General features: G+C 67.1%; 104 protein-coding genes, 1 tRNA gene, 1 other RNA gene and 1 pseudogene (2 of these 107 only partly in view). 39 read left to right on the top strand and 68 right to left on the bottom strand.

What is annotated here, in order from left to right:
• A protein-coding gene (locus CDA09_RS17875) for a YidB family protein (RefSeq protein ID WP_286164217.1) crosses the window boundary here: on the top strand, positions 1-48 show its final stretch. The gene continues 384 nt to the left of window position 1, outside the view; only the last 48 of its 432 coding nucleotides appear in the window; its start codon lies beyond the left edge, outside the window; it ends in the stop codon at positions 46-48.
• Between the two features lie 73 nt (positions 49-121).
• Here the strand turns inward: CDA09_RS17875 and CDA09_RS17880 are convergent, their stop codons facing one another.
• Positions 122-1174: a Glu/Leu/Phe/Val dehydrogenase dimerization domain-containing protein gene (locus CDA09_RS17880; protein WP_121429883.1), complete on the bottom strand. Its 1053-nt coding sequence runs from the start codon at positions 1172-1174 to the stop codon at positions 122-124.
• 217 nt (positions 1175-1391) lie between these two features.
• Positions 1392-4973, bottom strand: coding sequence for an indolepyruvate ferredoxin oxidoreductase family protein (locus CDA09_RS17885; protein ID WP_121429884.1), 3582 nt, complete (start codon positions 4971-4973; stop codon positions 1392-1394).
• A 457-nt stretch (positions 4974-5430) separates the two neighbouring features.
• Here CDA09_RS17885 and CDA09_RS17890 point away from each other — a divergent pair, with 457 nt between their 5' ends.
• The 3 genes from CDA09_RS17890 (at position 5431) to CDA09_RS17900 (ending at position 11047) form a co-directional block, all read left to right on the top strand.
• Positions 5431-9399, top strand: coding sequence for a Pls/PosA family non-ribosomal peptide synthetase (locus tag CDA09_RS17890; protein WP_286164218.1), 3969 nt, complete (start codon positions 5431-5433; stop codon positions 9397-9399).
• A complete protein-coding gene (locus CDA09_RS17895; protein WP_164844435.1) occupies positions 9366-10016 on the top strand; it encodes a 4'-phosphopantetheinyl transferase family protein in 651 nt (216 codons plus the stop codon). The genes CDA09_RS17890 and CDA09_RS17895 overlap by 34 nt, the downstream gene beginning before the upstream one ends.
• 461 nt (positions 10017-10477) lie before the next feature.
• Positions 10478-11047, top strand: a complete 570-nt coding sequence (locus CDA09_RS17900; RefSeq protein ID WP_286164219.1) for a LysE family translocator — start codon at positions 10478-10480, stop codon at positions 11045-11047.
• 28 nt (positions 11048-11075) lie between these two features.
• Here CDA09_RS17900 and CDA09_RS17905 read toward each other — a convergent pair whose 3' ends face one another.
• Both CDA09_RS17905 and CDA09_RS17910 read right to left on the bottom strand, forming a co-directional pair.
• A complete protein-coding gene (locus CDA09_RS17905) occupies positions 11076-11867 on the bottom strand; it encodes a helix-turn-helix transcriptional regulator (protein WP_128106581.1) in 792 nt (263 codons plus the stop codon).
• A 237-nt stretch (positions 11868-12104) separates the two neighbouring features.
• Entirely contained in the window at positions 12105-13376 is a 1272-nt protein-coding gene (locus CDA09_RS17910) for an Hsp70 family protein (RefSeq protein ID WP_121429889.1), read from the bottom strand.
• A 387-nt stretch (positions 13377-13763) separates the two neighbouring features.
• Between CDA09_RS17910 and CDA09_RS17915 the strand changes: the two genes are divergently transcribed.
• From CDA09_RS17915 to CDA09_RS17935, 5 genes are all read left to right on the top strand, one after another.
• Positions 13764-14897, top strand: coding sequence for a branched-chain amino acid ABC transporter substrate-binding protein (locus CDA09_RS17915; protein ID WP_174718457.1), 1134 nt, complete (start codon positions 13764-13766; stop codon positions 14895-14897).
• A gap of 163 nt (positions 14898-15060) precedes the next feature.
• Positions 15061-15993, top strand: a complete 933-nt coding sequence (locus tag CDA09_RS17920; RefSeq protein WP_121430921.1) for a branched-chain amino acid ABC transporter permease — start codon at positions 15061-15063, stop codon at positions 15991-15993.
• A gap of 18 nt (positions 15994-16011) precedes the next feature.
• Positions 16012-17100: an ABC transporter permease subunit gene (locus tag CDA09_RS17925; protein ID WP_121429890.1), complete on the top strand. Its 1089-nt coding sequence runs from the start codon at positions 16012-16014 to the stop codon at positions 17098-17100.
• Positions 17097-17867, top strand: coding sequence for an ABC transporter ATP-binding protein (locus CDA09_RS17930; protein ID WP_121429891.1), 771 nt, complete (start codon positions 17097-17099; stop codon positions 17865-17867). Before CDA09_RS17925 ends, CDA09_RS17930 begins: the two co-directional genes overlap by 4 nt.
• Complete coding sequence (locus CDA09_RS17935) at positions 17857-18606, top strand: ABC transporter ATP-binding protein (RefSeq protein WP_121429892.1); 750 nt, start codon at positions 17857-17859, stop codon at positions 18604-18606. Before CDA09_RS17930 ends, CDA09_RS17935 begins: the two co-directional genes overlap by 11 nt.
• Positions 18607-18622: 16 nt before the next feature.
• Here the strand turns inward: CDA09_RS17935 and CDA09_RS17940 are convergent, their stop codons facing one another.
• Positions 18623-19585 (bottom strand): IS110 family RNA-guided transposase, encoded by a 963-nt coding sequence (locus CDA09_RS17940; protein ID WP_502697064.1) that lies wholly within the window; start codon positions 19583-19585, stop codon positions 18623-18625.
• Positions 19586-20024: 439 nt separating this feature from the next.
• Here CDA09_RS17940 and CDA09_RS17950 point away from each other — a divergent pair, with 439 nt between their 5' ends.
• Genes CDA09_RS17950 through CDA09_RS17960 form a run of 3 tightly spaced genes read left to right on the top strand, consistent with a single transcriptional unit; the run spans position 20025 to position 22976 of the window.
• Positions 20025-22160 (top strand): ATP-binding protein, encoded by a 2136-nt coding sequence (locus tag CDA09_RS17950; protein ID WP_121429893.1) that lies wholly within the window; start codon positions 20025-20027, stop codon positions 22158-22160.
• A complete protein-coding gene (locus CDA09_RS17955; RefSeq protein WP_121429894.1) occupies positions 22157-22528 on the top strand; it encodes a response regulator in 372 nt (123 codons plus the stop codon). The genes CDA09_RS17950 and CDA09_RS17955 overlap by 4 nt, the downstream gene beginning before the upstream one ends.
• Positions 22521-22976 carry a chemotaxis protein CheX gene (locus CDA09_RS17960; protein WP_121429895.1) on the top strand — a complete coding sequence of 152 codons (456 nt, stop codon included), beginning with the start codon at positions 22521-22523 and terminating at the stop codon, positions 22974-22976. The genes CDA09_RS17955 and CDA09_RS17960 overlap by 8 nt, the downstream gene beginning before the upstream one ends.
• 7 nt (positions 22977-22983) lie before the next feature.
• Here the strand turns inward: CDA09_RS17960 and CDA09_RS17965 are convergent, their stop codons facing one another.
• From CDA09_RS17965 to CDA09_RS18050, 18 genes are all read right to left on the bottom strand, one after another.
• Entirely contained in the window at positions 22984-23442 is a 459-nt protein-coding gene (locus CDA09_RS17965; protein WP_121429896.1) for an Lrp/AsnC family transcriptional regulator, read from the bottom strand.
• Between the two features lie 110 nt (positions 23443-23552).
• Positions 23553-23897 carry an FKBP-type peptidyl-prolyl cis-trans isomerase gene (locus CDA09_RS17970; RefSeq protein ID WP_121429897.1) on the bottom strand — a complete coding sequence of 115 codons (345 nt, stop codon included), beginning with the start codon at positions 23895-23897 and terminating at the stop codon, positions 23553-23555.
• A gap of 33 nt (positions 23898-23930) precedes the next feature.
• Complete coding sequence (msrA, locus tag CDA09_RS17975; protein ID WP_121429898.1) at positions 23931-24494, bottom strand: peptide-methionine (S)-S-oxide reductase MsrA; 564 nt, start codon at positions 24492-24494, stop codon at positions 23931-23933.
• 60 nt (positions 24495-24554) lie between these two features.
• The gene (locus CDA09_RS17980; RefSeq protein ID WP_286164220.1) at positions 24555-28535 is read right to left on the bottom strand and encodes a translocation/assembly module TamB domain-containing protein; all 3981 of its coding nucleotides are present in this window, start codon (positions 28533-28535) and stop codon (positions 24555-24557) included.
• Positions 28536-28547: 12 nt separating this feature from the next.
• A complete protein-coding gene (gene trpC / locus CDA09_RS17985) occupies positions 28548-29336 on the bottom strand; it encodes an indole-3-glycerol phosphate synthase TrpC (RefSeq protein ID WP_121429899.1) in 789 nt (262 codons plus the stop codon).
• Between the two features lie 7 nt (positions 29337-29343).
• Complete coding sequence (trpD, locus tag CDA09_RS17990; RefSeq protein WP_121429900.1) at positions 29344-30375, bottom strand: anthranilate phosphoribosyltransferase; 1032 nt, start codon at positions 30373-30375, stop codon at positions 29344-29346.
• Between the two features lie 46 nt (positions 30376-30421).
• On the bottom strand, positions 30422-30997 hold the full coding sequence (locus tag CDA09_RS17995) for an aminodeoxychorismate/anthranilate synthase component II (RefSeq protein WP_121429901.1): 576 nt from the start codon (positions 30995-30997) through the stop codon (positions 30422-30424).
• Between the two features lie 82 nt (positions 30998-31079).
• Positions 31080-32567 carry an anthranilate synthase component I gene (trpE, locus tag CDA09_RS18000; protein ID WP_121429902.1) on the bottom strand — a complete coding sequence of 496 codons (1488 nt, stop codon included), beginning with the start codon at positions 32565-32567 and terminating at the stop codon, positions 31080-31082.
• Between the two features lie 229 nt (positions 32568-32796).
• Positions 32797-33474: a phosphoglycolate phosphatase gene (locus tag CDA09_RS18005; RefSeq protein WP_121429903.1), complete on the bottom strand. Its 678-nt coding sequence runs from the start codon at positions 33472-33474 to the stop codon at positions 32797-32799.
• A complete protein-coding gene (rpe, locus tag CDA09_RS18010; RefSeq protein WP_121429904.1) occupies positions 33471-34166 on the bottom strand; it encodes a ribulose-phosphate 3-epimerase in 696 nt (231 codons plus the stop codon). Before rpe ends, CDA09_RS18005 begins: the two co-directional genes overlap by 4 nt.
• Before the next feature lie 90 nt (positions 34167-34256).
• Positions 34257-36617, bottom strand: coding sequence for a GspE/PulE family protein (locus CDA09_RS18015; protein ID WP_121429905.1), 2361 nt, complete (start codon positions 36615-36617; stop codon positions 34257-34259).
• A gap of 79 nt (positions 36618-36696) precedes the next feature.
• Positions 36697-37464: a 3',5'-cyclic-nucleotide phosphodiesterase gene (locus CDA09_RS18020; protein ID WP_121429906.1), complete on the bottom strand. Its 768-nt coding sequence runs from the start codon at positions 37462-37464 to the stop codon at positions 36697-36699.
• Between the two features lie 113 nt (positions 37465-37577).
• Positions 37578-38285, bottom strand: coding sequence for an FHA domain-containing protein (locus tag CDA09_RS18025; protein ID WP_121429907.1), 708 nt, complete (start codon positions 38283-38285; stop codon positions 37578-37580).
• A 28-nt stretch (positions 38286-38313) separates the two neighbouring features.
• Entirely contained in the window at positions 38314-39084 is a 771-nt protein-coding gene (locus tag CDA09_RS18030) for a PP2C family protein-serine/threonine phosphatase (protein WP_121429908.1), read from the bottom strand.
• Positions 39085-39108: 24 nt separating this feature from the next.
• On the bottom strand, positions 39109-40062 hold the full coding sequence (locus CDA09_RS18035) for an ornithine cyclodeaminase family protein (protein ID WP_121429909.1): 954 nt from the start codon (positions 40060-40062) through the stop codon (positions 39109-39111).
• A 131-nt stretch (positions 40063-40193) separates the two neighbouring features.
• On the bottom strand, positions 40194-41477 hold the full coding sequence (locus CDA09_RS18040; RefSeq protein WP_121429910.1) for a TRAP transporter large permease: 1284 nt from the start codon (positions 41475-41477) through the stop codon (positions 40194-40196).
• On the bottom strand, positions 41474-42175 hold the full coding sequence (locus CDA09_RS18045; RefSeq protein ID WP_121429911.1) for a TRAP transporter small permease: 702 nt from the start codon (positions 42173-42175) through the stop codon (positions 41474-41476). Before CDA09_RS18045 ends, CDA09_RS18040 begins: the two co-directional genes overlap by 4 nt.
• A 94-nt stretch (positions 42176-42269) precedes the next feature.
• Positions 42270-43274 carry a TRAP transporter substrate-binding protein gene (locus tag CDA09_RS18050; RefSeq protein WP_121429912.1) on the bottom strand — a complete coding sequence of 335 codons (1005 nt, stop codon included), beginning with the start codon at positions 43272-43274 and terminating at the stop codon, positions 42270-42272.
• A 136-nt stretch (positions 43275-43410) separates the two neighbouring features.
• On the opposite strand from CDA09_RS18050, the gene CDA09_RS18055 reads away from it, so the two are divergent.
• From CDA09_RS18055 to CDA09_RS18065, 3 genes are all read left to right on the top strand, one after another.
• The gene (locus CDA09_RS18055; RefSeq protein WP_121429913.1) at positions 43411-45402 is read left to right on the top strand and encodes a PAS domain S-box protein; all 1992 of its coding nucleotides are present in this window, start codon (positions 43411-43413) and stop codon (positions 45400-45402) included.
• Complete coding sequence (locus CDA09_RS18060) at positions 45399-46013, top strand: response regulator transcription factor (protein ID WP_121429914.1); 615 nt, start codon at positions 45399-45401, stop codon at positions 46011-46013. The genes CDA09_RS18055 and CDA09_RS18060 overlap by 4 nt, the downstream gene beginning before the upstream one ends.
• A gap of 71 nt (positions 46014-46084) precedes the next feature.
• Positions 46085-46456: an RNA-binding S4 domain-containing protein gene (locus CDA09_RS18065; RefSeq protein WP_121429915.1), complete on the top strand. Its 372-nt coding sequence runs from the start codon at positions 46085-46087 to the stop codon at positions 46454-46456.
• Positions 46457-46486: 30 nt separating this feature from the next.
• On the opposite strand, the gene tilS is transcribed toward CDA09_RS18065, so the two are convergent.
• Together tilS and CDA09_RS18075 are read right to left on the bottom strand one after the other, a co-directional pair.
• The gene (tilS, locus tag CDA09_RS18070) at positions 46487-47812 is read right to left on the bottom strand and encodes a tRNA lysidine(34) synthetase TilS (protein ID WP_164844436.1); all 1326 of its coding nucleotides are present in this window, start codon (positions 47810-47812) and stop codon (positions 46487-46489) included.
• The gene (locus CDA09_RS18075; RefSeq protein ID WP_121429917.1) at positions 47781-48749 is read right to left on the bottom strand and encodes an acetyl-CoA carboxylase carboxyltransferase subunit alpha; all 969 of its coding nucleotides are present in this window, start codon (positions 48747-48749) and stop codon (positions 47781-47783) included. The genes tilS and CDA09_RS18075 overlap by 32 nt, the downstream gene beginning before the upstream one ends.
• Positions 48750-49198: 449 nt before the next feature.
• On the opposite strand from CDA09_RS18075, the gene CDA09_RS18080 reads away from it, so the two are divergent.
• Positions 49199-50533 carry a hemolysin family protein gene (locus CDA09_RS18080; RefSeq protein WP_121429918.1) on the top strand — a complete coding sequence of 445 codons (1335 nt, stop codon included), beginning with the start codon at positions 49199-49201 and terminating at the stop codon, positions 50531-50533.
• A gap of 57 nt (positions 50534-50590) precedes the next feature.
• The gene (locus CDA09_RS18085; RefSeq protein ID WP_121429919.1) at positions 50591-53263 is read left to right on the top strand and encodes a cation-translocating P-type ATPase; all 2673 of its coding nucleotides are present in this window, start codon (positions 50591-50593) and stop codon (positions 53261-53263) included.
• Between the two features lie 208 nt (positions 53264-53471).
• Here CDA09_RS18085 and CDA09_RS18090 read toward each other — a convergent pair whose 3' ends face one another.
• From CDA09_RS18090 to CDA09_RS18100, 3 genes are all read right to left on the bottom strand, one after another.
• A complete protein-coding gene (locus CDA09_RS18090) occupies positions 53472-54137 on the bottom strand; it encodes a Bax inhibitor-1/YccA family protein (protein ID WP_121429920.1) in 666 nt (221 codons plus the stop codon).
• A 40-nt stretch (positions 54138-54177) separates the two neighbouring features.
• Positions 54178-54525 (bottom strand): HPF/RaiA family ribosome-associated protein, encoded by a 348-nt coding sequence (locus CDA09_RS18095; RefSeq protein WP_121429921.1) that lies wholly within the window; start codon positions 54523-54525, stop codon positions 54178-54180.
• Positions 54526-54825: 300 nt separating this feature from the next.
• Positions 54826-54910 (bottom strand) — tRNA-Leu (locus tag CDA09_RS18100).
• Between the two features lie 48 nt (positions 54911-54958).
• Here CDA09_RS18100 and queA point away from each other — a divergent pair.
• From queA to CDA09_RS18130, 6 genes are all read left to right on the top strand, one after another.
• The gene (queA, locus tag CDA09_RS18105) at positions 54959-55996 is read left to right on the top strand and encodes a tRNA preQ1(34) S-adenosylmethionine ribosyltransferase-isomerase QueA (RefSeq protein ID WP_121430923.1); all 1038 of its coding nucleotides are present in this window, start codon (positions 54959-54961) and stop codon (positions 55994-55996) included.
• Positions 55986-57098, top strand: a complete 1113-nt coding sequence (gene tgt, locus CDA09_RS18110; protein ID WP_121429922.1) for a tRNA guanosine(34) transglycosylase Tgt — start codon at positions 55986-55988, stop codon at positions 57096-57098. The genes queA and tgt overlap by 11 nt, the downstream gene beginning before the upstream one ends.
• A gap of 129 nt (positions 57099-57227) precedes the next feature.
• Positions 57228-57554, top strand: coding sequence for a preprotein translocase subunit YajC (yajC, locus tag CDA09_RS18115; RefSeq protein ID WP_121429923.1), 327 nt, complete (start codon positions 57228-57230; stop codon positions 57552-57554).
• Positions 57555-57641: 87 nt separating this feature from the next.
• On the top strand, positions 57642-59501 hold the full coding sequence (gene secD, locus CDA09_RS18120) for a protein translocase subunit SecD (protein WP_121429924.1): 1860 nt from the start codon (positions 57642-57644) through the stop codon (positions 59499-59501).
• 35 nt (positions 59502-59536) lie between these two features.
• A complete protein-coding gene (secF, locus tag CDA09_RS18125) occupies positions 59537-60466 on the top strand; it encodes a protein translocase subunit SecF (RefSeq protein WP_121429925.1) in 930 nt (309 codons plus the stop codon).
• A gap of 16 nt (positions 60467-60482) precedes the next feature.
• Entirely contained in the window at positions 60483-61103 is a 621-nt protein-coding gene (locus tag CDA09_RS18130) for a MarC family protein (protein ID WP_121429926.1), read from the top strand.
• Between the two features lie 13 nt (positions 61104-61116).
• On the opposite strand, the gene CDA09_RS18135 is transcribed toward CDA09_RS18130, so the two are convergent.
• Positions 61117-61434 carry a DUF2322 family protein gene (locus tag CDA09_RS18135; RefSeq protein ID WP_121429927.1) on the bottom strand — a complete coding sequence of 106 codons (318 nt, stop codon included), beginning with the start codon at positions 61432-61434 and terminating at the stop codon, positions 61117-61119.
• Between the two features lie 91 nt (positions 61435-61525).
• Positions 61526-62893, bottom strand: coding sequence for an adenylosuccinate lyase (purB, locus tag CDA09_RS18140; protein ID WP_121429928.1), 1368 nt, complete (start codon positions 62891-62893; stop codon positions 61526-61528).
• A 109-nt stretch (positions 62894-63002) separates the two neighbouring features.
• Here purB and apaG point away from each other — a divergent pair, with 109 nt between their 5' ends.
• On the top strand, positions 63003-63386 hold the full coding sequence (gene apaG / locus CDA09_RS18145; RefSeq protein ID WP_121429929.1) for a Co2+/Mg2+ efflux facilitator ApaG/CorD: 384 nt from the start codon (positions 63003-63005) through the stop codon (positions 63384-63386).
• 19 nt (positions 63387-63405) lie between these two features.
• On the opposite strand, the gene CDA09_RS18150 is transcribed toward apaG, so the two are convergent.
• From CDA09_RS18150 to secA, 4 genes are all read right to left on the bottom strand, one after another.
• Positions 63406-64992, bottom strand: coding sequence for a hybrid sensor histidine kinase/response regulator (locus CDA09_RS18150; RefSeq protein ID WP_121429930.1), 1587 nt, complete (start codon positions 64990-64992; stop codon positions 63406-63408).
• Between the two features lie 78 nt (positions 64993-65070).
• Positions 65071-66309 (bottom strand): bifunctional glutamate N-acetyltransferase/amino-acid acetyltransferase ArgJ, encoded by a 1239-nt coding sequence (gene argJ / locus CDA09_RS18155; RefSeq protein ID WP_121429931.1) that lies wholly within the window; start codon positions 66307-66309, stop codon positions 65071-65073.
• An 85-nt stretch (positions 66310-66394) separates the two neighbouring features.
• On the bottom strand, positions 66395-68137 hold the full coding sequence (locus CDA09_RS18160; RefSeq protein WP_286164224.1) for an HDOD domain-containing protein: 1743 nt from the start codon (positions 68135-68137) through the stop codon (positions 66395-66397).
• Positions 68043-70766, bottom strand: a complete 2724-nt coding sequence (secA, locus tag CDA09_RS18165; protein ID WP_121429933.1) for a preprotein translocase subunit SecA — start codon at positions 70764-70766, stop codon at positions 68043-68045. The genes CDA09_RS18160 and secA overlap by 95 nt, the downstream gene beginning before the upstream one ends.
• A 178-nt stretch (positions 70767-70944) precedes the next feature.
• On the opposite strand from secA, the gene CDA09_RS18170 reads away from it, so the two are divergent.
• Positions 70945-71379, top strand: coding sequence for a DciA family protein (locus CDA09_RS18170; protein ID WP_121429934.1), 435 nt, complete (start codon positions 70945-70947; stop codon positions 71377-71379).
• Between the two features lie 32 nt (positions 71380-71411).
• Here the strand turns inward: CDA09_RS18170 and CDA09_RS18175 are convergent, their stop codons facing one another.
• The 21 genes from CDA09_RS18175 to rsmI form a co-directional block, all read right to left on the bottom strand.
• Positions 71412-71600 carry a hypothetical protein gene (locus tag CDA09_RS18175; RefSeq protein ID WP_121429935.1) on the bottom strand — a complete coding sequence of 63 codons (189 nt, stop codon included), beginning with the start codon at positions 71598-71600 and terminating at the stop codon, positions 71412-71414.
• Positions 71601-71610: 10 nt separating this feature from the next.
• Positions 71611-72528 carry a UDP-3-O-acyl-N-acetylglucosamine deacetylase gene (gene lpxC / locus CDA09_RS18180; RefSeq protein WP_121429936.1) on the bottom strand — a complete coding sequence of 306 codons (918 nt, stop codon included), beginning with the start codon at positions 72526-72528 and terminating at the stop codon, positions 71611-71613.
• Between the two features lie 199 nt (positions 72529-72727).
• Positions 72728-73867, bottom strand: coding sequence for a cell division protein FtsZ (gene ftsZ / locus CDA09_RS18185; protein WP_121429937.1), 1140 nt, complete (start codon positions 73865-73867; stop codon positions 72728-72730).
• Between the two features lie 146 nt (positions 73868-74013).
• Entirely contained in the window at positions 74014-75243 is a 1230-nt protein-coding gene (gene ftsA / locus CDA09_RS18190; RefSeq protein ID WP_121429938.1) for a cell division protein FtsA, read from the bottom strand.
• Positions 75240-76088 carry a cell division protein FtsQ/DivIB gene (locus CDA09_RS18195; protein WP_121429939.1) on the bottom strand — a complete coding sequence of 283 codons (849 nt, stop codon included), beginning with the start codon at positions 76086-76088 and terminating at the stop codon, positions 75240-75242. The genes ftsA and CDA09_RS18195 overlap by 4 nt, the downstream gene beginning before the upstream one ends.
• Complete coding sequence (locus CDA09_RS18200) at positions 76072-76986, bottom strand: D-alanine--D-alanine ligase (RefSeq protein WP_121430924.1); 915 nt, start codon at positions 76984-76986, stop codon at positions 76072-76074. The genes CDA09_RS18195 and CDA09_RS18200 overlap by 17 nt, the downstream gene beginning before the upstream one ends.
• A 38-nt stretch (positions 76987-77024) precedes the next feature.
• Positions 77025-78440, bottom strand: coding sequence for a UDP-N-acetylmuramate--L-alanine ligase (murC, locus tag CDA09_RS18205; protein WP_121429940.1), 1416 nt, complete (start codon positions 78438-78440; stop codon positions 77025-77027).
• A complete protein-coding gene (murG, locus tag CDA09_RS18210) occupies positions 78437-79507 on the bottom strand; it encodes an undecaprenyldiphospho-muramoylpentapeptide beta-N-acetylglucosaminyltransferase (RefSeq protein ID WP_121430925.1) in 1071 nt (356 codons plus the stop codon). The genes murC and murG overlap by 4 nt, the downstream gene beginning before the upstream one ends.
• Before the next feature lie 79 nt (positions 79508-79586).
• On the bottom strand, positions 79587-80819 hold the full coding sequence (ftsW, locus tag CDA09_RS18215; RefSeq protein WP_121429941.1) for a putative lipid II flippase FtsW: 1233 nt from the start codon (positions 80817-80819) through the stop codon (positions 79587-79589).
• Positions 80816-82213 carry a UDP-N-acetylmuramoyl-L-alanine--D-glutamate ligase gene (gene murD / locus CDA09_RS18220; protein ID WP_121429942.1) on the bottom strand — a complete coding sequence of 466 codons (1398 nt, stop codon included), beginning with the start codon at positions 82211-82213 and terminating at the stop codon, positions 80816-80818. Before murD ends, ftsW begins: the two co-directional genes overlap by 4 nt.
• Positions 82210-83298 (bottom strand): phospho-N-acetylmuramoyl-pentapeptide-transferase, encoded by a 1089-nt coding sequence (gene mraY, locus CDA09_RS18225; protein WP_121429943.1) that lies wholly within the window; start codon positions 83296-83298, stop codon positions 82210-82212. The genes murD and mraY overlap by 4 nt, the downstream gene beginning before the upstream one ends.
• Before the next feature lie 3 nt (positions 83299-83301).
• Positions 83302-84702 (bottom strand): UDP-N-acetylmuramoyl-tripeptide--D-alanyl-D-alanine ligase, encoded by a 1401-nt coding sequence (locus tag CDA09_RS18230; RefSeq protein WP_121429944.1) that lies wholly within the window; start codon positions 84700-84702, stop codon positions 83302-83304.
• Positions 84696-86207, bottom strand: coding sequence for a UDP-N-acetylmuramoyl-L-alanyl-D-glutamate--2,6-diaminopimelate ligase (locus CDA09_RS18235; RefSeq protein WP_121429945.1), 1512 nt, complete (start codon positions 86205-86207; stop codon positions 84696-84698). The genes CDA09_RS18230 and CDA09_RS18235 overlap by 7 nt, the downstream gene beginning before the upstream one ends.
• A complete protein-coding gene (locus CDA09_RS18240) occupies positions 86204-87958 on the bottom strand; it encodes a peptidoglycan D,D-transpeptidase FtsI family protein (protein ID WP_121429946.1) in 1755 nt (584 codons plus the stop codon). Before CDA09_RS18240 ends, CDA09_RS18235 begins: the two co-directional genes overlap by 4 nt.
• Positions 87955-88221 (bottom strand): cell division protein FtsL, encoded by a 267-nt coding sequence (gene ftsL / locus CDA09_RS18245; RefSeq protein WP_121429947.1) that lies wholly within the window; start codon positions 88219-88221, stop codon positions 87955-87957. Before ftsL ends, CDA09_RS18240 begins: the two co-directional genes overlap by 4 nt.
• Complete coding sequence (gene rsmH / locus CDA09_RS18250; protein ID WP_121429948.1) at positions 88218-89156, bottom strand: 16S rRNA (cytosine(1402)-N(4))-methyltransferase RsmH; 939 nt, start codon at positions 89154-89156, stop codon at positions 88218-88220. Before rsmH ends, ftsL begins: the two co-directional genes overlap by 4 nt.
• Positions 89153-89596 (bottom strand): division/cell wall cluster transcriptional repressor MraZ, encoded by a 444-nt coding sequence (gene mraZ, locus CDA09_RS18255; RefSeq protein WP_121429949.1) that lies wholly within the window; start codon positions 89594-89596, stop codon positions 89153-89155. The genes rsmH and mraZ overlap by 4 nt, the downstream gene beginning before the upstream one ends.
• Positions 89597-89901: 305 nt before the next feature.
• Positions 89902-90282: RNase P RNA component class A (gene rnpB / locus CDA09_RS18260), an RNA gene on the bottom strand.
• A gap of 24 nt (positions 90283-90306) precedes the next feature.
• Positions 90307-90714 (bottom strand): hypothetical protein, encoded by a 408-nt coding sequence (locus CDA09_RS18265; protein ID WP_286164226.1) that lies wholly within the window; start codon positions 90712-90714, stop codon positions 90307-90309.
• 29 nt (positions 90715-90743) lie between these two features.
• A complete protein-coding gene (pyrC, locus tag CDA09_RS18270) occupies positions 90744-91778 on the bottom strand; it encodes a dihydroorotase (RefSeq protein ID WP_121429951.1) in 1035 nt (344 codons plus the stop codon).
• 40 nt (positions 91779-91818) lie between these two features.
• Entirely contained in the window at positions 91819-92679 is an 861-nt protein-coding gene (gene rsmI / locus CDA09_RS18275; protein WP_121429952.1) for a 16S rRNA (cytidine(1402)-2'-O)-methyltransferase, read from the bottom strand.
• Between rsmI and CDA09_RS18280 the strand changes: the two genes are divergently transcribed.
• From CDA09_RS18280 to CDA09_RS18290, 3 genes are all read left to right on the top strand, one after another.
• Positions 92678-93097 (top strand): YraN family protein, encoded by a 420-nt coding sequence (locus CDA09_RS18280; RefSeq protein ID WP_121429953.1) that lies wholly within the window; start codon positions 92678-92680, stop codon positions 93095-93097. The two genes, rsmI and CDA09_RS18280, sit on opposite strands and share 2 nt — an antisense overlap.
• Before the next feature lie 127 nt (positions 93098-93224).
• Positions 93225-93818, top strand: a complete 594-nt coding sequence (locus CDA09_RS18285) for a phosphoheptose isomerase (protein ID WP_121429954.1) — start codon at positions 93225-93227, stop codon at positions 93816-93818.
• Between the two features lies 1 nt (position 93819).
• Entirely contained in the window at positions 93820-94452 is a 633-nt protein-coding gene (locus CDA09_RS18290; protein ID WP_121429955.1) for a BON domain-containing protein, read from the top strand.
• Between the two features lie 65 nt (positions 94453-94517).
• On the opposite strand, the gene mpl is transcribed toward CDA09_RS18290, so the two are convergent.
• Positions 94518-95876: a UDP-N-acetylmuramate:L-alanyl-gamma-D-glutamyl-meso-diaminopimelate ligase gene (mpl, locus tag CDA09_RS18295; RefSeq protein ID WP_121429956.1), complete on the bottom strand. Its 1359-nt coding sequence runs from the start codon at positions 95874-95876 to the stop codon at positions 94518-94520.
• Between the two features lie 166 nt (positions 95877-96042).
• On the opposite strand from mpl, the gene CDA09_RS18300 reads away from it, so the two are divergent.
• From CDA09_RS18300 to CDA09_RS18335, 9 genes and pseudogenes are all read left to right on the top strand, one after another.
• Positions 96043-96585, top strand: coding sequence for a hypothetical protein (locus CDA09_RS18300; protein WP_174718494.1), 543 nt, complete (start codon positions 96043-96045; stop codon positions 96583-96585).
• Positions 96586-96597: 12 nt separating this feature from the next.
• On the top strand, positions 96598-97152 hold the full coding sequence (locus CDA09_RS18305; protein WP_121429958.1) for a TlpA family protein disulfide reductase: 555 nt from the start codon (positions 96598-96600) through the stop codon (positions 97150-97152).
• 58 nt (positions 97153-97210) lie between these two features.
• A complete protein-coding gene (aroQ, locus tag CDA09_RS18310) occupies positions 97211-97702 on the top strand; it encodes a type II 3-dehydroquinate dehydratase (protein ID WP_121429959.1) in 492 nt (163 codons plus the stop codon).
• A 52-nt stretch (positions 97703-97754) separates the two neighbouring features.
• Complete coding sequence (gene accB / locus CDA09_RS18315; protein WP_121429960.1) at positions 97755-98201, top strand: acetyl-CoA carboxylase biotin carboxyl carrier protein; 447 nt, start codon at positions 97755-97757, stop codon at positions 98199-98201.
• A 9-nt stretch (positions 98202-98210) separates the two neighbouring features.
• Positions 98211-99572: an acetyl-CoA carboxylase biotin carboxylase subunit gene (gene accC, locus CDA09_RS18320; protein ID WP_121429961.1), complete on the top strand. Its 1362-nt coding sequence runs from the start codon at positions 98211-98213 to the stop codon at positions 99570-99572.
• A gap of 19 nt (positions 99573-99591) precedes the next feature.
• Complete coding sequence (prmA, locus tag CDA09_RS18325; RefSeq protein ID WP_121429962.1) at positions 99592-100500, top strand: 50S ribosomal protein L11 methyltransferase; 909 nt, start codon at positions 99592-99594, stop codon at positions 100498-100500.
• A pseudogene (locus CDA09_RS23690) lies at positions 100500-100559 on the top strand (MJ0042-type zinc finger domain-containing protein); the annotation flags it as partial. The gene prmA and the pseudogene CDA09_RS23690, both read left to right, overlap by 1 nt.
• 228 nt (positions 100560-100787) lie before the next feature.
• On the top strand, positions 100788-101543 hold the full coding sequence (locus tag CDA09_RS23480) for a DUF3426 domain-containing protein (protein ID WP_174718495.1): 756 nt from the start codon (positions 100788-100790) through the stop codon (positions 101541-101543).
• A gap of 21 nt (positions 101544-101564) precedes the next feature.
• Positions 101565-101957 (top strand): diacylglycerol kinase, encoded by a 393-nt coding sequence (locus CDA09_RS18335; RefSeq protein ID WP_121429964.1) that lies wholly within the window; start codon positions 101565-101567, stop codon positions 101955-101957.
• Positions 101958-102012: 55 nt separating this feature from the next.
• Here CDA09_RS18335 and CDA09_RS18340 read toward each other — a convergent pair whose 3' ends face one another.
• The 3 genes from CDA09_RS18340 to CDA09_RS18350 are packed head-to-tail and all read right to left on the bottom strand — an operon-like array spanning position 102013 to position 103888.
• Positions 102013-102483 carry an outer membrane lipoprotein gene (locus tag CDA09_RS18340; RefSeq protein WP_121430926.1) on the bottom strand — a complete coding sequence of 157 codons (471 nt, stop codon included), beginning with the start codon at positions 102481-102483 and terminating at the stop codon, positions 102013-102015.
• Entirely contained in the window at positions 102483-103418 is a 936-nt protein-coding gene (locus CDA09_RS18345) for a carbohydrate kinase family protein (RefSeq protein ID WP_121429965.1), read from the bottom strand. Before CDA09_RS18345 ends, CDA09_RS18340 begins: the two co-directional genes overlap by 1 nt.
• A gap of 59 nt (positions 103419-103477) precedes the next feature.
• Positions 103478-103888, bottom strand: coding sequence for an HIT family protein (locus CDA09_RS18350; protein WP_121429966.1), 411 nt, complete (start codon positions 103886-103888; stop codon positions 103478-103480).
• A 235-nt stretch (positions 103889-104123) separates the two neighbouring features.
• Here CDA09_RS18350 and CDA09_RS18355 point away from each other — a divergent pair, with 235 nt between their 5' ends.
• Positions 104124-104882, top strand: a complete 759-nt coding sequence (locus CDA09_RS18355) for a GNAT family N-acetyltransferase (RefSeq protein ID WP_121429967.1) — start codon at positions 104124-104126, stop codon at positions 104880-104882.
• The gene (locus CDA09_RS18360) at positions 104783-105712 is read left to right on the top strand and encodes a lysophospholipid acyltransferase family protein (RefSeq protein ID WP_121429968.1); all 930 of its coding nucleotides are present in this window, start codon (positions 104783-104785) and stop codon (positions 105710-105712) included. Before CDA09_RS18355 ends, CDA09_RS18360 begins: the two co-directional genes overlap by 100 nt.
• A 6-nt stretch (positions 105713-105718) precedes the next feature.
• Here the strand turns inward: CDA09_RS18360 and CDA09_RS18365 are convergent, their stop codons facing one another.
• The 9 genes from CDA09_RS18365 to CDA09_RS18405 form a co-directional block, all read right to left on the bottom strand.
• Positions 105719-106516, bottom strand: coding sequence for a symmetrical bis(5'-nucleosyl)-tetraphosphatase (locus tag CDA09_RS18365; RefSeq protein ID WP_121429969.1), 798 nt, complete (start codon positions 106514-106516; stop codon positions 105719-105721).
• Between the two features lie 146 nt (positions 106517-106662).
• Positions 106663-108588: a polysaccharide biosynthesis protein gene (locus CDA09_RS18370; RefSeq protein ID WP_286164227.1), complete on the bottom strand. Its 1926-nt coding sequence runs from the start codon at positions 108586-108588 to the stop codon at positions 106663-106665.
• Positions 108589-108665: 77 nt separating this feature from the next.
• A complete protein-coding gene (locus CDA09_RS18375; protein ID WP_121429971.1) occupies positions 108666-109688 on the bottom strand; it encodes an MraY family glycosyltransferase in 1023 nt (340 codons plus the stop codon).
• A gap of 56 nt (positions 109689-109744) precedes the next feature.
• Positions 109745-110797: a UDP-glucose 4-epimerase family protein gene (locus CDA09_RS18380; RefSeq protein ID WP_286164229.1), complete on the bottom strand. Its 1053-nt coding sequence runs from the start codon at positions 110795-110797 to the stop codon at positions 109745-109747.
• Entirely contained in the window at positions 110767-111480 is a 714-nt protein-coding gene (locus CDA09_RS18385; protein ID WP_217351260.1) for a glycosyltransferase family 2 protein, read from the bottom strand. The genes CDA09_RS18380 and CDA09_RS18385 overlap by 31 nt, the downstream gene beginning before the upstream one ends.
• A gap of 14 nt (positions 111481-111494) precedes the next feature.
• On the bottom strand, positions 111495-111743 hold the full coding sequence (locus CDA09_RS18390; protein WP_128106582.1) for a hypothetical protein: 249 nt from the start codon (positions 111741-111743) through the stop codon (positions 111495-111497).
• Between the two features lie 261 nt (positions 111744-112004).
• Positions 112005-112931: a glycosyltransferase family 2 protein gene (locus CDA09_RS18395; RefSeq protein WP_164844437.1), complete on the bottom strand. Its 927-nt coding sequence runs from the start codon at positions 112929-112931 to the stop codon at positions 112005-112007.
• Positions 112932-113012: 81 nt separating this feature from the next.
• Positions 113013-114053, bottom strand: a complete 1041-nt coding sequence (locus CDA09_RS18400) for a class I SAM-dependent methyltransferase (RefSeq protein WP_164844438.1) — start codon at positions 114051-114053, stop codon at positions 113013-113015.
• A 33-nt stretch (positions 114054-114086) separates the two neighbouring features.
• Positions 114087-114268, bottom strand: partial view of a flippase gene (locus tag CDA09_RS18405; protein WP_121429976.1) — the 3' end only. Its footprint extends 1324 nt past the window's final position; 182 of the gene's 1506 nt are visible here — the last part of the coding sequence; its start codon lies off the right edge, out of view; its stop codon occupies positions 114087-114089.

Raw genomic sequence — 114268 nt, forward strand, 5'->3', positions numbered from 1 at the left:
TTGCCGTCCGGGCTGGCTGCCCTCGCATCGAAATTCCTGCGCGGTTGATGGGATTTACCGCCACCGGCGGGCGATCCTCCATCGGAAGGATCGCCCGCCGGCGACGGAGGAGCGCGGTCGCTCAGCGCTTGAAGCGCTCCTCGGCGATCGCGTCGGCGACTTCCCCGGTCGGACGCTCTTCCTTGCGGGCGCGCGCGAAGATTTCCATCAGGTTGTCGTAGATGCTCTCGATGTGCTTCGTCAGCGCCGCGCGGTCGAAGTTGCCGGTGCGCTCGTAGTACACGTCGATGATGCCGCCGGCGTTGATGACGTAGTCGGGGGCGTACAGGATGCCCTTGTTCATCAGCGCGAGGCCGTGGCGCGGCTCGGCGAGCTGGTTGTTGGCGGCGCCGGCGACGACCTTGGCTTTCAGCTGCGGGAGGGTCTGGTCGTTGATGATCGCGCCCATCGCGCACGGGGCGAAGACGTCGACGTCGAGGCCGAAGATCTCGTCGGGCGCGACGACCGTCGCTTCGAGCTCCTTCGCCGCGCGCAGCAGCGGCTCGCGGTGGATGTCGGTGACCCACAGCTGGGCGCCGGCTTCCTTCAACTGGCGGGCGAGGTCGAAGCCGACGTTGCCCAGACCCTGCACGGCGACCTTCAGCCCTTCGAGCGAATCGCGGCCGAGACGCTCCTTCACGGCCGCCTTGATGCCGACGAAGGTGCCGTAAGCGGTCGCAGGCGACGGGTCGCCGCTGCGGGTGCCGTTCTCGGACGGCTTGTCGACGATGCCGGCGACGTGGTCGGTGAATTGCGACATGAACTTCATGTCGGCTACGCCGGTGCCGGAGTCTTCCGCGGCGATGTAGCGGCCGTTAACGCGCTCGACGGCCTGGGCGAAGGCCTTCAGCAGCTCGGGCGTCTTGTCGGTGCGCGGGTTGCCGATGATCACGGACTTGCCGCCGCCGAGCTTGAGGTTGGCCATCGCCGACTTGTAGGTCATGCCGCGCGACAGGCGCAGCACGTCGCGGATCGCTTCCTCTTCGCTGGCGTAGGGCCACATGCGGCAGCCACCGAGGGCCGGGCCGAGGTTGGAGTTATGCACCGCGATGATGGCCTTGAGGCCGCTCTTTTCGTCGCTGCAGAAAACGACTTGTTCGTGGTCGGCGAAATCGCTCAGGGAAAAAACGCTCATGATGTCTCCTTCATTGGTCTTTAAAGGGTGCAACGCGCCCTCCACCGCGGCTCGTGGCCGTGGCGGAAGGTTTGCTGCGGGGGGTGAAGCAGGGGTTTCACGGAGCATCGCTACGCGCCTGCTGAACGGCGAGCGAAGCGAAGACTCCAACCAGGGGTTACGCGGAGCACCGCTCCGCGCCTGCTGAACGGCGGAGCGAAGCGGAGACTCCTGGGGTTTAGCCCGGGATAACCGCGATGGTCTTGCGGACCTTGCCGCTCGTCACGTCGGCGGGGCGTTCCTTGCGGCGGAAGGCCGCGAGGAGTTCGCCTTCACGCATCCGGGCGTTCGCCAGGTAGCGCTCGCGGATGTGGCCGAAGCCGCGGATCTGCTCGGGCAGACTCGCAAGTTCGACGGCGGCCTCGTAGTTCGCCTTCTCGACGCCGACGAGGATCTCCTCGACGACGCGCTCGTAGTCGGCGATGAGCTGCCGGTCGAGCTTGCGGTCATGCGTGCGGGCGAACGGATCGAGCAGCGTGCCGCGCAGGCCCTTCATCTTCGCGAGCTGACGCATCGCCTTCAGCATCCACGGGCCGTACTTCTTCTTCTGCAGCTCGCCGGTGGCCGGGTCCTTGTCGGCGAGCGTCGGCGGGGCGAGGTGGAAGACGAGCTTGTAATCGCCTTCGAACTGCTCCTCGACACGCTTGAGGAAGTCGCTGTCGGTGTAGAGGCGCGCCACTTCGTACTCGTCCTTGTAGGCGAGCAGCTTGTGGTAGCCGCGCGCGACCGCTTCGGTCAGCAGCGTCGTGCCGGGCTGGACCTTGGCTTCGGCCGCGCGCACGCGCTCGACGAGCTTGGCGTAGCGTTCGGCGTAGGCGGCGTCCTGGTAGTCGGTGAGGAAGGCCTTGCGGCGGGCGATCACTTCGTCGAGCGAGGCCGACAGCTTGTGGTGCTCGGGCGTGCCGTGCTGCGGTTTCGCGGCCTTCTCGACGGCGTCCGGATCGACCGCGGCGCGGCGGCCCCACTGGAAGGCGGACTTGTTGGCCTCGATGGCGGCGCCGTTGAGTTCGATCGCGCGCATGATCGAATCGCGCGTCAGCGGCACGAGGCCACGCTGCCACGCAAAACCGAGCATGAGGAGGTTGGTCGCGATCGAATCGCCGAGGATCGCGGTCGCGAGACGCGAGGCTTCGAGGAACTCGACGTTCTGGCTGCCGACGGCGTCGACGATCTGGTTTTCCATCGAGCCGGACGGGAACTGCGGGTCCGGGTGCTTCGTGACGTTGCCGGTACGCGCCTGGGCCGCGAAGCCGCGGACGAATTCGCTGGTGTTGGTCTGGTCGCGGTTGATGACGACGCGGGTGTGATTGGTGCGCATCTTCGCGAGCGATTCGTCGCTGGCGGACACCACGAGGTCGCAGCCGATGACGACGTTCGCCTCACCTGCAGCGACGCGGGCGGCGAAGATGTCTTCCGGACGGTTCGCGATCTTGACGTGCGACCACACCGCCCCACCCTTCTGCGCGAGACCGGCCATGTCGAGGATCGACACGCCCTTGCCTTCGAGGTGCGCGGCCATGCCGAGCAGCGCACCGATCGTCACGACGCCGGTGCCGCCGACGCCAGTGATCAGTATCCCCCACGGCGCGTTGGTCGCCGGCAGCGCGGGTTCCGGCAGCGACGCGAACACGTCCGCCGCGGCGGTCGCGGCCTTGCCCTTGCGCAGCTTGCCGCCTTCGATCGTCACGAAGCTCGGACAAAAACCTTTGACGCAGGAGAAATCCTTGTTGCACGCGGACTGGTCGATCGTGCGCTTGCGGCCGAACTCGGTCTCGACCGCCGTCACGGACATGCAGTTCGACTTCTCGCTGCAGTCGCCGCAGCCTTCGCACACGAGGTCGTTGATGACGACGCGCATCGCCGGATCCGGGAACTTGCCGCGCTTCCTGCGACGGCGCTTCTCGGCGGCGCAGGTCTGGTCGTAGATGATCGCGGTGACGCCCGGCACTTCGCGCAGCTCGCGCTGCACGGCGTCGAGCTCGTCGCGGTGGCGGATCGGCACGCCGTGCGGCAGGTCCGCGGGACCGTAGGCGCGCGGGGTGCCGTCATTGACGACGATGATGTTGTGGATGCCTTCGGCCTGCAGCTGGCGCGCGATGATCGGCACCGACAGCGTGCCGTCGTGCGGCTGGCCGCCGGTCATCGCGACGGCGTCGTTGTAGAGGATCTTGTAGGTGATGTTCACGCGCGCGGCGACGGCCGCGCGGATCGCCAGGATCCCCGAGTGCATGTAGGTGCCGTCGCCGAGGTTCGCGAACACGTGCTTGGTCTTGGTGAAGGGCGCCTGGCCGACCCAGGGCACGCCTTCGCCGCCCATCTGGCAGAAGGTCTGCGTCGTTTCGGGCGACAGCCACGTCGCCATGTAGTGGCAGCCGATGCCGGCGATCGCGCGCGACCCCGCCGGGACCTTGGTCGAGGTGTTGTGCGGGCAGCCGGAACAGTAGTGCGGCACGCGCTGGATCGACAGGCGCGGCTTCGCGAGCGCGGCTTCCTTGGCGTCGAAGAAGGCAAGCCGCGCCTTGATCTGGTCCGAGGTGTAGAAGCGCGCGATGCGGGCGGCGATCACGCGGGCGATCATCGCCGGCGTCAGGTCACTGGCGGCGGGCAGCATCCAGTCGCCGTGCGGCAGCGCCCATTCGCCCTTCTCGTCGAACTTGCCGATCACGCGCGGGCGCACGTTCTCGTTCCAGTTGTAAAGCTCTTCCTTCAGCTGGTATTCGAGGAACTGGCGCTTCTCCTCGATCACGAGAATCTCGTCCAACCCTTCGGCAAAGTGACGCACGCCTTCGGATTCGAGCGGCCACACCATGCCGACCTTGTACAGGCGGATGCCGATCTCGGCGGCGACGTGCTCGTCGATGCCGAGGTCTTCGAGCGCCTGGCGCACGTCGAGGTAGCTCTTGCCCGAGGTGATGATGCCGAGCCTGGCGTTCGGGCTGTCGATGATCGTGCGGTTGAGCCCGTTCGCGCGGCAGTACGCCAGCGCGGCGTAGAGCTTGTGGTGCACGAGGCGCTCTTCCTGCACCAGCGGGGGATCGGGCCAGCGCAGGTTGAGGCCGTCGGCGGGGATCGGGAAGTCCGCCGGGATGATCGTGCGGACCTTGAAGGGGTCGATATCGACCGAGCCGGAGGTCTCGACCGTGTCGGTCAGCGCCTTGAACGCGACCCAGCAACCCGAGTAGCGCGACAGCGCGAAGCCGTGCAGGCCGTATTCGAGGTAGTCCTGGATGCCCGCGGGGGCGAGCACCGGCATCATCATCGACTTGAAGATGTGCTCGGTCTGGTGCGGCAGCGTCGAGCTCTTCGCGCCATGGTCGTCGCCCGCGATCACGAGCACGCCGCCGTGCCTCGAGGTGCCCGCGGCGTTGGCGTGGCGGAACACGTCGCCGGTGCGGTCCACGCCCGGGCCCTTGCCGTACCAGATCGAGAACACGCCGTCGTACAGCGCGTTGGGGTCGAGGTTGACCTGCTGCGTGCCCCACACGGAAGTCGCCGCGAGGTCCTCGTTGAGGCCGGGCTGGAAGCGGATGTGATGCGGCTCGAGGTATTTCTTCGCTTTCCAGAATTCCTGATCGACGTTGCCGAGCGGCGAGCCGCGGTAGCCGGTGACGAAGCCGGCGGTATTGAGGCCCTCGGCCTGGTCGCGCAGGCGCTGCATGATCGGCAGGCGCACCAGCGCCTGGATGCCGGTCATGTAGGCGCGGCCGGAGGTCAGCGTGTACTTGTCGTCGAGGGCGACGGGGGCGAGGGTATTCGACATGGCGCGTGGTCCGTCGCAGCACCTGGACGCGCGGCGCTCGTGACGCCCCGATCCGGCTGCCGACGTTGTCTCCTGTATGGTTGCTGTTGTGCGCGTCCGCGGCATCGAACGCTGATGAGCATCGTAAGGAGATGGCGTCGGGGAGTTTTTTCTAGTTGCGGCGGGAAAGCGGCGCTCATTGAAAGGAATTTTCGCTATCCTGCGATTTTTCGAAATAACGCCGACGACATGAACGGTGCGCCGCACCAATACCCCTCGAAAATGCGAAAGACGATGCAATTTTTCTGCTCATCCGCGCGACTGGACGTGCGGTGCGCGACGCTTTCCTAACTGTTCTTAATTTTTCCCGCAACCTCGTTTAAGTCTCGCGCCGATACAATTCGGCACGAATAATTCTGCGCGCCGGCTGGCGATGCCGGCCGCCGCACTTCTCCCTCTTCCCGGGCACGGAGCACCTGTGATTCTGAAAGGCCCCCATTCCCCCGACCTCCTGCGCGACGAGATCCTCGCGGACATCTTCGAGGCCACTGCCGCGCTTCGGCCGGACCATGTCGCACTGATCTCGGGCACGCTCCGGGTCACGTACCGCGACCTCAACGAACGCGCCGACCTGATGGCGCATCATCTCATCGGCAAGGGCGTCAAGCCCGGCGACATCGTGGGGCTGTGGGCGCCGCGGGGAGTCGACCTGCTCGCGAGCCAGCTGGCAATCGCCAAGACGGGCGCGGCGTGGCTACCGTTCGATGCCGACACGCCGGTCGAGCGTGTCGAAGTGTGTCTGGAAGACGCTGGGGCGGCGGGCATCGTCACCGCCCACGGCCTGGACACGCTGATCGTGGATGCCGCCTTCCGCGTGTGGGACCAGGCCGAACTCCAGCTCACGACCGACGGCCCGCTGCAGCGGCGCAACGGCGCACGCCCGGACCATCCCGCGTACGTGATCTACACCTCCGGATCAACCGGCAAGCCCAAGGGCGTGCCGATCAGCCAGGGCGCGATCTGCCATTTCCTGCGCAGCGAAAACGCGGTGCTCGGCGTGCGCGGCGACGACACCGTCTACCAGGGCTTCTCGGTCGCGTTCGACATGTCCTTCGAGGAGATCTGGATCTCCTACCTGGTCGGCGCGACGCTGTGGATCGCGCCGCGCGAAATCATTGCCGACCCCGACGCGCTGCCGCGCGCGCTCGACGACAACGGCGTCACGGTGCTGCACGCGGTGCCGACGCTGCTGGCGCTGTTCAGCGCCGAGGTGAGCGGCCTGCGCCTGATCAACCTCGGCGGCGAGATGTGCCCGCAGGCGGTCGTCGACCGCTGGGCGACGCCGTCCCGGCAGGTCTTCAACACCTACGGGCCGACGGAAGCGACCGTCTCCGCGAGCCTCGCGGAGTTGCGCGCCGGCGAGGCGGTCACGATCGGCAAGCCCCTGCCGAACTACGGCCTGCTGGTCGTGGGCGACGACATGCAGCTGCTGCCGCCAGGTGAAATGGGCGAGCTGTGCATCGTCGGCCCGGGCGTCGCGCACGGCTACCTCGGACGGCCGGAACTCACGGCCGAGAAATTCCTGCCCAACCCGTGGGCGGAGCAGCCGTTCGAGGCGCGCCTGTACCGCACCGGCGACCTCGCGCGCATCGACGCCGACGGCCGGATCCAGTGCCTCGGCCGGGTCGACGACCAGGTCAAGGTGCGCGGCTTCCGCGTCGAACTCGGCGAGATCGAGGCGGTGCTGGGCAAACAGCTCGGCAGCGGGACCGCGGCGGTGGTGCTGAAGACCGTGAACGATATCGAGCAGCTCGTCGCCTACATCGTGCCCGCGGCGGGAAGCACGCCGGACGTGAATGCGCTGCGCCACCACATGCGCGAGTTGCTGCCCTCCTACATGGTGCCGAGCCACTTCGAGGTGGTCGCGGGAATCGCGCGCCTGACCTCGGGGAAGATCGACCGCAAGGCCTTGCGTGCGCTGCCGATGACCCGGGTGGAGGAGGAGATCGACGCCGACGACCCGGAGAACGACGCCGAGGCGGCGCTGTTTGCGGCGCTCGGCCGCTTCTTCCCGGGCTTGCCGATCCGCCGGACGGCCGACTTCTTCGATGACCTGGGCGGGCACTCGCTGCTCGCGGCACGTCTCGTATCGGCGCTGCGCGAGGACGCGCGCTTCGCACACATGACGGTCAACGACGTGTATCGCAACCGCCGCGTCGCCGCGATCGGCGCGGCGATGCAAGCCGGCATGGCGGGCCCGGACGTGGCCGCGGCACCGCCGTTCGCCGCAATACCCAGCTCGCGCCGCCTGCTCTGCGGCGCCGCGCAGGCGATCACGCTACCGATCCTGATCGCCCTGCACATGATGACGTGGCTCGCCCCGTTCTTTACCTACCACTATTTCACCGGCGATCCCGGCGATTCGATCGTCGTCGCCATGTCGATGTCGGTGGTGGTCTTCCTGGCCATGAACCTGGTAGGGATCGGTATCGGCGTCCTCGCCGGAAACGTGCTGTTGCGCGGGATCGGCGCCGGCCGCTATCCGCTGTGGGGCTTCACGTACTTCCGCTGGTGGCTCGGCGACCGCCTGCAGCAGATCTCGCCCGCCCACCTGTGGGCCGGCTCGTCGCTGTACAACGGATACCTCCGGGCGACGGGCGCGCATATCGGCGAGGACGTGGTGATCGGCTCGCTGACGATCCGCCTGCCCCACCTGCTGCACATCGGCGACGGCGCCAGCCTGGGATCGAGCGTGAACCTCGAGAACGTTCGCGTCGAACGCGGCGAACTGGTCGTCAGCCGCATCGACATCGGCCGCGAAGCCTATGTCGGCTCATACGCCGTCATGGAAGGCGATACCGCGATCGCCGATTACGGCCGGCTCGAAGGGCTGGCCGCCCTGCCCCGCGGCGGGCGGATCGCGACCGCGGAAGTGTGGGATGGCGCGCCGGCGAGCCTCGTGCGGATGCTGGATCCGGCCAAGCGCCCGCCGCGGCCGGCGGTGACACGGCTGCGCCGTGTCGGCGAGTCGCTGTTCTTCGCGCTCGGAGCTGCACTGATCGCACTGCTGTTCTTCCTGCCGATCTTCCCGACCTTCGTCCTGATCGACGCCCTCGAAGGCAGGGTACTCGCCCCCGAACTCGATACGCAGGGCTACTTGCTCTCGATCCTGCAATACGTCCTGCTGGCGCTGCCGGCGAGCGCAGTGCTGGTGGTCGCGACCGCGCTGATCGCCGCCGGCGTCCGCTGGGTCGTACTGCCGCGTCGCCTTGCCCCCGGCTGCTGGCCGGTGCACAGCAACGTCTACTGTCGAAAGTGGCTCACCAACCAGATCCAGAGCGTCAGCCTGCAGGTGCTGCACGGCGTGTATGCGACGGTGTACGCCCCATTCTGGTATCGCCTGCTGGGAGCGAGAGTCGGCCGCGGTGCCGAAATTTCCACCGCGATGGGACTCGTTCCCGACATGCTGACGCTCGGCGACGACACCTTCATCGCGGACGCGGTAATGCTCGGCGACGAAGAGATCGACGGCGGGTGGATGTCGATCAACCACACGGTGGTCGGCCCGCGCAGCTTCGTCGGCAACGGTGCCTACGTACCCGATGGCACCACCCTGCCATCGGATGTGCTGATCGGCGTGCAATCGAAAGCGCCGGGCACGGCAGCCATGCTGCCCGGCCAGACCTGGGTCGGCTCGCCGGCAGTCAGCCTGCCCTCGCGCGAAATGCTGACCGGATTCCCGGCGACGCTCACTTTCCGTCCCTCGCCGTGGCGCCGGATCGGACGAGGTTTTGTCGAGGCGCTGCGCATCGTGCTGCCGCTGGCGATCATCTTCGCGGTCGGTTACGTGATCGTCCTCGACATCATGTCCGACGCCGCGGACGACAGCTGGCTCAGGTTGGTGTACGAACTGAGCCTGGCCGGCATCTACTATGGATTCGGGTCCTTCCTCTTCGTCGTCGCGCTCAAGTGGCTGCTGATCGGCCGCTACAAACCCCGGGCAGCGCCGATGTGGACGCCCTTCGTGTGGATCAGCGAAGCGGTGACCAGCGTGTATGAGTCGATCGCGGTGCCGAACTTCCTCGAATACCTGCGCGGCACGCCGATGCTTCCGGTCGCGTTGCGGCTCCTCGGCGTGAAGACAGGGCACGCAGTGTTCATGGACACGACCGACGTCACCGAATTCGACTGCGTCGAGATCGGCGACGGGAGCGAACTCAATGCCTGGTCCGGTCCCCAGACCCACCTGTTCGAAGACCGCGTGATGAAGATCGGCAAGGTGCAGATCGGCCGCCGCGTGACGCTCGGCATCCGCAACACGGTGCTCTACGACACGAAACTCGGCGATGGCGTGCTGCTCGGGCCGCTGACGCTCGTCATGAAGGGCGAGCAGCTGCCCGCGGGAACCGTGTGGTGTGGCTCGCCCGCGCAGGCGTGGCGCCCCTGACGCCTCCCCGGCCGCGGACGGCCGGCGAGCGCCCGCCGCTCGCCGCCGCGCGCCCCGAAGTGTGGCTGTGCCGGGCGCACGGGCCGGCACTCCGCGACCTCACGCACGAACTGCTGCGCGACCTGCTCGCGACTTACCTGGACTGCCGCCGCGAGCAGGTCCCGCTGCGGCTCGAATCCGGGCAGCCCCCCGCCGTGGCCGCGCCCTGGCAGGGCCTGCCGCTGTCGATCAGCCTCAGCTACGCCGCGGGAGTCGGCGCGATCGGCCTGTGCGCGGGAGCCGTCATCGGCATCGACCTCGCGGAAGTCGCACCGCTGCCGGACTGGGAGCGCGTGGCGGGTCTCTACCTCGGACCGCAGGCCGTGCAGCAGCTCGCGGCACTGGACGACGCGCCGCGCAATCACGCGTTCGCCGCCGCGTGGTCGGAAATGGAAGCGCGCAGCAAGTGCGTCGGCGTCGGGCTCGAGGAGTGGTCCGCGGCCCGCGCCCGGCGGCTGGCCTCGTCATCGATCCTGACGGCCACGGCCGCGCTGCCGCCGCAGCCCGACGGCCGGATGCTCGTGCTGACCGTCGCCCGCGCACCGCTACCGCGGCCCGCCGGACGGGATCAACCGTAGCGCCGCGCCGCCGGTGAAATAGATCGTATCGACCCGCTCTCGCCGCACGGACGAAATCGGCGTCGGCGATCGAGTGGGCGAGCGCCACTTCCGCCGCTCCAGGTTCATCGTCGCGACGGGCGCCGCCAATGGCACGTTCAGGCGGACTGCTCACGCCAAAATGCACCAAACAAGTGCATACGGTACAACGGTATTCAATACGCGTCTTCGTAAGCAGGTAATGATCACACAACGATCATTACCTGCCGTGAAGCAATGAACTCGTTGGCCTCCTGTTTTGACACCTACTCAACTTGGCCATTGGAAGAATGGGCAGGCTATCCGTTGGACGGCACGGTGAAGCCTGAGGGTTACTGTGCGGTATATCTCCGAAAACATATGTTTGCCATAAGCAAGGGGGAGGTGACGAAATGGTAACCACGGCTCTTTCACTTGGGTGGCAGGAGTTCTGGCTACCCACCATGTTGTTCGCGCTGGCAACGTCGGCCTCGCCGGGGCCGGTCAACATTGCGGCAGCCTCCTCGGGCGTCGCATTCGGATTGGCACGAACCTTGCCGCAAGTGCTGGGCGCGACAATCGGCTTTTCATCATTGATGCTGGCCACGGGGCTGGGGATGCAAGCGCTCATTACCGGAGTGCCGGTCATCCATTCCGTGCTCAAAGGTGCGGGCAGTTTGTTTTTGGCATACTTGGCCTGGAAGCTGTGGCGTGCATCGGGCACCCCGTCAGAGATCGTCATTGGCAAGCCACTTGGCATGCTGGACGGCGCAGTTGCTCAATGGGTCAATCCGAAAGCCTGGATCGTGGCCGCGTCCGGCATCGCTACTTACACCTATCCCGGCGAAGCTTATGGCTCCAGCGTGCTCGCGATGTCGATGGTGTTCTTGGTGATCTGCTTTCCGTCAGTGGGCGCGTGGGCCTTGTGCGGTGCAGCGACGCGCCAGTTGCTAAAAACCGAAGCTGCCATCAGGCGCTTGAACATGGCGATGGCGATACTCTTGCTGGTGTCGATCAGCACGTTGTTCCTGTAGAGGGGGCCAGGACAGAAACCCGGCGGGTTCAGCGGCGCATGATCACGTTGCGCAGCCGCCCTGGCGTCACCCCGAACACCGCCTTGAAGGTCCGCGTAAAGTGGGCCTGATCGGCAAAATGCAGAAGCAGTGCCAGGTCGGATAACGAAGCCCGTTGCTGATTCAGTTGAAAACGCGCCTTGAGTGCCCGCAACTGTCGCAGGTATGCAGACGGAGAGAGCCCGGTTTGACTGCGGAAAGTTCGAAGCGTGTGCCATCGGCTGTGCGGCGAACGTTCGACCAACTCACCCACTTCCACGTCGGACTGCCAGAGCTGGTGCATGGCATTTTGCAACGGATGCAGTTCCCGCTCGCGCACGCAGGTTTCCTGCGTCGATGGCAGGAACGCCGAGAGCGCCCTCAGTAATGCGTTGGCCCTGACCATGTCGACATCATGCGCACTTAACGCCGCAATGTGCTCGGCAAGTGCCGGAGCCGTAAAGACCCGCGAGCTTGTGTCCTCGAGCGCGAAGAATCGATCGGCGTCTATTTTCAGCAAGCACGAATCGCCGATATACAGCACCTTGTATCGCACATCGGACGACGCAGCGGCGCAGGAATGCACTTCGAACGGCGGGATCAGGAACAGGTCGCCTTGCCGAGCCTTGTATTCATGGCTGCCAGAGCGAAAACTGCATGTACCTTCCAGAATTGCGCCAATAGACCACGCGTCATGGAAGTGACCATCCAATCCATGTGGCCCCATTCTGGCGCTAACCACTTCGACATCATACTGCGGCGCCATTGTCCATTCGGTGATGTGCTTATCGCTCTTGCTCACGATCCATTCATCCCGCGGTAGAGGTGCCAGTATGCCACGGCGTATGCTGTCCGCACCTTTTCGATAGATCAATTGATCGCGGCACAGCGGTCCCTTCGTAACTATCAGTCATACCTGTTGCCGGCTGCGGGCGGCCGGAGCCTGAAGGCTGGACAGGTAGACGCGACCGCCGGCCACCATGTATTTGTCCTCGAACGAGACGGAGCGAAAACTGCCGACGACTGTTCCAATAGGCGTTCAGCCGTAGCGCCGCGCCGCCTCGACCGCCAGCCCGGCGCCGATGCTGCCGTACAGATCGCCCTCGACGCTGCGCGCGCCCGGCAGCTCGGCGGCGATGCGCGCGCGCAGCTGCGGCACCGCGCTGCCGCCGCCGGTGAAATAGATCGTGTCGACCTGCTCGCGCCGCACGCCCGCCTCGTCGAGCAGCGCACGCACGCAGGCCGCGACGCGGTCGACCAGCGACAGCGTCGCGCGGACGAAATCGGCGTCGGTGATCGTGTGGGCGAGCGCCGCCTCCAGCCGTTCCAGGTTCATCGTCGCGACGGGTGCCGCCGATAGATCGATCTTCGCCTGCTCCACCTGCAGCGCGAGCCAGTGCCCTTCGCGCTGGCTGATGAGCTTCGCGAGGCGGTCGAGCTCGGCGCGGGCTGCCGCGTCGCGATACACGTTCTGCAGGTCCGCCCACGCCTGCCGTGTGTAGGCGAAGTTGATCGTGTGCCAGGTCGCGAGCTGGAAGTAGACGCTCGACGGAAGCTCCGCGCCGCTCTTCATGCGGCTGCGGTAACCCAGCAGCGGCATCACGCAGTCGAGGCTCAGCGCGCGGTCGAAGTCGGTGCCGCCGATATGCACGCCGCCGTTGCCGAGCAGGTCCTCGCGCCGGTCGTGGTCGTCGTGCGAGCGGCGGGCGCGCTCGGGCGACAGGCGCACGAGCGAGAAGTCCGCGGTGCCGCCACCGATGTCGGCGATCAGCACCAGCTCTTCGCGCGCGAGCGACAGTTCGTAGTGCAGCGCCGCGCCGATCGGCTCGAACTGGAAGCTCACGTCGCGGAAACCCACTTGCGCGGCGATCTCGGCGAGCGTCTGCTGCGCCTTGTGGTCGGCGTCCTCGTCGTCATCGACGAAGCGCACCGGACGGCCGAATACCGCGCGATCGAAGCTGCGCCCGGCCTGCGCCTCGGCACGTGACTTCAGCTCGCCGATGAAGCCCGCGAGGAGGTCGCGAAAGCGCAGTGCGCGCCCCTGCACCTCGGTCTGGCCGTCGATCAGGCTGCTGCCGAGCAGGCTCTTCAGCGCGCGCATCAGGCGGCCTTCGTAGCCTTCGAGGTATTCCGCCAGCGCCGCGCGGCCGAATGCGGTCGTCTCCTCGTCGGCGTTGAAGAACACCGCCGAAGGCAGCGTGGGCTTGCCGTCCTCGAGCGCGAGCAGCGTCGCCGCGCCCGGACGTACCCAGCCGACCGTGGAGTTCGAAGTGCCGAAATCGATGCCGCAGGCGCGGGCGGGTTGGTCCATGAAGCAAGTATCCGCAGGATGGGTCCGCGATGCTACCGGACCACCGGGGCAAGAGGAACTCTCGGGAAGGGAAATGGCGGCGACAAGGGGGGCTTGTTGCACCGCGCCACCCCCTTCCGGCACGAAACCCGCTGAAACGGGACCGCGTCCGGAAAAATTTTCCTCCCGGCATCCGTGAAACCCGCAAAAGCCGCAAAACAATTCCGCACTCCCCTCCGTACCATTCATCCCCACGCAATCGAACCCACGAGCGGTTGCGAAACAAATACAGGCAGGAGACAAACCATCGTGGATAGCCCGGTTGCCGCGCGAGCGGCCGGTGTCCCTTCGTCTCCGCCGCACCTGTGCAGCAGTACCCGCGCACCGCCCACAAGGAGGAGACAACCCATGAAGCACAACAAGCTGATTTTCGCCCTCGCTGCCGCCAGCCTCGCCGCCGGTGCCGTCCACGCGAAGGACGTCGTCGTGCGCATCGGCCACGCCGGCCCGCTGACCGGCCCGGCCGCCGCTTTCGGCAAGGACGGCGAGAACGGCGCGCGCCTCGCGATCGAGGACGCCAACGCGAAGGGCATCAAGATCGGCGGCGACACGGTCAAGTTCGAGCTCGTCAGCGAGGACGACCAGGCCGACCCGCGCACCGCGACCACCGTCGCCCAACGCCTGACCGACTCCGGCGTGAAGGGCGTGGTCGGCCACGTCACCTCGGGCGCGTCGATCCCCGCCTCGCGCATCTACGAGCAGGCCGGCATCCCGGTGATCACGCCGTCCTCGACCAGCCCCAAGCTCACGCAGCAGGGCTACAAGATGACCTTCCGCGTCATCGCCAACGACCTGCAGCAGGGCAACGCGCTCGGCAAGTACGCCGTCGATCAGCTCAAGGCGAAGAAGATCGCCGTGATCGATGACCGCACCGCCTACGGCCAGGGCCTCGCCGACGCCTTCGCCAACGCCGTGAAGACCTCCGGCGGCCAGATCGCGGGACGCGAATTCACCAATGACAAGGCGACCGACTTCATGGCGATCCTCACCAAGATCAAGGCCATGAACCCCGACGCCGTGTTCTACGGCGGCATGGACGCGCAGGCCGCGCCGCTCGCGCGCCAGATGAAGCAGCTCGGCATGACGGCGAAGCTCCTGACCGGCGACGGCGGCTGCACCGGCGAGATGATCAAGATGGCGGGCGACGCGCTGTCGGCGACCACCTTCTGCACCCAGGCCGGCATCCCGCTCGACAAGATGCCCGGCGGCGCGGCCTTCCGCACCCAGTTCAAGCAGCGCTTCGGCAACGACATCCACGTCTATGCCCCGTACGCCTACGACGCGACGATGTCGATGATCGAGGCGATGAAGGCGGCGAACTCGTTCGAGCCGGCCAAGTATCAACCCGCGCTGCGTGTCCTCTCCTACCAGGGCGTCACCGGCCCGGTCGCGTTCGACGACAAGGGCGACATCAAGGGCGGTGCGATCACCGTCTACAACTTCAACGCCGGCAAGTGGGCGCCGCTGCAGACCATCCAGTAACCGTTCTCCTCGCGCCGGCCGGCAGTTCCGCGGTCGGCGCACCTCTTCCCCAAGACCACGACGCTCGCCCTGCGTCCGCCCCCCGGCGGATGTAGCGGCAGCGCTCGTCCCGCAATCCGGCAGCGCCCGCTGCCGCGGTGTGCAGAACACCAAGGGTGAATCGATGGAAACCTTCCTGCAACAAATCCTCAACGGCCTGGTGTCGGGCAGCATCTACGCGCTCGTCGCCCTCGGCTACACGATGGTCTATGGCATCCTCGGCCTGATCAACTTCGCGCATGGCGAGCTGGTGATGATCGGCGCGCTGGTCGCGCTGCAGACCGTCACCCTGCTCGCGGGCGCATTCCCCGGCCTGCATCCGGTCTTCCTGCTCCTCGCGGGCGTCGGGACCGCGGTGCCCGTGTGCATGGCGGTCGGCTACCTCATCGAGCGCATCGGCTACCGCCGCCTGCGCAACGCGCCGCGCCTTGCGCCGCTGATCACCGCGATCGGCGTGTCCTTCCTGCTGCAGACGCTGGCGATGATCATCTGGGGCCGCGAGTTCCACGTCTTCCCGCAGCTCGTGTCGACCACCCCGATGCAGCCGATGGCAGGCGTCGTCGTGTCGCCGCTGCAGATCTTCACCATCGTCGTCGCCTTCGCGCTGATGGGCGGGCTGATGCTGCTGGTGAACAAGAGCCGCCTGGGCCGCGCGATGCGCGCCACTGCCGAGAACCACCGCGTCGCTGGCCTGATGGGCATCAACGCCAACGGCGTGATCGCCGCGACCTTCATCATCGGTTCGGGTCTCGCGGCGCTGGCCGGCGTGCTGTTCGCGTCCAACTACGCGATCGCGCACTACGCGATGGGCTTCACGCCGGGCCTGAAGGCCTTCACCGCGGCCGTGCTGGGCGGCATCGGCAACCTGCCGGGCGCGATGGTGGGCGGCCTCGTGCTGGGCCTCGTCGAGAGCTTCGGCGCGGGCTACATCGAGCACCTGACCTTCGGCTTCCTGAATTCCAGCTACCAGGACATCTTCGCCTTCATCATCCTCGGCGCCGTCCTGATCTTCCGCCCGTCGGGCCTCCTCGGCGAACGCGTCGCCGACCGCGCCTGACCCCACAGGAAAGAGACCATGACCACGAACTCCACCGCCCTTCCGCTGCCGGCGAGCGTCGCGTTCGACCGACGCCTGCAGCGCCCGCTCGTCATCCTGCTCGCGCTCGCCGCGCCGCTCATCGCGCTCGCGATGGGCAAGAGCTGGGTGCGCGTGCTCGACTTCGCGCTGCTGTACGTGCTGCTCGCGATCGGCCTCAACCTCGTCGTCGGCTTCGCGGGACTCCTCGACCTCGGCTACATCGCGTTCTACGCGGTCGGCGCCTACACCTGGGCCTTCCTTGCGTCGCCGCACTTCGGCCTCCACCTGCCGTTCTGGATCGTGCTGCCGCTGGGGGCAGCCTTCGCGGCGCTCGCGGGCATCGCGCTGGGCTTCCCGACCTTGCGCTTGCGCGGCGACTACCTCGCGATCGTGACGCTCGGCTTCGGCGAGATCATCCGCATCTTCATGAACAACCTGAACCAGCCGATCAACATCACCAACGGCCCGCAGGGCATCGACTCGATCGACCCGCTGACGATCGCCGGACTCGACCTGTCGAAGGATCTCGATCTCTTCGGTGTCCAGCTCCCGTCGCTGACGCTGTACTACTACGCCTTCCTCGCCTGCGTCGTCGCCGCGATCATCCTCGTGCGCCGGCTGCAGATCTCGCGCATCGGCCGCGCGTGGGCGGCGATCCGCGACGACGAGCTCGCGGCCAAGGCGATCGGCATCGACACGCGCATGATGAAGCTGCTCGCGTTCGCGCTCGGCGCGACTTTCGGCGGCGTCTCGGGCGGCCTCTTCGCGGCCTTCCAGGGCTTCGTCAGCCCGGAGAGCTTCAGCCTGATGGAATCCATCGTCGTGCTGACGATGATCGTGCTGGGCGGCATGGGCAACCTCGCCGGCGTCATCGTCGGCGCGATCCTGCTCACCGCGCTGCCCGAGCTGCTGCGCCACTTCGCGGTGCCGATGCAGATGGCGCTGTTCGGCAAGACGCTGCTCGACCCCGAGGTGCTGCGCATGCTGCTGCTGTCGCTGGCGATGATCGTGATGATGCTCGTCCGCCCCGCCGGGCTCCTTCCCGCCCGTACCCGCTATGCCCACCGTGACCGGAGGAACGCATGATCACCCTGCTCGAATCGCGCGCCGTGAATAAACGCTTCGGCGGCCTGCAGGCGCTCACCGACGTCTCGCTGACGATCCGCAAGGACGAAGTCTACGGCCTCATCGGCCCGAACGGCGCCGGCAAGACCACCTTCTTCAACGTGCTCACCGGCGCCTACGCAATCGACGGCGGCGAGTTCGTCATGAACGGCGCCGAACTGCCCTCGGCCAAGCCGCACCTCGTCGTGCAGCACGGCATCGCGCGCACCTTCCAGAACATCCGCCTGTTCCGCGAACTCACCGCGCTGGAGAACGTGATGGCCGGCCACCACATCCGCTCGTCCGCGGGCGTGTGGGGCATCCTCACGCAGAACCACGCCGCGCGCGAGGAAGAGCGCCTGATGCAGGAACGCGCGCTGGAGATCCTCGACTACGTCGGCATCGGCCGCCACGCCGACACGGTCGCGAAGAACCTCTCCTACGGCGACCAGCGCCGCCTGGAGATCGCCCGCGCGCTCGCGACCGAGCCGCAACTGCTCGCACTCGACGAACCGGCCGCCGGCATGAACGCGACCGAGACCGCCGGCCTGCGCACGCTGGTCGAGACGATCCGCGGCGACGGCATCACCGTGCTGCTGATCGAACACGACGTGAAGCTCATCATGGGACTGTGCGACCGCGTCGCCGTCCTCGACTTCGGCAAGAAGATCGCCGAAGGCACGCCGGCCGAAGTCCAGCGTTGCCCCGACGTCATCAAGGCTTACCTGGGAGGCCACCGTGCGCACTGAGAACACCACCCCCATCCTCGAAGTCCGCGGCCTGAAGGTCGCCTACGGCGGCATCCAGGCAGTGAAGGGCATCGACCTGCAGGTGCGCGAAGGCGAACTCGTGTCGCTGATCGGCGCGAACGGCGCCGGCAAGACGACGACGCTCAACACGCTGGCCGGCGTCGTCCCGCACAACGGCGGCGAGATCCGCTACGCCGGCGCGGACATCGGCAAGCTGCCCTCGCATCTGCGCCTGCGCAGGGGCCTTGCGCTGGTGCCCGAAGGCCGCGGCATCTTCACCCGCCTCACGGTCGCCGAGAACCTGCAGACCGGCGCCTACACGCGCAGCGACACCGCCGGCATCGCCGCCGACATGGAGAAAGTGTTCGCGCTGCTGCCGCGCGTGAAGGAACGCCTCAACCAGGTCGCCGGCACGCTCTCGGGCGGCGAGCAGCAGATGGTCGCGATCGGCCGCGCACTGCTGTCACGCCCGCAGGTGCTGCTGCTGGATGAACCGTCGATGGGCCTCGCGCCGCTCATCGTCGAGAAGATCTTCGAGGTGATCCACTCGATCACGCGCGAAGGCATGGGTGTGCTGCTGGTCGAACAGAACGCCAACCTCGCGCTGGAAGTGAGCGAGCGCGCCTACGTGATGGAAGGCGGCCGCGTCACGCTGGAAGGCACGGGCAAGGTGCTGCTCGACGATCCGAAGGTGCGCAGCGCGTATCTGGGCGAAGACGTGGAAGAGCTCGCCGCCTGAGTAACCGTCTTTGGAGTCAAGCAGAATGGAAGTCGGCAGCCCAAGGCGTGTTGGTCTTGACCATGGCGTTGAGAGTGGTCAGGAGCTTGCGCATGCAGGCGACCAGGGCGACCTTGGGCAGCTTTCCGGCGGCGATGAGCCGCTGGTAAAAGGCCTTGATGGTGGGGTTGTGGGTGGCGGCGGTGAGCGTGGCCATGTAGAGGACGCGGCGGATCTCGAAGCGCCCGCCCTGCACGCGGCGTCGGCCGCGGCTGGTGCCCGAGTCGTTGGCCATTGGCGCCACCCCGACGAGTGCGGCGATCTGGCGGCGGTTGAGCCGGCCCAGCTCGGGCAGCTCGGCAATCAGGGTGGCGCTGGCCACGGGGCCGATGCCGCTCGCGGAGCGCAACAGCTTGTCGAGCGCGGCGTAGTGCTCGCGCACGTGGCCGACCATCTGCGCTTCAACCTCGTCGAGCTGCTTGCGGATGGCCTCGATCATGGCCTCGATACTCGGGCGCACCACGGGGATCGCGAGTTGCAGGCGCTGGCGCTCGGACAGCAGCATGGTCAGCAGCTGGCGGCGGCGGGTGACCACCGCAGCCAAGGCCTGCTGCTGAGCGTCGGCGAGCGGGCGGATGAGGCTGGCCAGATCCTCGCGGCGCACCAGCACCGCGGCGAACTCGGCCAGTATGCGCGCGTCGATCGCGTCGGTCTTGGCGAGGCGCCCCATCGACTTGGCGAAGTGGCGCGCCTGGCGCGGATTGACCACCGCCACGGCGAGGCCCGCCGCCTGCAGCGCGCAGGCGAGGGTCGCCTCGTAGCCGCCGGTGGCCTCCATCACCACCAGCGCCACCCCTTGCGGCTGCAAGGCTGCCGCCAGCGCCGAGTGGCCCTCGGCATCGTTATCGAACTGCTGAGCATCAAACTTGGCGCCCATCACCGCGACATCGACATGCGCCTTGGCGACGTCGATGCCCACCACCACTGAGGTCACAGACATGATCTTCGGATCCCTTCCTTGTGCATGCGCGCTCGGTCGAACCGGGGCGCGTAACCGTTCGGGCTTCAGGAAGACCAGCACGGCGGCCGTGCGCTCTGCACTCAGTCACGGGCTCGGACACCCCAGGCGCGCTCAAACTGCACGGTCCGGTCTGGCCGCCTCAGCGGCAACCAGACTCTACCGTACTGGTCTGGCTTAAACATACAAGGTGCGGCCCGGGACGCCCTCCCCCGTCCCGGGCACCGCTTATCCTGCACCGCAAAATTCCCCTGGAATTCTTGATACACATCATTTTTCGGCCAACCGCAGAGGACTACCGTACGCACCTCAAATGTATTAATGCGTAATACATATCACATTTGGGCAAAACAAAACTGCGCCTATCGCCGTTCCGGCTGGCGGAGGCGTATCGCAACGGCATTCCTGGGGAGGTGCGGCCATGCGATTCTTCGGACTCGGCAAGTACCGGGTCATCGTGCTCACGGTCGCGATGTTCCTGGTCTTCGACCTCGGCGTGCTGGTCCTCAACTTCGTCATTTCGTCGCAGATCGCCGCCGACGCGCTGGCGGTGAACATGGCCGGGCGCCAGCGGATGCTGTCACAGCGGGCGGCCAAGACCCTGTGGCAGATCAACGAGCGGACGGTGGCGGGGCAGCCGGCCAGCGGCGAAATGGCGGAACTCACCGAGGCCGTCGCGCTGTTCGACGAAACCCTCACGGCCTTCCGACAGGGCGGCAGCGTTCGCGGCGGGGCCGGCGTCGTGGTGACGCTCGACCGCATCGACGACGCCGAAGCGATCGCCATCCTGCAGCGCACGAACGCCGTCTGGGAGCCGTATCGGGCGCGCATCACGAGCCTCCTCGCGAATCCCGCGCCAGACATCGACGCGGTCCGCTCCGCGCTGGACGTGGCACGCGGCGCCAACCTCGAACTCCTGAAGCTGATGAACGAGCTGACCTCCCAGGTGGAGGTCACCGCGGCCGCCAAGGCGACCACACTGCGGGCGGTGCAGATCGGCGGCATCACGCTAGCGACCGCCAACTTCGTGCTCATCCTGTTCCACTTCCTGCGCAAGCTGCGGCAGGGCGACGCGCTGCTCGAACAGGCGAAGAAGGAAACCGACGACATCCTCGTGACGGTGAACGAGGGCCTGTTCCTGCTCGACCGCAATTTCCGCATCGGCTCCCAGCATTCCCACGCCCTCGAGGGGATCCTCGGCCGCAGCGACCTGGGTGGGGCGGATTTCGTGGATCTGCTGCGTGGCATCGTCACCGAAAAGACGGTCGGGATGTCCCGCGACTACCTGGACCTGCTGTTCGGCGAACGCGTCAATGAAAAACTCGTCGGCTCGCTCAACCCGCTGGACGTGGTCGAGGTGCACTTCGACGACCAGCGCGGCGGCTTCGTCACCAAGTACCTGGAGTTCCGCTTCAACCGCGTGCGCGAAGGCGGCGTCGTGGCCCACCTGCTGGTGACCGCCAACGACGTGACCAAGCGCGTGCAGCTCGAACGCGCGCTGAAGGAAGCGCACGAGCGCGCCAAGGGGCAGATGGACCTGCTGGTCGAAGTGCTGCAGGTCGAGCCCGACGCCTTGCGCGACTTCCTCGCCGCCGCCGCCGTGTGCCTCGACAAGGTGAATACGCTGCTGCGCGAACGCACCGCCTCGGCCGCCGACCGGCGCGAAGCGGTGATCGCGATCTACCGGCTGCTCCACGGGCTGAAAGGCGATGCCAGCGGCGTCGGCCTGTCCGGGCTCGCCGAATCGATCCACGAAGTCGAGGATCTGGTCGTCGGCTTGCGGGAAAAGCACGCGACCCTCGACGGCAACGACTTCCTGCCGCTCACCGTGCGCCTCGAACGCCTCTTCACCCAGGTCGATGCCTTGCGCGGCGTCGTCAACCGCTTCGCGCAGATCCGCGGCGTCGTCGCCGTCGAGCCCGCCCGTGCGGCCACCGAACCCGACGCCGCGCAGGCGCCGCAGGTGCGCCGCTGGCGCGAGTTCGCCACGCGCCTGGCGGAGAAGCAGGGCAAGCACGTGCAGCTCCACTACCACGGCGTCGATCCGGCAACGCTGGCAAGCCCCTACCGCGAAGCCCTGCCCACGGTGGTCAACCAGTTCATCCGCAACGCCGTCGTGCATGGGCTGGAGAAGCCGGAGCAACGGCTGGCGCAAGGCAAACCGGCCGCCGGAAATATTGCCCTCTACCTCGCCGCCCGCGAGGACGGCGGCGTCGACCTCAGCTTCCGCGACGACGGCGCAGGACTGCAGCTCGCGGCGATCCGCCAGGCCGCCATCGAGCGCGGCCTGCTCAGCGCGTCCGAGGCCGAAGCCTGCGACGCGCGGCGCCTGGTGGAACTCATCTTCCGGCCGGCCTTCTCGACCCGCAGCTCGGCCGACGAGGACGGCGGCCGCGGCGTCGGCCTCGACGTGATCCGGAACTACGTCAACGAATGGGGCGGCAACATCCGCATCGGCAGCACGCCGCGCGAATACTGCCACTTCCGCATCAGCCTGCCGCGCCCGTCCCCGCAACTGTCGGCCGGCGCCGCCCGGATCAACGGAGAAGCCGCATGAAACTGCTCATCGTCGATGATTCCAACATCATCCGCAGCAAGATCGCCCGCGCGCTGGGTAGCCGCAACCTGGAAGTCGTCGGACTCGCGCGCAACGGTCACGAAGCGGTAAGCCTGTTTACCCGCACCCGGCCCGACGTGGTGACGATGGACCTCACCATGCCCGAGATGGACGGCATCGAATGCATCCGCCGGCTGCTCGAACTCAAGCCCGACACCCTGATCCTGGTGGTCTCGGCGCTGGCGGACAAGGCGACCGCCATCGAGGCGCTCAAGCTCGGGGCACAGGGCTTCCTGTGCAAGCCTTTCTCGGAGCAGGATCTGGCCGAGGCGGTGGAGGAACTCATAAAAGGAGCCGTTCATGGATGAGCAGAACATCCAGGTCTTCATCGACGGGGTGAAGAACTATTTCCTGCAGCAGACCGGAGTCGCCGCCGAGGTCGGCACGCCCTACCTGAGCGACGCGCAGGCGCGGGTGGCCTACGAATACACCGGCATCATCGGCATTTCCGGCAGCAGCCGGGGATGCGTCTATTACACGGCGCCGGGTGCGCTGCTGCGCGACGTGCTGCTGCGCATCGGCGAGAGCGACGTGACGCCGGCCAACCAGAGCGACCTCGCCGGCGAAGTGGCCAACACGATCGCCGGCAACGCCCGCCGCGAATTCGGCAAGGACTTCATGATCTCCGTGCCGGTGGTGGTGAGCGGCGGCGCGGAGCGCATCTCGCTGCCGCCCGACCTGCGCGCGATGGTTGTGCCCATCCTCTGGCGCAAGCACGCCGCGGCGCTGGTGGTGGCGCTGGCGGACAAGCAGTAACCCGGCGCTACAGCGGCAGCGCCGTCTCGTTCTTGATCTCGCGCAGCGCGACGCTGGAATTGGTGATGTCGACTTCCGGGATCTTCAGCAGGAAGTTGTGCATGAACGAGGACAGCGCCTCGAGGTTGGGCAGGTAGAGTTTCAGCAGGCAATCCGTCTCGCCGAGCAGCTCGTAGCATTCGACGACCTCGTCGCAGCCCTTGATTGCCTGCTCGAAACGGTCGAGCACGTCGGCGCTGTGCTTCTTCAGCTTCACGCGCACCCACACGCAGGTCTCGAGCCCCAGCTTCTTGCGATCGAGCAGCGCGACGTAGCCGCGGATCAGCCCCGCCTCCTCGAGCTCGCGCACCCGCCGCCAGCACGGCGACGAGGACAGGCCCACCTTCTCGGCCAAAGTCTGCGTGCTGATCGTCGAATCCTTCTGCAGCAGCGCGAGGATGCGCCGCTGGGTCGGGTCGAGTTTCATGTCTCCCCCTTTTCCTGTCGTGACGGGCGGGCGAACACCCGCCGCCCCGTCGCCGGGCCGGAGCCGGGCGACGCCGGGGCCTATGCGTGGCCCCTTGTCGTGTCACGCGATCAGAGAACCTTCAGCAGCTCGACCTCGAACACCAGGGTCGCGTTCGGCGGAATCACGCCGCCCGCGCCGCGCGCGCCATAGCCCAGTTGCGGCGGGATGGTCAGCTTGCGCCTGCCGCCTTCCTGCATCCCCTGCACGCCCTCGTCCCAGCCGCGGATGACGTGGCCGGCGCCCAGCGGAAAGTCGAACGGGTCGTTGCGATCCTTGCTCGAATCGAACTTCTTGCCGTCGGTGAGCCAGCCGGTGTAGTGCACCGAAACGCGCTTGCCCGCGACGGCGGTGGCGCCGCTGCCGACTTCCAGATCCTCGAAGACGAGGCCGCTGGCGGTGGTGGTTTGGGACATCGAATCTCTCCTGCGCGGGTTAAAACCGCGATTCTAACCGCCCCGCCTGCGCCGGTTGGCGAACTTCTCGCGGAACTTGGAGATCTTCGGCGCCACGATGTACTGGCAGTAGGGCTGGTCCGAGTGGTTCGCGAAATAGTCGTAGTGATAGGGCTCCGCGGGCCAGAAGGTGCCCGCGCGCTCCACCTTGGTGACGATCGCGCTCGGGTACACCCGCGCCTCGCCCATGTGCTCGATCAGATCGAGCGCGGCATGCAGCTGGTCGTCGTTCGTCGCGAAGATCGCGGAGCGATACTGCGTGCCGATGTCGTTGCCCTGCCGGTTGAGGCTCGTCGGGTCGTGGATCACGAAGAAGATCTCCAGCAGGTCGCGATAGCTCACGACCGCCGGGTCGAACACGATCTGCACGGCCTCCGCGTGGCCGGTTCCGCCGTCGCACACCTGCCGGTAGGTCGGCGCGTCGACGCGTCCGCCGATGTAGCCCGAAGTCACCGACTCCACGCCGTCGACTTCCTTGAAGACGGCTTCCAGACACCAGAAACATCCCCCCGCAAGAACGGCCGTCTCGCGTGTTGCGGGTGTCTCGTTTCTCGTCATGCGTGCTTTCTCCATGGGGAATCCCGCGATTAGGACAGCATTGCCGCGCGGCGATTCCCGCTATTCGAATGAAATCGTGTAATAGATGTCGGCCGCGTTGTCGCTGCCGCCGCGCGCCACCAGCGACACCCGGCGGCTGAGCTGGTAGGTCAGCTTGACGAGGCTTTCGGCCCCGCCCAGGCTCTGCTCGAAGGACAGGAACAGGTCCGACGACAGGCGCTTGCCCAACGTCAGGACCTGCCCGCCGACGTTGTCGCCCCCTCGCACGATGGTACCTTCTCCGACAACGCGACTGGTGGCACTTCGGGTGACACCGCCAACTTCTCCCTGTCCGATCGACAATTCATCGAAGCCGAGGCTGCGCGACAGCTGATCGGTCATGCCGCCTTCGGGGCCGCCGAGCAGCGCCTGCGCGGCCGGCAGCAGCAACCCCATGTCCCCGCCGCGGCCCGCGCTCGGCGCGCGCCCGAGCACGATCCACGACAGCTTCTCCGGATCCGGCACGTTCGGCTCCGACACCAGCCGGATGCGCGGACGGCGCGCGCTGCCGGCGATCTCGATGCCGGCCTCGACCGCAAGCCCCTTGCGCAGTGCGACAACGTTGAGCCCGGGATTGTCCGGCGCGCCCTGGAAGTTGATCAGGCCGCGCTCGATCGACAGCGTCTGGCCGTAGCCGCGATAAGTGCCGCCGGCCGTCGCGATCGTGCCGATCGCGCTCGGCGACGCGCCGTCACGCAGCCGCAGCCGCAAGCCGCCGGTCAGCCGCGTATCCACGCCCAGGGCCGACAGGTAGAAATGGTCGCCCAAGGCGATCGCCACATCGGCCGCGACGCCCAGTCCGCCCCCGCCGTTGCGCGGCTCGCGACCGAGAACCACGACATCGTCCGAGAGGCTGGGCGCGGGCGAGTCGGACGCTTCGATGTAACCCGCGTCCGCATGCAGGTTCGCCGCGAGGTCCACGTGCGTCCAGGTGCTGTTGGCCGCGCCGACGCCCGACAGGATCAGCCAGCGGTCGCTGCGCTGCAGGATCGGCAGGCGCTCGGCCTCGAACGTGAAGCGGCCGATGCCGCTGTCGAGCGCGATCTCGCCGCTCGCGCCGAGGCGCCCCGGGGTGGCCGTCAGCCGCGCCACCGGCAGGCGGCCGTCGCGCGGTCGGACGCGGTTCGGCGAGACGAACTCCAGCCGGGCGAGGCGCAGGCGATCGCGATCGAACTCGGCCTGCAGCTCCCCGCCGGACAGGTGCAGGCCCTGATCCACGAGCGCCAGCGACAGCTCGCGCCCGGCGATCGTGCCGCTCGCGCGCGGCGCCGCCGGCGTGCCGGCCAGCGCGAGGTTCGCATCCAGGCTGCCGCCGGTGACGACGTTCTCCTGCATCAGGCGGCCGATCCAGGCCACCGACGGCATCGCCAGATGCGCCGACCCGAGCAGTGCCGCATCGGGCGCGAGGCGCCAGCCGCCGCCCGGCGCCCGCTCGGCCTGCGCGGTGGCCGCGCCGGCCAGTTCGCCCAATTCGCTGCCGCGCGCCTCCAGCGCCAGCGCGAGGCGGTTGTCGTGGGCGCCGAGGCGCGCTTCCAGATGCTCCAGTCCCAGGCGTGCCGGGATCTCGCCGCTCACCGTCAGGTCGCCCGCCTCGCGGAACACACGCGCCGAGCCCTCCGCGACTTCGCCCAGCTTCAGATCCCACTCCGCCCCCAGCACCAGCGGCCCCGGCCCGCGGCGCGGGCGGCCTTCGGGGCTCGCGACCAAGCCGAAAGCCAGCCCGGTCAGGGTGCCGCGCGCGACGGTCTGCCGCGGCGACCAGCTCGTCTCGTCGAGACGGATGCGCCCGCGCTGACCGGCGTCGAGCGTAGCCGCCCCCAGCGCCGCACGCTGCGATCCCAGCTCCAGCGTCGCCGCATTCGTCAGGTGTGCCGGCCAGCGCCCCGCCGTCTCCAGCGCCACCAACCGCCCGCGCCATGCCGTGCCGGCATTCGCCGCGGCCTCCGCGACCCCGCCTTCCATGCGCAGCCGCAGGCTGTCGCCGCCCAGGCCCTTCGCGGTGACGTCGACCGCATGGGCACGACGGGTCCCGTCGACCCGCAGGCTCCCCTCGCTGACCCAGTCGGGATCGTCCGCGCCGCGCCCGTCCTTCTCCGCCTTCGGTGCCGTGTCGACGGCCCTCAGGCCGCGCAGATTCACCGCGAGACGCAGCTCGCTGTCCGCCCCCGCCGCCAGCGAGCCGTCCCCGTCCGCCGACGCGATGCGCACATCACCCGGCAGACGCAGCGCCTCGGCGACGAACTTGATGCTGCCGGCCGGCTGCGCCGCGCCGCCAGAGAGCAAGCCCGCGAGCGTCAGCCGCCCGCCGAGACGCGGGTCGAGCCCGGCGAGCGCCGGCGCATCGACGTCCACCTTCAGTACGTCCTGCCGCGCGCCCCAGGCACCACGGGCGAGGACGCGGTTACCGGCGAGATCCAGATCGAGATCGCCATCGGCGAGACGTTGCCCTTCGATGACTGCGCGCAGTTTCCCGCGCACCGCCTTGCCGTTCAGTTGCCCCGGCAACAGGTCAACGACGGCGTCGTAACGCGGCACCTCGCCCAGCGCGGCCGCGAGCCGGAAATCCAGGTTCAGCCGTGCCTGCGGCGCGCCGGCGATGAAGCTGTGCGGATCGAAGGACGACAGCGCGCCCTCGGCCGCTAAACTGCGCGTCCCGCCTTCGCCCAACGCCGTCACGACGGCCTGGGCACGCAAGCGTGCGTCCTTCACGCGCACGTCCACCTCGGCGCTCTGGCGCTCGCGGTCGCCCTCGGCCTGCAGCCTGCCGGCGAGCACCGAGCGCGGCAGACGTCCGTCGAGCCGCCGCATCTCCACGCCCGCGAGCTGCAGCGTGGCGCTCAGGCGACCGAGCGGATCGCCGGGCGCCCCGGATGCCTCCCCGCCGCCCTGCTCGTTCAGCCCCCCCGGCCGCCAATCGACGTCGCCGGTGACGCGCCCGCCCCCCGCCAGCTGCAGGACCAGGTCTTGCGCCCGCATCCGCTCCGGCGCCCAGTGCAGCCGGGCGGCGAGCTTCGTGAAGGGCAGCCCCTGCCGGTCAATCGCGTCGGGGCGCCGGTTCTCGACCGTGGCCGGCCCGGCCAATCCCCATCCGCCCTGCGCATCGGCCTGCGCCACGAGGTCCGCCGCGACGTGCAGCGCCGCATGCGGTGCGGACGGCTCGAACACCGACGGATCGAGCGCGCCCAGCGCGACGCGCAACCGGCGCAGCGGCACCGCCTCGAAGGGCGACGCGAGCACGTCGCCGTCGCCACTCAACCCAGCACCGGCGGCCTCGATCCGCAACTGCGGCGCGAGCAGGTCGCCGGCCGCGACGAGCGTCAGCCGGTAGTCGCGCCCGCCCTGCGTGCCGTTCAGGCTCGCGTGCGCCGACAGCCGGAACGGCGCCCGGCCGTCGACCTCGCCGGCGAGCTCCACCCGCCCGAAAGGCAGGATCGCGCGGCAGGATTCGATGCGATGGCGCGAACCGTCGCTGCGCACGCGCACGCCGAAATCGGAGAGCTCGAACGTCGCCTTTGCCGCGGCAAGTTCGCCGTCCGCCCATTCGCGCAGCACGAACCGGCCGACGCTGAGCGATTGCGTCGCCAGCGCCACCGGCAGGACGAGGGATTCGGGAGGCTTGACTGGGGATTCGTCGCCCGGACGCGACGCCAACTCGACGCGCTCGGCCGCCAGTTCGTCGATGGCGAGGCCGCCGTCGACGAGGGCCGTCGGTCGCCACGCCAGCGCGAGCCCCTCGGCGCGCACGCGCAGATCGGGCAAGTCGATGCGCAGCACGCCGATGCGCAGCGGCCCCGCGAGCCGGCCGGACGGCGATTCCAGCGCCACACGCCCGTCGCTCAGCGCGCCCGCGACCGCGGCAGCCGCCCTGAGGCCGGATTCGGTCAGCATGAGCCAGGCCGCCACCAGCGCGGCCAGCACCGGCAGGGCGAGGACCGTGCCAAGGAAGACCGCCCACCACCGGCGCGGGCGAGCGGCCTGTTCCGGAGCCGGTGGCGACGTCACGCGTCGCCCCGCTCAGCCGAACAGCGCGCGCAGCTCCTCGCCCGGGTCCGGCGCCCGCATGAAGGCTTCGCCGACGAGGAAGGCATGCACCGCGTTCGAGCGCATCAGCGCCACGTCCTGCGGCTTGAGGATGCCGGATTCGGTGACGACGATGCGTCCGGCGGGGACGCGCGGCAGCAGGTCCAGCGTCGTCTGCAGGCGGACCTCGAAGCTGCGCAGGTTGCGGTTGTTGATGCCGACGAGCGGCGTCGAGAGCTGCAGCGCGACGTCGAGCTCGGCCGCATCGTGCACCTCGACCAGCACCGCCATGCCGAGACTCGTCGCGATCGCCTCCATCTCCTGCATCCGCGCGAGATCCAGCGCCGCGGCGATCAGCAGGATCGCGTCCGCCCCCATCGCGCGCGCCTCATACACCTGCCACGCGTCGACGAGGAAGTCCTTGCGCAGCGCCGGCAGCGCGCACGCCGCCCGTGCCGCCTGCAGGTATTCGGGCGCGCCCTGGAAGAACTGCCGGTCGGTCAGCACCGACAGGCAGGCCGCGCCGGCGCGCTCGTACTGCACGGCGATCTCGGCGGGCACGAAGTCCGGCCGGATCACGCCCTTCGACGGGCTCGCCTTCTTGACCTCGGCGATCACCGCCGCGTCGCCGGCAGCGATCTTCGCGCGCATCGCGCCGACGAAATCGCGCGCGGCGGGCACCATCTCGGCCTCCGCACGCACGCGCTCGAGCGGGCGCACCACCTTGCCCGCCGCCACTTCCTCGACCTTCACAGCGAGGATCTTGTTCAGGATGTCGCTCATGTCGGTCTCACGCCAACTGCCGGTTGAAGGCGAGGAACTCCTCGAGCTTCGCCCGCGCTGCGCCGCTCGCGATGATCTCGCGCGCCCGCACGATGCCGTCGGCGATCGAGCCCGCGAGGTTGGCCGTGTACAGCGCCACGCCCGCGTTCAAGGTCACGATGTCGCGCGCCGGCCCCGGCTTGTTGTCGAGCACGCCGAGCAGCACGCTCTTCGATTCCTCGGCGCTCTGCACCTGCAGGTTGCGCGTGCCGGCCATCGCCATGCCGAAGTCCTCGGGATGGATCTGGTACTCGCGGATCTCGCCGTCCTTCAGCTCGCCGACCATCGTCGCCGCGCCCAGGCTCACTTCGTCCATGCCGTCCATGCCGTAGACGACCAGCACGTGCTTCGCGCCCAGGCGCTGCATCACGCGCGCGAGGATGCCGACGAGGTCGGGGTGGAACACGCCGAGCAGCGTGTTCGGCGCGCCGGCCGGGTTCGTCAGCGGCCCGAGGATGTTGAACAGCGTGCGCACGCCCATCTCGCGCCGCACCGGACCGACGTTCGCCATCGCGCTGTGGTGCGCCGGCGCGTACATGAAGCCGATGCCGGTCGCCTCGATCGAGGCCGCGACCTGCTCCGGCGCGATGCCCAGCTTCACGCCCAGCGCATCGAGCACGTCCGCAGCGCCGCTCTTCGACGACACGCTGCGCCCGCCGTGCTTGGCGACGCGCGCACCGGCTGCCGCCGCGACGAAGATCGTCGTGGTCGAGATGTTGAAAGTGTTCGCGCCGTCGCCGCCGGTGCCGACGACGTCGAGGAAGTTCTGGTCCGGCCCTTTCACCTGCACCTTCGTCGCGAGTTCGCGCATCACGGTCGCGGCGGCGGAGATCTCGCCGATCGTCTCCTTCTTCACCCGCAGGCCGGTGAGGATCGCGGCGGTCATCACCGGCGAGATCTCGCCGGCCATGATCTGGCGCATCAGCGACAGCATCTCGTCGTAGAAGATCTCGCGGTGTTCGATCGTGCGCTGCAGCGCTTCCTGGGCAGTAATCGTCATGGCAATCCTTGTCTTTTCACGCAGGCCGCGGGCCTGCGCTCGGGTTTCATTTGGCGCGGCTCTGCTCGAGAAAATTCCGGAGCATCGCGTGGCCGTGCTCGGTCAGGATGGACTCGGGGTGGAACTGCACGCCCTCGACCGCGAGTGTCTTGTGGCGCACGCCCATGATCTCGCCGTCGTCGGTCCAGGCCGTCACTGCCAGGCAATCGGGCAGGCTCTCGCGCTCGATCGCCAACGAATGGTAGCGCGTGCAGGTCACCGGATTGGGCAGGCCCTTGAACACGCCGAGGTTTTCGTGATGCACCGGCGACGTCTTGCCGTGCATCAGGCGCTTGGCGTGCACGATCTTGCCGCCGAAGGCCGCGCCGATGCTCTGGTGGCCGAGGCACACGCCGAGGAGGGGGATCTTCCCCGCGAACTCGCGGATCGCCGGCACCGAGATGCCGGCCTCGGCCGGCGTGCACGGGCCCGGCGAGACCACGAGCTGTTCGGGCTTCATCAGCGCGATCTGTTCGAGGGTGATTTCGTCGTTGCGATACACCTTCACCTGCGCACCGAGCTCGCCGAAGTACTGCACGAGGTTGTAGGTGAAGCTGTCGTAGTTGTCGATCATCAGAAGCATGGATGCATTCCTTGTTGCACGTCGGCCCGCAGCGTGAGCCGGACGGCGGAAGCGGCGGCGCGCCGGCCGCCGCTCCGCGGGTTCAGTCGATGCGGGTGTCGAGCCCGGATTCCGCCATTTCCGCGGCACGCAGCATCGCGCGCGCCTTGTTCTGCGTCTCGGTCCATTCGGAATCGGGGTTCGAGTCGGCGACGATGCCGGCACCGGCCTGCACGTGGATGTGACCGTCCTTGATCACCGCGGTGCGGATGGCGATCGCGAGGTCCATGTCGCCGTGGAAGCCGATGTAGCCTGCCGCCCCCGCATAGATGCCGCGCTTGACCGGCTCGAGTTCGTCGATGATCTCCATCGCGCGCAGCTTCGGCGCTCCGGACACGGTGCCGGCGGGGAAGGCCGCGCGCAGCACCGCCAGCGCGTTGAGCCCGTCCTTGAGGCGCGCCTCGACGTTGGAGACGATGTGCATCACGTGCGAGTAGCGCTCGATCGTGAACTGGTCGGTGACCCGCACGCTGCCGGTCGCGGCGACGCGGCCCGCGTCGTTGCGTCCGAGGTCCAGCAGTTGCAGGTGTTCGGCGCGCTCCTTCTCGTCGGCGAGGAGATCCGCCTCCAGCGCCTCGTCTTCGGCCGGCGTCGCACCGCGCGGGCGGGTGCCGGCGATCGGGCGCACCGTGACGCGCTTGCCCTGCCCGTCCTCGTCGAGGCGCACGAGGATTTCCGGGGACGCGCCCACGACGTGGAAGTCCTCGAAGTTGAAATAGAACATGTAGGGCGAGGGGTTCAGCGAGCGGATCGCGCGGTACAGCGCCATCGGGCTCGCCGCATAGGGCTTGCTCATGCGCTGCGACAGCACGACCTGCATGATGTCGCCCTCGATGATGTACTGCTTGGCGCGGTTCACCGCGGCCTTGAACGCCTCCTCGCCGAAACTCGACACCGCCGGCTGCGGCTCGGCGTGCATGTCCGCCGGGATCTCGACCGGCTCGCGCAGGCGCGCGAGGAGTTCGCGCAGGCGCTTCTTCGCGCGCTTGAAGGCGCCCGGGACTTCCGGCTCGGCATACACGATCAGCGTGAGCTTGCCCGAGAGGTTGTCGACGATCGCGATCTCCTCGGACAGCAGCAGCAGGACGTCGGGCGTGCCGACCGGATCGGTCTTCTGCGCGTGCGCGAGGCGCGGCTCGATGTAGCGCACGGTGTCGTAGCCGAAGCAGCCCACCAGGCCGCCCGCGAAGCGCGGCAGGCCGTCGCGCGGCGGCACCTTGATGCGCTCCATGAACTCGGCGACGTAGTTCAGCGGATCGCCGTAGTCGCGCCGCTCGACCAGGCGATTGCCGGTCAGCAGCAGCGCAGAGCGGCCATAGACCTCGATGCGCGTCGAAGCCGCCAGCCCGATCATCGAGTAGCGGCCGAAGCGCTCGCCGCCCTGTACCGATTCGAGCAGGTAGGAATACGGTTCGTTGGCGAGCTTCAGGTAGATCGACAGCGGCGTGTCGAGGTCGGCGAAAGTTTCGAGCGTAACCGGGATGCGGTTGTAGCCCTGCGCGGCCAGCGCGTTGAATTCCTGCTCAAGCATGGAGACTCCACGGAAAACGGTTCGATTCGGCAAGGGGTGCGGGCAAGGAGTCGCCCGCGAAGCAGTCGCGTATTAGTGGCCCGCAGGCCACGAGCGCCAGCCGCGCCAGCGCGGTTGCGCGGCGACAAACTGGATGCTTTCCTTTACCGAATCCCGGTTCCTGGTGGTCACGATGTCTCGATCGGATGATGGAGTCTTGCGGCGTTTCTTGCCGAGATGCGCCGGAACTTCATGCCGCTTCGATGCGGTCGAGCGCCCCGGTAGCGACCGATAGTAGCCCATCGCATTCGATGGTGTCCACCGGCATGCCTTCGCTATATCCATAGGTCACGAGCAGCACCGGCATCCCCGCGCCGCGGGCGGCGAGCGCGTCGTTGGCCGAATCGCCGATCATCAGCGCGCGCTGCGACGGCACGCCCAGCAGCTCGCAGGCATGGTGCAGCACCGCCGGGTCCGGCTTCTTCACCGCCAGCGTGTCGCCGCTCACGACCGCACTGAAATACGGCGTCAGGCCCATGCGTTCGAGCAGCGGCAGCGTGAAGGCTTCGGCCTTGTTCGTGACGCAGGCGAGCTTCAGCGCCATGCCCCGCATCGCCTCCAGCGTGTCGACGACGCCCGGGTAGATGCGCGTGCTCCGGCCATTGACGACGGCATAGTGGCGGCGGAACGCGGCGACCGCGCGTTCGATCTCGTCCTCGGCCGCCTCGGCATCCTCGGTGAGGCAGCGGCGCACGAGGTTGGGGATGCCTTTGCCGACGAAGGAATGGACCTGTTCGAGCGGGCGCGCCGGACGGCCCATTTCGGCGAGCATCAGGTTGGCCGCGTCGGCAAGGTCGTGGATCGTGTCGAGCAACGTGCCGTCGAGGTCGAACAGCACCGCCCGCACGGGAAAGCGCGCGAGGCTCACTGCTTCACCTTGGCGAGTTCCGCGCGCAGCTTGGCGATCACGCCGTCGTAGCGGTGGGGATCCGCGTCGCGGCCGGCGCCGAACACCGCCGAGCCGGCGACGAAGGTGTCGGCCCCCGCGGCGGCGATCTCGGCGATGTTATCGACCTTCACGCCGCCGTCGATCTCCAGCAGGATGCGGCGCCCGCTCGCCGCCTCGTACGCGTCGAGCCGCTCGCGCGCCGCGCGCAGCTTGGCGAGCGTGCCGGGAATGAACTTCTGCCCGCCGAAGCCCGGGTTCACGCTCATCAGCAGCACGATGTCGATCTCGTCGAGCGCATGGTCGAGGTAGTGCAGCGGCGTGGCCGGGTTGAACACGAGACCCGCCTGGCAGCCGTGGTCGCGGATCAGCGCGAGCGTGCGATGGACATGCTCGGACGCTTCCGGGTGGAAAGTGATCACGTTCGCGCCCGCCTTGGCGAAGTCGGGGATGATGCGGTCGACCGGCTTCACCATCAGGTGCACGTCGATCGGCGCCTCGGTATGCGGCCGGATCGCCTCGCACACCAGCGGGCCGATCGTGAGGTTGGGCACGTAATGGTTGTCCATCACATCGAAATGGATCCAGTCCGCGCCGGAGGTGATGACGTTGCGGACCTCCTCGCCCAGGCGGGCGAAATCGGCGGAGAGCAGGCTGGGGGCGATTCGGTACATTGTCGTGTTCTCCAGGGGGCTGGCCCCCATTTTAACCTGCGTCTCCGTGGCCATCGCACCGGCTTCCGCAGTGCGGGGCCTGCAATCGAACTAGCGCACGCACACCCTGCGCACCTGCACCATGTCGGTGACGCCGGCAAACACCTTCTCGATACCGTCCTGGCGCAGCGTGCGCATGCCTTCGGACAGCGCGAGCACGAGGAGCCGGGCGACGCGCGCACGCTCCTGGATCAAGCGCTTGGCCTCGCTGGTGGCGACCATCAGCTCATGCAGGCCGACGCGCCCGCGGTAGCCGCCGTTGCACTCCGCGCACCCCACCGGACGGTAGAGCGTGAAGCGCCCGTCCGCACCGCCATGTTCGGCCTGCAGGCGAGCCCGCACCGCCGCCCGCGCCGCGACCGGATCGGCCTGGAAGGCGGGGGTCGCCGCCATGTCCTCGCAGTACTCGTCGAGCATCTGCTGCACTTCGCCCTCCTCCGGGCGGTAGGCTTCCTTGCACTTGCACAGCCGCTTGGCGAGACGCTGCGCCAGCACGCCGAGCAGCGCGTCGCCGAAGTTGAACGGGTCCATGCCCATGTCGAGGAGGCGCACGACGGATTCCGGGGCGCTGTTCGTGTGCAGCGTCGACAGCACGAGATGGCCGGTGAGCGAAGCCTCGATGCCGACCGACACGGTCTCCAGGTCGCGCATCTCGCCGACCATGATCACGTCGGGGTCGGCGCGCAGGAAGGAGCGCATCATCGTCGCGAAATCCAGTCCCGCCTTGCGGTTCACCTGCACCTGGCGCAGGCCCTTCTGCGTGATCTCGACCGGGTCCTCGGCGGTCCAGATCTTGGTCTCGGGCGTGTTGATGTGGCCGAGGATGGAATGCAGCGTGGTCGTCTTGCCCGCGCCGGTCGGGCCGCACACGAAGAACAGGCCGTAAGGCTTGGCGATCATGCGCTTGAGGCGCTCGAGGTTGTGCAGGCTGACGCCGAGGTCGTCGAGCCTGATCGGCTCGCTGTTGCCGAGCAGGCGCATCACCACGTCCTCGAGCCCGCCCGCGGTCGGCACCGTCGCGACGCGCAGCTCGATGTCCAGCGGCGCGAACTTGCGGAACTTGATCTTGCCGTCCTGCGGCTTGCGGCGCTCGGAGATGTCGAGGTCGCACATGATCTTGATGCGCGTCACGAGCGGATTGCGGTAGCTCGCCGGGACCTGGATGTAGGGCACGAGCGTGCCGTCCTTGCGGAAGCGGATCAGCGTCTTTTCCTTGCCCGGACGCGGCTCGATGTGGATGTCGGAGGCCCCCTGGCGATGGGCGTCGATGATGATCTTGTTCACGAGCTTCACGAGCTCGTTGTCGGCCGCCGCGGAGACGTCGTCGGCCACCGACCCCTCCTGCTCGTCGTCCGTCAGCTCGTGCAGCAGGTCGTCGACCGAGCCGTTCTCGACCGACGGCTCGAAGTACTGGTCGACGGTCTGCTCGAACTCGCAGCACGTCGTCACACGGTAGGCGAGCCTCTTCCTTGGGAACACGTTCTCGGCGACGCGCGACACGCGCACCTGCTCGGGATCGTAAGTGAGCAGGACGATACCCTCGTTCGTCTCCTCCAGCGGTAGCCACTGGTTCTGCACCACGTACTCACGCTTGATGTTGCGCAGCAGGTCCATCTGCTTGACGCGCTCTGAGCGGAAAGGCTCGTACGCGACGTTGAAGAAGCGCGCTGCCGCGTCGCCGATCTGCGGCAGCGTCAGCCCGTACTTCTGGACGAGAACGTCCTCGACGTGGGCGCCGGTCTCGTGCGCGATGCGCGTCGCATCGTCCATCTCGCCGGCGGCGATGCGCCCGTCGGCGAGCAGCGCCTCGTAGCGCGAACGCAGCGCGGCCGGCGCATTGCTGCGTTGCGCGAACGCAACCCCCAGCGTCTGCGCGAGCCCCAGCAGGCCTTCCGTCGCAACGGGCGGAAAATCCTCTCCGCCCCGCGAGTTGACCACCTCGACGACACCGTGCAGCGTGCCGCTGTTCGGATCGATGATCGGCGCGCACAGCATCTGGCGCGTACGGTAGCCGCCGAGGGTATCACCGAGGGTGCGAAAGCGCAGGTCCGGCGAGATCGCCGCGAGCTCTTCGGCGTCATAGACGTCGCGCAGGTTGAGCGCCTCGCGCGTCAACGCGACATGGCCTGCGATGCTGCTCTCGTCGATCGGCAGGCGCGCGCCGGGCGACACGCCGCGGCCGGTCTTCACGCGCGCCAGCAGATGCGTGCCACCGTGGTTGACGACGAAGAAGGACATTCGCTCCGCACTGAACAGCGCACACAGATCGGTCGACAGCTCCGACACGATCTCGTCGATATCCTTGGTCGCGTGGATGCGCGCCGTGATCGCCTGCAGCCCCTTGAAAAAGGCCAGCCGCGCCGCGACCTCCCCCCCGGCGCCGGGCTTTCCCTGCATAGAGCTGATGGACATGCGGTACCTGCTGAAGGGAACGGTTGAATGGCAAGCATTCGGAACCGGTCATTCTAGCGGCACCCGGACGACGGGAGAATCAGAACTCGATGACCTGCCCCTGGTGCAGCACCTCGGCGCGCAGGCGCCCGCCTGCGGCGGCGATCTGCGCCATCACGCGCTCACGCTGCCCCGGCTTGATATGACTGATATGTACCCTGGGTTCGACCGTGAGATCGTTGAGCAGGCCCGCCACCATGCCCGGACTCATGTGGCGCGACGCCAGCGCGAGTCCGTGCTGCTCGTCGGAAAAGGCGGTCTCGATGATCAGGTGGCGCAGCCTGGGGCAGGCATTGATCGCCGCGACGAGCTCGGGCGAATACGTGGTGTCGCCCGTATACACGAGCTGGCCATCGCCGCCGTCGAGGCAATAGGCCACGGCCGGCACGCTGTGCAGGGCCGGCAGGGGCGTGATGGTGCGCGTGCCGAGCTTCACGGTTTCGCCGACCTTGACCGGCTGCAGTCGCAGGAAAGGCCGGCGCCGATCGGGGATGGCGGTGAAATCGGGCCAGATCAGCCAGTTGAACACGTGCGCGCGCAGGATGCGCAGCACCTCGGGAATCGCATACACGGTGATCGGGACACCGCGCATTTCGCCGACGGCATCGACGATCAGCGGGATCGCCGCGATGTGGTCCATGTGGGAGTGCGTGACGAAGATGTGATCGACGGCCGCCAGCGCCTCCAGCTCCAGGTCGCCGACCCCGGTGCCGCAGTCGATCAGGATATCGTTGTCGGCCAGGAAGGCGGTCGTGCGGGCCTCGGCGCCGCCAATGCCTCCACTGCAGCCCAGCACCTTCAGCTTCATCGTTCCCCGCACGTACACAGCCGTCCGACCCGGTGGCAGCCGTGTTCCAGTGATTTCCGATACCCTAGCACTGCGCTCGCCGAAGCTGCGTGCAATACGGCACGACGAAAAGTTCAGCCTTGCAGCGCAAAGGCCATGCGCACCCCGGCGATCTCGATGATGTCGCCGTCGCGCAGCGGATGGGCCCCCGCCTCGATCGGCTGATTGTTTACCTGCGGAAAGCTGGCGCCTTCCGCGTGGGTGATGAAATAGCCCTGCGGGCGCCGGGAAATCACCGCGACCTGCAGGCCGGGCTTGCCCAGCGTGGTCATCGCCTTGGCAAGCGGGAGCTCGCGGCCGGCAGTCGGACCGCTCAGGACCTTGATGATCCCGAGCCGCGAATCATCGAACGCCGCCTCGGCGGTGACGCTGGCCATCACATCCGGCGGCAGCATCTGGGTCTCGCCTGCTGCCGCCGGCGTTGCCGCAGGAGCCTCCTGCGAGGCGCGCAGTTCGTCCGACGGCTCGAAGCGGTCTCCCCGCGGGCGCCGCTTCGCGTCGGCGAGAAACTTGAGCCGGTACTTCCCCAGTTCGATGACGTCGTTGTTATGCAGCACGCACTTCTTGACCGGCTGGCCGTTCACGTAGGTGCCGTTGGTGCTGTTCTGGTCTTCGAGGAAAGCGTCGTCGAGGATGGTCGTGATCAGCGCGTGCTGCCCGCTGATCGCGAGGTTGTCGATCTGGATGTCGTTGTTCGGCTTGCGTCCGATCGAAACACGCTCCTTGTCGAGGGCGATTTCCTTGAGGACCAGCCCGTCCATGCTGAGGATCAGCTTTGGCATCGTTTCCTTTCCTTCATCGAGACGGCGCTCATGCGGCCATGCGCGCCAGGATCACGGAAATATTGTCGCGCCCGCCCCGTTCGTTGGCCAGTGCCACGAGCCGGTCCGCGGCGGCCTCGAGGGGCGCCTGCATCCCGGCGGCAGGTCGCAGCGCCTGCGTGATCACGTCGTCGTCGAGCATGTCGGTGAGCCCGTCCGAACACAGCAGGAAGAGGTCTCCCGCACGGGCGGAATGGGTGCCCGGGTCGGGCAGGACGAGCGCCGATACTCCCAGCCCCCGCGTGAGGAGGCCCCGGAACTGCGAGCGCGCCGCTTCCTCGGGCGTCATGATGCCGGCGTCCAGCAGCTCCTGCAACATCGTGTGGTCGCGCGTCAGCTGCTCCAGGCCGGCGTCGCGCAGCCGGTACATCCGCGAGTCGCCGACATGGGTGACCACCACGCAATCGGCGAGAAACACGGCCGCGACCAGCGTCGAGCCCATGCCCGAGAGATTCGGGTCGCGCACCGCCCGCGCGCGGATGCCGGCATTGGCGTCGTGTGCGGCGGCCTCCAGCACGGCCGCGGCCCGTTCGGGCACGCAGGCATCCGGCTCGGCCAGTTCGCGCTCGAGGCGCTGCAGGGTGGCTTCCACGGCAAGGCGCGAGGCGACGTCTCCGCCGCGATAGCCGCCCATGCCATCGGCCAGCACGGCCCAGCCGCGCTCCTCGCACACCGCGAGCGAATCCTCGTTGCGTTTGCGCACCTGCCCCACATCGCTGCGCGAGCAGAATTCGAACCGGCCTGGAGACGAGGCGGACATGGCGCGGCGACGCCCGGATGCGCCTCAGTACGGCAGCTCGCAGCCGAGGCCGCGCTCGCGCGCGAGCGCGACGACGCGGGCCGCGACGGCGATGTCCTGGACCGCCATGCCCTGCGACTCGAACAGCGTGATCTGCGCCGCAGACGTGCGTCCCGGCCGCACGCCGGCAATCACTTCGCCCAGTTCGACCCAGCGGCCCGGCTGCGTGCGCCCCTTCTCCAGCAGCGGCATCAGGTCGCCCGCCTCGCGCACGGCGATCTCGCGCGAATCGACGCAGATCACGTCCGCGCGGCGCACCGCCGCCTCCGACAGCTCCTGCCGCGCGAGGCTGTTGGAGCCCGCCGCGGTGATGTGGGTGCCGGTCTCGAGCCAGTCCGCATCGAAGAGCGGCTTGGGCGAGGTCGTGATCGTCACCACCACGTCCGAGCCACGCACGGTGTCCTCGGCGCTCGCCGCCGGCACGACCTCGCGGCCGGTCTCGCGGCTCATCTGCGCGCAGAAGCTCGCCAGGCGATCCGCATTGCGCGCAAACACCTTGATGCGCTCGATCGGGCGCACCGCGCACAGCGCCAGCACCTGCCCCTGCGCCTGCCAGCCGGAGCCGAACACGCCGGCCACGCGGGCGTCCGGCCGCGCGAGCCACTTCGCCGCGACGCCGCCCGCCGCGCCGGTCCGCATCATGCCGAGGCGATCGGCTTCGAGCACCGCCACCGGATCGCCCGTCGTCGCATCGAAGAGGTGCACCCAGAAACGTAGTTTCGGCCCCGCCGACGTATAGACCTTCAACCCGGTGAGATTCAGCCCCGGCACCCCGCCTTGCAGCAGGTGGGTCATCGTCGACGGCAACCGCACCCGCTGACGCGGGTAATCGACGGTCTCGCCGCGCCCGTGCGCGCCCATCACCTGCTCCACGGCCTCCAGCGCCAGCGGCATGTCGAGCACGCTCGCGACCTCATCTTCCTTCAGGTAAATCGCCATATTCGTTCCGTCTTGGTTGAACGCGGCCCCGCACGGCACCGCGGATCTCAGGCTATTCTAGCCCCGCGCAGGGCGAAAAAAAGTCTGCTCCCGGGAGCAGGCTTCGCTGCGAGCCGCGACGACATCGCGTGTTACATCATCCCCATCGCCCGCGGCAGCCAGATCGACAGCTCCGGCCAATAGGTGACGATCACGAGGAAGGCCAGCAACGTGATCAGCCACGGCATCACCGCCTTGGTCATCTCGGTGATGCCCAGCCGCGAGATGCCCGACGCGACGTACAGGTTCAGGCCCACCGGCGGATGGCACAGGCCGACTTCCATGTTGGCGTCGATCAGGATGCCGAGGTGCACCGGGTTGATGCCCAGCGCCACCGCGGTCGGATAGAGGATCGGCGCCATGATCAGGATGATCGACGAGGGCTCCATGAAGTTGCCCGCGAGAAGCAGCATCAGGTTCGCGATCAGCAGGAAAGAGATCCAGTTCAGGTCCTTCGCCAGCATCCAGCCCGCGAGCGCCTGCGGGATGTTCTCGTTGGTCATGATGAACGAGAACAGCGCCGCGTTCGTGATGATGTAGAGCAGCATCGCCGACATGTTGGCCGAGTTGATCAGCACCTTCGGCACGTCCTTGAAGCCCATGTCCTTGTAGACGAACACCGACACGAAGAATGCATACACCGCGCTCACCGCCGCCGCCTCGGTCGCCGTGAAGACGCCGGAGTAGATGCCGCCGATGATGATGACGACGATCATCAGGCCCCAGACGCTCTCGCGGAAGGCCTTCCAGCGTTCGCCCCAGCCCTTCCTCGGCAGGCGCGGGTAGTCGTTCTTCCTGGCGATATACCAGGTCACGCCGCACAGCATCAGCGTGAGCAGGATCCCCGGCAAGAGGCCCGCAACGAACAAGGCACCGATCGAGGTGTTGGTCGAGATCGCGTAGATCACTTTCGGGATCGACGGCAGCATCAGGATGCCGAGCGACCCCGCGACCGTGATGACGCCCGCGCCGAAGCGCATCGGGTAACCCGCCTGCACCATCGCCGGCAGCACGATCGAGCCGATCGCGACGACCGTGGCGACGCTCGATCCGCACACCAGCGCGAACATCGCGCAGGCCATGATCCCCGCGAGCGCGAGGCCGCCGTAGAAGTGCCCGATCAAGGAGGACGCGAAGTTGATCATCCTTCGCGCGACGCCGCCGTGGGTGAGGAAGTTGCCGGCGAGGATGAAGAAGGGCACCGCCATGATCTCGAACTTCTCGATGCCGGTGAACAGCTTCAGCGCCACCGAGTCGAGCGGCACCTGCGTCATCGTGAAGAGGAAGGTGAGGACGGTGAGGCCGAGCGAGATGGAGATCGGCATGCCCGTCAGCATCAGGGCGATGAGGAGGCCGAAGAGGAATGCGGAGCTCATTGCCGGCCCCCCTTCCTGGTGGCGTCGTCGCCCATCATCTCGTGCTTGAGGTCATGCAGGTGGAGGTTGTCGTCCATGTCGTAGGGATTGACGTCCACCTGCGGCAGACCTTCCTCCAGCCCCTCGACATGGGCGTGGTCGTGATGCGGCAGCTCGCCCGTCAGGTAGAAGCTCCAGGCCACCTGCAGGAAGCGGAAGCACATCAGCGCGGAGCCGAGCGGAATGGCGCTATAGACGATCCAGGTCGGCCATTCGAGGTCGGGCGTGGTCGGCCCTTCGGGCACGTCGCCCGGGTCCATCCCGAGTGTGTGGAGCACGGCGTAGTGCATGCCGTTGTCCCAAATGAAGCGCGCTCCGAGCGCCGCGACGGTGCCGGTGAAGAGCGCACCGGCGAGCAGGCCGAAAAGGATGAATTTGCGCCGCTTGGATTCTTCGAGGCGATTGACGACGACATCGACGCCGACGTGGATGCCGGTGCGCACGCCGTAGGCCGCGCCAAACTTGGCCATCCACACGAACATGATGATGCACAGTTCCTGGGCCCAGCCGAAGTTGAGGCTCAGCAGCCAGTCCTGGATCAGGGGAATGGACATCCCCGCGAGATGGCGATGGATCACCGCCACGAAGATGAGCAACGTCGCCCCCCCGATGAGGAAGGCGATGATCGCCTCCTCCAGGCGATCGAGTACCTTGAGCATGCAATTCTCCCGTCGTACGCCAACCCCGGCCGCGACGGATCGAGGCCGGGAACCTGCCGTAGTGGCTATGAGTCGTTTTTACGGACGGCGAAAATTACAGCTTGTTCGGATCGAACCCGGTTTCCTTGTAGATTTCCTTGATGATGTCGGCCCCGATGCGCGACTCCATCTTCTTGTGCACCGGCACCAGCGCCTTCTTGAACGCCAGCTTCTCGGCGTCGGTCGGCTTGTAGATCTGCGTCTTGCCCGAGGCGCGCACCGCTTCCAGCGCCTTGTCGTTCTCCTCGCGGGCGATCTTGTTGGCGTATTCGGTCGACTCCTTCATCGCCCGCTCGAGCTCGCCGCGCACGTCGGCCGGCAGGCCGTCCCAGAACTTCTTGTTGGTGATCACCGCATAACCCAGGTAACCGTGGTCGGTCAGGGTCATGTACTTCTGCACCTCGTGCATCTTCTGGGTGTATAGGTTCGAATGCGGGTTTTCGGTGCCATCGACGACGCCCGTCTGCAGCGCCTGGTACACCTCGGAGAACGCCATCACCTGCGGGATCGCGCCCAGCGTGCGCATCTGCTCCTCGAGCACCTTGGACGACTGCACGCGCAGCTTCTTGCCCTTCAGGTCCCCGGGCGCCTTGATCGGGGTGTTGGCCGAGAACGACTTGAAGCCGTTGTCCCAGAACGCCAGGCCCTTGATGCCGCGCCCCTCGAGCTTGCCGAGCAGCAGCTTGCCGACCGGTCCCTGGGTGACCTTGTGCAGATCGTCATAGCCGTCGAAGATGTACGGCAGGTCGAAGACCTCGAATTCCTTCACGCCCAGCGGACCGAACTTCGCCAGCGAAGGCGCGAGCATCTGGACTGCGCCCAACTGCAGCGCCTCCATTTCTTCCTTGTCCTTGTACAGCGTGCTGTTCGGGTAGACTTCGACCTTGACGGCACCCCTGGTGTACTTCTCGGCAAGTTCCTTGAACTTGTCGGCCGCCTTGCCCTTGGGCGTGTCGTTGGCGACGACGTGGCTGAACTTGATCACGATGGGCTCGGCGGCGACCGCAGCAGCGGACAGCCCCATGGCGACGAGACCAATGAAAAGGGCGCGGATTTTCATCCCCTATCTCCTCCAAATTGCTTAGTTATATGTATGCCCCATGTCCGGGCAGATGCCGTGCAGCAACTGGAAGCGCCGGACACTTGTTTCAGTTTATGAACCGCCCCCGACCTATAACATTGTGGTTATCCACAACATGGACACCGTCCCCCCGCCGATGAGCCCCCGCGCGACCGTCGCCCTGACCACCCGGCAGCGCTGGCTCACGGCCGTGCCGTACCTGACCGTGCTGCTGTTCCTCGTGGTGATCGCCGCGCTCGTCTGGTTCACGCGCGCCTACGATGAGGAGGAGCAGCGCGCGACGCTCATCAACGACGTGCTGTGGATGGAGCAGAACCTGCAGTTCAAGCTCGAGCGCAACGCCTCGCAACTCGAGCAGATCGGACAAGACATCCTTTCTCCCACCAACCGCCACCCGTCGCAGACCTCCGCCGCACTGCGCCAGCTCGTACGCTCGGAGAACGGCCTCGTGCGCGTGGTGTGGCTCGACGCCGCCGGCCACATGCGGGGCGCGCTGCCGCCCATCGGCGACAGAGAGACGCTCGGCGAACCGCTGAGCGAGCAGTCGGCTGCGCGCTTCCGGCTCGCCCAGGCGCTGGGACGGCGCGTCTACGGCCAGGTCTACGCCGCCGGCGGCCGCCAGCAATTCGAGGTGCATGTCCCGATCTACTCCGAAAACGGCTTCGCGGGCGCGATGGTGGGGGTCTATTCCCTGCGCGAGCTCGTCACGGACGAGCTGCCGTGGTGGTTCGCTGAACGCTACCGCGTAAGCGTGCTCGACAGCGGCGGACGCGAGCTCGTGTCGAAGTCCAAGGTGGCGCCGCTGTCCGACCGGCAGAGCTATTCGATGGCGTTCGATCCGCCCGGCGACGGCCTCACGCTGCAGGTCACCGCCTACCGCGGCGAGACGCGCTGGGTCCAGGTCCTGCTGATCGGCTCCATCCTGCTGCTCGGCGGCATCCTGATCTGGAGCGTGCTGCAGCTGCGCCGCGAACTGCAGCGCCGCCACCGGGCAGAGCAGGCCCTGCGCAGCGAATCCCTGTTCCGCCGGGCGATGGAAGACTCCATGCTCACCGGCCTGCGCGCCCGCGACCGCAACGGCCGCATCACTTACGTGAACCCCGCCTTCTGCAAGATGGTCGGCTACAGCGCCGAGGAACTCGTCGGCTGCACGCCGCCGATGCCCTACTGGGACCCCGACTTCCTCGTGCAGACGCAGGAGGTCCACGACCGCGTCCTCGGCGGCAACGCCCCGCCCGAAGGCTTCGAACTGTGCCTGCGGCGCAAGAACGGCGAGCGTTTCGACGCCCTGATCTTCGAAGCCCCGCTGATCGACGCCGCGGGACGGCACACCGGCTGGATGGGCTCGCTGCTCGACATCACCGCCCAGAAACGCGCCGAGGAACTCGCACGCCAGCAGGAAGAACGCCTCCAGGCCACCTCCCGCCTGATCACGATGGGCGAGATGGCCTCGACCCTCGCGCACGAACTCAACCAGCCGCTCGCGGCGATCGCCAGCTACAACACGGGCTGCCTCAACCGCCTCGAGCAGCCCGCGCTCGACCGCGAGGAGTTCAGGGACATCTTCGACCGCATCGGCCGCCAGGCGCGCCGCGCCGGCGACATCATCCGCCGCGTGCACGACTTCGTGCGCCGCGCCGAGCCCAAGCGCGAACCGCTCGACCTCAACCTGATGATCCGCGAGGCGATCGGCCTCATCGAGGCCGATTCGGCCAAACGCGGCATGCGCATCGAAACCGAGCTAGACGAATCGCTGCCGGCCGTGGCGGCCGACCCGGTGATGATCGAGCAGGTCATCGTGAACCTCGTGCGTAACGGCATGGACGCCATGCGCGACAACCCGCCGTCGCGGCGCACCATGCGCGTGAGCACCCGGCGCGAGGGCGACATGCTCGTCGTGCGCGTTGCCGACAACGGCACCGGCATCGACCCCGAAACCGCCCGCCGGCTGTTCGAGCCCTTCTTCACGACCAAGGCCGAAGGCATGGGCATGGGGCTCAACATCTGCCGCTCCATCGCCGAACTGCACCACGGCCGGCTCGGTTTCGAAATCAACCCCGACGGCGGTACCATCTTCACGCTGTCGCTACCCGTGGAATCCTCATGACTCAGCCTTGCGCCCACATCATCGACGACGACGAAGCCATCCGCGACGCGCTGCAGTGGCTGTTCAAGACGCGCGATGTCGCGTGCGCGACGTGGTCGGGCGCCGAGAGCTTCCTCGAGGCGCTCCAGCCCGGCTGGCGCGGCTGCGTCGTGCTCGACATCCGCATGGAAGGCATGAGCGGCCTCGAGTGCTTCGACGTACTGCGCCAGCGCGGCAACCAGCTGCCCGTCATCTTCATCACCGGCCACGGCGACGTGCCGATGGCCGTCGCCGCGCTGAAGAAGGGCGCGTTCGACTTCATCGAAAAACCCTTCAACGACAGCGATCTCGTCGACATCGTCATGCGCGCGCTGGAGATCGACGCGAACAACCAGCGCGCCGAGGCCACCCGCGAAACGGTGGAGGCGCGCCTCGCCCTGCTCACCGCGCGCGAGCAGGAAGTGATGGAGCTGATCCTCGCCGGCAAGTTCAACAAGGTCATCGCCGACGAACTGTGCATCTCGATGCGGACCGTGGAAGCCCACCGCTCCAAGGTGTTCGAGAAGATGGAAGTGCGCTCCGCGGTCGAGCTCGCGCAACTCGTCAACCTGGTGCGCAACCGCACACTCTGACCCTCGCCGGAATCCGCTTCATCGTGCCGCCCCCCGATCACCGTCACGCTCACCACTCCGCGGTCGAGCGCATGCGCATCGACAAATGGCTGTGGGCCGCGCGCTTCTTCAAGACGCGCTCGCTCGCCAGCCAGGCGATCGAAGGCGGGCACGTCAGGCTCAACGGCCAGGCAGTGAAGCCCGCCCGCGAGTTGCGCGTCGGCGACAGCCTCGACATCGTCGCGGGCGGCACGCAATGGACCGTCATCGTGCGTGGACTCAACGAACAACGCCGTCCTGCCGTCGAGGCGCAGCAGCTGTACGAGGAAACGTCCGAAAGCAGCGCCCGCCGCGCGGCCGAAAAGGAAGACCGGCGCCTCGCACCGGTCCCCGGCAGCGATCTGCGCGGACGGCCGACGAAGAAGGCGCGTCGCCAGATGCGCGGCTTCAACGAAGGCTTCTGATCACGGGGACGGCCGCCGCAGCGTGGCCATTCAGCGCTCCCAGACCGGAACGAGTCCCGGCTCGCCCGGCGCGCAGCGGAATTCGGCCGCGACTCCGATCTCCCCGATCCACGCCGCCTCGCCATCCACCCGCAGCACCGGCAGGCGCTCGCGCAGCCACGCGGGGATCCCCGCTTCCTGGCACAGGTTCTTGAAACTGCGCCGCGGCCGCCCCTCGCCTTCGCGCAGCGCGAGCCCGCTCCAGCGCGGACTCAGCACGACCTCCCGCGCCCGCTCCAGCGCCGCCCGGCTCAGCCCTGCGCCGACCGCGTCCGCAAAGACCACCTTGCCCGCCCCCCAGGACAGTTCCCGTTCCCCTCGCCACGCCACCGGCGACGGCTCGGGGCCGCCGGACTCCGCCTCCAGCCAGACACTGCCGCGATAGACGCAGCACGCGGCCGCACCCAGCGGCAACCGGTGCGCATCCTCGACGATCTCGCGCAACTGGCGCACCACCTCGACCAGCCGAGTCCGCGCCGGGGCCTGCAACCCCAGCGCCCGCAACTGCCAGCGCAGCAGGTTACGCACGCGCTCGTCCGACAGGCGCAGCAGCGCGGCACGATCGAGCCTCTTCCCGCCGCAGGCACGCTCGTCGATGCCGGCAAGGTCCTCCAGCAACCCTTCCGCCTCGCGGAACTGCCCGCTCGCGCGCGCAAGCGCCGGCACGGCACCGGGAAAGTGCTCCGCCAGCAGCGGCATGACGCGATGGCGCAGGAGGTTGCGCGCATAGCGCAGGTCCGCGTTGCTCTCGTCCTCGACCCACGCCAGCCCGCGCACGCGCGCGTAGGTGACGATGTCGGCGCGCCGCACCCCGAGCAGCGGGCGCAGCCGCCCCGGCTCGACCGCCGCCATCGCCGCCGCGCCGCGCACCCCGGCACCGCGCAGCAGCCGGAACATCAGCGTCTCGGCCTGGTCGTCCTGATGGTGGCCGAAGGCGAGCCAGTCGCAAGGCACCCGCGCCAGCGCCGCATGGCGCACGGCGCGCGCAGCGGCTTCGATACCGGCGGGATCATCGCGATCGACCCGTTCGCGAAAGGCGTGGAAGGTGACGCCGAGGGCATCACAGGAGGCGCGGCAGGCTTCCAGCCACGCATCCGCGTTGCGGCTCAGGCCGTGGTGGACATGGGCCGCGGCAAGGGAATAACCGCCGGACGCGCGCAGCCCGGCCAGGATGTGCAGCAGCACGGTCGAATCGACCCCGCCGCTCAGCGCCACGCACACGGCCTGGCCGGGCGCGACGCGGGCCGCCGCCAGCACGGCGGCGACGGCCTCCTCGAGCCGCCGTTCAGGCGGCGTTCTGTTCCTTGAAGCGGCCATAACCCATCAGGCGCTCCAGACGCCGGTCGACGAGTTCGGCCGGCGACAGGTCGGAGACCTGCCGCAACGCATCTTGCAGTGCGCGCTTGAGCGATTGCGACATGACGCGATGGTCCCGGTGCGCGCCGCCCACCGGTTCGTTGACGACACGATCGATCAGGCCGAGCGACTTCAGGCGCGCCGCCGTGATGCCCATCGTCTCGGCCGCCTCGGGGGCCTTCTCCGCGCTCTTCCACAGGATGGATGCGCAGCCCTCCGGCGAAATCACCGAATACGTCGAGTACTGCAGCATCAGCAGCTGGTCGCCCACCGCGATCGCCAGCGCGCCGCCCGAACCGCCTTCGCCGATCACCGTCGCGATGATCGGCACCTTGAGCTCCGCCATCACGTACAGGTTGCGGCCGATCGCCTCCGACTGCCCGCGCTCCTCGGCGCCGATGCCGGGATAGGCGCCCGGCGTGTCGATGAAGGTGAACACCGGCAGCCCGAACTTCTCCGCCGTGCGCATCAGGCGCAGCGCCTTGCGGTAGCCTTCCGGCCGCGGCATGCCGAAGTTGCGCAGGATCTTTTCCTTCGTGTCGCGCCCCTTCTGGTGCCCGATCACGATGCAGCTCTGGCCGTTGAAGCGCGCCAGGCCACCGACGATCGCCTTGTCGTCGGCATATGCCCGGTCGCCGTGCAGTTCCTGGAAATCGGTGAAGATGTGGCGCACGTAATCGAGCGTGTAGGGGCGCTGCGGATGGCGCGCCACCTGGGCGATCTGCCAGGGGGTGAGCTTGGCGTACAGATCCTTCGTCAGCGATTCGCTCTTGGCTTCGAGGCGCGAAATTTCCTCCGAGATATCCACCGCCGAGTCGTCCTGCACGAATCGCAGCTTCTCGATCTTCTCTTCGAGATCGGCAATCGGCTGTTCGAAATCCAGAAAGGTGGTCTTCATCCGCCCCGTTCCCAATGACCAAAACGCGCCATTGTAACCTTTCATACGCCATCGTCGCAGTGCGGACTTCCCCCGCATGCGTGACAGCGGCACCGCCGCTGATGCATCATGCGGATATTCAGCACAAAAGGAAGGAGTAGCGGGGGCTGCACGAACTCCGCGCTATGGGTAGTCGAAATTCGCATCGTCCGCGCCGCAGGCCCCGCCAGGCAAGCCACCCGGGTCAACGCGCGCGCGCCTCGCTCGGCCGATGTTGCCCGGCGCGCTCCGACACCCGCCTCCTCCGGGCACGCTGCGTGCCCGCCTGCAGTGCCCGCGCCCGGCACCCGGCTCCCGCGGCCGCCCGGTCGCTCCCCGCCGCATTCACGCCATCCCTCATGGCGTTTCGCGCACGCCCGCTGCGCGCGCCGGCACGCACCACGTGCCCCTACCCTGCATAGCCAGCGAAAATGGAAATCATCATTCTCGTCGCCCTGATCCTGATCAACGGGGTCTTCGCCATGTCCGAGATCGCCCTCGTCACCGCCCGCCGCGCACGCCTGACGCGCCTTGCCGAGGACGGCGACGCGGCCGCGGCGGTCGCGATCAAGCTGGGCGAGGAGCCCACGCGCTTCCTGTCGACGATCCAGATCGGCATCACCTCGATCGGCATCCTCAACGGCATCGTCGGCGAGGCCGCCCTCGCCGCACCGCTCGCCCGCTGGCTGGAGGAGTTCGGACTCGCCCAGCGCCCGAGCGAAATCGGCTCCACCGTGCTGGTCGTCGTGGTGATCACCTACGTCTCCATCGTCGTCGGTGAACTGGTCCCGAAACGCGTCGGGCAGATCAACCCCGAAGGCATCGCGCGCCTCGTCGCCCGGCCGATGAATGCACTCGCAGTCGCCTCGCGCCCCTTCGTGCGCCTGCTCAGCTGGTCGACGGCACTGCTCCTCACGCTGCTGGGCAAGCGCGACGAGGCGGCGCCGGCGGTCACCGAGGAAGAGATCCACGCCCTCCTCGAGGAAGGGTCGGAAGCGGGCGTCATCGAGAAGAACGAACACGAGATGGTGCGCAACGTCTTCCGCCTCGACGAGCGCCAGATCGCCTCGCTGATGGTGCCGCGCGCCGACGTCGTGTGGCTCGACACCAACCAGCCGCTCGACGACAACCTCGCGCGCATGGCCGAATCCGAGCACTCGCGCTTCCCCGTGTGCCGCGGCGGCCTCGACGACATCCTCGGCATCATCTCGTCGAAGCAGCTCTTCAACCAGACGCTCAAGGGCGGCCAGCCCGATCTCACGAAGCAGCTCGAGCCCGCGATCTACGTACCCGAGTCGCTCACCGGCATGGAACTCCTCGACCAGTTCCGCGCCTCCAGCACCCACATGGTGTTCGTGATCGACGAGTACGGCGAGATCCAGGGCGTGGTCACGTTGCAGGACGTGCTCGAGGCCGTCACCGGCGAGTTCCGGCCGGCCAGCCTCGACGAGGCGTGGGCGGTGCAGCGCGAGGACGGCTCGTGGCTGCTCGACGGCATGATCCCCATCCCCGAACTCAAGGACCGCCTCGAGATCAGGGCCGTCCCCGAGGAGGACAAGGGCCGCTACCACACGCTCAGCGGCATGGTGATGTGGCTGCTCGGGCGCATTCCCCACACCGGCGACGTGACGACCTGGGAGGACTGGCGGCTGGAAGTCGTCGACCTCGACGGCAAGCGCATCGACAAGGTGCTCGCGACGCGCCTGGTCGAGATCTCCGCCGAACAGGAATCCCCCTCCCCGCCCGGCACGCAGCCGACCGAATGACGACGACGGCGCGCGGGACATCGCGCCGGCGCCGCCAAATCCGAGGACGACCCGGCGATGAGCACCGACACCCGGTGGCACACCCTCAGCGCGGCCACGGCCGCCGCCGCGCTCGAAGTCGATCCTGAGCACGGACTCGGCAGCGCCGACGCGGCCGACCGCCTCGTCCACAGCGGCGAAAACCGCCTCGCCGAGGCCCCGCCCCGCCCCGCCTGGCTCAAGTTCCTCGACCAGTTCCGCAGCTTCCTCATCGCCGTGCTGATCTTCGCGTCGGCGCTGGCGTGGGCCATCGGCGAACTCAAGGACGCGCTGGTGATCCTGGTCGTGGTCCTGCTCAATGCGAGCCTGGGCTTCTGGCAGGAGCACCGCGCCGAGCGCACGCTCGCGGCGCTCAAGGACATGCTCGCCGCGCGCGCACGCGTCCGCCGCGACGGGCAGCTGCGCGACGTCGACGCCGCCACGCTGGTTCCGGGCGACATCGTGCTGCTCGAAGCGGGCGACCGCGTGCCCGCGGACGGCCGCCTCCTCGCCGCGCACAACCTCGAGGTCGACGAATCCGCCCTCACCGGCGAGTCGCAGGCCGCCGGCAAGATCACCGACACACTCGACGCCCCCGATCTCCCGCTGGGCGACCGCACCAACCTGCTGTTCATGAACACGGTGCTGACCCGCGGACGCGCCGAACTGCTGGTCACCGCCACCGGCATGGCGACCGAGATGGGCGGACTCGCGGGCATGATCGCCACCGCCGAGAGCGGCGAGACCCCGCTGCAGCGCCAGCTCGACGCCCTGGGCAAGCGCCTCGCGATGATCGCGGGCGCCGTCGTCGCCGTGATCTTCGCGCTCGACGCTGCGCGCGGCCTGCCCTGGGTGCAGGCGACGATGACGGCGGTCGCGCTCGCCGTCGCCGCGATCCCCGAAGGCCTGCCGGCGGTCGTCACCGTGACCCTCGCGATCGGCATGTGGCGCATGGCCCAGAACGGCGCGATCCTCAAAAAACTCGCCGCCGTCGAAACCCTCGGGTGCGCCACGGTGATCTGCTCCGACAAGACCGGCACGCTGACGCTCAACCAGATGACCGCGCGCGGCGGCTGGTTTGCGGGCTGCCGCTTCGCGGTCGATGGCGAGGGTTACCACCCGCACGGCCGCATCTGCGGCGACAGCCTCGCGGACCTGCGTCCGCTGCTGCTACCGATGGCACTGTGCTCGGACTCGAGCGTGCGCGACGCGACCCTGGTCGGCGATCCGACCGAAGGCGCACTGTGGGTGCTCGCACAGAAAGGCGGCATCGACCCGCCCGCCGAACGGGAACGCATCCCGCGCATCGCCGAGATCCCGTTCGACTCCGCGCACAAGTTCATGGCGACCTTCCACCACCACGGCGACTGCGTGGAAATGTTCGTCAAGGGCGCCCCCGACGTGCTGCTCGCCCGCTCGGCGCAGTGGCTCGCGCGCGACGGCGAGCGCCCGCTCGACGATGCCGTCCGCGCCACGGTCGCGGCCGAAAACGAGCATCTCGCCAGTCAGGCCCTGCGCGTGCTCGCCGTCGCCCGGCGGCGGATTCCCGCGAGCGATTTCGATCCCGCCGGCGACCTGTGGACGTGGTCGCGCGGCTGGACCTTCGTCGGGCTCGCCGGCCTCATGGACCCGCCGCGTGCCGAAGCCGCCGCCGCGATCCGGCGCTGCCGCCTGGCGGGCATCCGCGTCAAGATGATCACCGGCGACCACAAGGCCACCGCCGCCGCGATCGGGCGCGAGCTCGGGCTGGAGGGCGAGGTGGCGAGCGGCGCCGAACTCGACGCGACGGACGACGCGACGCTCGCCCGCCGCATCGACTCGATCGCCGTCTTCGCGCGCGTCTCGCCCACGCACAAGGTCCGCATCGTGAAGGCGCTCAAGGCCAAGGGGCACGTCGTCGCGATGACCGGCGACGGCGTGAACGACGCCCCCGCGCTCAAGGCCGCCGACATCGGCATCGCGATGGGCCTCACCGGCACCGCGGTGACGCGCGAGGCCGCGACGATGGTGCTCACCGACGACAACTTCGCGACCATCGTGCGCGCCGTCGAGGAAGGGCGCGTCATCTTCGACAACATCGTCAAGTTCGTGCGCTTCCAGCTGTCGACCAACATCGGCGCCATCCTCACCGTGCTCGCCGCGACGCTCGCGGGGCTCCCCTCGCCCTTCACCGCGATCCAGCTCCTGTGGATCAACATCATCATGGACGGACCGCCAGCCATGACGCTCGGCGTGGAGCCCCCCCGCCCGGGCATCATGCGCGCGCCGCCGCGCCATCGGGGCGCCCACATCCTTACCCCGAGCCGGCTCGTCCGCCTCGCCGTGTACGGCGCCACGATGATGGTCGGCACCCTGTGGCTGTTCCACGCCGCACTCGACGCACGCGGCGAACGCTACGCACTCACGCTCGCCTTCACGACCTTCGTGCTGTTCCAGTTCTTCAACGTGTTCAATGCCCGCCGCGAACACGGCAGCGCCTTCAACCGCCAGTTCCTGCGCAACGGCCGGCTGTGGCTCGCGCTCGGCGGCGTCCTCGCACTGCAGGCCGTCGTCGTCAATTGGCCACCGGCGCAGCAGATCTTCGGCACCACCGCGCTCGCCGCCGCCGACTGGCTGCGCTCGATCCTCGCCGCCTCCAGCGTCCTGCTGCTCGACGAAGCGCGCAAGCTGCTGCTGCGCATCAGGGAACGGACGCGCCCTACCCATCACTAACACGGCAATTCAATAGGTCACCCCCCGTTCACCGAGAGTTTGTCGACGGGCCAGGCTCGGTAGGGCTTCGACAGGCTCACGAACGCCATGGATTGCCGGTTTAATGGCCGGCCAAGCCTCGTTCGGAACGACCGAAACGCAACGGGGCGGCCCGCCTGCGCGAACCGCCCCGTTCCTGCGACGCCGGTTTCCGCTCGCGCGGAAGGGATCAATCGTCGTTCATGACCCCCAGCAGTTGCAGCAGGCTGGTGAAGAGGTTGTAGATCGTCACGTACAGGGTCACGGTCGCCATCACGTAGTTCGTCTCGCCGCCGTGGATGATGTTGCTGGTCTCGTACAGGATCAGCCCCGACATCAGCAGCACGAACATCGCCGACACCGCCAGCGACAGGCCCGGCATCGAGAAGAACACCGCGCCGAGGCCGGCGAGGAAGGCGACGAGGATGCCGACGGTCAGGAAACCGCCCATGAACGAGAAATCCTTGCGCGTCGTCACCGCGTAGGCCGACAGCCCCAGGAAGATCGCCGCGGTGCCGCCCATCGCCTGCATCACGATCTGGTGACCGTTGGGCAGCGCCAGATACCTCGACACGATCGGCCCCAGCGTGAAGCCCATGAAGCCGGTCAGCGCGAACACGAACAGCACGCCCAGCCCGCTGTCGCGAAACTTGGTCGTCAGGAACAGCAGGCCGAAGTAGCCCACCAGCGTGATGATCAGGCCCGGATGCGGCAGGCCGAGCGCCATCGAGAGCCCGGCGGTCGCAGCCGAGAACGCGAGCGTCATCGACAGCAGCAGGTAGGTGTTGCGGATGACCCGGTTGGTCGACAGGACCGAGGCCTCCGAACGGGTTATGGTTGCGATACGGTTTTCCATCGAGCGATTACCTCCGTTGTTCGAGTTTTGAGCGGCACCGTCACGCGCCGGCCGGCACCGCATCGGGCATCAGCCCGCGCACGACGCGCCGCTGCCGCTGGAGCCGGCGGGCCAGCACCTGCGCCACACGATCGGCAGCGCCATCCACCGCCGCCCGGGCTTCGGCCGCCGTGATCGCGAAGATCACGTCGGGAAGGTTGCGCAGGCGCAGTTGTACCACGCAACGCTTGTCCACGCCGCCACGCGGGCCGTTCACGTCCGCCACCTTGACCCGCGCCCACCGGATGTGGTCGCGGAAGCGGCCGACGGCAAACTTCATGCGCCGTGCGACATACTCACGCAGACCGGACGGCGTTTCGACACCGTTACATTGCAGATCGATTCGCATTGCAGCATCTCCTTTCGTGGTGAACCGGCAAGCCGGCCCGCTGGAGAAGTATGGGCGCGCGACGATTTCCAAAAAAGAAGATCGACAATGAGCAGAGTTCAGTTTTTTTCGAACTTGAAATCCGACGGCCCGGCCCAACATACCCCAGCGCCGAAACGCAGCATGGGGCGCTTACCACCGATGGCCGAAAAAGAACGTCGAACAGGAAGAGGGAAGCAACGGAACACCGCAGCGGAGATTGGACCTCGCGAACTCTGCTAAAATCCGCGACCTTTGCTGCGCTTTCCGTTCGAGAAAGACTGGTGCCGGGAGTGGGACTCGAACCCACACACCTTGCGGCGGCGGATTTTGAATCCGCTGCGTCTACCGATTCCGCCATCCCGGCCCGGGAAGCGCCGCATTATCCATGAAAGCCCCGGCCAGCAGCAAGCGCATGTCACTTACTCTCGACGATTTCGACTATTTGCTCCCCCCCGAACAGATTGCCCAGGCGCCGCTCGCCGAACGCTGCGCGAGCCGCCTGCTGGTGCTGGACGGCGACCGGGCGGACGATCGCGGCTTCTGCGACCTGCCCTCCCTCGTCGAGCCCGGCGACCTGCTCGTCTTCAATGACACGCGCGTGATCCACGCACGCCTGTACGGCGTCAAGGAGACCGGCGGCCACGTCGAGGTGCTGGTCGAGCGCGCGATCGGCCCGCACGAGGCGATCGCCCAGGTGCGCGCGAGCAAGTCCCCGCGCGCCGGCGCACGCCTGCGCCTCGCGGACGCGTTCGACGTCACGGTGCTCGGCCGCATCGGCGAATTCTTCCACCTGCGCTTTCCCGAAAACGAAGACCTGCTGCCGCTGCTCGAACGCCACGGCAAGCTGCCGCTGCCGCCCTACATCGACCGCGCCGCCGACGATCACGACGAATCGCGCTACCAGACCGTGTATGCGCGCGAACCCGGCTCGGTCGCGGCGCCCACCGCCGGGCTGCACTTCGACCAGCAGATGCTGGCCGACCTCGCCCGCATGGGGGTGAACGGCGCGTGGCTCACGTTGCATGTCGGCGCCGGCACCTTCCAGCCGGTGCGCGTGAACGACCTCGGCGAACACCGCATGCATCGCGAACGCTACGTGATCCCGCAGGAGACGGTCGATGCGATCGCGACGACGAAGGCCGCCGGCAAGCGCGTCATCGCCGTCGGCACCACCAGCCTGCGCGCACTCGAAGGCGCGGCACAGGACGGCGAGTTGACGGCGGGCATCGGCGAAACCGAGCTCTTCATCCTGCCCGGCTACCGCTTCCGCGTCGCCGACGCACTGATCACCAACTTCCACCTGCCGAAGTCGACGCTGCTGATGCTCGTGTCGGCCTTCGCCGGCATCGAGCCCATCCGTCGCGCGTACGCCCACGCGGTGCGCGAAGGCTACCGATTCTTCAGTTACGGGGATGCGATGTTCATCACCCGCCGCAACGATGCAATTTGACCTGATCACCCAGGACGGCGCCGCGCGCCGCGGCCGCCTCACGCTCGCCCACGGCGTCGTCGACACCCCGGTCTTCATGCCGGTCGGCACCTACGGCACGGTCAAGGCGATGACGCCTGCCGCGCTCGGCGACGTCGGCGCGCAGATCTGCCTCGGCAACACCTTCCACCTGTGGCTGCGGCCGGGCCTCGACGTCGTCGCCGCGCACGGCGGACTGCACGCCTTCATGGGCTGGGACAAGCCCATCCTCACCGACTCGGGCGGCTTCCAGGTCTTCAGCCTCGGCGCGCTGCGCAAGATCAGCGAGGACGGCGTCAAGTTCGCCTCGCCCATCGACGGCGCGAAGCTGCTGCTCACGCCCGAGATCTCGATGCAGATCCAGCACACGCTGAACTCCGACATCGTGATGATCTTCGACGAATGCACGCCCTACCCCGCGACGCGCGACGAGGCGGCCAAGTCGATGCGCCTGTCGCAGCGCTGGGCGAAGCGTTCGCGCGACGAGTTCGACCGTCTCGGGAACCGCAACGCGCTCTTCGGCATCGTCCAGGGCGGCATGTACGAGGACCTGCGCGACGAGTCGCTCGCCGCGCTCGAGGACATCGGCTTCCACGGCTACGCCATCGGCGGCCTGTCGGTCGGCGAACCGAAGGAGGACATGGAGCGCATCCTCGCCCACACCGCGCCCCGCCTGCCGCAGCACAAGCCGCGCTACCTGATGGGGGTCGGCACCCCCGAGGACATCGTCGCCGGCGTCGCCGCCGGTATCGACATGTTCGACTGCGTGATGCCCACGCGCAACGCCCGCAACGGCTGGCTGTTCACCCGCTTCGGCGACATCAAGATCAAGAACGCCGTGCACAAGCAGGACACCCGCCCGCTCGACCCGTCGTGCGACTGCTACACCTGCCGCAACTTCAGCCGCGCCTACCTGCACCACCTGCACCGCGCGGGCGAGATCCTCGGCAGCATGCTCAACACGATCCACAACCTGCGCTATTACCAGACGCTCACCGCCGCGCTGCGCGCGGCGATCGCGGACGGCGGCTTCGCCGACTACGTCGCCCGCTTCCGCAGCGAGCGCAGCACCGGCACTGCCTGAATTCCCGGTGCATGATGTGCGGCTTCGGAGCCGCGAAATGCACCACAACTCCCCGCGCGCCGGTTGCCACAGGCGCGACAGGGCCTGCTGCTATAATCCGCCGTTTTAGGCAACTACCCGGAGTCACCCGTGTTCATTTCCAACGCATACGCCCAGGCTGCCGCCGCTGGCGACCCCACCAGCGGCCTGATGGGCATGCTGCCGCTGGTCCTGATGTTCATCGTCCTGTGGTTCCTGATGATCCGCCCGCAGATGAAGCGCGCGAAGGAGCACAAGGCGTTGGTCTCCGCGCTCGCCAAGGGCGACGAGGTCGTCACCCAGGGCGGCATTGCGGGGCGCGTGACCCAGGTCGGTGAAAGCTTCCTGCGCATCGAAGTCGCCGACAACGTCAATATCCTCGTGCAGAGCCAGGCCGTCGCCACCGTGCTGCCGAAGGGCACGCTGAAGACCCTGTAAGCTCCCCGCGCACGGGGCGCGGGCCAGCCGCCCGCCCCGTGCCGCCGCGGCCAGCCGCCTCATCCTTTTTCCAAGCCCATCCATGTCATGAACCGCTACCCGCTCTGGAAGAACATCCTTATCGGTCTGGTCCTGTTCTTCGGCCTGATCTACACCCTTCCCAACTTCTACGGCGAAGTGCCGGCAGTTCAGGTTTCCAGCGGCAAGGCCACCCTCAAGCTCGACGCCTCGCTCAAGGGCACGATCGAGCAGGCGCTCAACGACGCTCGGATCGAGCACACCGGGCTGTTCACCGATGCCAACAGCATCCGCGTGCGCGTCCCGAACACCGACGTGCAGCTGCGCGCCAAGGACGCCATCGAGAAGCGCCTGAACCCCGACCCGCACGACCCGTCCTACGTCGTCGCGCTGAACCTGCTGTCCGCCTCGCCGAGCTGGCTCACTGCGATCCACGCCCTGCCGATGTACCTCGGCCTGGACCTGCGCGGCGGCGTGCACTTCCTGCTCCAGGTCGATATGCCGGGCGCGATCACGAAGCGCCTCGACGCGACCGCTGCCGACCTGCGCACGCTGCTGCGCGACAAGAACGTGCGCCACGCCGGCATCACGCGTGAAGGCAACAATGTCGTGCTGCGCTTCCGCGATGCCCAGCAGCGCGATACCGCGCGCAGGGCGATCGGCGCCAGCACCGCGGACCTGCAGCTCGCCGACCGCGACGACGCCGCCGACGATCTCAAGCTGGTCGCGACGCTGTCGCAGGCCGCGCAGAAGAACATCCGCGACTTTGCCATCAAGCAGAACATCACCACGCTGCACAACCGCATCAACGAACTGGGCGTAGCCGAACCGGTGATCCAGCAGCAGGGCCTCGACCGCATCGTCGTGCAGCTGCCCGGCGTGCAGGACGTTGCCAAGGCGAAGGACATCCTCGGCCGGACCGCGACGCTGGAAGTGCGCCTCGTCGATGACACGCCGGGCGCCCTCGAAGGCGCGCTGGCCGGCAGCGTGCCGCTCGGCACCGAGCTGTACAACGAACGCGGCGGCTCGCCGATCCTCGTCAAGAACCAGGTCGTGCTGACGGGCGACCGCCTCACCGACGCGCAACCCGGCTTCGACGGTCAGACGCACGAACCGGCGGTGCATCTGACGCTCGACGCCGCCGGCAGCCGCATCTTCCGCGACGTCACGCGCGAGAACGTCGGCAAGCGCATGGCGATCCTGCTGATCGAGAAGGGCAAGGGCGAAGTCGTGACCGCGCCGGTGATCCGCACCGAGATCGGCGGCGGGCGCGTGCAGATCTCCGGTCGCATGACGACGCAGGAAGCGAGCGACGTCGCGCTGCTGCTGCGCGCCGGCAGTCTCGCCGCGCCGATGGAAATCATCGAGGAGCGCACCATCGGGCCGAGCCTCGGCGCCGAGAACATCGCCAAGGGCTTCCACTCGACGCTGTGGGGCTTCGTCGCGATCGCGATCTTCATGAGCGTCTACTACATGCTGTTCGGTCTGGTGTCGGTGGTCGCGCTGGCGGCGAACCTGCTGCTGCTGGTCGCGCTGCTGTCGCTGCTGCAGGCGACGCTGACCCTACCCGGCATCGCGGCCATGGCGCTCACGCTGGGCATGGCGATCGACGCGAACGTGCTGATCAACGAACGCATCCGCGAAGAACTGCGCAACGGCGCCACGCCGCAAGCGGCGATCCATGCCGGCTACGAGCGCGCGTTCGACACGATTCTCGACTCCAACATCACGACGCTGATCGCCGGCATCGCGCTGCTGGTGTTCGGCTCGGGTCCGGTGCGCGGCTTCGCGGTCGTGCATTGCCTGGGCATCCTGACCTCGATGTTCAGCGCCATCCTGATCTCGCGCATGCTCGTGAATTTCATCTACGGGCGCCGCCGCAAGGTCGAGTCGCTGTCGATCGGCCAGATCTGGAAGCCGGGCAACTGACCACGCACGCACAAGGCTGAATACAGGGCTGAAAAATGGAATTCTTCCGCATCAAGAAAGACATCCCGTTCATGCGCCATGCGCTGGTGTTCAACATCATCTCGTTGATCACCTTCGTGCTGGCGGTGTTCTTCCTCGCAACACGCGGCCTGCACCTGTCGGTCGAGTTCACCGGCGGCACCCTGATCGAGGTGACCTACACCCAGGCGCCCGAGCTCGAACCGATCCGCACCGCGCTCGCCGCGAACGGTTACCCCGACGCGCAGGTGCAGAACTTCGGCAGCGCCCGCGATGTGCTGATCCGCCTGCCGAACCGCGGCGACCTCGACTCCGCCAAGGTATCCGAACGCACGATGACGACCCTGCATTCGGTCGGCGGCGCGCCCGAGTTGCGGCGCGTCGAGTTCGTCGGGCCGCAGGTCGGCAAGGAACTCGCCTCCGACGGCGCAATGGCGCTCCTGCTCGTGATCTTCGGCATCGTCGTGTATCTGGCGATGCGCTTCGAGTGGCGCTTCGCGGTGTCGGCGATCATCGCCAACCTCCACGACGTCGTGATCATTCTCGGCTTCTTCGCGTTCTTCCAGTGGGAGTTCTCGCTGCCCGTGCTGGCGGCCGTGCTCGCGGTGCTGGGCTACTCGGTGAACGAGTCGGTCGTCGTCTTCGACCGGGTACGCGAGACCTTCAAGAAGAAGCGCAACATGAGCACACCGCAGGTGCTCGACCATGCGATCACCTCGACCATCTCGCGGACCGTGATCACCCACGGCAGCACGCAGATGATGGTGCTCGCGATGCTGCTCTTCGGCGGCGAAACCCTGCACTACTTCGCGATGGCGCTGACGATCGGCATCCTCTTCGGCATCTACTCCTCGGTGCTGGTCGCGAGCCCGCTGGTGATGTGGCTGGGCGTGTCGCGCGAGCAGTTCATCAGGCCGAAGAAGGAAAAGGAAGAGGCGGTCGTCTGACGACCCCGGCGCGGCGATGAACGAGTTCCTGCAGGCCTTCGTCAGCCTTCTGGCGATCACGAACCCGATCATCGCCGCGCCGATGTTTCTCGGCATCGTCGCCGGCGTGCCCGCCGCGGCCCGCCGCCGCGCCGCCGGCCAGGCCGCGATGGCTGTGCTGGCGATCCTCGCCGGCGCCGCGATCGGCGGGCGCTACATCCTCGAACTCTTCGGCATCTCGCTCGACGCCTTCCGCACCGCCGGCGGCCTGGTCATCATCCTCGTCGGCCTCGAGATGCTGCGCGGCAGCCCCAGCGGCATCCAGCAGGACCAGGCTTCGCCGGAAGACGCGCAGGACCGCATCGTCGTTCCCTTCGCGATGCCGCTCGTCGCCGGCCCCGGCGCGATCACCACCGCGATCACGCTGTCGGTGGCGTACCCGTCACGGCTCTACCTGCCAGTGATCGCCCTGCTCGCGTCGGTCGCCACCGCCGTCGTGCTGTGGCTCGTGCTGCGCGTCGCGCTCGCCCGGCAACGGCTCGCCACGCCGCGCGTCGAACGCATCTTCACCCGCTTCATGGGCCTGATCCTGGTCGCGATCGGCTTCCAGATCGGGATGCTGGGCATCCGCGACTTCTTCGGACTCGCCGGCGCCTGACGGCCTTTCTCCCTCAGACCGCAAACACCTGCTTCACCCGCAGCACGTCGCCGCGCTCGATCACGCCGATCAGCCGGTCGATGTTCGGATGCTTGCCCGGACTCTCGCGCGCGTCCCCGGTGTGCTCCGCATACAGCTCCAGCCCTTTCCTCGCTGCCTCGGCGTTGATCGAGCCGTAGAGCTGGGCGAGATGGTTGTAGACGGCCAGCGAGCCCGCCTGCCCGGACTTGTTCTCGATCGTCGCGACGACTGCGCCTTGCGCATCGAGAAGATTGAGCGCCGCGAGGTGGGAGACCTTCGGCAACTGCTTCAGAGTGTCGGCAAACGCCATTCCTGTTTCCTTTCCATCGATTCAATGGAAACGCCACCCGCAGGTGGCGTTCATGTCATTCAGCCGCGAGCGCGCCTCCGGCGCAGCTGCCTCAGATGCGCTTCGCGAGCTCCACGGCCTTGCCGACGTAGCTCGCCGGCGTCATGTCGAGAAGACGCTGGCGGTCGGCGTCCGGAATCGCCAGCGTGCGGATGAAATCCTGCAGCGCCTCGCGCGTGATGCCCTTGCCGCGGGTCATCGCCTTCAGCTGCTCGTAGGGATTCTCGATGCCGAAGCGGCGCATCACGGTCTGCACCGGCTCGGCCAGCACTTCCCACGCATTGTCGAGATCGGCCGCCAGGCGCGCCGGATCGGCCTCCAGCTTGTTCAGGCCCCGCAGGCAGGAGTCGAGCGCCAGCACCATGTGACCGAAACCCACGCCCATGTTGCGCAGCACGGTCGAATCGGTGAGGTCGCGCTGCATGCGCGAGACCGGCAGCTTCTCCGAGAAATGGCGCAGCACGCCGTTGGCGATGCCGAGGTTGCCTTCGGCGTTCTCGAAGTCGATCGGATTGACCTTGTGCGGCATCGTCGACGAGCCGACCTCGCCTTCCTTGAGCTTCTGCTTGAAGTAGCCGAAGGAGATGTACATCCAGATGTCGCGGCAGGCGTCGATCAGGATCGTATTGGTGCGCGCCATCGCATCGAACAGCTCGGCCATCGCGTCGTGCGGCTCGATCTGGATCGTGTAGGGATTGAATTCCAGCCCCAGTGACTCGATGAAGCGGCGGTTGAAGCCTTCCCAGTCGAAGTCGTCCCAGGCCGACAGGTGGGCGTTGTAGTTGCCGACCGCGCCATTGAACTTCGCCGTCAGCGACACCGCAGCGATCGCGGCGCGTGCGCGCAGCAGGCGCGCGGCGATGTTGGCCATCTCCTTGCCCAGCGTCGTCGGGCTGGCCGGCTGGCCGTGGGTGCGCGACAGCATCGGCAGGTTCGCGTGCTGATGGGCCAGCTCGCGCAAGCGTGCGATCACCTTGTCGAGCGCGGGCAGCAGCACCGCGTCACGGCCTTCGCGCAGCATCAGCGCATGCGAGGTGTTGTTGATGTCCTCGGAGGTGCAGGCGAAATGGATGAACTCCGACACTTTCGTGACTTCGGTGTTGTGGCCCAGGCGCTCCTTGAGCCAATATTCCATCGCCTTCACGTCGTGGTTCGTCGTCGCCTCGATGGCCTTCACGGCGGCGCTGTCAACGGGCGAGAACCCCGCGACCACCGCGTCCAGTTCCGCGACCGTCGCGGCCGAGAACGGCGCGATCTCGGCCAGCCGCGCGTCGCCGGCCAGGGCCTTGAGCCATTCGACCTCGACGCGCACGCGATTGCGGATCAGACCATGCTCCGAAAAATGCTCGCGCAGGCCGGCGACCTTTTCGTGGTAGCGGCCATCGAGCGGAGAAAGAGCGGTCAGGGACGAAACGGACATGGCGGTATTTCCGGGCAAAAGTGTTATTTTAACCTCTGCGCCGCCGTCGAGTCGTCGACGGACCGATAATGGATGGACGGACCGACGCCCGCCAGCAAGAGATCACACCATGAGCGACTCCGAAAAATACCGCATCAAGGTGACTGCGGTCGCCGAATACGTACCGGGGCAGTCTGCGCCGGAGGAGGATCGCTACGTGTTCGCCTATCACATCACGCTCACCAACACCGGCAGCGTCGGCGCCCAGCTTCTCAGCCGCCACTGGATCATCACCGACGGATCGGGGAAGGTGCAGGAGGTGCGCGGACAGGGGGTGATCGGCGAACAACCCGTGCTCGCGCCCGGAGAGCAGTTCAGCTATTCGAGCGGCTCCGTCCTCGAAACGGCGGTCGGAACGATGCAGGGCAGCTATCAGATGGTCGCGGCAGACGACCACCGCTTCGACGTCGAGATTCCGCTTTTCGTGCTCGCGATGCCGCGCGTGCTTCACTGAGCCCGCGCCGGGCCGGGCGCTAGGCCGCGCCGCCCTCCTGGAACAGCCGCGCCGGCAGCAGCACCTGCACCGCGGTGCCCTTGCCCAGTTCGGACTCCACCCGGACATGGCCGTCGTACAGGTGGGTCAGCGTATGGACCACGGCGAGCCCCATGCCGGTGCCGCGCCCGACGTCCTTGGTCGTGAAGAAGGGTTCGAACAGCTTCTCGCGGTGCTCCGCCGAGATCCCCGTGCCGACGTCGGTCACGGTGATCGCGAGGAAGTCGCCACGGAATTCGTGGCGACAGGAGTCGCAGCGCTGCATCGCGTCGAAGCTCACGCGCTCGGCGGTGAGCCGGATGGTTCCGATGCCGGTGATCGCGTCGCGCGCGTTGATCAGCAGATTCATCATGATCTGGTGAACGTGCGCCGGATCGACGGACAGCTGCGGCAGATCCGGTTCGATTTCGGCCACCACCGCAAGCGTGTCCGGCAGCGTCGCGCGCAGCAGCCCGACGACCTCCCGCCCGATCTGAACGACCTGCGAGCTGCCCGGCTGCACCGCGCCGCCGCGCCTGAAACTGAGCAGCTGCTGGATCAGCTCGCGCGCCCGCTGGCCGGCCGCGCGAATCTCGTCGACGTACTTGATCACGCGCGGCAGCCGGCCGTCCGCCTTGAGCTGCGTGGACGCCAGCTGCGAATAGCCGAGGATCGCCGCGAGCACATTGTTGAAGTCGTGGGCGATGCCGCCCGCAAGCGTGGCGACGAGCTCCATGCGCTCGAGCCGCGCGACGCGTTCGAACAGCTCGTGCCGGCGACGCTCGTCGTCGCGCATCTGGGTGATGTCTTCCTTCAGCGCGACGAAGTGGCGCACCTCGCCGCTCTCGTCCCGTACCGGCGACACCGAAACCGCCTCGCGGATCAGTCGTCCATCGCGACTGCGGTTGGACATCTCGCCGCGCCAGGTCTGCCCGGTGAGGATCGTCCCCCACAGGTCCGCGTATTCCTCCTGCGTCGTCTCGCCGGACTTGAAGATGCTCGGCCGGGCGCCGATCAGCTCTTCCTCGGAATATCCATAGGCCTTGCAGCACGCCGGGTTCACGTATTCGATGCGGCCATTGCGGTCGGTGATGATGACCGAACAGCCCGATTGCGCGATCGCCTCCGCCAGCGTGCGGTTGCGCACCTCGCTCGCGCGCAGGGCATCTTCCGCACGCTTGATCGGCGTGATGTCGGCAAAGCTCGTGATCACCGACGTGATGCGACCGGCCATGTCCGCGAGGGGCTGGCTGTTGACCTGTATCCAGACGGGCTCGCGCCCCGGATGGGCGATCCCCATGATCACGCCGCGCTGCGGCGATCCCGTGCGCAGGGTGACCATCGCAGGATGCTGGTCGGGCGGACAGGGAGAGCCATCCTCGTTCACGAAGGCGACCGGGAGGCTCGCGGCCGTCCGGCCTTCCAGCTCCGCAGCGGAAAGGCCGTAGATCCGCTGCGCGGTGTGGTTACTGGCAATGATCCGCCCCGCGCCGTCACGCACGACGACCCCGTCGAGCATCACGTCGAAAAGGGGGGACAGATCGGCCTGTCCCTTGGTCCGGAGCAAGGACTGCAACTCGTCGGCCATCAGGTTCGCGATCGGACTGGATTACGAATTATACGTTCAGCATAAATCCGCTGCCACCCGATTATCGGAGTTGCACGCTCAGCTCCGATAATCCGCGTTGATCTTGACGTAATCGTATGAGAAATCGCAAGTCCACACAGTGGCCTGCGCCTGGCCGCGCCCGAGATCGACGCGCACGGTGATCTCGGCTTCCTTCATCACGCGCGCCCCGGCCTCCTCCCGGTACGTCGCGGCGCGCCCGCCATTCTCGGCCACGAGCACTTCCTCGCTGGCGCTTGCCAGCCACACGCGCAGCGCGCTCACGTCGAGATCGTCGATGCCGGCGTAGCCGATCGCCGCGAGGATGCGGCCGAGGTTGGGGTCGGAGGCGAAGAACGCCGTCTTCACGAGCGGCGAGTGCCCGATCGCGTAGGCGACCTTGCGGCATTCGGCGCGATCCCGTCCACCGCCGACGGCGATCGTCATGAACTTGGTCGCCCCTTCGCCGTCGCGCACGATCGCCTGGGCGAGGCGGATCGAGACATCGACGATCGCCTCGCGCAGGACGCGATAGTCGTCCCCTTGCGGATCGTTGATCTCGGGATTGCCGGCCTGACCGGTGGCGATGATGATGAAGGAGTCGTTGGTGGAGGTGTCGCCATCCACGGTGATGCTGTTGAACGACAGGTCTGCCGCCTCGCGCGCGATCGCCTCCAGCAGGGACTGCGAGATGGCGGCATCGCACGCCAGGAAGCCGAGCATTGTCGCCATGTTGGGCTTGATCATGCCCGCGCCCTTGCTGATGCCGGTGAGCGTGACAGTGCGTCCGGCGATCATGACCTGGCGCGACACGGCTTTGGCGACGGTGTCCGTGGTCATGATCGCGTGCGCGGCATCGAACCAGCCGTCGGCGCGCAGGTTGGCCTGCGCGGCCGGGAGGCCGGCGACCAGACGGTCGACGGGCAGCGGTTCGAGGATCACGCCGGTCGAAAACGGCAGCACCTGCCGGGGTTCGACGCCGGCCAGCCGGGCGACAGCGGCGCAGGTCGCCCGGGCGTTCGCCAACCCTTCTTCGCCCGTACCGGCGTTGGCGACGCCGGTATTGATCACCAGCGCGCGGATGTCGCCCCCCGGCAGATGCTCCTTGCACACCTGCACCGGCGCGGCGCAGAAGCGGTTGAGCGTGAACACGCCCGCGACGCGGCTCCCGGGCGCCACTTCGATGACGGTCAGATCGCGCCGGTTCTGCTTGCGGATGGCGGCTTCGGCAACGCCGAGGCGCACGCCGGCGACCGGACGCAGCTCGGCAGCGTGGGGGGTGGAGAGGTTAACAGGCATGGCGATTCTCCATCGGACAGGGGGCGGCAAGCGCCGCCGGGGGGTCAGTCGGTTTGCAGTACGTGCATTGCCGCCATGCCGGGCGTCAGCCGTTCGGGCGCGGCGAGCTGGCGGCAGTGACGGCGAGCGACACCTGCTGGGCGAACAACTGGAAGGCTTCGAAACGTTCGTCGTCGATAGCCTGCGCGGCATTCGGCCGATCCGCGTAAAAGAGCCCGATCGGGCGTCCCTGCGCAAGGATCGGCGCAATGCAGGCATGGGGGGCGTCGGTCACCTGCAACAGTCGGTCGATCCGGATCCCGGGCGGCGTCTGTCCCGGGCCGAAGCACATCGCACGCGGATTACGGAAGAACTCGTTGAACAGATCTCCGGCCGTGCCGTCGAGCGAAAAGATGAACGCCTGCCGCAAGGCTTCGGCACCCGCCCCGAGCGAGGTCTTGCCGATGAGTTGCAGCCGGTTCGGCGTCAGCAACGCGAACAGCACGCGATCGAACCCCACCCCGCGGTAGATGCCTTCGAGCACGAGTTGCAGGATCTCATTGAGGGCGGCCCCCGCCGCGATGCGGCCGGAAATCTCGCGCAGGATCCTGAGCTGCAGCTGGGGGTCGGGTTCCATCGCGACGGCAGCGGGCGGCACCTCGTCCGCATCCACCTTCGCGGCTGCGGCCGCTGCCACGGGCCGCGGGATCAGCTCGGCGGCTTCGGCCACGCCGAAATACGCGGCGATGCGCGCAGCCTCGACACTGTTGGCGGCCAGCTCCTCGCGCATCGCCTCGGGCGACAACCCGGTGAAATTCGAAAGCCCCTGAACCAGCTTGTCGATGGCTGGGGTATCCCAGCCACTCTCGACTTCGACGGCGAACCGCTGTCCGTAGAGAATCGCCTGCTCGGCCACGCCCGCGCGGCCGCTGCCGTCGAGCACCGACAGCAGTAGCGGGCCCAGCTTCCACTCGCGCGCCAGCCCTTGCGAGAGCTGCCGGAGCCGGAAGCCCAGCACGCCCATCTGCGCGTCCTCGTCGGCCTGGCCCGCCGCAAGCGCCGCGTCCAGCCGTTGGGCGAGCCGGCCGCCGAAGCACCAGAAGGCCATCTCGCCGACACGCGACAGCAGTGCGGCGATGAAGACCTCCTCGCTGTGCCCGTCCCGCCTCAGCGCGGCGAGGGCGCGCGCCTGCACTGCCGCATGGAACACGCGCGCCATTTCATCGACGACGCGCTGTCTCACCCCGCCGGCGAGCAAGGAATCGATGATGCGAATCGCAATGGCAATTTCCGCGACGGCGTTGAAGCCGAGCACGACGATCGCGCGGCTGATCGTGCTGACTCCGTGGCGCGCCGGATTGTACAGCGCGCTGTTCGCGAGCTTGAGCACCTTCGCCGTCATTGCGGCGTCCTGCAGAATCGCCTGCGCGAGCTTGCCAGTGGGAGATTTCTCGTCTTCGGTGACCGAGTGGATCAGGGCAACCGTCGCGCCGAGTGCCGGCATCTCCTGCTCGCGAATGAACGTGACCCATTCGCCGAGCTTGCGCGGCTCACGCACGCCCGGTTCCGCAGCGTCGCCCGGGGCGCCCTGAACGCCCAGCTGCAGCTCCGGAAAGAGCGCTGGCTCGCCGGGGCGCCGGCCCTTCGGATCAGCCGAGGCCGTCATGGCAGGCAAGGCCCGACAAGAAGCCAAAAACGGCCCGCAAAGGGCCGTCCGGGTCGTGGAGGGAAAGCGCCGGGCCGCCCATCGCGTCTCAGTTGAGCTTGCCGTGGCAGTGCTTGTACTTCTTGCCCGAGCCGCAAGGACACGGATCGTTGCGCCCGACCTTCGGCGCCTGCGCGACGGCAACGCCCCCCTCCTGCGCGGCCGCCCCGGTACCGAGCGCCTCGTCGTAATCGGCATGGTGGTACTGCACGTTGTCGAGTTCGGGCGGGTGTTCGGCTTCCTCGAGCTGCGACTCGGTGCGCACCTGCACCGTCATCAGCAGCTTGGAGACCTCGCTGCGCACGGTGTCGAGCAGCGCCTCGAACAGCTCGAACGCCTCGCGCTTGTATTCCTGCTTCGGGTTCTTCTGGGCATAGCCGCGCAGGTGGATGCCTTGGCGCAGGTGATCCAGCGCTGCCAGATGCTCGCGCCAGTGCGTGTCGAGGCTCTGCAGCATCACATCGCGCTCGAACTTGTGCCACGCCCCGGCGTCCACCAGCGCCACCTTCGCCGCGTAGGCTTCGTCCGCAGCGACGAGGATGCGCTTGAGGATGGTTTCGTCGTCGAGATCCGACTCGGCCTTCACCCACTCGCCGACCGGCAGGCGCAGTTGGAACTCCGCCGCGAGCGCCTGTTCCAGCGCGGGGATCTCCCACTGCTCCTCGACGCTGTCGACCGGCACGTAGATGCGGAAGGCGTCGTGCAGCACCCCCTGGCGCATCGCGTGGATCGTGTCCGAGATGTCCTCGCTCTGGAGCAGTTCGTTGCGCTGCTGGTAGATGACCTTGCGCTGGTCGTTGGCGACGTCGTCGTATTCCAGCAACTGCTTGCGGATGTCGAAGTTGCGTTGTTCGACCTTGCGCTGCGCCGATTCCAGCGAGCGGGTGACCATCGCATGCTCGATCGCCTCGCCCTCGGGCATCTTCAGCCGCACCATGATCGCGTTCAGGCGCTCGCCGGCGAAGATCTTCATCAGCGGATCCTCGAGCGACAGGTAGAAGCGCGAGCTGCCCGGGTCGCCCTGGCGGCCCGCACGGCCGCGCAGCTGGTTGTCGATGCGGCGCGACTCGTGGCGCTCGGTGCCGACGATGTGCAGGCCGCCCGCGGCGAGCACCTGCTCGTGCACCTTCTGCCATTCCGCACGCATCGTGCCGATGCGCTCATCCTTCTGTTCCGCAGTCAGCGACTCGTCCTCGCGGAGGGCCGCGATCTGCCGCTCGATGCTGCCGCCGAGTACGATGTCGGTACCGCGGCCGGCCATGTTGGTCGCGATCGTGATGACGCCGGGACGGCCTGCCTGGGCGACGATTTCGGCTTCGTGCTCGTGCTGCTTGGCGTTCAACACCTGGTGCGGCAGCTTCTGGCGCTGCATCTCGGCCGACAGGAATTCGTTGATCTCGATCGAGGTCGTGCCGACCAGCACCGGCTGGCCGCGCCCGACGCATTCGCGGATGTCGGCGATCACCGCGTCCCACTTCTCCTTCGCGGTGCGATACACCTTGTCGTTATCGTCGCGGCGCTGCATCGGCCGGTTCGTCGGGATCACGACGGTTTCCAGGCCGTAGATCTGGTGGAACTCGTAGGCTTCCGTATCGGCCGTGCCGGTCATGCCGGCAAGCTTGTCGTACATGCGGAAGTAGTTCTGGAAGGTGATCGACGCGAGGGTCTGGTTCTCGGCCTGGATGCGCACCCCTTCCTTCGCCTCGACGGCCTGGTGCAGGCCTTCCGACCAGCGGCGGCCGGCCATCAGGCGGCCGGTGAATTCGTCGACGATCACCACCTCGTTGTTCTGCACGACGTAGTGCTGGTCCTTGAAGTACAGCGCGTGCGCGCGCAGCGCCGCATAGAGGTGATGCACCAACAGGATGTTGCCCGGGTCGTACAGGCTCGTGCCTTCGGCCAGCAGGCCCATGCGCGTGAGGATCTGCTCGGCGTTCTCGTGCCCCTGCTCGGTGAGCAGCACCTGGCGCGCCTTCAGGTCCAGCGTGTAGTCGCCCGGTTTCGTGACTTCCTCGCCTTCGCCTTCCTGCTGCGTGAGCACCGGCGCGACCTGGTTGAGCTTGAGGTACAGCTCGGTGTGGTCTTCGGCCTGGCCGGAGATGATCAGCGGCGTGCGAGCCTCGTCGATGAGGATCGAGTCCACCTCGTCGACGATCGCGAAGCTCAGGCTCCGCTGCACACGCTCGCTGGCCGAATACACCATGTTGTCGCGCAGGTAGTCGAAACCGAACTCGTTGTTGGTGCCGTAGGTGATGTCGGAGGCGTAGGCGGCCTGCTTCTCCTCGTGCGCCATGCGCGACAGGTTGCAACCCGTGGTCAGGCCAAGGAAACCGTAGATGCGGCCCATCCAGTCGGCGTCGCGGCTCGCGAGGTAGTCGTTGACGGTGATGACATGCACGCCCTTGCCGGCGAGCGCGTTGAGGTAGGCCGGCAGCGTCGCGACGAGCGTCTTGCCCTCGCCGGTGCGCATTTCGGCGATCTTGCCGTTGTGCAGCACCATGCCGCCGATCAGCTGCACGTCGAAATGGCGCATGCCATGCACGCGCTTGGCCGCCTCCCGCACCACCGCGAAGGCTTCCGGCAGCAGGCTGTCGAGCGACTCGCCGCCCGCGACGCGCTGCTTGAACTCGTCCGTCTTGGCCCGCAGGGCCTCGTCCGTCAGCGCAGAGATCGTCGCCTCGAGCGCATTGATCGTGCGCACGGTCTGGGAGTACTGGCGGATGAGGCGGTCGTTGCGACTACCGAAAATCTTCTTGAGCAGGCCGGAAATCATGTGGGTATCTGAAGGGACCGATTCGGCAAAGCGGGAAGTTTAGCATGCCGGCCGCAAGCCCCCCAGCGGATGCCGCGGCACGCTCCCGTCACCTCGCGAAGGCGGCCGGGCGGCCGCCGGCTTGCGGTAGGACACGGCCGCGCCTACCATCGCAGCGCAAACCGACTCAGGCAAGATCATGACCCAGCTCATCCAGCGTTTCCTCGGCACCGGCGACGCTCTGGCACGCCTGAAGGACCACGCCGCGCGCCTGATGCGGCTGCAGAACATGCTCCAGCAACAGCTGCCGCCGGCGCTCGCATCGTCCTGCTCGGTCGCCAACCTGAAGGGGGAAACGCTCGTGCTGCTCGCCAACGGCGGCGCCGCGGCCGCACGGCTGAAGCAGATCGCCCCCACGCTTACCCAACAGTTCGCCGCGGCGGGCCTTGCGATCACGACAGTTCAGGTGCGGGTCAAGGTGATCGAGGCACGCGACGAACGGCGTCCGCCGCCACAACGGACGATCTCGGAGAGCGGCAGCCGCAGCCTCGAGGATTTTTCGGCCACGCTGCCCGCGGCGTCGCCGCTGCGCGAATCGCTCGAACGCCTGATCCGGCGCAGCCGCCGCGATTGAGGCTTACTGCCGGGCGGCCCTTGCCGCGCGCGTCAGGCAAACGGGACGAACACCCGCTCGAGCGCAAAGAGGGCGAGGAACACCAGCAGGACCACCAGGCCGGTGCGGAAGCAGTTCCACGCCCAACGCCGGTATTTCGGATTGCCGGTGAGTATCCACGCGACGATCGATCCGCCGATGCCGATCAGCGCGAGCACGGCGAACAGACGGATCACGAGCATCGGGGCGCGGTCAGGCGAACGAAAGTTCGAACTGGTGACTGACCGCTGCCGGCGTCGCGACGTCCTGCTCGAAGGTCACGATCTCCCAGGCGCTGCGGTCTTCCAGCAACACGCGCACCATCTGGTTGTTCAGCGCGTGCCCCGCCTTGTGCGCCGAATAGCGGGCGAGCAGCGGATGGCCGCACAGGTAGAGGTCGCCGATCGCGTCGAGGACCTTGTGCTTCACGAATTCGTCGACGTAGCGCAAGCCTTCGGTGTTGAGCACGCGGTACTCGTCCATCACGATTGCGTTGTCCAGGCTGCCGCCGAGCGCCAGGCCGTTCGCGCGCATGAACTCCACGTCCTGCATGAAGCCGAACGTGCGCGCCCGGGCGACGTCGCGGACGTAGGAATGTTTGGCGAAATCGATGCTCACCTGCGTCGAGGTCTTGTCGATCGCCGGGTGGTTGAAGACGATGGAGAAATCCAGCCGGAAGCCGTCATAGGGCTCCAGGCGCACCCACTTGTCGTCCTCGCGGTATTCGACCGCCTTCGTCACGCGCAGGAAACGCTTCGCGGCCTTCTGCTCCTCGATGCCGGCGGACTGCAGCAGGAACACGAACGGCCCGGCGCTGCCGTCGAGGATCGGAATCTCGGGCGCATCGACGTCGACGTGCAGATTGTCGATGCCGAGGCCGGCGAGCGCCGACATCAGGTGCTCGACGGTGCCGACCTTGGCTCCCTCGCGCTCCAGCCCCGAGCACATGCGCGTGTCGCACACCGAATAGGGATCGGCCGGGAAGTCGACGGGCGGATCGAGATCGACGCGGTGGAACACGATGCCCGTATCCGGCGCTGCCGGGCGCAGCACGAGCTGGACCTTGCGTCCGCCGTGCAGGCCGACGCCGGTAGCCTTGACGAGCGATTTGAGGGTGCGCTGCCTGATCATTGTTAAATTCCCGTTACACGACAGCAGTTTAGCACGCATCCAAGGGGCATCGTGGCGAGTTCGGTTGCAACGCAACATGCAACACTCAATTGCGGCACGGCACACATGACAACGGCTCCCTGAAATGGCGACGGGCGCCCGCCGCAGACCGGAGGCGACGGTCTGCAGCGGGCGCCCGTCAGGGCTCGGACTCCCGGTCTCAGTCGGCCTGCTTGCGCAGGAAGGCCGGGATGTCGTAAGTGCCCATGCCGTTCGCGCTCATCGCCTCGACCGTGGTGCGGCGGCCGGAACGGATGACCGCCGGCACGTCGAGGTTGGTCATGTCGATGGCGCCGACCGACGGACCATAGGTGCCGGTGCCCTGGACGATCTGCATCACCGGCTGGCGCGCGGCGCGCGGCACACCGAGGCCGGTCGCGACGACGGTGACGCGCACGCGGTCTTCCATCGATTCGTCGAAGACCGTCCCGTACTTGACGAAGGCTTCCGGCGCGGCAAAAGCCTGGACGGTCTTCACTGCGTCGCGCACTTCCGACATCTTCAGCGAGCGGCTCGCCGTGATGTTGATCAGCACGCAACGCGCGCCCGACAGTTCGGTTCCCTCGAGCAGCGGGCTCACGGCGGCCTGCTCGGCGGCGATACGCGCACGGTCCATGCCGGAGGCTTCGGCCGAACCCATCATCGCGCGACCCATCTCGCCCATCGCGGTCCGCACGTCCTGGAAGTCGACGTTCACAAGGCCCGGCACGTTGATGATTTCGGCGATACCGCCGACGGCGCTGCGCAGCACGTTGTCGGCCGAACGGAAGCAATCCTCGAAGCCGGCGTCGTCGCCATACACTTCGAGCAGCTTGTCGTTCAGCACGATGATCAGCGAGTCGACATAGCGGGTCAGTTCCTCGACGCCGCTTTCCGCGACGCGCAGGCGGTTTTCGAAATCGAAGGGCTTGGTCACGACCGCAACGGTCAGGACGCCCATCTCCTTCGCGATCTCCGCGACGACGGGCGCAGCGCCGGTGCCGGTGCCACCGCCCATGCCGCCGGTGATGAAGCACATGTGGGCGCCGTCGAGCGCCGCGGCGATGGCTTCGCGCGAATCCTGTGCGGCGGCACGGCCGGCTTCGGGCTTCGAGCCCGCGCCCAGGCCGGAGCTGCCCAGCTGGATCTTGTTCGGAGCGAGGCAACGACCGAGCGCCTGCGCATCGGTGTTGGCGACGATGAATTCGACGCCCTGCACCCCTTCCCGAATCATGTGGTCGACGGCATTGCCGCCGGCACCACCGACACCGATCACCTTGATGATCGTGCCGGTCTGCTCCTTCTCAATGATTTCAAACATTTGCCTCGCCTCCCGAAAAAACAACCCCAATATGCACCGAGCCGCCGCCGAGTCTACATCTAGTAATAAATTGAAAGTCTACTACTAAATAAAGGAGCAAGATCAACAACTCATTCAATTTGGCCGGAAAATTCCACGCCATTCCGTCAAAAATTCTTTTCGAACCACGCCTTCATGCGTCCGAACACCTGCCGCACGCTGCGCGTCTCGCGCGCCAGCATGCCGCGGCGGCGCTGAGCATGGCCTTCCATCACCAGGCCCATGGCCGTGGCATAGCGCGGGTGGCACACGACGTCCGCGAGACCGCCCGAATACTGCGGCGCGCCGACGCGCACCGGCATGTGAAAGACTTCCTCGCCCAGTTCGACCATCCCCAGCATCACGGACGAACCGCCGCTGAGCACGATGCCCGAGGACAGCAGTTCCTCGTAGCCGCTGCGGCGCAGCTCGGCCTGCACCAGTTCGAAGAGTTCCGACACGCGCGGTTCGATCACGTCGGCGAGGCGCTGGCGCGACAGCGGACGCGGCGGGCGGTCGCCGACGCCCGGCACCTCGATCATTTCCTCGGGATCGGCCAGGGCGTGCATCGCCACACCGTGGCGGATCTTGATCTCCTCGGCTTCGGAGGTCGGCGTGCGCAGCGCCATCGCGATATCGTTGGTGATCTGGTCGCCCGCGACCGGCAGCACCGCGGTGTGGCGGATCGCGCCGTGGGTGAAGACCGCGATGTCGGTGGTGCCGCCGCCGATGTCGACGAGACACACGCCCAATTCCTTCTCGTCCTCGGTCAGCACCGCATAGCTCGATGCCAGCGGCTGCAGGATCAGGTCCATGACTTCGAGGCCGCAGCGGCGCACGCACTTGATGACGTTCTGCGCGGCGGAGACGGCGCCGGTGACGATGTGCACCTTGACCTCGAGCTTCACGCCGCTCATGCCGATCGGCTCGCGCACGCCGCCCTGACCGTCGATGATGAATTCCTGCGTCAGCGTGTGCAGGATCTGCTGTTCGGCGGGCACCGGCATCGCGCGCGCGACTTCGATCACGCGCTCGAGGTCGAGCGGCGTGACCTCCTTGTCCTTGATCGCGACCATGCCGTTCGAGTTGAAGCTCTTGATGTGGCTGCCGGCGATCCCGGTGTAGACGTCATGGATCTTGCAGTCGGCCATCACCTCGACTTCCTGGATCACGCGCGAGATCGCATCGACCGTGGCCTCGATGTTGACGACCACGCCACGCTTCAAGCCGCTGGTCGGCTGCGTGCCGACGCCGACGACGTTGAGCCGCCCGTCGGGGCGCACTTCGGCGACCATGCACGTGACCTTGGCGGTGCCGATGTCCAGCCCGACGATCAGGTCCTTGTATTCCTTGCTCATTGCTTGCCTTTAGCTGCCTTGTAACCGCCCACGGGCGTGAGGGCGAATCCGCTCGGGTAGCGAAGATCCGCTACCGCCACCTGCACTCCAACCTTTTCCCGCGCCTGGGGCCACGCGCGCACGAAGCGTTCGAGCCGCTCGCCGATCGGCGCCTTTTCCTGGTCGCGCCCGAGCACGATCACCATCCCGTCGTCGAGCTTGAGCTGCCAGGCTTCGCGCGCCGACAGGGCGAGACCGACGAGCTTGCGGCCGAGCGGCTCGATCATCTTCCCGAATTCGCGGTGCTTCGCCTGGATGTACGATGCCGTTCCCTGCGGCCCCGAGAACGATGGCATCTCGGCGTTGCTCGCGGCGACGAAGATTTCACCCTGTCGGTCGACGAGTTGGGAGTCGCCGCTGTCCGACACGGTCCAGTAGGCGACCGCCTGATGTTCCTCGAGGCGCAGCTCCAGCGCGTCGGGCCAGCGGCGGCGCACTTCGGCACGGCGGACCCAGGGCAGTTTTTCGAAGGTCTCGCGCACGGTCTCCAGGTCGACCGAGAAGAAATTGCCGTGGATCGCGCTGCGGGCGACGTATTCGAGCTGTTCGGCGGTGACCTGCGCCGGCGGCGTCAGCACGACCACCTCGCGCAGCGGAAACAGCGGACGCGACAGGAACCACGCGACCAGCGCGTAGCCGATCGCAACCGCCGCGAAGAGCATCAGGATGTCGGAGAACAGGTTCAGCACGGCCGGCCGGTGCCATACGCCCTCGCGTTCGTGCGTGCGGCCGGGCATCCGGCTGGTGCCGGAAAGCCCGCGGGCGGCAAGCGGGGAGCGCAGGCGAAGCTCAGCCAAGACGGGCATCCTCCAGGATCGCGAGACAGAGCTGGGTGAAGTCCATGCCGGCGACCCGCGCCGACATCGGCACGAGTGAATGGCCGGTCATGCCTGGCGAGGTGTTCATTTCCAGCAGGTAAGGCCGCCCGTCTTCGGTCAGGATCAGGTCCGCACGGCCCCAGCCGCGGCAGCCCAGCACCTGGGCGCACTTCATCACCAGCGCCCGCAGGGCCTCCTCCTGCTCGGCGGGCAGCCCGCAGGGGCACAGGTAGCGGGTGTCGTCGGTGAAGTACTTGTTCTGGTAGTCGTAGTTGCCGCCGGGCGCCTCGATACGGATCAGCGGCAACGCGCGGTCGCGCAGGAAGGGCGCGGTCAGTTCGGCGCCGGAGATGAATTCCTCGGCGATCACCAGATCGTCGAAGCGCGCGGCCAGCTCCCACGCGGCCTTGAGCTGCCCGGCTTCCGTCACCTTGGTCGCGCCCATGCTGGAGCCTTCGTGCACCGGCTTCACGAAGATCGGCAGGCCGAGGTCGGCGGCGACCGCGTCCCAGTCGGTGTCAGCGTCCAGGATCGCGTAGCGCGGCGTCGGCAGGCCGCAAGCCGCCCACACCATCTTCGTGCGCCACTTGTCCATCGCCAGCGCCGACGCCATCACGCCGCTGCCCGTGTAGGGAATCTGCAGCAGTTCCAGCATGCCCTGCACCGTGCCGTCCTCGCCGCCGCGCCCGTGCAGCGCGATGAAGGCGCGGTCGTAGCCCTGCTCCTTGAGGATGTGCAGGTCGAGTTCGGCGGGGTCGAAGGCGTGCGCATCGACGCCTGCGGCACGCAGGGCCCCGAGCACAGCACCGCCCGACATCAGCGAGACGTCCCGTTCCGCCGAGGTGCCGCCGAGCAGCACCGCGACCTTGCCGAATTTCGCGCGCATGGCCGGATCGACCACGTACTTGTCCGTCACTTCACCGCTCACGCCACATCCTCGCTGTTGGCCAGTTGTCCGGGCACGCCCCCGATCGAGCCCGCACCCATCGTGATCACCACGTCGCCGTCGCGCGCCGCCGACAGGATCATCGCCGGCATGTCGGCGATGTCCTCGACGAAGATCGGTTCGACCTTGCCGGCGACGCGGATCGCGCGCGCCAGAGTACGTCCGTCGGCCGCCACGACCGGCGGCTCGCCGGCGGCATACACTTCGGCCAAGATCAGGGCATCGACGGTCGACAGCACCTTCACGAAGTCCTCGAAACAGTCGCGCGTGCGCGTGAAGCGGTGCGGCTGGAAGGCGAGGACGAGGCGCCGGTCGGGGAACGCACCGCGCGCCGCGGCGAGCGTCGCCGCCATCTCGACCGGATGATGACCATAGTCGTCGATCAGCGTGAAGCTGCCGCGCTCGCCGCCGTCTTCGCCGCGCAGCGGAATCTCGCCGTAACGCTGGAAACGGCGCCCGACGCCCTTGAACTCGGCCAGCGCCTTGATGATTGCCGCATCCGGCACCTGCGCCTCGGTCGCCACGGCGATCGCCGCCAGCGCATTGAGCACGTTGTGCAGGCCGGGCAGATTCAGTTCGATTGGCAGGCGGCTAATCGTGCCGTTGACGCGCACGGCGTCGAACAGCATGCGGCCGCCTTCGGCGCGGATGTTCTCGGCACGGACGTTGGCCGTCTCGGACAGGCCGTAGCGGACGATCTGCTTCGACACCAGCGGCATGATCGAGCGCACGTGCGGGTCGTCCTCGCACAGCACCGCGACGCCGTAGAACGGCAGGTGCTGGAGGAAGTCGACGAAGGCCTGCTTGAGGCGGGCAAAGTCGTGCCCGTAGGTGTCCATGTGGTCGGCGTCGATGTTCGTGACGACCGAGATCACCGGGGTGAGCAGCAGGAAGGAGGCATCGGATTCGTCGGCTTCCGCGACGAGGAAGTCACCCTTGCCGAGGCGTGCATTGGCGCCTGCCGCGTTCAGCTTGCCGCCGATGACGAAGGTGGGGTCCAGGCCGCCTTCGGCGAGGATGCTGGCGACGAGCGAGGTGGTCGTCGTCTTGCCGTGCGTGCCGGCGATCGCGATGCCCTGCTTGAGGCGCATCAGTTCGGCGAGCATCTGGGCACGCGGGACGACGGGGACATGGCGCGCGCGCGCGGCGATGACCTCGGGGTTGTCGTTGCGCACGGCCGTCGAGATCACGACCGCGTCGGCCTGGGCGACGTTCTCCGCGGCATGGCCCGATACCACGCGGGCGCCCAGCGCGCGCAGACGGCGCGTCGCGGCGTTCTGGCCGAGGTCGGAGCCGCTGACCGAGTAGCCGAGGTTGACCAGCACCTCGGCGATGCCGCTCATGCCGGCCCCGCCGATGCCGACGAAATGGATGCGTTTGACCTTGTGTTTCATTGCTTTCTCCCTGCCGCGAGATCCTCGCAGACCTGCGCGACGGCCTCTGCGGCACGCGGCTTGGCGAGCGCGCGCGCCTTCGCGGCCATGTCGAGCAGGCGCGGACGATCCAGGCCCGCGAGGATGCCCGCCAGCCGCTCGGCGTTGAGTTCGGTTTGCGGGAGCAGATACGCCGCTCCCTGGTCGGCGAGGAAGCGCGCGTTCCCGGTCTGGTGATCGTCCACCGCGTGCGGAAGGGGCACGAGCAGGCTCGCCGCGCCGACGGCGGCGAGTTCCGCGACGGTCAGCGCTCCGGCGCGACAGATCACGAGATCGGCCTCGGCGTATTTCGTCGCCATGTCGTCGATGAAGGGCAGCAGTTCGCCTTCGACACCGACCGCCGCGTAGGCGGCACGCAGTGCGTCAATCTGCTTTGCACCGGCCTGATGCGTGACGATCGGACGCTCGGCTGGCTGCAGGCGCGCCAGTGCTTGCGGCACCGTCTGGTTCAGCACTGCCGCGCCGAGGCTGCCACCGACCACGAGCAGCTTGAGCGGCCCGCGGCGCTCGGCAAAACGCTCTTCCGGAGGGGCGGCCGCGGCGATATCCGCGCGCACCGGGTTGCCCACCCAGCCCGCTTTCTTCAGCGTTCGCGGGAAGCCCGCGAGCACGCGGTCGGCGACGCCGGCCAGCACGCGGTTCGCGAGCCCCGCGACGGAGTTCTGCTCGTGCAGGACCAGGGGACGTCCGGTGAGCGCCGCCATCATGCCGCCGGGAAACGTGACGTATCCCCCCATGCCCAGCACGACGTCGGGGCGGATGCGCCCCAGTTCGCGCAGCGCCTGCCAGAAGCCGCGCAGCAGGTTCAGCGGTAGCAGCAGCTTGCGCACGATCCCCTTGCCCCGCAGCGCCGTGAAGCGCACCCAGGCGGTCTCGTAGCCGCGGTCCGGAACGATGCGCGCTTCCATGCCATCCGGATTGCCCATCCAGACGATGCGCCAACCGCGCGCGCGCAGCACTTCCGCCACGGCAATGCCGGGGAAGATGTGCCCGCCCGTGCCGCCCGCCATCACGAGGAGCGTCTTCATGAGCGCCCCCGCATGAACGATGTGTTTTGCGTGCGCGCCGCCGCAGGGAATGCTTGCAGCGCTCCGCGAAACCGCCAAGTCATGAGCGTCCCCTCATGACTTGGCGGTTTTCCCAATCCACGCGCAGCAGGATCGCGAGCGCGACGCAGTTTGCGACGATGCCTGAGCCGCCGAAGCTCATCAGCGGCAGCGTGAGGCCTTTCGTCGGCAGCAGGCCCGTGTTCACGCCCATGTTGATGAAGGACTGCACGCCCATCCACAGGCCGATCCCCATCGCGACGAGGCCCGAGAAGTAACGCTCGAGCTTGATGGCCTCGCGCCCGATGAACATGGCGCGATGCACGAGGATGGCGAACAGGATGACGATGGTCAGCACGCCGACGAAGCCGAGTTCCTCGGCGATCACCGCGAGGAGGAAATCGGTATGTGCTTCGGGGAGGTAGAAGAGCTTTTCCACGCTCGCGCCGAGGCCGACGCCGAACCACTCGCCGCGGCCGAAGGCGATCAACGCGTGCGACAGCTGGTAGCCCTTGCCGAAGGCGTCCTGCCACGGGTCCATGAAACCGAACAGGCGGTCGCGGCGGTAGGGGGACAGCCACACCAGCAGCGCGAGGCCGATCACCGCGACGATGGCGAGCAGGGCGAAAACCCGCACGTTGATGCCGCCGAGAAACAGCACGCCGAAGGCGATCGCGGCGACGACGACGAAGGCGCCGAAATCCGGCTCGCGCAGCAGCAGGAAGCCGACGAGGACGATGGTGACCGCCATCGGCAGGAAGCCGCGGCGGAAGCTGCCCATGTCGGGAAGCTTGCGCACCGTATAGTCGGCCGCATACAGCGCGGCGAAGAGCTTCATCAGCTCGGACGGCTGCAGGTTGATGGGACCGAGCGGCAGCCAGCGCTGTGCGCCGTTCACCTCGCGCCCGACGCCCGGGATCAGCACGACGATGAGCAGCGCGAGGCCGCCGAGAAAGAGCAGCGGCGCGAACTGCTGCCACTGGCGCATCGTGATCTGGAAGGCCATCAGTCCGCCGACGACGCCGACCGCGAGGAAGACCGCATGCCGGGTGACAAAGTAATAGGGCTGGTAGCCGGTGAACTTGGAGCCTTCGGCCATCGCGATCGACGCCGAATACACCATCACGAGGCCGATGAGGAGAAGCGCCGCAGAGGACCAGATCAGCAGCGGATCCAGGTCGCGCGCGGGCAGAGGCGGACTCATCAGGCGATTGACCGCACGGCTGGTGTCCGAGCCGATGCCGCTCGCGCTGCGAGAGCCGATCCAACCGGCCAGGGCGCTCATGAACTTCATGTCGCGCTCACTCCCCGCTGGCGAAGCACCGCCGCGACGAACACTTCTGCGCGGTGGGCGTAGTTGCGGAACATGTCGAGGCTCGCGCAGGCCGGTGAGAGCAGGACGACGTCGCCCGGCTGCGCCAGTGCAGCGGCACGCTCGACGGCGACATCCATGCTCGCGACACGTTCGGTCGGCACGCCCGAACCCGCCAGCGCCGCATCGATCAGCGCCGCATCCCGGCCGATCAGCATCACGGCACGCGCGTGGCGTGCAACGGCATCACGCAGGGGCGAGAAATCCTGTCCCTTGCCGTCGCCCCCCGCGATCAGGATCACGCGCCGCCCGAGGCCTTCGAGCGCGGCGAGCGTCGCGCCGACATTGGTCCCCTTGGAGTCATCGTAGAACACCACGCCGTCGTCGCGGCGGGCCACAGGTTCGACGCGGTGCGGCAGTCCCTTGAACGCCTTCAGCCCCGCAATCAGCGCCGGCCAGGGAAGTCCGATCGCGCGCGCGAGCGCCAAGGCGGCCATCGCGTTCGCAGCATTGTGCGCGCCGGCGATGGGGATCTCGTCGAGGCGCAGCAGGCGCTGCTCGCCGCAAACCATCCACGCCGCACCGTCGGCGTCCGCGGCGATGCCGTAGTCGTCCGGCCCCGCGGGCGCGTCGGTGCCGAAGCTCACGACACGCCGCCCCGCCTGCGCCATCGCCAGCACGCGCGCATCCTGGCGGTTGAGGATCTGCACGCCGTCGCCTGCGAAAATCAGCGCCTTGATCGTGGCATAGCTGTCGAGATCGCCGTGGCGGTCGAGGTGGTCGTCCGTGACGTTCAGCACCGTCGCGCCTTCCGCGTTCAGGCCGGCGGTGGTTTCCAGCTGGAAGCTCGATAGTTCGAGCACCCAGCATTCGGGGAGCGCTTCGCCACGGTCCATCCGCTCCATCAGCGCGGTGAGCGCCGCGGGGCTGATGTTGCCCGCGGCGACGGCGTCCAGTCCCGCGGCGCAGCACAGAGCGGCCGTCAGCGCCGTGGTCGTGGTCTTGCCGTTGGTGCCGGTAATCGCGAGGATACGGGTGCGCGTGCGCGCTGCTCCCGCGAGCGCCTCCGCGAAAAGCGTCATCTCGCCGACGATCTCGATCCGACGGCGCCGCGCCTCCGCGAGCACCGGCGCGCGCGCATCGATCCCCGGACTGAGGGTGATGCGGGCCACGTCGTCGAGCAGGCCGTCCGAGAACGCGCCAAGGGCGATCTCGGCGGCCGGGACGCTCGCCTTGAGCGCCACCAGCCCCGGCGGTTCGGGGCGGCTGTCCGCAACGCGCACGCGCGCGCCCTGACGTGCGCACCACTGCGCCATCGCGAGGCCCGATTCGCCGAGCCCGAGCACCAGAACGAGCTTGTCGGTGGCAGCGCTCATCTCAGTTTCAGCGTCGAAAGACCGAACAGCACGAGCATGATCGTGATGATCCAGAAGCGCACCACGACCTGGGTTTCCTTCCAGCCCCCCAGCTCGTAGTGGTGATGCAGGGGTGCCATGCGGAAGATGCGCTTGCCGCCGGTGAGCTTGAAGTACAGCACCTGGGCCATCACCGACATCGTCTCGGCGACGAACAGGCCGCCCATGATGAAGAGCACGATTTCCTGGCGCACGACGACGGCCACCGTGCCCAGCGCGGCCCCCAGTGCGAGCGCACCGACGTCGCCCATGAAGACTTCCGCCGGGTAGGCGTTGAACCACAGGAAACCGAGGCCGGCGCCGCACAGGGCCCCCAGGAACACCGCCAGTTCGCCGGCGCCATTGATATAGGGCACACCGAGGTATTTCGAAAAGCCGGCATGGCCGGCGACGTAGGCGAAGATCGCGAGCGCGCCGGCGACCATCACCGTCGGCATGATCGCGAGGCCGTCCAGGCCGTCGGTGAGGTTCACCGCATGGCTCGTGCCGTTGATGACGAAATACGAGAGCGCGATGAAGCCGTAGATCCCCAGCGGGTAGGACACGGCCTTGAAGAAGGGCACGATCAGCTCGGTCTGCGCCGGCTCGTGGGCCGTCACGCTCAGGAACACCGCCGCGCCGAACGCGATCAGCGAGGTCCACAGGTATTTCCAGCGGCTGGGCAGTCCCTTCGGGTCGCGGTGGACGACCTTGCGCCAGTCGTCGACCCAGCCGACCGCGCCGAAGCCGAGGGTCACGAGCAAGGTCACCCACACGTACTGGTTGCGCAGGTCGCCCCACAGCAGCGTGGTCACCGCGATCGCGATCAGAATCAGCGCGCCGCCCATCGTCGGGGTACCGGCCTTGGTGAGATGGGATTTGGGGCCGTCGTCGCGGACCGCCTGGCCGATCTTCTTCGCTGCAAGCCAGCGGATCAGCGAAGGACCGAAAACGAAGGAGATGACGAGCGCGGTGAGCGCCGCGAGGACCGTGCGCAGCGTGATGTAGCCGAACACGTTGAAGGTGCGGATATCCTGACCCAGCCAGAGGGCGAGTTCGAGCAGCATGGACTAGTGAGACTCCTGTGAGGGGGCGCTATTGTGCACCGCCGCAAGGCCGTTCGTCACCCGCTCCATCCGCATGAAGCGGGAACCCTTCACCAGTACCACGGTGTTCGCATCCAGGCGCGGCGCCAGCGCCGCGATCAGTGCCTCGGCGCTGGCGAAGTGCTGCCCGCCGTCGCCGAAGTTGTGCGCCGCCACCGCACTCATGTCGCCCAGCGCATACAGCGCGTCGATACCCTTGCTCTTCGCGTAACCGCCGACCTCGTCATGGAGTTGCGCGCTGGTCATGCCGACCTCGCCCATGTCGCCGAGCACGAGAACGGTATGGCCGGCCGTCGCGGCCAGGACGTCGATCGCCGCGCGCACCGAGTCGGGGTTGGCGTTGTAGGTATCGTCGATGATCTGCGAACCGCCAAGGCCGACGCGCCGCTGCAGCCGCCCCGGCGCACCGCCGAAACCGGACAACCCCTCGACAACGGCATCGCGCGACGCCCCGGCTGCAAGGCAGGCCGCGGCGGCGCCAGCCGCATTGCGAACGTTGTGCTCGCCGGGCACCGCGAGTTCGAACTCGACACTGCCGTCGGCCGTCGTCAGCTGCACATGCGTGCCGAGCCCATGGACCTCGCTCGTCGCCGTCACGTCGGCGGCGCGTCCTGTCGCGAAGGTCACCACATGACGTCCGCGGTTGTCCTCCTGCCACAGCGCGCAGTGGGTGTCGTCCGCGTTCACGATGGCGACGCCGTTTGCGCCGAGGCCGCCGTAGATCGCGCCCTTTTCCTTCGCGATCTCGACCAGCGAACCCATGCCCTGCAAGTGTGCGCGCTGCGCATTGGTGACGATCGCCACGCTCGGACGGGCGACGTCCGTCAGATACGCGATTTCGCCCGGATGGTTCATGCCCATCTCGATGACCGCCGCACGGTGTTCGCCGCGCAGTTCCAGCAGGGTCAGCGGCAAGCCGATGTCGTTGTTGAGATTGCCGACCGTCGCCAGCACGCTTTCCAGCGGGTACCCGTCGTGGCGCGACTGGGCGCGCATGATCGCGGCGCACATCTCCTTGACCGTGGTCTTGCCGTTGCTGCCGGTGATGCCTATCAGCGGGATGTCGAAGCGGCTGCGCCAGTGGGCCGCAAGCGCGCCGAGCGCGCGGCGGGTGTCGCCGACCACCGCGCGCGGCACTTCGAGGTCGCCGTGCGTGTGCTCCCAGTCCTCATCCACCATGACCGCAACCGCGCCGGCGGCGATGGCCTGCTCGACGAAATCGTGGCCGTCGAAGCGTTCGCCGCGCAACGCGACGAACAGCTGACCGGCGCGGATGCGCCGGCTGTCCGTGCCGACGCAGGTAAACGTGGCGTCACCGTTTACCTGAAAGCCCGGCAGCCGGCCGATGTCGCCCAGGCTCAGCATTTTCCCGCCCCCCGCACGCGATTCCATTCGAGCAACGCGGCGCGCGCCTGTTCGACATCCGAGAAGGGCAGACGCACACCCATGATCTCCTGATACGGTTCATGCCCTTTGCCCGCGAGCACGATGACGTCGTCGGCCGCCGCCTCGCCCACCGCGATGCGGATCGCCTGCGCACGGTCGATGACACGGTCGGCCTGCGGACCCGCGCCCTGCATGATGGCGTCGACGATCCTCACCGGATCCTCGCTGCGCGGATTGTCGCTGGTCACGATCACGCGATCGGCGAACTGGCGCGCGACATCGCCCATGAGCGGCCGCTTGCCCGCGTCACGGTCGCCACCGCATCCGAACACGCACACGAGACGCCCGCCGCGCGTCGCCACGGTCGCACGGACCGCCTCGAGCACTTTCGCGAGGGCGTCCGGCGTGTGCGCATAATCCACCACGACCAGCGGCTCGCTGACACCGCCGACGAGCTGCATGCGCCCTTTCGGTGGCGTCAGCTGCGCGATGGCCTGCACGATGTCGTCCAGCGGCAGGCCTCGCGCGAGCAGCGCACCGGCTACCGCCAGCAGGTTCGAGACATTGAACGGCCCGACCACGCCCGCATCGAGCTCGCGGCGCGCCCCTTCGAATGCCAGCACGAACCGCACGCCGGACGGCGACATCCGCACATCCTGCGCACTCAGCACCCGCGCGCCATGGATGGCCGTCGCATGTTCCGCGACCTGCGTGTAAGCGATCACCGGCAATCCCGCGGCCGCGAGCCCGCGCGCCTGGTCCGTTCCGAAGGCGTCATCGAGATTGATCACCGCGGCGCCAAGCCCCGGCAGCGCAAACAACCGAGCCTTCGCGGCGCCGTAAGCTTCCATGCTGCCGTGGTAGTCGAGATGATCGCGGCTCAGGTTCGTGAACACCGCGACGTCGAAAGCCACTGCGTTGACACGCTCCTGGTCGAGCCCGATCGACGACACTTCCATCGTCGCGGCACGCCCGCCGGCCGCAAGGAAACCCGCGAGGATGCGATGCACTTCGAGCGCATCCGGCGTCGTGTTCAGCGTATCGGCGAGCTGCCCCGGGAACCCGTTGCCCAGCGTCCCGATCACCCCGCAGCGCTCGCCGAGGCGGCCAAGGGCAGCGGCCAGCCACTGCGTCACCGTCGTCTTGCCGTTGGTGCCGGTCACGCCGACCACCCACTGCTTCTCGGACGGGCGCCCGTGGATCAGGTGCGCGAGATGGCCGCCAAGGCGGCGCAGGGACGGAGCGGGAATCGCGGGGACCGGAAGCCCCTCGACGCAGAAACCGTCGGCGTCGTCCCACAGCACGGCCGCGGCACCCCGCTCGACTGCGGCACCGATGAATCGGCGTCCGTCTGCGATGGAACCCGGCCACGCAGCAAAGACGTCGCCCGGCTGCACACGGCGCGAATCGGCGGTGATGCCCACGGGGCTGACGCCCGCCCGGCGCAGACGATCGAGGATCCCGGAGGCAGCTTCGACGCTCACATGCTCTCCCGCGCGGCGGCTGCAGCACCTGGCCTCTGCGCAAGCTGCAAGGGCACGAGCGGGGCGTCCGGCGCCACGCCGAGCGCGCGCAAGGCGCCTTCCGTGATCTGGGCAAACACCGGCGCCGCTACCGTACCGCCGTAATACTGTCCCGCAGAGGGTTCATCGATCATCACCGCAACGATAAGCCGGGGATCGGAAGCCGGGGCCAGTCCGACATAGGATGAAACATACTTGTTCGTGTAGTGTCCCCCTTCGACCTTGATCGCCGTCCCCGTCTTGCCGGCGACGCGGTAGCCGGCGATCTGGGCCTGCGGTGCGGTGCCGCCGGGGCCGGACGCGAGTTCGAGCATTCCGCGCATCTCACGCGCGGCCGCCGCGGAGAAGATACGCCTGCCGCCCGTGGGCGGGGAATCGAGCCGCGTCAGCGACAGCGGGACCAGTTCGCCGTCTCGCGCGAAGACCAGATATGCGTGAGCCATCTGGATCAGGCTGACCGACACGCCGTGGCCGTAGGACATCGTGGCCTGCTCGATCGGCTTCCACGTCTTCGCCGGACGCAGCCGCCCGCCAGCCTCACCGGGGAAGCCCAGATTGAGCGGTTTGCCGAAACCCAGGGCGTCGTAGAGGTGCCACATTTCATCAGGCGGAAAAGTCAACGCCACTTTTGCGGTGCCGACGTTCGACGACTTCTGGATCACCTGCGCCACGGTCAGTGCGCCGTGCCGATGGGCATCGGAAATGGTCGCCTTGCCGATCGTCAGGCGACCCGGCGAGGTATCGATGATGGTGTTGGCCTGCACCTTGCCTTGTTCGAGCGCCAGACTGATGATGAACGGCTTCATGATCGAGCCGGGCTCGTAGACGTCGGTGAGCACGCGATTGCGCAACTGCGCCCCGCTCAGGTCGGAGCGGTTGTTCGGGTTGTAGGTCGGTGCGTTCACCAGCGCAAGCACTTCTCCCGTACGTGCGTCGAGCACCACCGACGCGCCCGCCTTCGCCTTGTGCGTCTGCATCGCCTGCCGCAAGGCCGAGTAGGCGAGGTACTGGATCTTCGCATCGATCGACAGCGCGATATCCTGCCCGTCACGCGGAGCACGGATCTCCTCGACGTCCTCGATCACCTGTCCGCGGCGATCGCGAAGCACGCGGCGCGCACCCGGCTTGCCCGCCAGGAGGCCGTCGAAGGCCAGCTCGACCCCCTCCTGCCCCTTGTCGTCCGCCCCGGTGAAACCGAGCACGTGCGCCATCACCTCGCCACCGGGGTAGTAACGCCGATACTCCTGCTGCTGATGGATGCCGGTGAGCTTCAGGTCGGCGATCTGCTGCGCGGTCTCGGGCGACACCTGGCGCTTCAGATAAACGAAATCACGCCCCCCGCCGAGACGATGGTTCAACTCCTGCACGTCCATTTCCAGCAGGCCGGCGAGTTTGCGGGCATCCGGCGGCGTCAGCGTCACGTCCGTCGGAATGGCCCAGATCGAGCGTACGGGCGTACTCACCGCGAGCATGTCGCCGTGGCGGTCGGTCACGTGGCCGCGCGTTGCGGGCACTTCCAGCACGCGCGCGTAGCGGGACTCGCCCTTGGCCTGGAGGAATTCGTTGTTGACCCCCTGCAGGTACATTGCGCGCCCGACCAGTGCCAGCGAGCAGACCATCAGGGCAAGCATCACCGCTCGCGGACGCCAGGTCGGCAGACCGTGCCGCAGCAGCGGGTTGTGATTGAACGTCACAGTACGCTGTTTGGTCATTTCACCCCCTCGATCGAGAACATCTGCCCCGGTGCCGGAGGACGCATCCCGATGCGTTCGCGGGCAAGCTTCTCGATGCGTGCGTGCGCGGCCCAGGTACTCTGTTCCAGCTGCAACTGGTCCCACTCGACTTCCAGCCCGTGGGCACGGTTCTGCTCGCGTTCGAGCTCGGAAAACAGCTTGCGGGCCTGGTGCTGCGAGGCCACCACGCCGAGCGCGCTCGCCACGGCCACGGCCACGAGAAAGGCATCGACGCGGATCATGCCGGGACCTCCGTGCGCTCGGCGACGCGCATCACGGCACTGCGCGCGCGCGGGTTGGCGGCGACTTCCGCGTCGCCCGGCCGCTGCGCCTTGCCGACGAGCGCCAGCCGTGGCTTGGGCAGGTCGGCCGCGCGCACCGGCAGGCGCGACGGCAGCTGCGGCGGACGCGATTCGTCACGCATGAAGCGCTTGACGATGCGATCTTCGAGCGAGTGAAAGCTGATCACGGCCAGCCGTCCGCCCGGATTCAGGCGGGCCACCGCAGCCGGCAGGATCAGCGCAAGCTCTTCGAGCTCCTGATTGATGAAAATCCGTAGAGCCTGGAAACTGCGGGTCGCCGGGTGCTGCCCCGGCTCGCGTGTACGGACCGCTTTTTCCACGATCTCGGCAAGCTGTCGAGTGGTTGCAACAGCCCCCCCTGTCCGAGCAGTTGCAATCGCCTTTGCAATCGCATGAGCAAACCGTTCTTCCCCATAATCCCTGAGCACCTCCGTGATTTGCGCGACAGACGCCTCTGCCAGCCATTGCGCCACGGTCTGCCCGCGGCTCGTGTCCATGCGCATGTCGAGCGGCGCATCGAAACGAAAACTCATGCCCCGCTCCGGCTCGTCCAGCTGCGGCGAGGACACGCCAAGATCGAGAAGCACGCCATCCACCCGCGCCACGCCGAGCTGATCCAGCTCGGCCGCGAATTCGCTAAAGGGCGCATGGACGAGTGACAGGCGGGGGTCGGCGATCTGCCGGCCGACCGCGATTGCCGCCGGATCGCGATCGAACGCGATGAGATGCCCCGCGGGCCCGAGTGCGGCCAGGATCGCGCGGCTGTGGCCGCCCCGCCCGAACGTACCGTCGACATAGATCCCGTCGGACCGAACGGCCAACGCATCGACAGCTTCGGAGAGGAGCACGGTGACGTGCTGCGGCGAGAGGTTCACAGCGCCAGACTCTCGAATCCGGCCGGCAGGGCACCGGAGGCCAGTGCCAGCATAGCCTCCTGCTGCTTCTGCCAGCCGGCATCGGACCACAATTCGAAATGGGTACCCTGGCCGACCAGCCAGACCTGCTTGTCGAGGCCGGCCCACTGGCGCGACGACGGCGCGACCAGGACGCGCCCGGCACCATCGAGCTCCTCTTCCTGCGCGAAACCGATCAGCAGGCGCTTCAGCGCGGCGGCCGATGGATCGAGGCCGGGCATCGCCGCCACCTGCTCGCGGATCGGGTCCCAGACCGCCTTCGGGTACACCAGCAGGCACTTGTGGGGATGGGCCGTGACGACCAGGGGCGCCCCGTCGGGAACGAGGGCGTCACGATGCCGTGCGGGGATCGCGAGGCGACCCTTGGCATCGAGACTGAGCGCAGCGGCTCCCTGGAACATTCACCCCCCTGATTTTCCCCGTCGAAGCAGCCTGAATATGCCACTTCGACCCACTTTTCACCACCAGCCCCCACTTTAGAGTAAAGGAAATTGAGGGTCAAGCCGAAGTCACGGACTTTTCCGTTGTTACACAATGACTTATGGGCGACTGATGCGTTGCGATAAAGCCTGAAAAATCAAGGCAGATAGCGCAACTTCATGAGAAAAACCGCGAGATTCGCGCGCACTTCGGGCCCGAAGTGGGGAACTGTGGGAAATTGCACATGAAAGTGGAGAAAAACCGCCGAGGCAGCGGCGAAACGGGAAGGGGAAGTTCGCCGATAAGCCGGGTTTTGTCGAACGGCCGCAACTCGCGTCGCGACCGCCGGGCAGTCATTCCTCTGGGGGCCGTGTTGCCACGGCGCTCTAGCAGCCTACCCGGGAGCAGCGCGAGCCACGCCATTGCTCCCCTATTTGGCCTTGCCCCGGATGGGGTTTGCCGTGCCAGTCCTGTTGCCAGTCCTGCGGTGGGCTCTTACCCCACCATTTCACCCTTACCTGTGCCTGAGAACAGGCCATCGGCGGTTTGCTTTCTGTTGCACTTTCCGTCGCCTCACGGCGCCCGGCCGTTAGCCGGCATCCTGCTCTGCGGGGCCCGGACTTTCCTCCACGCACACGAGGTACGCAGCGACTGCCTGGCGAACTTCCCGTCGGGGATTATACGCGAGCGCCTACTTCCCTGCCGGAACAAAGGTGGCGACGCCATCCCTGAAACGGAACGTGCCCAATGCAGTGCCGGGAGCGCCCCCCGCGGCATTGTCCCAATCCTGCACCTGGCATTTTTCGGTGCTGGCGAGATACCAGCGACTGCCCTGATGCAGCGCCCACAGGTGGTCGCCCGCCCCAAACACTTCCATCGGCGTCATTTCGGTGCCGTCCGGGTGGATGGCGACGCGGTTCTGGCAATGTGGCAAGCGCGAGGCGATCACCGCCTGGTTGACGGTGCTCTGCCAGAAGTACGGCTTCTCGCGCACGAGGATCAGCGCGTGCTGACTCCCCTCGATCATGTACGCGGTGGCGCTGTTCTCGCACGCTGCGAGCAGCGGCAGCAGCAGCACCAGCGCGGCAAACGGTTTCATCCTCGCACCCAGCATGCCCCCTCCCCGGATCAGAGCAAACGCCAGCCGACTTTTTCGCCCGCACGCAACGGCACCAACGGATCGCCCGGCAGGTAGTCGTAGCCCGCCGGCACATCCCACGCCTGCTTCGCCAGCGTGATGCGCCCGGCATTGGGCGGCAGCCCGTAGAACGCCGGCCCGTTCAGGCTCGCAAAGGCTTCGAGCTTGTCCAGCGCACCGGCCTGCTCAAAGGCCTCGGCATAGAGTTCGATGCCGGCGTGCGCCGTGTAGCAGCCGGCGCAACCGCAGGCCGCCTCCTTCGTCGAACGCGCATGCGGCGCGGAATCGGTGCCGAGGAAGAACTTCGCGCTGCCGGAGGTCGCGACCTCGATCAGCGCGCGCCGGTGCGTTTCGCGCTTGAGCACCGGCAGGCAATAGTAATGAGGACGGATGCCGCCCGCAAAGATCGCATTGCGGTTGAGCAGCAGGTGGTGGGCGGTGATCGTCGCGCCGACATTGGGACCTGCCGCATTCACGAACTGCGCGGCGTCGGCCGTCGTGATGTGTTCGAACACGACGCGCAGCGCGGGGAAACGCTGCGTCAGCGGCGCGAGGACCTGGTCGATGAAGACCTGCTCGCGGTCGAAGACATCGACATCGCCGTGCGTGACCTCACCGTGCACGCACAGCACCACGCCGAGCTGCTCCATGCGCGCGAGCACCGGCCAGACCTTGTCGATCCCCGTCACGCCTGCGTCCGAGTTGGTCGTGGCACCGGCGGGGTAGAGCTTCACCGCGATCACCGCGCCGCTCGCCTTCGCGCGATCGATCTCGTCCGGCGCCGTGTTGTCCGTGAGATACAGGCTCATCAGCGGCTGGAATGCGACGCCGGCCGGCACTGCCGCGAGGATGCGGTCGCGGTACCCGAGCGCCTGCGCGGTCGTCGTGACCGGGGGGCGCAGGTTGGGCATGATGAGCGCCCGACCGAAACGCTGCGCCGTATGCGGAACGACGGCCGCCAGTGCCGCGCCGTCACGCACGTGAAGGTGCCAGTCGTCGGGGCGAATCAGGGAAAGGGTCTGCATGGTGTTCCTGGATCGGATGTTGGCGCAATTATATGCACGCTCAGCCGCCCTTGAGCTCCAGCGCACGAGCATAGAGCGTGTTGCGCGCCGCGCCGGTGATCTCCGCGGCAAGGCGCGCGGCACTCTTGACCGGCAGTTCCGCCAGCAGCAGCGCCAGCACCCGCTCGGCCTCGGCACCCAGCCCCTCTGCGGCCGGGGCGCCGGCAACGATCAGGACGAACTCGCCGCGGCAACGGTTCGGATCCGCAGCGAGCCAGGCCGGAGCCGCTCCCAGCGGCATGCGGGCGATCTGTTCGTAGATCTTCGTGATCTCGCGCGCGATCACGATGTCGCGCACAGGCTCCAGCACCGCGGCGAGGTCGGCCACGCACTCGGCGATGCGGTGCGGCGATTCGTAGAACACCAGCGGCACCGTCTGCGCACGCAGATCCTCGATCGCGGCGCGACGGGCCGCCTGCTTCGCCGGCAGGAATCCGACGAAACGGAAGCCGTCATCGACGAAGCCGGACGCCGACAGCGCGGCGATGGCTGCACACGGTCCGGGCACCGGCACGACCGGGAATCCCGCCTCGCGCACGCGCGCCACCGCCCGCGCGCCGGGATCCGAGATCGCAGGCGTGCCCGCGTCGCTGATCAGCGCAACCTGCCGGCCCGCCTCCAGCATGCGGATCACCTGCCCGACCGCCGCCTGCTCGTTGTGCTCGTGCAGCGCGAAGAGCTTCGTGCGGATGCCGAGGGCATCGAGCAGGCGCTGGCTGTGCCGCGTGTCCTCGGCGGCGATCGCATCGACCCCCGCCAGCACGGCCTGCGCACGGATGCCGATATCCTGAAGATTCCCGAGCGGCGTCGCCACCACATACAATGACGGGGTACTGGAAAGGGGCGACGGACTGGTGGTCATGGAAGCCGAAGGACGAGGCAAAAGGGAAGGCATTGTCCGGCGCGCGACGCCCGGGACGCAAGGGCGCGGACAGGCGGGCGAGGATCTCGCGGAACGCTTCCTGGTGCGCCGGGGCCTCGTCGTTCTCGGCCGCAACGTGCGCTGCCGCGGCGGCGAGGTCGATCTGGTGTGCCTCGACCGCGGCACGGTGGTGTTCGTCGAGGTCCGCCTGCGCAGCAATCCGCGCTTCGGCGGCGCGGCCGCCAGCATTACCGCGACCAAGCGCCGGCGCATCGTGCTGGCGGCGCGCTGGTGGCTCGCGGGCGCGGGCAGGTGCCACACCGAGCGGCCCTGCCGCTTCGATGCCGTGCTGATGAACGCGCTCGACGAAGGCGCGATCGAATGGCTGCGCGGGGCATTCGACGCCGGCGCGTGGTAAGCATCTGTAAGGAATCCCTCCGCCGACACGTGCGACACGCCACACTCGCGCTGCGTGGCCCCGCGGCGAGGCCGGCATTCGCCTCATGCTAGACTTTGCCCCTAAAAAAATGTAACCAGAGTGCCCCATGGACCTGATTCACCGCATCTCCCGACAATTCGAAGACAGCGCCCGCACCAAGCTCGACTCGCTGGAAGCGCTGGCCGCCCCGATCGCGGGTGCAGTGGAGATCATGACCGCCAGCCTTCTCAACAACAGCAAGATCCTCGCGTGCGGCAACGGCGGCTCGGCGGCCGACGCGCAACATTTCGCCGCCGAACTGGTCAACCGCTTCGAGATGGAGCGGCCGCCGCTGGCCGCAGTGGCGCTGACGACGGATACCTCCACGCTGACCTCGATCGCCAACGATTACGACTACACCCAGGTGTTTTCGAAACAGGTGCGCGCCCTCGGGCAACCCGGCGACGTCCTGCTCGCGATCTCGACCAGCGGCAATTCTCCCAACGTGATCGCTGCGATCGAAGCGGCCCATGAACGGGAAATGCGCGTCATCGCGCTCACCGGCAAGGGTGGCGGCAGGATGGGGGAACTGCTGGGCGACGGCGACATCCACCTGTGCGTCCCCGCGGACCGCACGGCGCGCATCCAGGAAGTACACCTGCTCGTCCTGCACTGCCTGTGCGACGGCATCGATTGTCTGTTACTCGGAGTTGAGGACTAACATGAACAACAAGACTCTTCTGGCCAACCGGCGAACCCTCATCCTCGGCCTGGCCGCCGCGGCGACGCTGCCGCTGCTGCAGGGCTGCCTCCCGCTGGTCGCGGGCGGGGTCGGCGCCGGCGCGGTCATGGCCACCGACCGCCGCACCTCGGGCGCCTACGTCGAAGACGAGGGCATCGAATGGCGCACGTCGAGCGCGCTGCGCGACCGCCTCGGCGACGCCGTGCATATCAACGTGACCGCATTCAACCGCAATGTGCTGCTGACCGGCGAAGCCCCCACCGAGGCGCATCGTGCCGAGGCCGAGCGCGTCGCGGGCGGCATCGCGAATGTCAAGGGCATCGTCAACGAGATCCAGGTGGCCGGCATCTCGTCGCTGACTTCGCGCGGCAACGACTCGCTGCTCACGTCCAAGGTGAAGGCGCGCTTCGTCGACGCGGCACAATTCAGCGCCAATCACGTCAAGGTCGTGACCGAAGCCGGAACGGTCTTCCTGCTCGGCATCGTGACGCGCCGCGAGGCCGACGCCGCGACCGAAATCGCGCGCCGCACCGAGGGCGTACGCAAGGTCGTGAAGGTGTTCGAGTACATCACCGACCAGCAGGCCCGCCAGCTCGAAGGCAAGAAGGACTGAAGCACGCCGGATCGGCGGCGGCCAGGCTGTGGGCAGGCGCGGTTCACGACCGCGCCCTTGTTCCGTCAATCCGCGCTACGCGAGCGCAGCGCGGCCAGCAGCTTTTCGTGCACGCCGCCGAAGCCGCCGTTGCTCATGACCAGCACGTGGTCGCCCGGACGGGCCTCGGCCACGACCGCCGCCACCAGTTCGTCCAGCGTATCGAAAGCCCCTGCCCGCTCGCCCAGCGGCGCGAGTACCTCGCCGGCGTCCCAGCCCAAGCCGTTCGCGTAGCAAAAGACGCGATCGGCCAACGCCAGGCTCGCCGGCAGGCGGCTCTTCATCACCCCGAGCTTCATCGTGTTCGAGCGCGGCTCGAGCACTGCGAGGATGCGCCCCTGCGCTTCCTTCCGCCGCAACCCTTCGACGGTGAGCGCGATGGCGGTCGGATGGTGGGCGAAATCGTCATAGACGGTCACGCCGCCGACACGCCCGCGTACTTCCATGCGCCGCTTGATGCCCTCGAAGCGCGCGAGGCTCGCGATCGCCTGCGCGGGGGTAACGCCGACATGGCGCGCAGCAGCGATCGCAGCGAGCGCGTTGCTGCGGTTGTGGCTGCCCGACATCGGCATCGCCACGCGCCCGAGCTCCTCGCCACGCAGGCGGAACACCGCCTCGCCTTCATCCGCGCCGGGCTCCACCGACCACTGTGCCGCATCGCCGAACCACTCCAGCTCCGACCAGCAGCCGCGCGCCAGCACCCGCTTCAGGCTGTCCTCGCCCGCGTTCGCAAGAATGCGGCCCGAGGCGGGAATCGTGCGCACGAGGTGGTGGAACTGCGTCTCGATCGCCGCGAGATCCGCGAAGATGTCCGCGTGATCGAATTCGAGGTTGTTGAGAATCGCGGTGCGCGGACGGTAATGCACGAATTTCGAGCGCTTGTCGCAGAACGCCGTGTCGTACTCGTCCGCCTCGATTACGAAGAAGGGCGAGTCGGTGAGTCGCGCCGACACGCCGAAGTTGCCCGGCACCCCGCCGACCAGGAAGCCCGGATTGAGCCCCGCGTCCTCGAGCATCCACGCGAGCATCGAAGTCGTCGTCGTCTTGCCATGCGTACCGGCGACGGCAAGCACCCAGCGCCCCTGCAGCACATGCTCGGCGAGCCACTGCGGGCCCGACACGTAGGGCAAACCGCGTTCCAGGATCGCCTCGAGCAGCGGGTTGCCGCGCGAGATCGCGTTGCCGACGACGAACACGTCGGGGGCGAGATCGAGCTGCGCAGCGTCGTAACCTTCGGTCAGGCCGATGCCCTGCGCCTCGAGCTGGGTGCTCATCGGCGGATAGACGTTCGCGTCGCAACCGGTGACGGTATGCCCGGCCGACCGCGCGAGCAGCGCCACGCCGCCCATGAAGGTGCCGCAGATGCCAAGAATGTGGATATGCATCGAAACTCCGGGATTGACGGGCGGCTGCAATGTGCCTGAAACCGGCCCGTGTAGAATGGAGCGCATTCTACCTCGACCGTCAGCCGGACTCGCGACCATGACTTTCCGCGCGCCTCCCTCCCGCTCCGGAACCCTGCGGCGCGAAATCGCCGCCGCAGCGGCCCGCATGATGGCCGAAGACGGCATCAGCGATTTCGGCTTCGCCAAGCGCAAGGCCGCCCGCCAGCTCGGCGCCTCCGACACCGACTCGCTGCCCAACAATGCCGAGATCGAAGCCGAATTGCGGGCGTGGCAGGCGCTCTACCAGGACGAGGAGCAGACGGAACGGCTCCTCGAGATGCGACACGCGGCGGTCGGCGTGATGCGCCTGCTCGACGAATTCCGCCCCTACCTCACCGGCGGCGTGCTGGACGGCACGGCGGGCCGCTATACCGAGGTCGACATCGAACTCTTCCCCGAGAGCGCGAAGGAAGTCGAAATCTTCTTCCTCAACCACGGCATCACTTACGAGCACCGCGAGCCTCGCCGCCCCGCGCCCAACGCCCCCGAAGCGATCCTCAGCTTCGAGTGGGAGCAGGTACCGATCCGCCTGTCGGTGTATCAGGCGCACGCCGAGCGATCCGGCCGACGGCACGCGGACCGGGCGCGGCTGCCCGCCGTCGAGGCCCTGCTGGTGCAGGAGCACGGCGAAATGGAACCGGCACGCTGAGCGGATACCCCCATGAAACCCACCACCCGCAACGCCCTGATCGTCACCGTCGCGGCAATCGCCGCACTGGGCGGTTACCTCGCCCAACGCTCGATCGCCCCCTCCCCCGCCTCGGGCGCACCACAGGTCACCCGCGACGCCGGCGCGCCGATCCTCGCGTTGAACCTGCCGGACAGCAATGGCGCGAACCAGGCTCTCGCGCAGTGGCGCGGCAAGGTGCTGGTGGTCAACTTCTGGGCCACGTGGTGCCCGCCCTGCCTGCACGAGATCCCGGAGTTCTCCGCCGTCAGCCGGCGCTTCGCCGACGCACCGGTGCAATTCGTCGGCATCGGCATCGACCAGCCCGACAACGTGCGCAAATTCGCCGAGGAGAACAAGGTTCCCTACCCGCTGCTGATTGCCCCGCTGCAGACGCTGGCCGTGACGAGCGCGCTCGGAAACAGCACCCAGGCGCTCCCATTCACCGCGATCTTCGACCGGCAGGGAGAACTGGATTTCGTGAAGCTCGGCACCTTGAACGAAGCCGAACTAGAAGGCAAAATTCGCGCACTTCTTGCGTCGCGATAGGGGGCTGCGAAATGTCTCCGCTGGACAAAGTGCCACGATCTGCGGCAAACTTGTCGTCATGACGCGCTCAAAACGCAGCAAGACCACCGAGGCGCCGCCCCCTCCGCAGACCCGGATCCTGGTCCTGCACGGCCCCAACCTGAACCTCCTCGGCACTCGCGAACCGGATGTGTACGGCCGCACCACGCTGGCCGACATCCATTCCGCAATGGATGCGCGCGGCCGCGCCGCGGGCGTCGTGGTCGAATCCTTCCAGAGCAATCACGAGGGGCAGCTCATCGACCGCATCCAGGCCGCGGCCGCCGAAGCCGTCGACTACATCATCATCAACCCCGCGGGTTACAGCCACACCAGCGTCGCGCTGCGCGACGCACTGGCCGCGGTGGCGATTCCCTACGTGGAAGTGCACCTGTCGAACATCCACGCACGGGAACCGTTCCGGCATCACTCCTATTTTTCCGATCGCGCCGTCGGCGTGATTTGCGGACTGGGCGCCTACGGCTACATGGCCGCACTCGAATTCGCCCTCACGCAACTGCGGAAAACCTGAATACCAACACACTCTGGGCACCCTTGAGGTGCCGTCTCGTCCGGAGAACAGCATGGATCTGCGCAAGCTGAAGAAACTGATCGACCTTGTCCAGGAATCGGGCATTTCCGAACTGGAGGTCACCGAGGGCGAAGAAAAGGTGCGCATCGCCAAGCACATCGCCGCGCCGGCTGCCCCCGCCTACCTCGCACCGGCTCCGCTGGCCGCCGTGGCCGCGCCGGCCGCCAATGCCGTCGCGGCGCCCGCCGCCGATGCGCTGCCCGAGGGTAGCGTCGTCAAGTCGCCGATGGTCGGCACCTTCTACCGCGCCACCGCGCCGGGCGCGAAGCCGCTCGCCGACATCGGCCAGAGCGTCGCCGTCGGCGACCGCCTGTGCATCATCGAGGCAATGAAGCTGATGAACGAGATCGAGTCGGAGTTCGCCGGCACGGTCAAGGCGATCCTGGTCGAGAATGGTCAACCGGTCGAATACGGCCAGCCGCTGTTCGTCATCGGCTAATCGCACGCCATGTTCGAAAAGATCCTGATCGCAAACCGCGGCGAAATAGCCCTTCGGGTCTTGCGCGCCTGCCGCGAACTCGGCATCCGCACCGTCGCCGTGCACTCGGTCGCCGACACCGAAGCCAAGTACGTGAAGCTCGCCGACGAGTCGGTGTGCATCGGTCCGGCCGCCTCGGCACTGAGCTACCTCAACGTTCCCGCCATCATCTCGGCAGCGGAAGTCACCGATGCCGAGGCAATCCATCCCGGCTACGGTTTCCTCTCCGAAAACGCCGATTTCGCGGAGCGCGTCGAGCAGTCGGGGTTCGCGTTCATCGGCCCGCGCGCCGAGACGATCCGCCTGATGGGCGACAAGGTCAGCGCGAAGGACACGATGAAGGCAGCGGGAGTGCCCTGCGTGCCCGGCTCCGACGGCGCGCTGCCCGAGGAACCGAAGGAAATCGTCAAGATCGCACGCAACATCGGCTATCCGGTGATCATCAAGGCAGCGGGCGGCGGCGGCGGCCGCGGCATGCGCGTGGTGCACACCGAGGCGGCGCTGCTCAACGCCGTGCAGACGACGCGCGCCGAAGCGCAGGCGGCATTCGGCAACCCGGTCGTCTACCTGGAGAAATTCCTCGAGAACCCGCGCCACGTGGAAATCCAGGTGCTGGCCGACGAGCACGGCAACGCCGTGTATCTGGGCGAGCGCGACTGCTCGATGCAGCGCCGCCACCAGAAAGTCATCGAGGAAGCCCCCGCGCCCGGCATCGAACGCAAGGCCATTGCCAAGGTCGGCGAGCGCTGCGCCGAAGCCTGCCGCAAGATCGGCTACCGTGGCGCGGGCACCTTCGAGTTCCTGTACGAGAACGGCGAGTTCTACTTCATCGAGATGAACACGCGCGTACAGGTCGAGCACCCGGTCACCGAGCTCATCACCGGCATCGACATCGTGCAGGCCCAGATCCGCATCGCGGCCAACGAAAAGCTTTGGTTCGGCCAGAAGGACATCGTCTTCCGCGGCCACGCGGTCGAATGCCGCATCAACGCCGAGGACCCGTTCAGGTTCACCCCCTGCCCCGGCAAGATCAGCAACTGGCACACGCCGGGCGGCCCCGGCATCCGCGTCGATTCGCACGTCTACAACGGCTACACGATCCCGCCGCACTACGACTCCATGATCGGCAAGCTGATCGCCTTCGGCGACACGCGCGAACAGGCGATCCGCCGCATGCGCATCGCGCTCTCGGAGATGGTCGTCGAGGGGATCAAGACCAATGTCCCGCTGCACCAGGAACTGATGCTCGACGCACGCTTCATGGAAGGCGGCACCAGCATCCACTACCTGGAGAACAAACTGGCCGACCGCAGCGAAGTCAAGAAGAGCTGACGCGCAGGAATTGCCGAACATGTGGATCTCCGTGACCCTGCAGGCTGAAGCGAACAAGGCCGAAGCGCTGTCCGAAGCCCTGATGGCGACCGGCGCGCTGTCGATCAGCATCGAGGATGCCGACGCCGGCACCGATGCCGAAAAGCCGCAGTTCGGCGAACCCGGCCACCATCCCGTCGGCCTGTGGGATCACAGCCGCGTGATCGCGCTGTTCGACGCCGATGCCGATCTCGCCGTCGCGCTCGCGCGTGCCGCGGCCGACGCCGGCTTCGACGCGGTGCCGCCCTTCACGCTCGAAGAGGTCGCGGAGCAGAACTGGGTGCAGCTCACCCAGAGCCAGTTCGACCCGATCCGCATTACCGATCGGATGTGGATCGTGCCTTCCTGGCACACCGCGCCGGACCCCTCGGCGATCAACATCGAACTCGATCCCGGCATGGCTTTCGGCACCGGTTCGCACCCCACCACGCGCCTCTGCCTCGAATGGCTGTGCACCACGGTCACGCCGGGCGCCACCGTGCTCGACTACGGCTGCGGCTCGGGCATCCTGGGCATTGCCGCCGCACGGCTGGACGCCGCCGACGTGCTCGGCATCGACATCGACGACAAGGCGCTCGAGGCCGCCCGCGACAATGCCGAACGCAACGGCGTGACGCTGCGCCTGCAGCATTCGCGCAAGGCGCTCGATACACAATTCGACGTCGTCGTCGCGAACATCCTCACCAACCCGTTGTGCGTGCTCGCACCCCTGCTGGCCGCGCGCGTCGCACCGGGCGGTCGGATCGCGCTGTCCGGCGTGCTCGAAGCCCAGACCGACCAGGTCATCGCGGCCTACGCGCCCTTCATCGCGCTGCACGTCGGCGCGACACACGAGGGCTGGGCGCGACTGGAAGGCAGCCGGCCCGCCTCCGGGGCCGGCGGCGACTGATGCTTGCCCGCTGCCCGGCCTGCCACACGGTATTCCGGGTACGGCCCGAGCAGTTGCGCGCACACCGTGGCCAGGTGCGCTGTGGCAGCTGCCTGCTTCCGTTCAACGCACTGGACCACCTGATCGAGGAGCCCCCCCCCCTCCCGCAGCACCGGAGGCGCCCGAACTCCCCCCGGACCGCTCCGACCGCTTCTTCGTGCTCGAAGACAAGGCCGCGGGCGCCCTGTCGGACCAGCTTCATTTCGAGCTGCCCGATACGCTCTTGCCGCAACGCGTGCCGGTGCGCGATGCGCCCGAACCGCGGCAGGAACCCGAGGAACGGACACCCCCGCCGCCGATGCCCCCCCCTCGCCGCGCAAGAGGATGAAGGCCGCGGAGCTGCCACACCCGCCGCAGCCCCGCAGCAACCCGAGCCGGCGCCCGAGACGCTGCTGCCGGATCTCGCGTCGCCGGACCGGACGGACACTGGCATTCCGCCGCCATCGGAGGGCAACGGGGAGGCTCCCCTCCCTGCGCCGGCGGATATCGATGACGAATTCGCCGCCTACGCCCCCCCGACACCGCGCCCGGCCCATCGCGGCCTGTTCGGTCTTGGCATCGGCCTTCTGAGCGGCGTCCTGGCTGCCCAGTCGATTTTCCTTTTCCGTGCGGACATCGCACGCGAATGGCCGCTGCTGCGCCCCCCGCTGCTCAAGGTCTGCGCGGTGCTGAACTGCACGATCGAGCTCCCGCGCATCGCCAGTCTGATCAGCGTCGAATCCTCCGACCTGCAGTCGGAACCCGGCAAGGCCGGCCGCTTCATCCTGAACGCGATGATCCGCAACCGGGCCCCCCATCCGCTCGCCTATCCGCACCTGGAACTAACCCTGACGGACGCCCGCGACCGCCCGTTGGTGAGGCGCGTGCTGGCACCGCATGACTGGTTCCCGGGCGCAGATCTGGAACAGGGATTCGCCGCCGGCCGCGACATTGCAGTCACACTTCCCTTTGCGGCGGACGGTCTCGGCGCAACCGGATACCGGATTTACGCCTTCTACCCCTGATCTTCATACGACACCAGGCCAATGGAACACCCGACGCACGAACACAACGAGAGCCCCTTCAAGGGCAAGACCGGGCTGGCCCGCCTGGTGAATGCGCTGCGCTACTCGATCGATGGACTGCGTGCCGCCTACCACCACGAGGACGCGTTCCGGCAGGAATGCCTCCTCGCCGCCGTGCTGATCCCCGTGGCCTTCTTCGTGCCGACCGCCGCCTTCGGCAAGGCGATGCTGATCGGCAGCGTCCTGCTCGTGATGATCGTCGAACTGATCAACTCCGCCATCGAAGCCACCGTCGACCGCGTGTCGCTGGAGCGGCACCTGCTCGCGAAGCGCGCCAAGGATATCGGCAGCGCGGCCGTGCTCCTGGCGCTGATCAACCTCGCCGTCGTATGGGGGCTCGTCCTCCTCGCCTGAACGCGGATGACGCAAAACCCCGGGACCGGCCACCGGCTTCCGGGGTCGCTGAACTTCAGCGGGCCACGCGCATCGTGCCGCCGTCGCGCAGCACGCGGACCGACTCGCCGGGCCGGAAGCCTTCGCCCTTGTCGTCCTGGACGATCGCCATCAGCTTGTCGTTATCGAGCCGCACGGTCACTTCGACGCCCTGCGAACGGGTCGCACCTTCCTCCACCGCCGCCCCGGCAAGTCCGCCAGCGACCGCACCGATCACGGTCGCAATCGCCGAGCCACGCCCCTGCCCCACGCTACTCCCGGCGATCCCGCCGACCGCTGCCCCGGCCAGCGGGCCGACCGGCGTCTTGGTCCCTTCGAGCTTCACCGGGCGCACCGACTCGACGGTCCCGTACTGCACCGTCATCGCGCGACGCGCCTCGCCGCGCGAATAGGTCTCTCCGCCGAGGCCGGTGGCACAGCCGCCCAACCCGAGTCCCAGCACCGCTGCAACAAACGCCGACACCACCGCACGCTGCTTTCCGTTCATCACCACAATGCCTCTCCAAATGCCTTCGCATACCGTGCGCCGATCTCGGCGCGATCCGGCGCGTGATTCTGCCCGCCGCGGCTGGCAATCTTGATCGAGCCGAGCAAGGAAGCCAGGCGCCCGGTCGTCAGCCAATCATACCCCTCGGCGATGCCATGCAGCAGACCCGCCCGGTACGCGTCGCCACATCCGGTGGGGTCGACCACCGCGTCCGCGGCAACGCACGGAATCTCGACGCACTCGCCCCCCGCATAGATGCGCGAACCTTCCGGCCCGAGCGTCACGATCAGCGCCTCGACGCTGCCCGCCAGCTGCTCCAGCGAACGCCCCGTGCGCTCGCACAGCATGCGAGCTTCGTAATCGTTGACCGTGCAATAGGTCGCCAGGTTCAGGCAGTGGAGCAGTTCCTCACCCGAGAACAAGGGCATCCCCTGCCCCGGATCGAACACGAACGGGACGCCCGCCGCGGCGAACTGCGTGGCGTGGTTCAGCATGCCGTCGCGGCCATCCGGCGACACGATGCCCAGCTTCACGCCGGCCGCATCCTGCACGCGATTGAGGTGCGACTGGTTCATCGCCCCGGGGTGGAAGGCGGTGATCTGGTTGTCGTCCAGATCGGTCGTGATGAAGGCCTGCGCGGTGAAGCTTTCCGGCACGTGCCGAACGTGATCCTGGCGCAGGCCCAGCTTTTCGAGGCGCCGTCGGTAGGGCTCGGCGTCGTCCCCGACGGTCGCCATGATCAGCGGATCCGCGCCCAGCAGCTTGAGGTTGTACGCGATGTTTCCAGCGCAACCGCCGAACTCGCGCCGCATGTCGGGCACGAGGAAGGACACGTTCAGGATGTGGATCTGCTCGGGGAGAATGTGGCGCTTGAAGCGATCATGGAACACCATGATCGTGTCGTAGGCCATGGAGCCGCAGACGAGGATGGACATGAGGAGCCTTCATTTCGGACAAAACAGGCCGTGATTATAGGGGCTTGCGCCGCTCCACCTCATAGTGCCGCGCGCAGCTTCTCCGCCATCGCCTCCAGCGCCTCGCGCGACGGATTCTTCGCCGGCCACGCCAGCGCCATGCCGTCGTTCTTCCAGCGCGGCAGCACGTGGATGTGGAAATGGAACACGGTCTGCGCGCCGGCCTCCTCGTTGGCCTGGAAGAGGGTCACGCCTTCGCAGCCGAACGCGGCCTTCACCGCGCGCGCCATGCGGGCAGCCGTCCGGAAGACGGCGCCGGCCAGCTCGTCTTCGAGCTCGTAGATGTTTGCGCGGTGCGGCTTCACGACCACCAGCATGTGGCCCGGATTCACCGACTGCAGATCCATGAACACCAGCGTCGACTCGTCCTCGAACACTTTCGACGCCGGCAGCTCGCCTTTCACGATGCGGCAGAACACGCAGTTTTCCATCGACTCTCCAGACAGTCCGTTTGTCATTACCAACCCGGCAATCGAACACCGAGCTAAGCCTGTCGAAGCCCTGCCAAGATTCCGCCCTTCGACAGGCACAGGGCGAACAGGCGCCGCGGGGGCGCTCCACTTCACTGCTTCGCTAACAACGTCACCGCATCGTAACGCCCTCGTCATGTCGTCGCAACGCAGCATTTCGACAATGCGTGCCATATCCCGAACGAGGAATTGCCGCATGCTCCAGAAACAACCGCAAATCGCCGAACGCCGCGGACGCAGCCTGCACGTGGGGCTGGCCGCCTGCGAGACCGAAATCCTCGAAGCGCAGAAGCTGCGCTATCGCGTCTTCGCCGACGAGATGGGCGCACGCCTGCCGACCCGCACGCCGGGCGTCGACCGCGACATCTACGACCCCTACTGCGAGCACCTGATCGTACGCGACGAAGCCGCCGGGCGCATCGTCGGCACCTACCGCATCCTCTCGCCCGCCGCCGCACGCAAGGTTGGCGGCTATTACTCCGAGAACGAATTCGACCTCACGCGCCTGCATCACCTGCGCGGCCGCATCGTCGAAATCGGCCGCTCCTGCATCGACGCCGACTACCGCAGCGGCGCGGTGATCGCCCTGCTGTGGGGCGGCCTCGCCCGCTACATGCAGGAAAACGGCTACGACTACCTGATCGGCTGCGCCTCGATCAGCATGGCCGACGGCGGACATACGGCCGCGAGCCTGTACAATCGCCTCAAGGACGAGCACTCCTCACCGCTCGAATACCGCGTGTTCCCGCGCTGCCCGCTGCCGCTGGAGCGTCTGCGCACCGATTTGCCGGGTGACGCCCCGCCGCTGATCAAGGGCTACCTGCGCGCCGGCGCGTGGATCTGCGGCGAACCCGCATGGGATCCGGACTTCAACACCGCCGACCTGCCCATCCTGATGCCGATGACCAAGGTGGACGGCCGTTACGCCAAACACTTCATGGGACGCAAAGACTGAAACCCTCCGCCCCGATTACCGACGCCCGGCCGACCGCCGGGCGCATCGTCCGCTTCTGGCGCTACCTGCGGCTCGCCCTGCACATCGCCCTGGGCCTGCTGACGGCCCTTGCGATCTACCCGCTCACGCCGCAGACGACCCACCGCCGCCTGCACCGGCATTGGTCGCAAGGACTGCTCGCCCTCCTCGGCATCGACCTGCAGATGACCGGGGCACCGGTCGAGCCCGGCTGCCTGCTGGTCGCGAATCACATCTCGTGGGTCGACATCTTCGTCATCAACACGATCGCCCCGTCCGCCTTCATCTCCAAGGCCGAAGTACGCACCTGGCCGTTCATCGGCTGGCTCGCGGCGAAGAACGAGACCGTATTCCTGCGGCGCGGCAGCCGCGGCCACGCGAAGATCATCAACGCCGAGATCGGCGCGCTGCTCGACGCGGGCCGCAACGTCGCGCTGTTCCCCGAAGGGACGACCACCGACGGCAGCCACGTCCTGCACTTCCACGCGGCACTGCTGCAACCGGCGATCGAATCGGGCCACGCGATCCAGCCGATGGCGATTTCCTACTCGGACGCGAACGGCCTGCGCACCCGCGCGCCGGCCTACGACGGAGACGTCAGCCTCGGCCAGTGCATCGCAAGCATCATCGCCGAACCTCGCATCGTGGCGCACATCAGCACTGCACCGCCGCTCGGCACGGACGGCATGCACCGCCGTGATCTCGCCGCCACGGCGCGCGCCGCGATCCTCGAGCGTCTCCCGCATGTGGGGGCCATTCAAACTGCGCTGGACGAACGCGACGACGCCAATACATCGAGACGAACCGCCTGATTCGGACTAAGCCTGCACCTGAAAAACGGCTCCGTCCTCCAGCCGCACCGCCGTCAGCTTCCCGCCCCACACACAGCCCGAATCGAGCGCGATGAGCCCCGGCACCCGATAGAAGCCCAGCGCCGACCAGTGGCCGCACACGATCGTGTGCGGCAGGCTCAAGCGCCCCGGCGTCGCAAACCACGGCATCGTGCCGGCCGGCGCACGCATCGGCGAACCCTTCGCCTCCAGCGCCATCCGCCCGTCCGCGGCGCAAAAACGCATGCGGGTCAGCGCATTGACGACGACCCGGTAGCGCTCCAGCCCGGACAAGTCCTCGGACCACGTGTCGGGCTCGTTCCCGCCGAGATGCTTCAGCAAGTCCTGCGCATCCGGGCCGACCAGCGCAGCGCACACTTCCGCCGCCAACTCGGCCGCCCGCGCAACCGTCCACTGGGGCAACAGTCCCGCATGCACCATCGCGAACGCCCCGTCGACATGCATCAGCGGCCGGCTCGCGACCCACGCCAGCAACTCGTCACGGTCCGGCGCCTCGATGACCTGGAACAAGGTGTCGTCGTCATCCAGCCGTCTGTGCCCCGCAGCGACCATCAACAGGTACAGATCGTGATTCCCCAGCACGACCGTCGCCGCCTCACCGAGACTGCGCAAGAAGCGCAAGGTCTGCACCGATTCCGGTCCGCGGTTGACCATGTCACCGACCACCCACAGCCGATCGACGGCCGGGTCAAACCCAATCCGCTCCAGCAGACGCTGAAGAACCGAATAACACCCCTGGATGTCACCTACCGCGTAAATCGCCATCGGGAATCGGCGCGTTTCCCGGCATCGTGGTCAGGACACGCCATCAGGCTAAACAAGATGGAAACATTCTATCCCGTGGGAGCGGCTTCAGCCGCAAGTTCGGCGTCGTACGAAACAACGCCGTCAGGAGGAGTGCGACGTATCGTTTACGCCCGGTCGCCCGCGCGCGCTGCCTTGCCCCCACCCGACTCGATCACGCGCAACGCCGGCCGTTCGCTCATCGGGACATATTCCGGCACCCAGCGCAGGAGCCCTCGGCGCACTTCATCGTCGCTCACGGGCCCCGACTGTGCGAGCCAAGTATCGAGCTCTGCCAGGAAGCCTGCCGAAACCGGTCTAGAGCGCGCGATGCGCAACTTCCGATGGGGCGTTTCCCGTGTCGATTCCGAGTCGGCAAGCAATTCCTCGTAAAGCTTCTCGCCGGGTCGCAAGCCGGTGAACTCGATACGGATATCTTCTTCCGTGTAACCAGACAACCGAATCATGTTGCGTGCGAGATCGACTATCTTCACCGGCTCCCCCATGTCGAGCACGAACACCTCGCCGCCCTGCCCCATCGCCGCCGCCTGCAGCACGAGTTGCGCGGCCTCGGGGATCGACATGAAGTAGCGGTTGATATCCGGATGCGTCACGGTCACGGGGCCACCGCGGGCGATCTGCTCCGCGAACTTCGGAATGACGCTGCCGGTGCTGCCGAGCACATTGCCGAAGCGGACCATCTCCATCTGCGTGGCGCCTTCGCCCGAGCTGTGCAGCGCCTCGCAGACCATCTCCGCCAAACGTTTCGTGGCGCCCATCACATTGGTGGGGTTTACCGCCTTATCGGTCGAAATCAGCACGAAGCGCTCGGCCCCCTGGCGCTGCGCCTGCGCCGCCACGTTCAGCGTGCCATACACGTTGTTGCGCACGGCCTGCCAGGCGTTGCCGACTTCCATCAACGGGACGTGCTTGTATGCCGCCGCATGGAACACCAACTGTGGTTTCCATGCGGCGAAAATCTCCACCATCCGCCCAGCATCCTTCACGTCGCCGGCAAGCGGCACAACCCGGGTTTCGGGGCGATGCACCTGGAACCATTGCTCGATGTTGTACAGCGCGAATTCGCTGGATTCGATCAGCACCAGACGCGCGGGGGCAAAGCGCGCGAGCTGACGACAGAGTTCGCTGCCGATCGAGCCGCCGGCGCCCGTGATCAGGACGGTCTTGCCGATGATCATGCGCTGCACATGCCCCGTATCGATCTTCACCGGTTCGCGGCCGAGCAGATCCTCGATGTCGACCGGCCGCATCGCATTGATCGCGACTTTCCCGCTCATCAGGTCCTCGAGACCGGGGACCTTGAAGACATGCGCACCGGCCCCCACGGCGACGTCGGTGGCACGCTTGAGCGTATCGCTGGCCGCCGACGGCATCGCCAGGATGACGTGCTTCGCCTTGTAGTCCCTCAGTACTTGCGGGAGCGAACCCACACCGCCCGCAACCGGATGGCCGAAAAGTTCGAGGCCCCATTTTGCGGAGTCGTCGTCCACCAGCGCCACCACCCGCCAATCGGCACTGCGCTGCAGTTCGCGAATCAGCATTGCCCCACCGGACCCCGCGCCCACCACCACGACGGGCTTGCCCGCTGCGACCAGCCCGCCGTACAAGCGATATTCGCGCCACATTCGCCACGCCGCACGTCCCCCGCCCATAACGATAAGCAGCAGCACCGGATAGAGCACCAGCATGGAGCGCGGGGTCGCCGGACCGGGGCCCCGATCCACCGCGAGCATCGCCACCAACCCGAGGAAGGAGAACCCCACCGCCTTCAGCACCCGTTTCAGGTCGGGAAGGCTGGCGAATATCCACATGCCGCGATAAAGACCCGCCCACCGACAGGCGAATCCATGCACGACAAGCAGCCAAACCAGACCGACCGCAATCTTTTCGACGTAATCCGATGGCCACTCGAAGTTGAAGCGGATCAGGAACCCGCCGATCCATGCAACCGCGACGGCACTCAAATCGAAAAGAACGACCAGCGATGAGCGAAGCGATTTACGCATGACGGGTTGCGCGCCTTGACAGCGCATTCTCAAACATCTGATTTTGTTCGTTCAGCATCGTCTCTCAGGCCCCATACCGCGGAAGCCGACATTGACCAGCCCGATCAAGCGGCCCCGGTTTCCAGTGCCCCTGCACGGAACCGCACCGCAAGTACCAGGAGTGGCGTATAGGCGATCGCCACTCCTGCCATTCCATCCAGGCCGCCACTTCCAACCCAGAGCGCAACAGGCAGCAACCAGATGACATTGATCGCAGCGACCGCCAGGGTTACCGGCAAGTGGCGCCCGAAGTGCCGAGACGCATACTGGTATGCGTGGCTGCGATGCGCCTCGTACACTTTATCGCCCCGAAGCAATCGGCGCAGCAAGGTGAAGGTCGCATCGATCACGAACACCCCAAGCAGGATGAGCCAGGACCAAAAAAATTCCGGCGCGACCCACCCAGCCTGCAGCGAGAGGATCCCCAGAACGATCCCGAGAAATCCGCTGCCCGCGTCTCCCATGAAAATCCTGGCCGGAGGGAAATTCCAGTACAGGAATCCCGTCACCGCGGCTGCCAGGAGCAAGGGGGGCACTGCCAATGACACCTTACCCACCATCGCATACAAGGCGGCCCCGCCAACGCATACACAAATCGCCTCGACGCTGGCGATGCCGTCGATTCCGTCCATGAAGTTGTAGAGATTCAGCAACCACACCAGATAGACGGCAGCCAGCCCAAACCCCAACCACCCCAGCTTGAGCGTCGCCCCGAACAGGACCAATGGCGGCGCCCCGCCGAGGCAAGCCAAGGCCCAGCCTGCGCCAACGAAATGCGCCAGCAACCTCCACCGCGCAGCGATGTGCCCGTGATCGTCCAGAAAACCGATCAACGCAACGAGCGCACCCGCCCCCGACAACGCCCACGCTACAGTCCACGGCACGCTGTTCAGTGTCGCCAACAAAGGCAGGGCCAGGAGAAAGCTGACGACAATCGCGACGCCGCCCCCACGCGGAGTCGGCACCGAATGAGAACTGCGCGCATTCGGAACATCCATCAGCCTGCGCGCCAACGCATAACGGCGCAGGCCGCAGGTCAGCGCGAGGGAAGCACCACCCACCATCAACAAGAACCACCCGAACCACATGATCTTTGGATTACTCCGTCAGAACCGCCGCACTCCGCGCCAGTCGCCGGCCTTCCTCACTTCCGGCGATGCTCGAGAAAGTGTCGCGCCGTTCTCGCCAACCCGTCATCAACACTTACGGGCGGCGACCAATCCAGCACATTCCTTGTCCTGGTGATATCCACCTGCAGCGAGCCGCAAAGCCGCCGTGAAATTGAGCCCTTGCCGAGCAGCCGTGCCCCAAGCTCCAGGATCCCTGGCGGTACCGGCAGAAGGCGCGAGGGCCTGCCAAGCGCCGCGGCCATGCGCCGCAGCAACTCGGTGGTCGACAAGTCCTCCCCGTCGCTCACCAGCAACACCTCACCGGCCGCCCGCGGATGCACAATGCAAGTGGCCAGCAAATCGACCAAGTTATCGATTGCCACCAGGCTGCGGCGGTTGTCGATCGCCCCGAGCGGCAAAGGCACACCCACGTTCAGCCAGCGCATCATGCCGAGGAAATTGGCCTTCACACCGGGGCCATAGACCAGCACCGGCCTCACCACAACGACCTCCAGTCCAGTCTCGGCAGCGAGCGCGAACAGGCCACGCTCCGCCTCAAGCTTGGAAACGCCGTACGGGTCAACGGGCGCAGGCGCGTCGGCGTAAGTGAAAGGGCAGCCTGTTGGCGTCGCCTCGCCATTGACCTTGACCGAACTGACGAAAACAAAACGCCGCACTCCGCACGCTACCGCAGCACGCGCCAATTGCAGGGTGCCGTCGACGTTGCAGCGGCGGAATTCAGCGAACGGATCTTTCGCTGCCTCTGCGATCACATGCACCCGCGCAGCACATTGCACCACCACGTCGGTGCCGGCAAGTGCCGGCGTCCAGTCCACCGGTTCGCCAAGATCGCCATGAATGAAGGTTTCGGCCTCCTGCATCGGCGCCAGCGCCCGTGAGCGCGACGCCAGCCGCAAGCGGTGGCCCGTGGTCGCCAGCTGTGCCGCCAGGGCGCCGCCGACAAAACCGTTCGCACCAGTAACCAGCACCGTACTCATCTCAACACCCCCGTGGCCGCCGTCGGCGAAGCTGCGCACCGCGCCGCCCTTCCGGTCTCTCAACCCAGCGTCTTCGGCCAGCGTCGCCAATATTTGCGCAGGTAGCGCAACAGGCTGGCGAGGTGCCAGCCGAAATGTTGCGCACTGCGCCGGCTGCCGCGGCGGGCATCATGGATCACGGCGACCCGCGGACATGCGAGCACGCGCATGCCGCGCTGCCAAGCACGCGCGCAAATATCCACGTCTTCGTAATACAGGAAGAAACGCTCATCGAATCCGCCCAGACGCGCGTAATCCTCGCTGCGGAAAAGCATGAACATTCCCGCCACCCACGCTGGAAAGAACTCGTCCTGCCCGTCTGCCACGTGATATCGCCCGTCGTCCCCACCCAGCACCTTCGCAAACAAAGACTGCAGTGTAGGAAAGCGCCGTATGCTGTCTTCAATCTCTCCGGTGGGCGATTTGACCAGCGGCGCCACCACGGCGGCCCGTCGACGCCTCAACATCTCCAACAGCAACGGAAAAGGATCTTCGCGGAACTCGACGTCAGGATTCAACGGACAAAAGTACGGCTGGACACATTGCGCGAAGGCCGCATTGTGATTCGCGCCGAATCCCGCCGGCACCGTATTGTCGATCCCCGCGATTCGCGCATCGACCGGCAGATGCAGCGGCTCGGGTACGTTGCACGTCACGATGATCTGCCGGACATCTTGGAAGGCCAGCAGGGACTCAACCAGTCGCTCGACCATCGCGCCGTGAGCATGACTCACGATGGAAACTGCTATCAATTCACGCCGCTCGGTGACTGTCCCGATCGAGAGGCAGCCCGCGTCCCGGAACGTGTAATTATAAGCCCCGCCACCGCACCGTCTGCCTGTACATCTTCGTCGTAATCGGGCGCGAGCGCATCGACCGCAACCCCGGCGTCAGCCAGGGCGCGGATTAGCGGGTCACGGAAGTTGATCAGCGAGAAAGCCTGACTGGAGATGATCGCGAGTCGCGCCATTACTCGATGCCTGTCGCAGTTCTTCATGCGACCTCGATGCACCGCAGAACTCTACAGGGCCGACCCGCGCGATCAGGGCGGAAATGCGCCTTCCGCGAGTCAACCTGCGAGTTGATCTTCTTGGGGTGAGGTTCGTCGCCGAACTGACGGGTCTTCATGGCGCTACTCGGATTCATCGGTGTCAGGTGCCCCAGAAATCAAGGCATCGCCATTCTACCAAGGACGGGGGATTCGCGGCTCTTCAAGGCTCGAGCCAGAACCACTACAGACGCCCCAAAGTCCGCTCCGTCAGCGCCAACCCAAAACGATCAGCGCCCGCATAATGACGTTATCAACACCGCGCTGACGATATAAAGGAGTCGACAAAACATACCTCAGGCGATCAAAGAAAGAGGCTGAGCCAGCGCCTTCGACAAAATCAGCAACCAACTCGCGAGCCTCAACCGGCAGGCTTCCCGAATAGATTCGCAGTAGTTCGTTCGCTTGATCGACAAGCGTACTCCGCCTGCGACGAAAGAATCGGGACAGCCTCCTCATCCAAGCCGACACCCCCAATGCCGAGCCGACGACATTGCCGCCATGTTGGCGATAATCCATGCTTGGACGTTCATCATAGACCACCACACCAAACGCGCTTATAACGACATTGACCCACGCGTCGTGCATGACAACCTTGTTGTGATCCATCTTCGTCGGTATCAATAAATCGATGGCAGCACGATTCAACACCACCGTACATCCCGTTGCCATATTCTCCACAAGCGCGTTACGCAACGTCACCGACTTACAAGGTTTTCTCGGCACGCCGATTACGTTCAAATTTTCATCGACGAGCCGTAATGCCGAGCAGTACATGGCAGGAACATCGCCGCCCACCTCAGCCAATTTCGCAACCGCGCGTCCGATCTTGTCCGAATACCAGAGATCATCCTGATCACAGAATGCGATGAACGAAGCACGCGGGTCGGTACCATTCAGGAGTTCGAAAAAGCTTGCGACAACCCCGATGTTTTTACCATAGGAAACATCAACCCATGAACAATCTGCGCTATATTCTTCAAGAATTCCAGCCGTTCCATCGCGAGATCCATCGTCCCGCACCCGCAAAGAGAAATCCTTATACGTCTGCCCCTTGATACTATCCAGTTGCTGGCGCAGAAACCTCTCGCCGTTAAACGTGGAAAGAAGGATTTCCACTTTACCTAAATGAGACATGATTCCTCTCGGCTTAAGCGCAGAAACATCAGGCCATACCATCAAAAATGTGACAAATAACGCCGGAGCAAGAGCACTGGATCACGCCATTTTCCATGCTTTGATCGTGACGAACTCTCGCAGCTTCGGATCATTTCTGGCTTTGCGCTCCATCGCTTTCGCAGCACGCCGCGCCTGCTTCGAGAGATGTGACGCTGTCGAAGGACTTTCGTCTTTCGCAATTGCCTCACTGGCTGCAAAAACGTTCGCGCACAACGGGCGGTAAGGCTGTTTCTCTATGGCTTGAAACCCTGCCTCCTCCAAAGCCAGGATAAGCGAAGCCCAGGTAAAGATGACGAGGTGCCGCGGTGGTTCCAACCCTCTCCAGGCAGAACCGTACCGCTCATGCCCTTGGGCCTCGATGTTCGGCGTTTCGAGCCATATCCAGCCACCTGGTTTGAGCAGGGCATGACACCGACGCAATACCTCCAACGGCTCATGGACGTGCTCGATGACATGATTAAGCGTGATGCCGTAGAAGGACTCAGTCGCGGGATCGAGCGTCTCCAAACCTCCCTCACGCACATCAATCCCCCGGCTACGAGCCACCGCGACGGCCTTTCTGTCCGGCTCCACACCAACCACCGCCCAGCCGGCCGAGCGCGCGAGGGCGAGGAACTCTCCATTACCGCAGCCGACGTCAAGTAGCCGCATGCCGGGCCTTGCGCTCGGAACACCACGTCGTTCAGCGTCGATAAGCTTGCGCTGGCCAGGCAGCAACATGGCTGCCACGATGCCAAGCCGGCTAGCAGGCTGCAGTTCCGTGCCGAACCGGTGGTTCCGGTAGCCATTGGCAAGTGCACGTCGGATGCGATGTAGCCCGCTCAAATGCTCGGTGTCGGCACTTAAACTCTCCGCGTGCGTGAAATATTTTGCATACGCAAGTCCGATGGTCGCGGGAGTCGGGCGTGGATCCAGATACGCGCTCTGGCACTCCCCGCACTGATAAAGATCCCAGCGCCCCGAAGAGCAACGAAAAGCTTTGTCTGTAAGACCAGAATAGAGTTGACGGCGCCGCGGACTTCCGCACACCGGACAACTTTGGACCCGCTCAAGACCGTCAATAGGCCAGTCCTGGATCACTTCACCTCCCCGTGAGCCGTTACTCGATGTCATTCACGAATTACCTGTTCCGGCATTACTGACATCCCGCAACCCGACAGAGAACCCCTTGCGTAATAGCGCACCTAGAACAGGACCGGCTATACAAACCGATACGAGCAGCATGGCCACTCGCAATACAATCGGCTCGACCAGAAGCAATGCAGCAAACCCAACCACGATTGCAGCCAGTACGC

Source organism: Azoarcus sp. DN11, from assembly GCF_003628555.1.
In the GTDB taxonomy this organism is placed as follows: Bacteria; Pseudomonadota; Gammaproteobacteria; order Burkholderiales; family Rhodocyclaceae; genus Aromatoleum.

Bases quoted from the DNA above. Each gene is read 5' to 3' on its own strand.
- CDA09_RS18065 (WP_121429915.1), top strand. From the start codon at position 46,085: ATGCGCATCGACAAATGGCTGTGGGCCGCGCGCTTCTTCAAGACGCGC.
- CDA09_RS18240 (WP_121429946.1), bottom strand. From the start codon at position 87,958: ATGACCAAACAGCGTACTGTGACGTTCAATCACAACCCGCTGCTGCGG.
- CDA09_RS18290 (WP_121429955.1), top strand. From the start codon at position 93,820: ATGAACAACAAGACTCTTCTGGCCAACCGGCGAACCCTCATCCTCGGC.
- CDA09_RS17950 (WP_121429893.1), top strand. From the start codon at position 20,025: ATGCGATTCTTCGGACTCGGCAAGTACCGGGTCATCGTGCTCACGGTC.
- CDA09_RS18200 (WP_121430924.1), bottom strand. From the start codon at position 76,986: ATGCGCGCGAAATTCGGCAAGGTCGCGGTGCTGCTCGGCGGCACCTCG.
- ftsA (WP_121429938.1), bottom strand. From the start codon at position 75,243: ATGAGCAAGGAATACAAGGACCTGATCGTCGGGCTGGACATCGGCACC.
- lpxC (WP_121429936.1), bottom strand. From the start codon at position 72,528: ATGATCAGGCAGCGCACCCTCAAATCGCTCGTCAAGGCTACCGGCGTC.
- CDA09_RS18375 (WP_121429971.1), bottom strand. From the start codon at position 109,688: ATGTGGTTCGGGTGGTTCTTGTTGATGGTGGGTGGTGCTTCCCTCGCG.
- CDA09_RS17885 (WP_121429884.1), bottom strand. From the start codon at position 4,973: ATGTCGAATACCCTCGCCCCCGTCGCCCTCGACGACAAGTACACGCTG.
- argJ (WP_121429931.1), bottom strand. From the start codon at position 66,309: ATGCCTGTTAACCTCTCCACCCCCCACGCTGCCGAGCTGCGTCCGGTC.
- rsmI (WP_121429952.1), bottom strand. From the start codon at position 92,679: ATGACCACCAGTCCGTCGCCCCTTTCCAGTACCCCGTCATTGTATGTG.
- accC (WP_121429961.1), top strand. From the start codon at position 98,211: ATGTTCGAAAAGATCCTGATCGCAAACCGCGGCGAAATAGCCCTTCGG.
- secA (WP_121429933.1), bottom strand. From the start codon at position 70,766: ATGATTTCCGGCCTGCTCAAGAAGATTTTCGGTAGTCGCAACGACCGC.
- msrA (WP_121429898.1), bottom strand. From the start codon at position 24,494: ATGACGAGAAACGAGACACCCGCAACACGCGAGACGGCCGTTCTTGCG.
- CDA09_RS18025 (WP_121429907.1), bottom strand. From the start codon at position 38,285: ATGCCAAAGCTGATCCTCAGCATGGACGGGCTGGTCCTCAAGGAAATC.
- CDA09_RS18265 (WP_286164226.1), bottom strand. From the start codon at position 90,714: ATGAAACCGTTTGCCGCGCTGGTGCTGCTGCTGCCGCTGCTCGCAGCG.
- CDA09_RS17955 (WP_121429894.1), top strand. From the start codon at position 22,157: ATGAAACTGCTCATCGTCGATGATTCCAACATCATCCGCAGCAAGATC.
- CDA09_RS18175 (WP_121429935.1), bottom strand. From the start codon at position 71,600: ATGCTCGTGATCCGTCTGTTCGCCGTGCTCGCGCTGATCGGCATCGGC.
- CDA09_RS17965 (WP_121429896.1), bottom strand. From the start codon at position 23,442: ATGAAACTCGACCCGACCCAGCGGCGCATCCTCGCGCTGCTGCAGAAG.
- mraZ (WP_121429949.1), bottom strand. From the start codon at position 89,596: ATGTTCCAGGGAGCCGCTGCGCTCAGTCTCGATGCCAAGGGTCGCCTC.
- CDA09_RS18050 (WP_121429912.1), bottom strand. From the start codon at position 43,274: ATGAAAATCCGCGCCCTTTTCATTGGTCTCGTCGCCATGGGGCTGTCC.
- CDA09_RS17930 (WP_121429891.1), top strand. From the start codon at position 17,097: ATGATCACCCTGCTCGAATCGCGCGCCGTGAATAAACGCTTCGGCGGC.
- accB (WP_121429960.1), top strand. From the start codon at position 97,755: ATGGATCTGCGCAAGCTGAAGAAACTGATCGACCTTGTCCAGGAATCG.
- CDA09_RS18020 (WP_121429906.1), bottom strand. From the start codon at position 37,464: ATGAAGCTGAAGGTGCTGGGCTGCAGTGGAGGCATTGGCGGCGCCGAG.
- trpE (WP_121429902.1), bottom strand. From the start codon at position 32,567: ATGCTTGAGCAGGAATTCAACGCGCTGGCCGCGCAGGGCTACAACCGC.
- prmA (WP_121429962.1), top strand. From the start codon at position 99,592: ATGTGGATCTCCGTGACCCTGCAGGCTGAAGCGAACAAGGCCGAAGCG.
- murC (WP_121429940.1), bottom strand. From the start codon at position 78,440: ATGAAACACAAGGTCAAACGCATCCATTTCGTCGGCATCGGCGGGGCC.
- apaG (WP_121429929.1), top strand. From the start codon at position 63,003: ATGAGCGACTCCGAAAAATACCGCATCAAGGTGACTGCGGTCGCCGAA.
- CDA09_RS17960 (WP_121429895.1), top strand. From the start codon at position 22,521: ATGGATGAGCAGAACATCCAGGTCTTCATCGACGGGGTGAAGAACTAT.
- CDA09_RS17925 (WP_121429890.1), top strand. From the start codon at position 16,012: ATGACCACGAACTCCACCGCCCTTCCGCTGCCGGCGAGCGTCGCGTTC.
- CDA09_RS18395 (WP_164844437.1), bottom strand. From the start codon at position 112,931: ATGTCTCATTTAGGTAAAGTGGAAATCCTTCTTTCCACGTTTAACGGC.
- CDA09_RS18335 (WP_121429964.1), top strand. From the start codon at position 101,565: ATGGAACACCCGACGCACGAACACAACGAGAGCCCCTTCAAGGGCAAG.
- CDA09_RS18350 (WP_121429966.1), bottom strand. From the start codon at position 103,888: ATGGAAAACTGCGTGTTCTGCCGCATCGTGAAAGGCGAGCTGCCGGCG.
- CDA09_RS23480 (WP_174718495.1), top strand. From the start codon at position 100,788: ATGCGCCCGAACCGCGGCAGGAACCCGAGGAACGGACACCCCCGCCGC.
- CDA09_RS18170 (WP_121429934.1), top strand. From the start codon at position 70,945: ATGACCCAGCTCATCCAGCGTTTCCTCGGCACCGGCGACGCTCTGGCA.
- CDA09_RS17900 (WP_286164219.1), top strand. From the start codon at position 10,478: ATGTTGTTCGCGCTGGCAACGTCGGCCTCGCCGGGGCCGGTCAACATT.
- CDA09_RS18135 (WP_121429927.1), bottom strand. From the start codon at position 61,434: ATGGCGTTTGCCGACACTCTGAAGCAGTTGCCGAAGGTCTCCCACCTC.
- CDA09_RS18360 (WP_121429968.1), top strand. From the start codon at position 104,783: ATGGGATCCGGACTTCAACACCGCCGACCTGCCCATCCTGATGCCGAT.
- ftsL (WP_121429947.1), bottom strand. From the start codon at position 88,221: ATGATCCGCGTCGATGCCTTTCTCGTGGCCGTGGCCGTGGCGAGCGCG.
- CDA09_RS18370 (WP_286164227.1), bottom strand. From the start codon at position 108,588: ATGCGCTGTCAAGGCGCGCAACCCGTCATGCGTAAATCGCTTCGCTCA.
- queA (WP_121430923.1), top strand. From the start codon at position 54,959: ATGTCACTTACTCTCGACGATTTCGACTATTTGCTCCCCCCCGAACAG.
- CDA09_RS18285 (WP_121429954.1), top strand. From the start codon at position 93,225: ATGGACCTGATTCACCGCATCTCCCGACAATTCGAAGACAGCGCCCGC.
- trpC (WP_121429899.1), bottom strand. From the start codon at position 29,336: ATGAGCGACATCCTGAACAAGATCCTCGCTGTGAAGGTCGAGGAAGTG.
- CDA09_RS18095 (WP_121429921.1), bottom strand. From the start codon at position 54,525: ATGCGAATCGATCTGCAATGTAACGGTGTCGAAACGCCGTCCGGTCTG.
- CDA09_RS18060 (WP_121429914.1), top strand. From the start codon at position 45,399: ATGACTCAGCCTTGCGCCCACATCATCGACGACGACGAAGCCATCCGC.
- CDA09_RS18015 (WP_121429905.1), bottom strand. From the start codon at position 36,617: ATGTCCATCAGCTCTATGCAGGGAAAGCCCGGCGCCGGGGGGGAGGTC.
- secF (WP_121429925.1), top strand. From the start codon at position 59,537: ATGGAATTCTTCCGCATCAAGAAAGACATCCCGTTCATGCGCCATGCG.
- CDA09_RS17880 (WP_121429883.1), bottom strand. From the start codon at position 1,174: ATGAGCGTTTTTTCCCTGAGCGATTTCGCCGACCACGAACAAGTCGTT.
- CDA09_RS17940 (WP_502697064.1), bottom strand. From the start codon at position 19,585: ATGTCTGTGACCTCAGTGGTGGTGGGCATCGACGTCGCCAAGGCGCAT.
- CDA09_RS18230 (WP_121429944.1), bottom strand. From the start codon at position 84,702: ATGCTGAGCCTGGGCGACATCGGCCGGCTGCCGGGCTTTCAGGTAAAC.
- CDA09_RS17970 (WP_121429897.1), bottom strand. From the start codon at position 23,897: ATGTCCCAAACCACCACCGCCAGCGGCCTCGTCTTCGAGGATCTGGAA.
- CDA09_RS18080 (WP_121429918.1), top strand. From the start codon at position 49,199: ATGGAAATCATCATTCTCGTCGCCCTGATCCTGATCAACGGGGTCTTC.
- CDA09_RS18035 (WP_121429909.1), bottom strand. From the start codon at position 40,062: ATGGCGATTTACCTGAAGGAAGATGAGGTCGCGAGCGTGCTCGACATG.
- CDA09_RS18040 (WP_121429910.1), bottom strand. From the start codon at position 41,477: ATGAGCTCCGCATTCCTCTTCGGCCTCCTCATCGCCCTGATGCTGACG.
- CDA09_RS18280 (WP_121429953.1), top strand. From the start codon at position 92,678: ATGGAAGCCGAAGGACGAGGCAAAAGGGAAGGCATTGTCCGGCGCGCG.
- murD (WP_121429942.1), bottom strand. From the start codon at position 82,213: ATGAGCGCTGCCACCGACAAGCTCGTTCTGGTGCTCGGGCTCGGCGAA.
- pyrC (WP_121429951.1), bottom strand. From the start codon at position 91,778: ATGCAGACCCTTTCCCTGATTCGCCCCGACGACTGGCACCTTCACGTG.
- CDA09_RS18390 (WP_128106582.1), bottom strand. From the start codon at position 111,743: ATGAAGAACTGCGACAGGCATCGAGTAATGGCGCGACTCGCGATCATC.
- ftsZ (WP_121429937.1), bottom strand. From the start codon at position 73,867: ATGTTTGAAATCATTGAGAAGGAGCAGACCGGCACGATCATCAAGGTG.
- tilS (WP_164844436.1), bottom strand. From the start codon at position 47,812: ATGGCCGCTTCAAGGAACAGAACGCCGCCTGAACGGCGGCTCGAGGAG.
- CDA09_RS18300 (WP_174718494.1), top strand. From the start codon at position 96,043: ATGATGGCCGAAGACGGCATCAGCGATTTCGGCTTCGCCAAGCGCAAG.
- rpe (WP_121429904.1), bottom strand. From the start codon at position 34,166: ATGTACCGAATCGCCCCCAGCCTGCTCTCCGCCGATTTCGCCCGCCTG.
- CDA09_RS17910 (WP_121429889.1), bottom strand. From the start codon at position 13,376: ATGGACCAACCCGCCCGCGCCTGCGGCATCGATTTCGGCACTTCGAAC.
- CDA09_RS18075 (WP_121429917.1), bottom strand. From the start codon at position 48,749: ATGAAGACCACCTTTCTGGATTTCGAACAGCCGATTGCCGATCTCGAA.
- CDA09_RS18355 (WP_121429967.1), top strand. From the start codon at position 104,124: ATGCTCCAGAAACAACCGCAAATCGCCGAACGCCGCGGACGCAGCCTG.
- ftsW (WP_121429941.1), bottom strand. From the start codon at position 80,819: ATGAAGTTCATGAGCGCCCTGGCCGGTTGGATCGGCTCTCGCAGCGCG.
- CDA09_RS17920 (WP_121430921.1), top strand. From the start codon at position 15,061: ATGGAAACCTTCCTGCAACAAATCCTCAACGGCCTGGTGTCGGGCAGC.
- trpD (WP_121429900.1), bottom strand. From the start codon at position 30,375: ATGACGATTACTGCCCAGGAAGCGCTGCAGCGCACGATCGAACACCGC.
- CDA09_RS18030 (WP_121429908.1), bottom strand. From the start codon at position 39,084: ATGTCCGCCTCGTCTCCAGGCCGGTTCGAATTCTGCTCGCGCAGCGAT.
- CDA09_RS18365 (WP_121429969.1), bottom strand. From the start codon at position 106,516: ATGGCGATTTACGCGGTAGGTGACATCCAGGGGTGTTATTCGGTTCTT.
- CDA09_RS18345 (WP_121429965.1), bottom strand. From the start codon at position 103,418: ATGTCCATCCTCGTCTGCGGCTCCATGGCCTACGACACGATCATGGTG.
- mraY (WP_121429943.1), bottom strand. From the start codon at position 83,298: ATGCTGCTCGAACTCGCCCTCTGGCTGGGTCAGGATATCCGCACCTTC.
- murG (WP_121430925.1), bottom strand. From the start codon at position 79,507: ATGAAGACGCTCCTCGTGATGGCGGGCGGCACGGGCGGGCACATCTTC.
- mpl (WP_121429956.1), bottom strand. From the start codon at position 95,876: ATGCATATCCACATTCTTGGCATCTGCGGCACCTTCATGGGCGGCGTG.
- CDA09_RS17995 (WP_121429901.1), bottom strand. From the start codon at position 30,997: ATGCTTCTGATGATCGACAACTACGACAGCTTCACCTACAACCTCGTG.
- CDA09_RS18130 (WP_121429926.1), top strand. From the start codon at position 60,483: ATGAACGAGTTCCTGCAGGCCTTCGTCAGCCTTCTGGCGATCACGAAC.
- CDA09_RS18045 (WP_121429911.1), bottom strand. From the start codon at position 42,175: ATGCTCAAGGTACTCGATCGCCTGGAGGAGGCGATCATCGCCTTCCTC.
- CDA09_RS17915 (WP_174718457.1), top strand. From the start codon at position 13,764: ATGAAGCACAACAAGCTGATTTTCGCCCTCGCTGCCGCCAGCCTCGCC.
- CDA09_RS18090 (WP_121429920.1), bottom strand. From the start codon at position 54,137: ATGGAAAACCGTATCGCAACCATAACCCGTTCGGAGGCCTCGGTCCTG.
- CDA09_RS18340 (WP_121430926.1), bottom strand. From the start codon at position 102,483: ATGAACGGAAAGCAGCGTGCGGTGGTGTCGGCGTTTGTTGCAGCGGTG.
- secD (WP_121429924.1), top strand. From the start codon at position 57,642: ATGAACCGCTACCCGCTCTGGAAGAACATCCTTATCGGTCTGGTCCTG.
- CDA09_RS18150 (WP_121429930.1), bottom strand. From the start codon at position 64,992: ATGGCCGACGAGTTGCAGTCCTTGCTCCGGACCAAGGGACAGGCCGAT.
- tgt (WP_121429922.1), top strand. From the start codon at position 55,986: ATGCAATTTGACCTGATCACCCAGGACGGCGCCGCGCGCCGCGGCCGC.
- CDA09_RS18085 (WP_121429919.1), top strand. From the start codon at position 50,591: ATGAGCACCGACACCCGGTGGCACACCCTCAGCGCGGCCACGGCCGCC.
- aroQ (WP_121429959.1), top strand. From the start codon at position 97,211: ATGACGCGCTCAAAACGCAGCAAGACCACCGAGGCGCCGCCCCCTCCG.
- CDA09_RS18195 (WP_121429939.1), bottom strand. From the start codon at position 76,088: ATGCCCGTCTTGGCTGAGCTTCGCCTGCGCTCCCCGCTTGCCGCCCGC.
- purB (WP_121429928.1), bottom strand. From the start codon at position 62,893: ATGTCCGTTTCGTCCCTGACCGCTCTTTCTCCGCTCGATGGCCGCTAC.
- CDA09_RS18055 (WP_121429913.1), top strand. From the start codon at position 43,411: ATGGACACCGTCCCCCCGCCGATGAGCCCCCGCGCGACCGTCGCCCTG.
- CDA09_RS18305 (WP_121429958.1), top strand. From the start codon at position 96,598: ATGAAACCCACCACCCGCAACGCCCTGATCGTCACCGTCGCGGCAATC.